Source organism: Ruminococcus flavefaciens, assembly GCF_900116855.1.
GTDB classification, from domain to species: Bacteria; Bacillota; Clostridia; order Oscillospirales; family Ruminococcaceae; genus Ruminococcus; species Ruminococcus flavefaciens_R.
In genome coordinates this window covers 10,400-125,742 of record NZ_UETD01000011.1, presented here as the reverse complement: position 1 = coordinate 125,742, position 115,343 = coordinate 10,400, and the positions used below count along the sequence as shown (strand labels likewise).

At 48.6% G+C, this 115,343-nt stretch carries 104 protein-coding genes (1 of these 104 cut by a window edge); 38 read left to right on the top strand and 66 right to left on the bottom strand.

Annotated features, from left to right (window positions below; all coding sequences use genetic code 11):
• A protein-coding gene (locus DSZ37_RS12645; RefSeq protein ID WP_109727258.1) for a pectinesterase family protein crosses the window boundary here: on the top strand, positions 1 to 2,692 show its 3' portion. 431 nt of this gene lie to the left of the window's left edge; the window shows 2,692 of its 3,123 coding nt (coding positions 432-3,123); its start codon lies beyond the left edge, outside the window; its stop codon occupies positions 2,690 to 2,692.
• A 13-nt stretch (positions 2,693 to 2,705) separates the two neighbouring features.
• Here the strand turns inward: DSZ37_RS12645 and DSZ37_RS12640 are convergent, their stop codons facing one another.
• From DSZ37_RS12640 to DSZ37_RS12615, 6 genes are all read right to left on the bottom strand, one after another.
• On the bottom strand, positions 2,706 to 4,262 hold the full coding sequence (locus tag DSZ37_RS12640) for a recombinase family protein (protein ID WP_109727257.1): 1,557 nt from the start codon (positions 4,260 to 4,262) through the stop codon (positions 2,706 to 2,708).
• Positions 4,263 to 4,382: 120 nt separating this feature from the next.
• A complete protein-coding gene (locus tag DSZ37_RS12635; protein ID WP_109727256.1) occupies positions 4,383 to 4,571 on the bottom strand; it encodes a hypothetical protein in 189 nt (62 codons plus the stop codon).
• 4 nt (positions 4,572 to 4,575) lie between these two features.
• Positions 4,576 to 5,061 carry a hypothetical protein gene (locus DSZ37_RS12630; RefSeq protein WP_109727255.1) on the bottom strand — a complete coding sequence of 162 codons (486 nt, stop codon included), beginning with the start codon at positions 5,059 to 5,061 and terminating at the stop codon, positions 4,576 to 4,578.
• Between the two features lie 17 nt (positions 5,062 to 5,078).
• The gene (locus DSZ37_RS12625) at positions 5,079 to 5,417 is read right to left on the bottom strand and encodes a hypothetical protein (RefSeq protein WP_109727254.1); all 339 of its coding nucleotides are present in this window, start codon (positions 5,415 to 5,417) and stop codon (positions 5,079 to 5,081) included.
• A 240-nt stretch (positions 5,418 to 5,657) separates the two neighbouring features.
• A complete protein-coding gene (locus DSZ37_RS12620) occupies positions 5,658 to 6,251 on the bottom strand; it encodes a Crp/Fnr family transcriptional regulator (RefSeq protein WP_109727253.1) in 594 nt (197 codons plus the stop codon).
• Between the two features lie 8 nt (positions 6,252 to 6,259).
• Entirely contained in the window at positions 6,260 to 6,949 is a 690-nt protein-coding gene (locus DSZ37_RS12615; protein ID WP_181380314.1) for a CPBP family intramembrane glutamic endopeptidase, read from the bottom strand.
• A 709-nt stretch (positions 6,950 to 7,658) separates the two neighbouring features.
• On the opposite strand from DSZ37_RS12615, the gene DSZ37_RS18010 reads away from it, so the two are divergent.
• On the top strand, positions 7,659 to 8,411 hold the full coding sequence (locus DSZ37_RS18010) for a MobC family plasmid mobilization relaxosome protein (RefSeq protein WP_242978626.1): 753 nt from the start codon (positions 7,659 to 7,661) through the stop codon (positions 8,409 to 8,411).
• The gene (locus tag DSZ37_RS12610) at positions 8,315 to 9,622 is read left to right on the top strand and encodes a relaxase/mobilization nuclease domain-containing protein (RefSeq protein WP_431768067.1); all 1,308 of its coding nucleotides are present in this window, start codon (positions 8,315 to 8,317) and stop codon (positions 9,620 to 9,622) included. Before DSZ37_RS18010 ends, DSZ37_RS12610 begins: the two co-directional genes overlap by 97 nt.
• Before the next feature lie 50 nt (positions 9,623 to 9,672).
• Here the strand turns inward: DSZ37_RS12610 and DSZ37_RS12605 are convergent, their stop codons facing one another.
• Positions 9,673 to 10,149, bottom strand: coding sequence for a hypothetical protein (locus tag DSZ37_RS12605; RefSeq protein WP_109727251.1), 477 nt, complete (start codon positions 10,147 to 10,149; stop codon positions 9,673 to 9,675).
• Positions 10,150 to 10,239: 90 nt separating this feature from the next.
• Between DSZ37_RS12605 and DSZ37_RS12600 the strand changes: the two genes are divergently transcribed.
• Positions 10,240 to 10,833 carry a recombinase family protein gene (locus DSZ37_RS12600; protein ID WP_109727250.1) on the top strand — a complete coding sequence of 198 codons (594 nt, stop codon included), beginning with the start codon at positions 10,240 to 10,242 and terminating at the stop codon, positions 10,831 to 10,833.
• A 134-nt stretch (positions 10,834 to 10,967) separates the two neighbouring features.
• Positions 10,968 to 11,180 carry a hypothetical protein gene (locus DSZ37_RS12595; protein ID WP_109727249.1) on the top strand — a complete coding sequence of 71 codons (213 nt, stop codon included), beginning with the start codon at positions 10,968 to 10,970 and terminating at the stop codon, positions 11,178 to 11,180.
• A gap of 89 nt (positions 11,181 to 11,269) precedes the next feature.
• Here DSZ37_RS12595 and DSZ37_RS12590 read toward each other — a convergent pair whose 3' ends face one another.
• The 10 genes from DSZ37_RS12590 to DSZ37_RS12545 all read right to left on the bottom strand — a co-directional run bounded on the left by DSZ37_RS12590 (position 11,270) and on the right by DSZ37_RS12545 (position 17,764).
• Complete coding sequence (locus DSZ37_RS12590) at positions 11,270 to 11,956, bottom strand: AAC(3) family N-acetyltransferase (protein WP_278298878.1); 687 nt, start codon at positions 11,954 to 11,956, stop codon at positions 11,270 to 11,272.
• Between the two features lie 118 nt (positions 11,957 to 12,074).
• A complete protein-coding gene (locus DSZ37_RS12585) occupies positions 12,075 to 12,503 on the bottom strand; it encodes an RNHCP domain-containing protein (protein WP_109727247.1) in 429 nt (142 codons plus the stop codon).
• Between the two features lie 134 nt (positions 12,504 to 12,637).
• Complete coding sequence (locus DSZ37_RS12580) at positions 12,638 to 13,402, bottom strand: zinc ribbon domain-containing protein (RefSeq protein ID WP_109727246.1); 765 nt, start codon at positions 13,400 to 13,402, stop codon at positions 12,638 to 12,640.
• A gap of 62 nt (positions 13,403 to 13,464) precedes the next feature.
• Positions 13,465 to 14,076: a helix-turn-helix domain-containing protein gene (locus DSZ37_RS12575; RefSeq protein WP_109727245.1), complete on the bottom strand. Its 612-nt coding sequence runs from the start codon at positions 14,074 to 14,076 to the stop codon at positions 13,465 to 13,467.
• On the bottom strand, positions 14,046 to 14,732 hold the full coding sequence (locus DSZ37_RS12570) for a phosphatase PAP2 family protein (RefSeq protein ID WP_109727244.1): 687 nt from the start codon (positions 14,730 to 14,732) through the stop codon (positions 14,046 to 14,048). Before DSZ37_RS12570 ends, DSZ37_RS12575 begins: the two co-directional genes overlap by 31 nt.
• A 166-nt stretch (positions 14,733 to 14,898) precedes the next feature.
• Complete coding sequence (locus DSZ37_RS12565) at positions 14,899 to 15,306, bottom strand: VOC family protein (RefSeq protein ID WP_109727243.1); 408 nt, start codon at positions 15,304 to 15,306, stop codon at positions 14,899 to 14,901.
• 13 nt (positions 15,307 to 15,319) lie between these two features.
• Positions 15,320 to 15,946: a GyrI-like domain-containing protein gene (locus tag DSZ37_RS12560; RefSeq protein ID WP_109727242.1), complete on the bottom strand. Its 627-nt coding sequence runs from the start codon at positions 15,944 to 15,946 to the stop codon at positions 15,320 to 15,322.
• A gap of 1 nt (position 15,947) precedes the next feature.
• Positions 15,948 to 16,265, bottom strand: a complete 318-nt coding sequence (locus DSZ37_RS12555) for a TfoX/Sxy family protein (RefSeq protein WP_109727241.1) — start codon at positions 16,263 to 16,265, stop codon at positions 15,948 to 15,950.
• 61 nt (positions 16,266 to 16,326) lie between these two features.
• Positions 16,327 to 17,235 (bottom strand): helix-turn-helix transcriptional regulator, encoded by a 909-nt coding sequence (locus DSZ37_RS12550; RefSeq protein ID WP_109727240.1) that lies wholly within the window; start codon positions 17,233 to 17,235, stop codon positions 16,327 to 16,329.
• Between the two features lie 298 nt (positions 17,236 to 17,533).
• On the bottom strand, positions 17,534 to 17,764 hold the full coding sequence (locus tag DSZ37_RS12545; RefSeq protein ID WP_109727239.1) for a DUF6809 family protein: 231 nt from the start codon (positions 17,762 to 17,764) through the stop codon (positions 17,534 to 17,536).
• A 91-nt stretch (positions 17,765 to 17,855) separates the two neighbouring features.
• Between DSZ37_RS12545 and DSZ37_RS17780 the strand changes: the two genes are divergently transcribed.
• On the top strand, positions 17,856 to 18,143 hold the full coding sequence (locus DSZ37_RS17780) for a hypothetical protein (RefSeq protein ID WP_181380313.1): 288 nt from the start codon (positions 17,856 to 17,858) through the stop codon (positions 18,141 to 18,143).
• Between the two features lie 244 nt (positions 18,144 to 18,387).
• On the opposite strand, the gene DSZ37_RS12540 is transcribed toward DSZ37_RS17780, so the two are convergent.
• The 23 genes from DSZ37_RS12540 to DSZ37_RS12430 form a co-directional block, all read right to left on the bottom strand.
• Entirely contained in the window at positions 18,388 to 18,873 is a 486-nt protein-coding gene (locus DSZ37_RS12540) for a GNAT family N-acetyltransferase (protein ID WP_109727238.1), read from the bottom strand.
• Complete coding sequence (locus tag DSZ37_RS12535; RefSeq protein ID WP_109727237.1) at positions 18,857 to 19,444, bottom strand: histidine phosphatase family protein; 588 nt, start codon at positions 19,442 to 19,444, stop codon at positions 18,857 to 18,859. The genes DSZ37_RS12540 and DSZ37_RS12535 overlap by 17 nt, the downstream gene beginning before the upstream one ends.
• On the bottom strand, positions 19,444 to 20,571 hold the full coding sequence (gene nspC, locus DSZ37_RS12530) for a carboxynorspermidine decarboxylase (RefSeq protein ID WP_109727236.1): 1,128 nt from the start codon (positions 20,569 to 20,571) through the stop codon (positions 19,444 to 19,446). Before nspC ends, DSZ37_RS12535 begins: the two co-directional genes overlap by 1 nt.
• Before the next feature lies 1 nt (position 20,572).
• Positions 20,573 to 21,247 carry a peptidylprolyl isomerase gene (locus tag DSZ37_RS12525; RefSeq protein WP_109727235.1) on the bottom strand — a complete coding sequence of 225 codons (675 nt, stop codon included), beginning with the start codon at positions 21,245 to 21,247 and terminating at the stop codon, positions 20,573 to 20,575.
• An 18-nt stretch (positions 21,248 to 21,265) separates the two neighbouring features.
• Entirely contained in the window at positions 21,266 to 21,754 is a 489-nt protein-coding gene (locus tag DSZ37_RS12520; protein ID WP_109727234.1) for a VanZ family protein, read from the bottom strand.
• Positions 21,754 to 22,956 carry a saccharopine dehydrogenase family protein gene (locus DSZ37_RS12515; RefSeq protein ID WP_109727233.1) on the bottom strand — a complete coding sequence of 401 codons (1,203 nt, stop codon included), beginning with the start codon at positions 22,954 to 22,956 and terminating at the stop codon, positions 21,754 to 21,756. The genes DSZ37_RS12520 and DSZ37_RS12515 overlap by 1 nt, the downstream gene beginning before the upstream one ends.
• A gap of 145 nt (positions 22,957 to 23,101) precedes the next feature.
• Entirely contained in the window at positions 23,102 to 23,563 is a 462-nt protein-coding gene (locus DSZ37_RS12510; protein WP_109727232.1) for a GNAT family N-acetyltransferase, read from the bottom strand.
• On the bottom strand, positions 23,560 to 24,132 hold the full coding sequence (locus DSZ37_RS12505) for a DUF3592 domain-containing protein (RefSeq protein WP_109727231.1): 573 nt from the start codon (positions 24,130 to 24,132) through the stop codon (positions 23,560 to 23,562). The genes DSZ37_RS12510 and DSZ37_RS12505 overlap by 4 nt, the downstream gene beginning before the upstream one ends.
• Positions 24,133 to 24,169: 37 nt before the next feature.
• The gene (locus DSZ37_RS12500; protein WP_109727230.1) at positions 24,170 to 24,751 is read right to left on the bottom strand and encodes a DUF3592 domain-containing protein; all 582 of its coding nucleotides are present in this window, start codon (positions 24,749 to 24,751) and stop codon (positions 24,170 to 24,172) included.
• A gap of 63 nt (positions 24,752 to 24,814) precedes the next feature.
• Positions 24,815 to 25,711, bottom strand: a complete 897-nt coding sequence (locus DSZ37_RS12495; RefSeq protein WP_109727229.1) for a hypothetical protein — start codon at positions 25,709 to 25,711, stop codon at positions 24,815 to 24,817.
• 8 nt (positions 25,712 to 25,719) lie between these two features.
• On the bottom strand, positions 25,720 to 26,571 hold the full coding sequence (gene speB, locus DSZ37_RS12490) for an agmatinase (protein WP_109727228.1): 852 nt from the start codon (positions 26,569 to 26,571) through the stop codon (positions 25,720 to 25,722).
• Positions 26,561 to 27,412, bottom strand: a complete 852-nt coding sequence (gene speE, locus DSZ37_RS12485; protein ID WP_109727227.1) for a polyamine aminopropyltransferase — start codon at positions 27,410 to 27,412, stop codon at positions 26,561 to 26,563. The genes speB and speE overlap by 11 nt, the downstream gene beginning before the upstream one ends.
• A gap of 143 nt (positions 27,413 to 27,555) precedes the next feature.
• Positions 27,556 to 28,080: a hypothetical protein gene (locus DSZ37_RS12480; RefSeq protein ID WP_109727226.1), complete on the bottom strand. Its 525-nt coding sequence runs from the start codon at positions 28,078 to 28,080 to the stop codon at positions 27,556 to 27,558.
• Between the two features lie 71 nt (positions 28,081 to 28,151).
• Positions 28,152 to 29,603 (bottom strand): aminotransferase class I/II-fold pyridoxal phosphate-dependent enzyme, encoded by a 1,452-nt coding sequence (locus DSZ37_RS12475; protein ID WP_109727225.1) that lies wholly within the window; start codon positions 29,601 to 29,603, stop codon positions 28,152 to 28,154.
• Positions 29,596 to 30,366 (bottom strand): adenosylmethionine decarboxylase, encoded by a 771-nt coding sequence (speD, locus tag DSZ37_RS12470; RefSeq protein ID WP_028520820.1) that lies wholly within the window; start codon positions 30,364 to 30,366, stop codon positions 29,596 to 29,598. Before speD ends, DSZ37_RS12475 begins: the two co-directional genes overlap by 8 nt.
• 395 nt (positions 30,367 to 30,761) lie before the next feature.
• A complete protein-coding gene (locus DSZ37_RS12465) occupies positions 30,762 to 32,669 on the bottom strand; it encodes a substrate-binding and GGDEF domain-containing protein (RefSeq protein ID WP_109727224.1) in 1,908 nt (635 codons plus the stop codon).
• 62 nt (positions 32,670 to 32,731) lie between these two features.
• Complete coding sequence (locus DSZ37_RS12460; protein WP_109727223.1) at positions 32,732 to 35,122, bottom strand: endonuclease MutS2; 2,391 nt, start codon at positions 35,120 to 35,122, stop codon at positions 32,732 to 32,734.
• Positions 35,123 to 35,318: 196 nt separating this feature from the next.
• Complete coding sequence (gene recO / locus DSZ37_RS12455; RefSeq protein ID WP_109727222.1) at positions 35,319 to 36,062, bottom strand: DNA repair protein RecO; 744 nt, start codon at positions 36,060 to 36,062, stop codon at positions 35,319 to 35,321.
• Positions 36,063 to 36,228: 166 nt separating this feature from the next.
• A complete protein-coding gene (era, locus tag DSZ37_RS12450; RefSeq protein ID WP_109727221.1) occupies positions 36,229 to 37,122 on the bottom strand; it encodes a GTPase Era in 894 nt (297 codons plus the stop codon).
• Positions 37,122 to 37,634, bottom strand: coding sequence for an rRNA maturation RNase YbeY (gene ybeY, locus DSZ37_RS12445; protein ID WP_109727220.1), 513 nt, complete (start codon positions 37,632 to 37,634; stop codon positions 37,122 to 37,124). Before ybeY ends, era begins: the two co-directional genes overlap by 1 nt.
• Complete coding sequence (locus DSZ37_RS12440) at positions 37,627 to 38,595, bottom strand: PhoH family protein (RefSeq protein WP_028520815.1); 969 nt, start codon at positions 38,593 to 38,595, stop codon at positions 37,627 to 37,629. The genes ybeY and DSZ37_RS12440 overlap by 8 nt, the downstream gene beginning before the upstream one ends.
• The gene (locus DSZ37_RS12435; RefSeq protein WP_109727219.1) at positions 38,595 to 39,110 is read right to left on the bottom strand and encodes a CYTH domain-containing protein; all 516 of its coding nucleotides are present in this window, start codon (positions 39,108 to 39,110) and stop codon (positions 38,595 to 38,597) included. Before DSZ37_RS12435 ends, DSZ37_RS12440 begins: the two co-directional genes overlap by 1 nt.
• A 150-nt stretch (positions 39,111 to 39,260) precedes the next feature.
• Positions 39,261 to 40,019: a hypothetical protein gene (locus DSZ37_RS12430; RefSeq protein ID WP_109727218.1), complete on the bottom strand. Its 759-nt coding sequence runs from the start codon at positions 40,017 to 40,019 to the stop codon at positions 39,261 to 39,263.
• Between the two features lie 250 nt (positions 40,020 to 40,269).
• Here DSZ37_RS12430 and gap point away from each other — a divergent pair, with 250 nt between their 5' ends.
• Positions 40,270 to 41,307 (top strand): type I glyceraldehyde-3-phosphate dehydrogenase, encoded by a 1,038-nt coding sequence (gene gap, locus DSZ37_RS12425; RefSeq protein WP_109727217.1) that lies wholly within the window; start codon positions 40,270 to 40,272, stop codon positions 41,305 to 41,307.
• 154 nt (positions 41,308 to 41,461) lie between these two features.
• Complete coding sequence (locus tag DSZ37_RS12420; RefSeq protein WP_109727216.1) at positions 41,462 to 42,496, top strand: hypothetical protein; 1,035 nt, start codon at positions 41,462 to 41,464, stop codon at positions 42,494 to 42,496.
• Positions 42,497 to 42,792: 296 nt separating this feature from the next.
• Here DSZ37_RS12420 and DSZ37_RS12415 read toward each other — a convergent pair whose 3' ends face one another.
• The 3 genes from DSZ37_RS12415 to DSZ37_RS12405 all read right to left on the bottom strand — a co-directional run bounded on the left by DSZ37_RS12415 (position 42,793) and on the right by DSZ37_RS12405 (position 46,889).
• Positions 42,793 to 45,459, bottom strand: coding sequence for a hypothetical protein (locus tag DSZ37_RS12415; RefSeq protein ID WP_109727215.1), 2,667 nt, complete (start codon positions 45,457 to 45,459; stop codon positions 42,793 to 42,795).
• Positions 45,456 to 45,986 carry an RNA polymerase sigma factor gene (locus tag DSZ37_RS12410; RefSeq protein ID WP_181380312.1) on the bottom strand — a complete coding sequence of 177 codons (531 nt, stop codon included), beginning with the start codon at positions 45,984 to 45,986 and terminating at the stop codon, positions 45,456 to 45,458. Before DSZ37_RS12410 ends, DSZ37_RS12415 begins: the two co-directional genes overlap by 4 nt.
• Positions 45,987 to 46,373: 387 nt before the next feature.
• Positions 46,374 to 46,889, bottom strand: coding sequence for a hypothetical protein (locus tag DSZ37_RS12405; RefSeq protein WP_109727213.1), 516 nt, complete (start codon positions 46,887 to 46,889; stop codon positions 46,374 to 46,376).
• Positions 46,890 to 47,132: 243 nt separating this feature from the next.
• Between DSZ37_RS12405 and DSZ37_RS12400 the strand changes: the two genes are divergently transcribed.
• The 3 genes from DSZ37_RS12400 to DSZ37_RS12390 are packed head-to-tail and all read left to right on the top strand — an operon-like array spanning position 47,133 to position 49,834.
• A complete protein-coding gene (locus tag DSZ37_RS12400; RefSeq protein WP_109727212.1) occupies positions 47,133 to 47,912 on the top strand; it encodes a GH25 family lysozyme in 780 nt (259 codons plus the stop codon).
• Complete coding sequence (locus tag DSZ37_RS12395) at positions 47,909 to 48,865, top strand: type I phosphomannose isomerase catalytic subunit (RefSeq protein ID WP_109727211.1); 957 nt, start codon at positions 47,909 to 47,911, stop codon at positions 48,863 to 48,865. The genes DSZ37_RS12400 and DSZ37_RS12395 overlap by 4 nt, the downstream gene beginning before the upstream one ends.
• A gap of 12 nt (positions 48,866 to 48,877) precedes the next feature.
• Positions 48,878 to 49,834, top strand: coding sequence for an ROK family protein (locus DSZ37_RS12390; protein WP_109727210.1), 957 nt, complete (start codon positions 48,878 to 48,880; stop codon positions 49,832 to 49,834).
• Positions 49,835 to 50,434: 600 nt separating this feature from the next.
• Here DSZ37_RS12390 and DSZ37_RS12385 read toward each other — a convergent pair.
• A complete protein-coding gene (locus DSZ37_RS12385) occupies positions 50,435 to 52,609 on the bottom strand; it encodes a substrate-binding domain-containing protein (RefSeq protein ID WP_242978625.1) in 2,175 nt (724 codons plus the stop codon).
• 316 nt (positions 52,610 to 52,925) lie between these two features.
• Between DSZ37_RS12385 and DSZ37_RS12380 the strand changes: the two genes are divergently transcribed.
• Together DSZ37_RS12380 and DSZ37_RS12375 are read left to right on the top strand one after the other, a co-directional pair.
• Positions 52,926 to 53,435: an RNA polymerase sigma factor gene (locus tag DSZ37_RS12380; protein WP_109727209.1), complete on the top strand. Its 510-nt coding sequence runs from the start codon at positions 52,926 to 52,928 to the stop codon at positions 53,433 to 53,435.
• Positions 53,436 to 53,448: 13 nt separating this feature from the next.
• Positions 53,449 to 55,872, top strand: a complete 2,424-nt coding sequence (locus DSZ37_RS12375; protein WP_109727208.1) for a beta-propeller domain-containing protein — start codon at positions 53,449 to 53,451, stop codon at positions 55,870 to 55,872.
• 110 nt (positions 55,873 to 55,982) lie between these two features.
• Here DSZ37_RS12375 and DSZ37_RS12370 read toward each other — a convergent pair whose 3' ends face one another.
• The 3 genes from DSZ37_RS12370 to DSZ37_RS12360 are packed head-to-tail and all read right to left on the bottom strand — an operon-like array spanning position 55,983 to position 57,733.
• Positions 55,983 to 56,324, bottom strand: coding sequence for a hypothetical protein (locus DSZ37_RS12370; protein WP_109727207.1), 342 nt, complete (start codon positions 56,322 to 56,324; stop codon positions 55,983 to 55,985).
• A gap of 23 nt (positions 56,325 to 56,347) precedes the next feature.
• Complete coding sequence (locus DSZ37_RS17880) at positions 56,348 to 56,782, bottom strand: hypothetical protein (protein WP_207655913.1); 435 nt, start codon at positions 56,780 to 56,782, stop codon at positions 56,348 to 56,350.
• Between the two features lie 12 nt (positions 56,783 to 56,794).
• Positions 56,795 to 57,733, bottom strand: coding sequence for a calcium/sodium antiporter (locus DSZ37_RS12360; protein ID WP_109727206.1), 939 nt, complete (start codon positions 57,731 to 57,733; stop codon positions 56,795 to 56,797).
• A gap of 303 nt (positions 57,734 to 58,036) precedes the next feature.
• Between DSZ37_RS12360 and DSZ37_RS12355 the strand changes: the two genes are divergently transcribed.
• Complete coding sequence (locus DSZ37_RS12355; RefSeq protein WP_109727205.1) at positions 58,037 to 59,389, top strand: SLC13 family permease; 1,353 nt, start codon at positions 58,037 to 58,039, stop codon at positions 59,387 to 59,389.
• A 79-nt stretch (positions 59,390 to 59,468) separates the two neighbouring features.
• A complete protein-coding gene (locus DSZ37_RS12350; RefSeq protein WP_109727204.1) occupies positions 59,469 to 60,062 on the top strand; it encodes an AAA family ATPase in 594 nt (197 codons plus the stop codon).
• 270 nt (positions 60,063 to 60,332) lie between these two features.
• Here DSZ37_RS12350 and DSZ37_RS12345 read toward each other — a convergent pair whose 3' ends face one another.
• The gene (locus DSZ37_RS12345) at positions 60,333 to 62,564 is read right to left on the bottom strand and encodes a glycosyl hydrolase (RefSeq protein ID WP_109727203.1); all 2,232 of its coding nucleotides are present in this window, start codon (positions 62,562 to 62,564) and stop codon (positions 60,333 to 60,335) included.
• A gap of 286 nt (positions 62,565 to 62,850) precedes the next feature.
• Here DSZ37_RS12345 and DSZ37_RS12340 point away from each other — a divergent pair, with 286 nt between their 5' ends.
• The 4 genes from DSZ37_RS12340 to DSZ37_RS12325 are packed head-to-tail and all read left to right on the top strand — an operon-like array spanning position 62,851 to position 65,011.
• Complete coding sequence (locus tag DSZ37_RS12340; protein WP_109727202.1) at positions 62,851 to 63,207, top strand: hypothetical protein; 357 nt, start codon at positions 62,851 to 62,853, stop codon at positions 63,205 to 63,207.
• Positions 63,207 to 63,845 carry an endonuclease III gene (gene nth / locus DSZ37_RS12335; RefSeq protein WP_109727201.1) on the top strand — a complete coding sequence of 213 codons (639 nt, stop codon included), beginning with the start codon at positions 63,207 to 63,209 and terminating at the stop codon, positions 63,843 to 63,845. Before DSZ37_RS12340 ends, nth begins: the two co-directional genes overlap by 1 nt.
• A 52-nt stretch (positions 63,846 to 63,897) precedes the next feature.
• Positions 63,898 to 64,296 carry a secondary thiamine-phosphate synthase enzyme YjbQ gene (locus tag DSZ37_RS12330; protein WP_109727200.1) on the top strand — a complete coding sequence of 133 codons (399 nt, stop codon included), beginning with the start codon at positions 63,898 to 63,900 and terminating at the stop codon, positions 64,294 to 64,296.
• Position 64,297: 1 nt separating this feature from the next.
• Complete coding sequence (locus tag DSZ37_RS12325; RefSeq protein WP_109727199.1) at positions 64,298 to 65,011, top strand: NAD-dependent protein deacylase; 714 nt, start codon at positions 64,298 to 64,300, stop codon at positions 65,009 to 65,011.
• Positions 65,012 to 65,436: 425 nt separating this feature from the next.
• On the opposite strand, the gene DSZ37_RS12315 is transcribed toward DSZ37_RS12325, so the two are convergent.
• The 4 genes from DSZ37_RS12315 to DSZ37_RS17775 form a co-directional block, all read right to left on the bottom strand.
• Positions 65,437 to 67,044 (bottom strand): ABC-F family ATP-binding cassette domain-containing protein, encoded by a 1,608-nt coding sequence (locus DSZ37_RS12315; RefSeq protein WP_109727197.1) that lies wholly within the window; start codon positions 67,042 to 67,044, stop codon positions 65,437 to 65,439.
• A 75-nt stretch (positions 67,045 to 67,119) separates the two neighbouring features.
• The gene (gene groL, locus DSZ37_RS12310) at positions 67,120 to 68,742 is read right to left on the bottom strand and encodes a chaperonin GroEL (RefSeq protein ID WP_109727196.1); all 1,623 of its coding nucleotides are present in this window, start codon (positions 68,740 to 68,742) and stop codon (positions 67,120 to 67,122) included.
• A gap of 139 nt (positions 68,743 to 68,881) precedes the next feature.
• On the bottom strand, positions 68,882 to 69,154 hold the full coding sequence (locus DSZ37_RS12305) for a co-chaperone GroES (protein WP_028520786.1): 273 nt from the start codon (positions 69,152 to 69,154) through the stop codon (positions 68,882 to 68,884).
• Positions 69,155 to 69,300: 146 nt separating this feature from the next.
• Positions 69,301 to 70,419, bottom strand: coding sequence for a hypothetical protein (locus DSZ37_RS17775; RefSeq protein ID WP_181380311.1), 1,119 nt, complete (start codon positions 70,417 to 70,419; stop codon positions 69,301 to 69,303).
• A gap of 58 nt (positions 70,420 to 70,477) precedes the next feature.
• On the opposite strand from DSZ37_RS17775, the gene DSZ37_RS17770 reads away from it, so the two are divergent.
• The 6 genes from DSZ37_RS17770 (at position 70,478) to DSZ37_RS12270 (ending at position 76,930) form a co-directional block, all read left to right on the top strand.
• On the top strand, positions 70,478 to 70,789 hold the full coding sequence (locus DSZ37_RS17770) for a YabP/YqfC family sporulation protein (protein ID WP_181380310.1): 312 nt from the start codon (positions 70,478 to 70,480) through the stop codon (positions 70,787 to 70,789).
• Positions 70,743 to 71,897: a sporulation protein YqfD gene (locus DSZ37_RS12290; protein ID WP_109727193.1), complete on the top strand. Its 1,155-nt coding sequence runs from the start codon at positions 70,743 to 70,745 to the stop codon at positions 71,895 to 71,897. Before DSZ37_RS17770 ends, DSZ37_RS12290 begins: the two co-directional genes overlap by 47 nt.
• Positions 71,898 to 71,994: 97 nt before the next feature.
• Positions 71,995 to 72,318 carry an SH3 domain-containing protein gene (locus tag DSZ37_RS12285; RefSeq protein WP_109727192.1) on the top strand — a complete coding sequence of 108 codons (324 nt, stop codon included), beginning with the start codon at positions 71,995 to 71,997 and terminating at the stop codon, positions 72,316 to 72,318.
• 164 nt (positions 72,319 to 72,482) lie between these two features.
• Entirely contained in the window at positions 72,483 to 73,709 is a 1,227-nt protein-coding gene (locus DSZ37_RS12280) for a hypothetical protein (RefSeq protein WP_109727191.1), read from the top strand.
• A 75-nt stretch (positions 73,710 to 73,784) separates the two neighbouring features.
• On the top strand, positions 73,785 to 75,023 hold the full coding sequence (locus tag DSZ37_RS12275) for an alpha/beta fold hydrolase (protein WP_109727190.1): 1,239 nt from the start codon (positions 73,785 to 73,787) through the stop codon (positions 75,021 to 75,023).
• A gap of 215 nt (positions 75,024 to 75,238) precedes the next feature.
• Entirely contained in the window at positions 75,239 to 76,930 is a 1,692-nt protein-coding gene (locus tag DSZ37_RS12270; RefSeq protein ID WP_109727189.1) for a SulP family inorganic anion transporter, read from the top strand.
• A 292-nt stretch (positions 76,931 to 77,222) separates the two neighbouring features.
• Here DSZ37_RS12270 and DSZ37_RS12265 read toward each other — a convergent pair whose 3' ends face one another.
• Positions 77,223 to 78,641: an alanine/glycine:cation symporter family protein gene (locus tag DSZ37_RS12265; protein WP_109727188.1), complete on the bottom strand. Its 1,419-nt coding sequence runs from the start codon at positions 78,639 to 78,641 to the stop codon at positions 77,223 to 77,225.
• 354 nt (positions 78,642 to 78,995) lie between these two features.
• On the opposite strand from DSZ37_RS12265, the gene DSZ37_RS12255 reads away from it, so the two are divergent.
• The 3 genes from DSZ37_RS12255 (at position 78,996) to DSZ37_RS12245 (ending at position 83,135) form a co-directional block, all read left to right on the top strand.
• Complete coding sequence (locus DSZ37_RS12255) at positions 78,996 to 79,718, top strand: dockerin type I domain-containing protein (RefSeq protein ID WP_109727186.1); 723 nt, start codon at positions 78,996 to 78,998, stop codon at positions 79,716 to 79,718.
• A 171-nt stretch (positions 79,719 to 79,889) separates the two neighbouring features.
• Positions 79,890 to 81,104: a leucine-rich repeat protein gene (locus tag DSZ37_RS12250; protein WP_109727185.1), complete on the top strand. Its 1,215-nt coding sequence runs from the start codon at positions 79,890 to 79,892 to the stop codon at positions 81,102 to 81,104.
• A gap of 528 nt (positions 81,105 to 81,632) precedes the next feature.
• Positions 81,633 to 83,135, top strand: coding sequence for a zinc-ribbon domain-containing protein (locus tag DSZ37_RS12245; protein WP_109727184.1), 1,503 nt, complete (start codon positions 81,633 to 81,635; stop codon positions 83,133 to 83,135).
• A gap of 85 nt (positions 83,136 to 83,220) precedes the next feature.
• Here DSZ37_RS12245 and DSZ37_RS12240 read toward each other — a convergent pair whose 3' ends face one another.
• Complete coding sequence (locus tag DSZ37_RS12240) at positions 83,221 to 84,132, bottom strand: patatin-like phospholipase family protein (protein ID WP_109727183.1); 912 nt, start codon at positions 84,130 to 84,132, stop codon at positions 83,221 to 83,223.
• A 422-nt stretch (positions 84,133 to 84,554) separates the two neighbouring features.
• On the opposite strand from DSZ37_RS12240, the gene DSZ37_RS12235 reads away from it, so the two are divergent.
• The 7 genes from DSZ37_RS12235 to metG all read left to right on the top strand — a co-directional run bounded on the left by DSZ37_RS12235 (position 84,555) and on the right by metG (position 92,941).
• A complete protein-coding gene (locus DSZ37_RS12235; protein ID WP_109727182.1) occupies positions 84,555 to 85,217 on the top strand; it encodes a response regulator transcription factor in 663 nt (220 codons plus the stop codon).
• A complete protein-coding gene (locus tag DSZ37_RS12230; RefSeq protein ID WP_109727181.1) occupies positions 85,214 to 86,230 on the top strand; it encodes an ATP-binding protein in 1,017 nt (338 codons plus the stop codon). Before DSZ37_RS12235 ends, DSZ37_RS12230 begins: the two co-directional genes overlap by 4 nt.
• Positions 86,231 to 86,400: 170 nt before the next feature.
• The gene (locus DSZ37_RS12225; RefSeq protein WP_109727180.1) at positions 86,401 to 86,622 is read left to right on the top strand and encodes a hypothetical protein; all 222 of its coding nucleotides are present in this window, start codon (positions 86,401 to 86,403) and stop codon (positions 86,620 to 86,622) included.
• A gap of 12 nt (positions 86,623 to 86,634) precedes the next feature.
• Positions 86,635 to 87,399 carry an ABC transporter ATP-binding protein gene (locus DSZ37_RS12220; RefSeq protein ID WP_109727179.1) on the top strand — a complete coding sequence of 255 codons (765 nt, stop codon included), beginning with the start codon at positions 86,635 to 86,637 and terminating at the stop codon, positions 87,397 to 87,399.
• Positions 87,389 to 89,449: an ABC transporter permease gene (locus DSZ37_RS12215; protein ID WP_109727178.1), complete on the top strand. Its 2,061-nt coding sequence runs from the start codon at positions 87,389 to 87,391 to the stop codon at positions 89,447 to 89,449. The genes DSZ37_RS12220 and DSZ37_RS12215 overlap by 11 nt, the downstream gene beginning before the upstream one ends.
• A 453-nt stretch (positions 89,450 to 89,902) precedes the next feature.
• Positions 89,903 to 90,811, top strand: a complete 909-nt coding sequence (locus DSZ37_RS12210) for an amino acid ABC transporter substrate-binding protein (RefSeq protein WP_109727177.1) — start codon at positions 89,903 to 89,905, stop codon at positions 90,809 to 90,811.
• A 138-nt stretch (positions 90,812 to 90,949) separates the two neighbouring features.
• The gene (metG, locus tag DSZ37_RS12205; RefSeq protein WP_109727176.1) at positions 90,950 to 92,941 is read left to right on the top strand and encodes a methionine--tRNA ligase; all 1,992 of its coding nucleotides are present in this window, start codon (positions 90,950 to 90,952) and stop codon (positions 92,939 to 92,941) included.
• Positions 92,942 to 93,053: 112 nt separating this feature from the next.
• On the opposite strand, the gene DSZ37_RS12200 is transcribed toward metG, so the two are convergent.
• The 4 genes from DSZ37_RS12200 to DSZ37_RS12185 all read right to left on the bottom strand — a co-directional run bounded on the left by DSZ37_RS12200 (position 93,054) and on the right by DSZ37_RS12185 (position 96,163).
• The gene (locus DSZ37_RS12200) at positions 93,054 to 94,796 is read right to left on the bottom strand and encodes a hypothetical protein (protein ID WP_109727175.1); all 1,743 of its coding nucleotides are present in this window, start codon (positions 94,794 to 94,796) and stop codon (positions 93,054 to 93,056) included.
• Entirely contained in the window at positions 94,766 to 95,281 is a 516-nt protein-coding gene (locus DSZ37_RS12195; protein ID WP_109727174.1) for an RNA polymerase sigma factor, read from the bottom strand. Before DSZ37_RS12195 ends, DSZ37_RS12200 begins: the two co-directional genes overlap by 31 nt.
• 115 nt (positions 95,282 to 95,396) lie before the next feature.
• Positions 95,397 to 95,771: a C-GCAxxG-C-C family protein gene (locus DSZ37_RS12190; protein ID WP_109727173.1), complete on the bottom strand. Its 375-nt coding sequence runs from the start codon at positions 95,769 to 95,771 to the stop codon at positions 95,397 to 95,399.
• 8 nt (positions 95,772 to 95,779) lie between these two features.
• Complete coding sequence (locus DSZ37_RS12185; protein WP_109727172.1) at positions 95,780 to 96,163, bottom strand: NifB/NifX family molybdenum-iron cluster-binding protein; 384 nt, start codon at positions 96,161 to 96,163, stop codon at positions 95,780 to 95,782.
• Between the two features lie 166 nt (positions 96,164 to 96,329).
• Here DSZ37_RS12185 and DSZ37_RS12180 point away from each other — a divergent pair, with 166 nt between their 5' ends.
• Positions 96,330 to 97,307, top strand: coding sequence for a GTP-binding protein (locus DSZ37_RS12180; protein ID WP_109727171.1), 978 nt, complete (start codon positions 96,330 to 96,332; stop codon positions 97,305 to 97,307).
• A gap of 90 nt (positions 97,308 to 97,397) precedes the next feature.
• Here the strand turns inward: DSZ37_RS12180 and DSZ37_RS12175 are convergent, their stop codons facing one another.
• The 3 genes from DSZ37_RS12175 to DSZ37_RS12165 all read right to left on the bottom strand — a co-directional run bounded on the left by DSZ37_RS12175 (position 97,398) and on the right by DSZ37_RS12165 (position 103,445).
• Positions 97,398 to 100,094 carry a VWA domain-containing protein gene (locus tag DSZ37_RS12175; protein ID WP_109727170.1) on the bottom strand — a complete coding sequence of 899 codons (2,697 nt, stop codon included), beginning with the start codon at positions 100,092 to 100,094 and terminating at the stop codon, positions 97,398 to 97,400.
• 41 nt (positions 100,095 to 100,135) lie between these two features.
• The gene (locus tag DSZ37_RS12170; protein WP_109727169.1) at positions 100,136 to 100,450 is read right to left on the bottom strand and encodes a hypothetical protein; all 315 of its coding nucleotides are present in this window, start codon (positions 100,448 to 100,450) and stop codon (positions 100,136 to 100,138) included.
• A 313-nt stretch (positions 100,451 to 100,763) separates the two neighbouring features.
• The gene (locus tag DSZ37_RS12165; protein ID WP_109727168.1) at positions 100,764 to 103,445 is read right to left on the bottom strand and encodes a DUF6055 domain-containing protein; all 2,682 of its coding nucleotides are present in this window, start codon (positions 103,443 to 103,445) and stop codon (positions 100,764 to 100,766) included.
• A 532-nt stretch (positions 103,446 to 103,977) separates the two neighbouring features.
• On the opposite strand from DSZ37_RS12165, the gene DSZ37_RS12160 reads away from it, so the two are divergent.
• The gene (locus DSZ37_RS12160) at positions 103,978 to 106,683 is read left to right on the top strand and encodes a CotH kinase family protein (protein ID WP_109727167.1); all 2,706 of its coding nucleotides are present in this window, start codon (positions 103,978 to 103,980) and stop codon (positions 106,681 to 106,683) included.
• A 56-nt stretch (positions 106,684 to 106,739) separates the two neighbouring features.
• Here the strand turns inward: DSZ37_RS12160 and DSZ37_RS12155 are convergent, their stop codons facing one another.
• Together DSZ37_RS12155 and DSZ37_RS12150 are read right to left on the bottom strand one after the other, a co-directional pair.
• Complete coding sequence (locus tag DSZ37_RS12155; protein ID WP_109727166.1) at positions 106,740 to 108,038, bottom strand: tetratricopeptide repeat protein; 1,299 nt, start codon at positions 108,036 to 108,038, stop codon at positions 106,740 to 106,742.
• Positions 108,028 to 109,821 (bottom strand): hypothetical protein, encoded by a 1,794-nt coding sequence (locus DSZ37_RS12150; RefSeq protein ID WP_109727165.1) that lies wholly within the window; start codon positions 109,819 to 109,821, stop codon positions 108,028 to 108,030. Before DSZ37_RS12150 ends, DSZ37_RS12155 begins: the two co-directional genes overlap by 11 nt.
• Before the next feature lie 352 nt (positions 109,822 to 110,173).
• Here DSZ37_RS12150 and DSZ37_RS12145 point away from each other — a divergent pair, with 352 nt between their 5' ends.
• Positions 110,174 to 113,254 carry a tetratricopeptide repeat protein gene (locus DSZ37_RS12145; protein ID WP_146198182.1) on the top strand — a complete coding sequence of 1,027 codons (3,081 nt, stop codon included), beginning with the start codon at positions 110,174 to 110,176 and terminating at the stop codon, positions 113,252 to 113,254.
• Positions 113,255 to 113,555: 301 nt separating this feature from the next.
• Here DSZ37_RS12145 and DSZ37_RS12140 read toward each other — a convergent pair whose 3' ends face one another.
• Genes DSZ37_RS12140 through DSZ37_RS12130 form a run of 3 tightly spaced genes read right to left on the bottom strand, consistent with a single transcriptional unit; the run spans position 113,556 to position 115,190 of the window.
• Positions 113,556 to 114,203 carry a hypothetical protein gene (locus tag DSZ37_RS12140; RefSeq protein ID WP_109727163.1) on the bottom strand — a complete coding sequence of 216 codons (648 nt, stop codon included), beginning with the start codon at positions 114,201 to 114,203 and terminating at the stop codon, positions 113,556 to 113,558.
• Positions 114,170 to 114,613, bottom strand: coding sequence for an SWIM zinc finger family protein (locus DSZ37_RS12135; RefSeq protein WP_109727162.1), 444 nt, complete (start codon positions 114,611 to 114,613; stop codon positions 114,170 to 114,172). Before DSZ37_RS12135 ends, DSZ37_RS12140 begins: the two co-directional genes overlap by 34 nt.
• Positions 114,614 to 114,629: 16 nt before the next feature.
• On the bottom strand, positions 114,630 to 115,190 hold the full coding sequence (locus DSZ37_RS12130) for a hypothetical protein (protein WP_109727161.1): 561 nt from the start codon (positions 115,188 to 115,190) through the stop codon (positions 114,630 to 114,632).
• Between the last annotated feature and the right edge of the window lie 153 nt (positions 115,191 to 115,343).

The window sequence follows — 115,343 nt, the reverse complement described above, 5'->3', positions numbered from 1 at the left end:
CTGGGGCGCTACTGTGCAGCTCTGGCCAAAGGCTACATATTTCAAGGCTGAGAATATCGTCTTTGAGAATTCCTTCAACCGCTACATCACTCAGGAGGAGCTGGCAGACGGCGTTGAGTGTACCAACGAGACTCTCAAGGTACAGCGCACCAACGGCGTTGACGTAAAGTCAAAGGCTTATACCGAGCGCGCGGCAGCTCTCTCAGTGGATACGGGCTATGCCGAGTTCCTGAACTGCAAGTTCCTGTCAAGTCAGGATACTCTCTACACAGGCGGCTCTCCTCAGTACTACAGGAACTGCCTCATCGAGGGTCAGACAGACTACATCTTCGGCGGAAGCAACGCTGTTTTCGATAACTGCGAGCTCCGCTGGAAGGGCTACAGCAGCGGCTCGGTAGGCGGCTACATCACCGCTGCAAGAGAGCAGGGAAGCCCCTATACGGGCTATCTTTTCAAGGACTGCAAGGTGACTGCAAACCCCGATCTTACGGTAGCTGCCGGCTATCTGGGCAGACCTTGGGCACAGAGCGCAAAGGTCCTGTTCGTGAACACCACTCTCCAGAACAGCAATATGATAACCGCAGCAGGCTGGTATTCAATGAGCGGCGTTCAGCCCGAGACCGTTGACGGCTTCAAGGAGAACGGCACAAAGCTCACAAACGGTCAGAAGGTGGACCTCTCACAGCGCAAGGGACATACTGTCTCCGACAGCGACGCTGCAAACATCAACATCAAGAACTACCTCAACAACTGGACTCCCACATTTCTTAACGGCTCGGGCAGCAGTCAGCAGCCCCAGCAGCCTTCGGGCAATGTGGACGGAGCTATAAAGCTCTGCGGCGGCTGGTTCGAGGAAGCCTTCGTGGAGTTCGACAGCTCCAAGCTGGGCAATAATGTGAAGGTAAGCTACGCTCAGGCAGGCAGCTCAGACTATACCGCAGTGGACTCGCAGCTCATACGCGGTACAAGAGTCGATATCCCCGGACTCAAGGGCAATACCGAGTATAATATCAGCCTGACAGGCTCCAACGGCTCAGCCTCCTGCACAGTCAAGACAATGGCATTCGACCGCAGCGGCTATGCTCACTGGAACACCTCCGACGGCGTGGGCGCTTATAACAGCGACGGTACTCTCAGGTCGGGAGCAAATGTTATCTACGTCACCAACTCCAATAAGGACTCCATAACCTACGGCGGTCAGACGGGTCTTTACAATATCTTCTACAGCGGAAAGCCCAAGAACGTGGTATTCCGTATCATCGGCGGCATTGATGTTCCCTCGGGGGCAAAGGCTAACGACGGTAAGCAGAACGATGGTTCATCCATGCTCTATCTCCAGAACGCCGAGAACGTAACTATCGAGGGTATCGGCTATGATGCCGACCTCAAGCAGTGGGGCTTCGAGATGAAGCGCAGCAAGGGCTGTGAGGTCCGCAACCTGTGGCTGGGAAACTACCCCGATGACGGTGTGTCTATGTCGGGAAGCTCCGACAGCAAGTCCCTGCATATGTGGATACACAACAACACTATCGAAAAGGGCTACAATGCCTATGCGGGCAACGGCACCGTTGACGCCGACAAGGCTGACGGTGACGGCTCACTGGATATAAAGTGGACGGAGTACGTTACTGTTTCGTACAATGTATTCCAGGACTGCCACAAGACCTCTCTTGTAGGCGGCGGAACGAGCCATATGCAGGACTGGATAACCTACCACCACAACTGGTTCAACAATACCGAGTCCCGTAATCCCCGTGCGAGAAACGCACATATCCACAGCTACAACAACTACTTCTATAACAACAAGCAGTACGGAATAGGCGCTTCCTATAATTCAAAGGTGTTCTCCGAGGCAAATTACTACCAGAATACCTATCTGCCTCTGGACGCAGTAAATATGGGCAGCGATGCTTATTCGGGAACTATAAAGTCCTACGGTGACAAGTTCGACGGCTGCAATATGGGCAGCGGACTGGCTTACCAGATAGTTAACTCCCGCACTGACAAAGCTTACATCAACAACCTGAAATCAGGCGGAGACGGTTACGACAACTTCGATACCGATTCATCAAAGATCTACGGAAGCTACAATGTTCAGTCCGCAGACGCTGCAAAGGCTGAGGTAACAGCTTACGCAGGACGTATGCAGAACAAGGCATACAACGCAGGCTCAGTATCACAGGGCGGCGAACCTGTTGTCATTGACCAGCCCATGAAGAGCGCGCTTATCGCTCGCCTTGATGTTAAGGACGCAAGCTACGGCGCACAGTGGTCCATCGCAGAGAGCTTCGGCGTTGGCGACAAGGCATTCGGCGACCGCGAGCACGTTATCGCATCTGTTCCTGCTGTGATCAGTGGCGGCGAGCATATCATCACAGCCTGCAACTCCAAGAACACAGACTCCGACCTTGCGGTCATAACAGCTGCAAAGGACATCACGGTCTATGTTGCGCTTGACGAGAGAGTCACAACTCCTCCCTCATGGCTGGGTAGTTTCACAAAAACAGGCGATGTTGTGGAGATAAACGACAGCGAAGCTGTCAGACCCTTTGACGTTTACGCAAAGGAGATCAAGGCAGGAGAAACTCTCACTCTCGGCACCAACGGCATGAGCGGTGCCTGCATGAACTATACGGCATTTGTGGCAGAGACGCCCTACGCAACACCTTCACAACAGCTTCAAACAGCGTAAATACGCTGTTTTTTCATATACTAAAAACGACCTCAACGCCGTTTTCATCGCTCACATAGACCACATCGATCATCATAACGGCAATATTATGCTTCTCCTGCACCGTCAGACTGTCCCATATTTTCAGCGGCTCCTCCAGCGGTTTCGTGTCGATTGCCTTACGCTTACGAGTTTTGGTCTGGAGCTTTCTTTCAAGTGCCGACTTCTGCTCATGGAGTTTGCTCACCCTGTCCTGAATGTAGCTGAAAAGCACATCGTCCGCATCGGCAAGTCTGCCCATGAGCTTGCCAATCTCCTCATCGACCTTGATAATTTCCGTCCTCACGGCTTCGCTGTCGGGATCGGGTTTTGTGCTTTCGTGCTTTGCGATAACAAGCTGTTCAATGCGCTTGCACATTTCCATATAAACAATATCTTCGACCTGATCGGGCTTCAACTCCGTTGCGTAATCATGGGAACACCCTGTCATAGTTTTTCTTCCGTAATCGTAAAAATAACGGTATGTTCTGCCTTGCTTGTTAGTGCTGTGATTGATGTGCATAGCATATCCGCAGTTACCGCACTTCATCATTCCCACAAGCCATGAGTTGAGTGCTACTCCATTGTTGTTGAATTTCTGATTATGACTTTTCTTGTCCTGAACTCTCAGCCATGTGTCCGCTGGGACAAGCCCCTCATGATATGCGACCTTAACAAAATAGCCCTGCTCACCGCCTGCGTGAACGAACAAGCCGTGAATGCCGTCATACGCTTCAATATCGTCGAGCATTTCATAGCCCTTTGATGAAAAGTATGCATAGACCTCCTTGTCAGCCCTCACATATAGCGGATTTTCAAGGATACGGCTTAGGTGCGACCTGTCCATATTGGAAATACCTGTCTTGGTTCGTGGGGTTGCTCTGGTGACATTGATGTTATTTTCCCTGAAATAATCAATGATTTTCAGGAGCGACATATCGGGATTTTGATACAGTTCATACGCCACACGCACTGCCTCAGCATTCTCCGAGGGAACAAGCACCGAGCCTGTCTTGCCGTTAATTGTTCTTCTTTCGGGAGTATATCCGAACTGAACTTTACCGCCCTGATAAAAGCCTGTTTCCCTTGCCTTAGTCTGGAAAGCATCAGCCACTCTTGCGGCGATCGTCTCACGCTCAAACTCTGCGAAGTTCAGCAGATTGTTTCGCATCATTCGCCCCTCTTTTGTCTCCGTATTAAACGGTTCTGAAAGAGAATACACGGTCACACCATAGCGGTCAAGCTCGTCCGTAATATTCAAGTATTCCCTCATATTTCTGCTGAAACGGTCATACTTCTTCACGATGATTCTGCTGATAAGACCCTCACGGGCATCACTCATCATCTGCATAAATGCAGGACGGTGCATCACATCTTTGCCCGACTTGCCGTCATCGCAGTAGATACGATAGTTGCATTCGCCCACAAACCTGATACACTCCTCCTTCTGTGCGGAAATGGACAGCGAATTGTTGCCCTTATCCTTGTCGCTGACGGAGCGGCGTACATAGATAGCCGTGATACCGTCATTCGTTTTAGTTGATTTTCTCATTGTTGACCTCCAATTGCGTTTGCAATCGGACGGTTGGTTTTACATCTATATCATAGCGCAACCGTCCGAAAATTGCAACAGCATAATCATAACTGTAATCTTTTTCGGCAGATTGCCAGATCATTCAGTTGTTTCTTCTGTTTCGTTGCGGCGCATTGCACCGAGGAAAATATCGTACATCTTGTTGATCTTCTGCTGTCTGATCGTTTCGGGAACATCATCGGGGTAAGAAACTCTCACCTTGATACCCTCATCAGATACATAGTCAACTGCCTTCTCTCTTTTCTCTACGGCAGATGTTGTATTCAAATTTTTAGTCCTTTCCGACAGCTTTTTCTTTCTCGCTGTCTGTCATTTCGGGTTTGGTTATCAGCATCATCGCATCTTTCAGCTCATGCTGGATCGTGTAAGTATCGCAGTACCAGTTATCGACATACCGCTTGCAGACGGCAAGCTGAATGTCAAGAGGTCTGCGGCGGAGCGTACCCTCAGTCATACGCAAAAGTTTTGCGACAGCAGGCAGGAAATAAAGACATTCATCGCCCTTATGCTCCGCTATCTCGTCACGCTGTACGGCATAATCGTCCGAAGTGAATTTTGCAATGATCTCATCAACGGACTCCTTGTAAATGCCGTCATAGTTGAACAGCATACGCTCTTTGTCGAAACGCCCTTTGAACGGAATACCGCTTGCGGCGAGGGCAATGCTTATCAGCTTTCCCTTGTCAGAATTTATTGAAACATATTCCTTGTTACTGCTCTCATAATCGTCACCAACGAGGAAAACATAGTCACTCATTCAAAGCCCCCTTTCCGTCAATTACTGCCTGAGTAGCTATGGGGAAAACTGCTGTGCTTGGCGGCAGTATCGTCCTGCTTGTCCTCATCGTCCGTGACCGAGGAAGTGCCGTCCGCATCATCATCGGACTGCTCACCCTCACGGAGCTTTTCAAGCTGTTCATGCTCACGCTCGATTGCGGAGAACAGGTCTTTGCCGCTCAGCTTGTACTTGTCGGACAGGAACATGATGTAGAGCTTGTTATATTCTGCTCTATCCTTATCAAGCTCCTTTGTCTCGTCAGCGATAGTTTTCTCACGCTTTGCGATCTTCTTTTCGAGCTTCGCCAGCTTGTCAGCGATAGAAGTCGTAGCCATATCATCACCACCATTCTGAAATTTTAGTCGAGCCGATACCTCAGCCCCATACTAAAATTATAGCGCACTTTCGGGGTGAAAGTCTATTCGCAGTGCGCATGAAGTTGAGTGCGCCATAAAACTTTTCTTATCGTGAAATTGTTATGGGGAATTTTGAAATGAGTATAAAAAATGCAGAGCTGTGAAATGCCCTGCACTATATATGATTATCCATTTTTAGGAATAAATAAGGAAATACCTTTAGCCTTCTTTAAGAGACCTTTTTATACGGCTTAGTGATTCGGGAGCGATACCGAGGTATGTAGCTATGTATTGTTGCTTGACCATTTGGCATATTTCGGGAAACATTTTCCTGAAATGAAGATACCTTTCTGACGCACTCTCCACAAGAAAGCCGTTCTCCCTGTATATCTTGTATTTTAGAGCATTTTCAAGAAGCTGAATATATGCGCTTTTTAAGGCATCATTTTCATTTATAAGCAACTTGATCTCGCTCACATTAAAGAGCATAAGCGTGGTGTCCGTGAGAGTTTCCCACTCGGTCAGGCTTTCGCCGTAGCCGAACATACCCTCGTCCATACACAGCGTTCCCGTTATGGAAAATCCGCGCGTGATGTCATTGCCGTCACTGTCGATATAATAGCACCGTGTAATTCCGTCGAGGACTAATGCGGCGGTATTGGTTTTTTCACCGATATGCTGTATCAGAGTGCCTTTTCCGATGATACGAAATGTCGAGAGCTTAACTATCCGTTCAAGTATCTCGGTATCCAATCCAAGGTCATATTTTTCGGATAGTGATGTGAGCTGTTCAATAATGATTTGTTTATTCATGATACACCTCATGCAGTAAAAATAAAATATGCCACCGAAATAAGATTCATTCCCCCGTGTGCGATCATCGGCACGATAAGTTTTCCACTCTTTCTATAACCCCATATCCAAAGCAGACCTACAAGGAAAGAATGTCCCATATTGAACCAATCGAGCATTCCGAACAGAACGTTAAACAGCAGAAGTGCCGCTGTCTCTCCGAACACATCGCCGCAGAAAAACTTTGCAAGTCCTCTGAAATATATCTCCTTGCAGATGCCGCTTACGAAGCCGAGAGATATTATCATAAGAACGATCTCACCGACGGAGAGTCTGTTCCAACCCGGAAAAGCAAGCTCTGTTCTGCATTTGCTTACAAGTAACGAAAGCAGGCTGACTGCGGAAGAAACAGCCGCAAGAACCACACCGAGCGTTATATCCCTTCTGAGAGTTTCTTTTGAGTAAATCTCATTTTTCAGCGAAATATTATTCTCCTTGTAAAGCAAAAGCGCCTTCGGCAGAAGAATGATATTTGCAAGAATAAGCACAAGGCAATAGGTATTCAAATCGGCATTTGCGAAGCTCGCAATATCGAGCAGATTCATACCCGTCTGATAGCTTTGACAAGCCCTGAGCAACTCATATCCTGCGACAATGAATGTTAGTAAAACGGTTGTTGAAATAGCCTGTCTTGCGTTTTGAAATTTTGTGTTGTTCATTATCATCACCTCAAGATGATGATAGCACATTAACAAGCAATTGTCATTGACTTATGTTAAGAAAAAATAATTCTACAGATAATCTGACCGCCTAATAATCCCCCATCAATTATACCATATCGTCCCCGAAAGAGCAATCCCATTTCCGAGAAATCCACCCTCCGAAATCACCGTCATCATACACAGAAATTCCATGTTGAATCTATGCAAGAGGGAGAATCGCCATGAACAAAATGTAAACTTTTCAGAAAATCATGAGCATTTTCTCAAAAACGTCGGTAGTAAAGTAGAAGGGTATTTTCATGGGCGGTCAGGCAGGGCAAAAATTTGAATGTAACGATAAGCATATCGACATTCAAAATCGGCTCAGGGAGAGCCGAACGGAAGGTTTCACCAGACTGCCGCCCACCCAGCATAGTAACTGCGCCGAAGCCCAGTAAAATACTCTCAGAGCCGTGCGGAACAGAGATAAAGTCGCATAGCTCCAAACACGCAGGAGCGTGAAAAATCGCCGTGAAACGGCGAAATACAAGTGAGGGCGTGAAACGCCCGATCAATTTTCACAAGCACGGTATGTCGTATTACGATTATGGAAAATCGTAAACCACATACGGCTTGTCAGGGGAAATTTCCCCTAAGACCCCTGAGAGCGATTGCAGGAGCAATCGAAGAACGGCGGCAGAACCGCCGAGAAAGTGAGGACATCAGAATGTCAATATTCAAAAAGCCCGAAAAAGGTTTCCTTGCAAAGCTGTTCAAGCATAAGCAAGTCGAGGAGCTTGCAGAGGAACTTGCCCACACTTATGCGGAGGAAATGCAGGCGGATATGCTGTCAGATAATTCTGAAACGGATACCGCCGAGGACACCGCTACTGAGCCTGTTCCAATGTTGGAAGTCACAGAATCGGGCGAGGTAGATTTCACAGAACCGCCCGAAACCACCGAGGGCGAATCTCCACCGCAGGACACCGAGCCGAGCGAAGTCCGCAAGCACCTTATCACATTCCGAGTGAACGACATGGAGCTTGAAGCGATCAACCGCAGATATGCTGAAACGAGTTTCAGAAGCAGGGGCGATTTTTGCCGTTATTCTGCATTGACCGTAATGAACGTGGAGGAAGATACCGAGGACATCAAGCAGATAGCAAGGTATATTTCCTCAATATCAAATTCGTTCAATCAGGTAGCCCACCGTGTCAACAAAGGCGGTAAACTTTATGATGAAGATATTTCCGATATGAAAGCGAGGTTAGAAGAAGTTTGGCGATTACTCGTATCCATACGATCCACACGGGAACATACGGTGCAATTGCTTATATCTGCAACCCGGACAAAACCGCAGACGGCAAATATGTTGTTAGCAACTTGTGCGTATCTTCTCCATCTGGAGCATCAGAACAGTTTAGGAACATCAGGCAGACAGTCGGCACAGGACGAAGCCGAAGCGAGTGCCAGCACATAATACAATCATTCGCTCCGGGGGAAGTCACTCCCGAACGGGCTTTGCTTATCGGGCAGGAACTTTGCAAGGCGCTTTTCAATGACGAGTATCAGTATGTGCTTGCCGTCCATGTAGACCACTCTCATGTGCATAATCACATCATCGTGAACAATGTGAACTTCTACACGGGCAAGACCTTTGAGACTGAACATAATCAGGGAAAAATTCCCGAACGAGCGTGGAGCAAACTCCGCACGATTTCGGACGAACTTTGCAGAAAACAAGGACTATCTATCATCGAAAATCCGCATCTTTCAAAGGGTAAGAGCCATTGGGAGTGGGAGCTTGACCAGCAGAATTTGTCGTGGAAAGAACAGCTAAAAAGAACTATCGACGAGGTTATCAAGGCCAGCGAGGATTTTGAGGATTTCCTTGCGAAATGTGCTGATTTCGGAATACTTGTAGACTACAATCCCGACCACAAAATCGACCTGAAATTTATGCTTGCGGAGCAAAAGGAACGCAATCCGAGGGCGAAAATGACGAGGGCAAAAACGCTGGGCTACTTCTATGAGAGCCAGCAGATCAGAAGGCGTATCGAGAGTTACAAGTACCAAATGTCGCACCGCCCGACAGCAAGAATTATCCGCACCACAGCGGAGAAATTCCAACAGTCTCAGGGCTTGACTAACTGGGCAGACCGTGAGAATATGAAGGCAGCGAGCAAGGCTATCAACGAAATGACCGCCGATAACACCACCCTTGAAGAATTGGAGAGTGCAGCTCTCACGGCTTTTTCACAAAGAATGTCTGCCAAAAGCGAACAATCCGCCCTCCGAAAGCAGTGGGACGAGATACAAGAACTGTTACCGCTTGTCGAGGAAGTCATCAAGTACACAGACATTCACAAGAGATACAAGTCGCTCACAGGCAAGGAGCAGACCAAATTCGGCAAGCAATGCGCCTATGAATTGTCGGAGTATGACAGGCTTTTTGCGAAAATTCGGGAGATCGTTCCGGAGGGAAAAGTCCCGTCACCTGAACTTCTGCGTAAGCAATTGGAGAAGATTCAGGAGCAGTACAACGAGCAGTCAGCCAAGTACGATACCTCAAAGAAAGAAGCGGACAGACTTGCCCAGCAGATACAGAAAAAGCGGCAGAGCCAAAAGACGCTCGACCGCTACTTACAGAACGAACAGGCTGCCAAGAGAAAGAAAAGTCAGCTTGAATAAAAAACGGCAGGGAGGGTGTTCTCCTTGCCGTGCTATCATATTAAGTATGATTATCGTAGCTCCTTCATTGTAAAGCAACTTGAATCGACATAGCATTTTTGTCCTGTATCAAGCCTATGAAGAACCATCTTGAAACGTTCATCATCAAAGCTGTAATCACAGTTGTTAACAAAACATTCATCAAATACCATTTTATCATGAACGTATTGCTGTAATATATTTTCATTACAGCTCATTGGTTCTTCAAGAGCTGTATGAAGAATTTTAAATTCATCAAAAAAATTGATTAATTCATCTGGGCAGTGTTTAGTAAGCAATGCAACTGGATATTCGGCACACAAATAACCATAACACTTATCATAACTAACTACGATTGTTGGTCTCAGCAAATACCAATAATTATCCGCCCAATTATCCCAATCTCCACAATGGAAATTACTGAAGGCGTTAATTGCTCTACATACAGACCTGAATTCATATTTACTCTTATTCTCAATAGCTCTTGTGAATATTTTTGTATAATCCATAATCATTGCTCCCCTTATGTATAGAATTATACATCACCACCGCTAATAAGTCAACCCTAAATCAACAAAAAAAGAAAGGAAACAACAACTATGAGCAAAATCGGATATATCAGAGTTTCAACAGAACATCAGGAGACAGCAAGACAGCAGGAGATCATGTGCGACTATCAGGTAGACCGCATCTTCTCCGAGAAGATTTCGGGAGCAAACAAAGCCCGACCTCAGCTTAAAGCTATGCTGGACTATGTGCGTGAGGGTGACACGCTCTACATCGAGAGCATCAGCCGTTTGGGACGTTCAACAAAGGACTTGCTGAACATCATCGACACCCTCACTGACAAAGGGGTAACGCTCATCAGCCACAAGGAGAACATCGACACCGATACTCCTGCGGGCAAATTCATGTTGACCGTGTTCGCTGCACTTTCTCAGTTGGAGCGTGAACAGCTCAAACAGCGACAGCGTGAGGGCATCGAGATCGCTAAGGCTCAGGGCAAGTACACGGGCAGAAAGCCCATTGAAATAGACTGGACGAGGTTTGGTCAGCTCTATGGGGAATGGAAGTCGAAGAACATCACAGGGCGTGACTTTATGCGGAGAATGGGCTTGTCGGCAAACACCTTTTACCGCCGTGTCAGGGAGTATGAAGCCACTCACGGCATTGCCGAGCCTGTTTCTGCATGAGCATATTGCACCGAGGATTTATATAATATTGCTGCGCAATGCACAATTATTATTACAATTACTCCGCAGGGCTGGACTCCTGTCTTGTCATGGGATATAATGTTTCTACAATAAAACACAGGAGGGATACAGCTATGTTAAAGATACCCGAATTGGCTATGCCGAGATCACGCAAGGTCACTACTGTCTGCAATGGTAAGCGTGAGGTCTGGACGGACTACGAACAGGCAAAGGCATATTTCCTTGAACTCATGATGTCCACTGACGGCGAGGAGCATGAACGTGCCGAATGCGTTTATATCCAGCTCTTGCATGGGCTTGACGAGTGCAGTGATGAGGACGAATAAACAAAGAAAAGAGCGAGTTGTCAGAATGTAATGACAACTCGCTTTGTTTATGTTTGAGAAAGATCGTATTTAAGCAAATCCGAATAATTCTACCGATAGTATTCAGCAGGTATCGGCTCGTGGGAGATGCAAAGGTCTCTGTCTGCTTTTGCCCATATTCTCTGCGCCGTATCCGTCATCTTCCTTGCATCACAGACATAAACCAAGGCATTGCCAAGCTGTGAATAAGTGACCGCACCCGTATATTCAAATGCCTCCTTGTAATTGGGATAGTATTCCGAAACGCAGGTGTCTGCTGCTGCGGTAAAATGCGTATGAAACGGTGGAGACACAAGCATATTGCCCTCGTGATCTTTTATTGTGATCGTAAATGGTTCGGGATTCAGTCTGTCAGGTATTTGCAGGCGTTCGTCAACGGCATGAAGATAGGTGTTTTTGTCATGACCTACACCGATCAGCAGTACCTTTCCCGATTCTTCGTATAGTCTGCTCAGACAGCCGCCGACAGGTGCAGGAGAGGCTGAATGCTCCTCGCCTTCGACCCATTCCGCTGCACTTTTGCCAAATACCGTATGCGCCCTGTGCAGGGAACGGACACCGTCCGTGCGGAAGGCTGCCACCCTTGCAAGAGTACCGATACAAGGCATCGTTGATCTGACATCGTAAAACGGATTGCTTCTGCAAACACTGTTCCATGTATGAGTCGGCACGATAAACAGACCGTCCGAAAGATATTCGCTGAATGCATCTATAAAACCGTCTGCACCGTTTTCGATTTTGCCGATCTAACGCAGAGAACAGTGCAGCGTCAGTTTGTCATCGTTCTTTACTCCGCAATTTTTCAGAAATTCAAATATATCATTCTTTGTGATCATGAACCGACCTCCCTATTACTTACCACTTCAAATCTCCGTCACCGCCCATAGCTATTGTCATTTCCTCGATCTTTTCAAGCGGAAAAGGCGATGTGGCAAGCGGCTTCATGGCGATCGACATCAGCTTCATAGGGTTATCATCGGCGGCGATGCGGTTTGAACTGAGTGCTCCGCATATCTTGCACCGATGAATGATAGCCCATTCACCGTTTTTTCTGACCCATACGCTGACAGCCTCCATAATACCTCCGCAGTCTGCCGAACGGTCGCCCGGTTCATTGTCTAAATGCTGACTTGACAAGCAGTATGGACAATGATTTCGGTGATCGCTGCCTGCACCTGTCGGCACGACAGGTTTGCCGCAGAACTTACATATAAATGTATCATTGCATGGGTGTGTTTTATAATATCCTTTTTCAAGTGTTTTTTTCTTATGTTCCCTGTTCATGGGGATACCTCCTGAAAGTGTGATATATCCTTTCTTCCGGGAGGAGCGTGGGATCACAGTTAACCTCCCGGTTACGCTGCAATCTCCAGTTTTCTGTTTTTAATCAAAAGTCATTTCTCCTTAAAATCATGTTATTAACGTTTTTTGTAAATTATAAGCTCGGGATTTTTACCGTCCTTTTCATAGGTACAGACAAGAATAAACTCCATATTCGCCAGCACACCAAAGCACCGATCACCGCCAAATTCACATTCGAGCTGATTGCCAAGATAGGTCGTGTTGTCGTCAAGGAATTTCACAGCGTTTCCGTTTGGCAGTCTGTACGGCAGATTTACATAGCTTCCCACAAGGGCATTGAGTTTATCCAACTTCGGCATACCCTCAATCTGCAATGCATTGATCTCAGCGATCAGCGTTTGCTTGAACTTATCAAACTCTCCGCCGTCCGAAAGCTGTTCGTATCGCTTCCAGTAGTCAAGCTGCGGCAGAGCCGACCTCAGATATTCTCTGACTTCGCTCTCGGGGTGTTCGGCACTCACCATATTTTTCACACATATTTCAATCAGATCGTCCATATTGCTGTACATATATTCACCGTCGGCATAGCACCATTTGCAGTAGTCCTCGTTGAGAGTGCCGTCTGCTTCGTGGCTTATGATACTGTCATCAAGCGGCATACCGCAGCACTGACAGATCAGCTTTCTTGGAGCGCCTAATAGTGTATTTATCGACACATCGAAAAATTCGGACAGCAATTTCAGGGTTTCCGTGTTCGGTACGGTCTCGCCTGTCTCCCAACGGCTTACTGCCTGCCTTGTGACAAAAATCTTGTTGGCAAGCTCCTCCTGCGACATACCGTGCTTTATCCTAAGTTCCTGAATGATGTTTTTAGTTTCCATAATATCACCTCACCTATATCATAGCATATATCAAGGCATACTGCAAGCAACTGTCTGTTGCATTAAACGCTGTGTACCCTGAAAACCAGTATTCCCTTGACAATAAGCAGCAGAAACACGACCGTCACCGCATATGGCAGTCTTGCAGCGGTCAGAAATAGCACGGCAATAATGCTCAGCACAAAGGAAGCAACGGTCACTGCGCTGCGTCCCTTTTCGATATGCCTGTATTGCATCAGCACCTTGACTGCACCTGCTGCAATCAGCAGGATCATCAAGCCCCAGCAGACACAGGCGAACGGTAATGCAATTTGCGTATACCGCAGTAAACTGACCGCTGTAAATGTGCTGCCCAGCTTCTCCGGGTAAAGCGGCAGGATGAGCAGCATCAGCGCCATGATGTCGGTGCAGCCCGTCAGCAAGTCGAGCAGAACGGCAATATTTTTACGGTTATCGTCCTGTGCGGCGGTGATGAGTTCCTCCGAGGACAAGAGCTCGTCGATCGTGACCGAGAAGTATTTGGAGATCTCCTTCAGGGAATCAATGCTCGGGTAGCCCTTTCCGGATTCCCATTTTGAGATCGCTGTGCGTGATACGAAAAGTGCCTGCGCAAGCTCTTCCTGTGTCAGACCTTTCTGCTTTCTCAAAGTCTGTAATTTTTCGCTGAATTCCATTTGTGTTCCTCCGTCAGACTGACAGTGCCGTGATACAGCAGATACAGTCCTGCACTCAGCAGCAATGCCCCGATAATATCCGTCAGCCAGTGTACGCCCGATATTGTCCGCCCCACGACCATAAAGAGCGTGAAAGCAGTAGTACAAGTATATATGATCTTTTTTACAGCACTGCTCTGTACCCTTCGCCACACTTGAAAGGCAAGCGTCGGCATCACGCTGACAACAAGCAATGTCGTTGAGGACGGATAGGAGGCTTCCATACGTCCCTCAATGAGAATCGGGCGGTAGTTGATCGGTATCATCTCAAAGATCAGATAGCCTGCGATCACGAGGATATAATATACCCCAAGCAGCAGGATATCGCTGTCTACTTTGAACAGGCTTTTTCTTCTTACAAGTTGAACAAGACCGAGTATACCAAATCCCATACAGACGGCTATCGGCACAAGTCCCAACCAATCAGTGACAGTGTAGAGTACCATATGTACGCCTGTCAACTTATGAAACCACTGATTCAGTCCAGCAAAGCCGATGTTCGTTCCGTTCTGTCCGACAGGCTGCACGTCCACCGTCTGTATCAGCATCGTCCAGACGATGAAAGCTGCCATCATCCCCAAGCCTGCAAGTAGCAATTTTCTTCCATTCTTTTCCATTACATCAGATCCTTTCGTTCATTGCCTTTCGGCTGATCTCAGGATACCATGGAACTGTGAAAATGTAAAGAACCGCTGCGTCACATCGGCGACACGGAGCGTGTCATCGGCGAAATACCGGTGTTTTTTGGGGCATGGTGGCACCGGATCGCCACACTTTTTTAGATCAAGCTCTGCTTTCAAACGGTCTGCCAAACGAGCCGATCTCAATAAGATTTCCCTCCGGGTCAGCAATATAGCAAGTACGCTGTCCCCACGGTTCCGTGGTCGGCTCTAAAACAGGCGTTGCACCCTTGCTGACAACATCATGAAAAGCTGCATCGACTTCATCAAACGTGTCCACATACAATGCGATCTCGGAATGACCGTTGAGCCCCTTTACATACTCATATTTGTGGCTCGTCATGTTCTCAAAATCTTTCCTGCCGTAGAGCAGGAACAGCGTGCCGTCCTTGACAAGATACACGTTTGAAGTATCTTCCGCCTCTTTGATCTCGAAGCCGAGGACATCTCTGTAAAAGCGTATCATTTTGCCCATATCATCGACAAAAAGTCCGAATCCGTCAAGTCTCATAAAAATACTCCTTTCATTTGATCGGGTGCCGTATGACTGTTTTCAGCTTGTCGGGGGAAACCTTCCTTGCGTCCGAAAGATAGATCTCGTGATGAAAACGGCTCTGCGAAATATCCAGAGAATACCCCTGCACTGTCATGTATTCATGCATAAGCTGTACCGTTGCAGGCTCATCATCATAGCCGCCGATGTGCATACACTGCACGCACAAACCCTCATCATAGGTCAGAAACTCCACTTTGGAGAAATCCGTTTTCTTCTTGCGTGTCGCTTCCTCTATCGCCCAGTCAAAGTCTGTTTTTGTGACAAAATCGGGCAGGCGTATCAGCGACACCCACTTGAAATGTTCCTTGTGAGTATAGTCCACGCCCTGAACTCCGTCCTGCCACCAGAATCCCTCCAGCGGCGGCACGACATAATCAAAATAGCCCTCTATCTGATGATCGCCCTTTTTGCTCATTTTTATCGTATAGGCGATTCCGTACAGCAGTTCGATCGCCTGCTTGTACTCGCCGCCCTCAGCATTCGGATCACCCTCACCACGCACGGCGATATAGTTCATGGTTGGAACGGTGACGATCGTCGGCTTCTTCGGGGGCATATAGTATTCCTTGTATTCTTTTTTGAAATCGAACGGCATATCATTTTCTCCGTTTCTTCGGCTCCGGCAGTTCGTCATACATCGCCGTGATAAGCTGAAACAAAAATTCCTTATCGTCCACATTGTCCACAAGAAGCATTTCCTTTGCCCCCTCATAGGGAAGCTCCAGTGCCGCATCGGGCATCAGCTCACGGGCGGACTTCACAGGCTTCACGAGAAAACGGTCATCATATACTCCGCCGAAGATCCTGCCACGATAGTACAGGATATATTCGCCCATCATAGCTTTATGAGTGATCTCATCAAGGTCAGAGAGCTGTTCGAGAATAAAGCTGAGATATTCCTTTGTTGACGGCATATTATCACCCTCTATCTAAAATATGCTTTCATTATACACCATTAAATGTGACAACTGTATGTCATGTTTCATATTTGATGTAAATGTTTTTTGCAAGCTCCGCAAACTCCTGCCGGTATTCCTGCGGCGAAACAATTTCCGCACTATCGCCAAAGGTCAGGATATAGCTGAAAAACGATTGCTTGTCCGACCATGTGAAATCCATCACTAAATTTCCGCTGTCATCATATTTCAGAAAATCCGCTCCGAACTCGTCTATAATACGCCATTTTACGGAAATATCAAATTTTACGGTTGCTTTTATTTCGCCCTTTGTATGCCGCAGCTTATCGGAGGTGTATTTGGGAATAACTCTGTCCTCACATCTATCATCAGTGATAGCAAGCTCCGTCATTCGGGTGAGCTTGAACATTCTGTAATTCTCACGCTCGGTACAATATCCCCACACATACCAGGCAGACCACTGAAAGATCAGATGATACGGTTCTATCCTGCGCTTGCTCTCACCATTTGGGGAGTAATAGCAGAACGTGATAAGATGCCGCTGTTCTATCGCCTGTTTGATCAGCTCTATCTTATCGGCGATTGCAGATTTATCCCAGCTTGACAGATCAATGATGATATGATTATCTACATTCACAGAGGTCATATCATCAGCAGAGAGTTTCTCCATAAGCTGACGATAGTGGTTCGTGCCGCTGACACTGTCAAGGCTTCGCAGTCCCGAAAGTATCGCCTGCATATCACCGGAAGAAAGCAGTGTGCGGTCTATTTTGTATCCGTCCATGATCGAAATGCCGCCGCCCTGTCCCTGCTCGGAAACAATGGGGATACCCGCTATATTGATCGACTCAATATCACGCAGTATCGTCCGCCGTGACACCTCGAATTTCTCTGCAAGCTCCTGTGACGTTACTTTGTCACGCTGCAAAAGTACTGAGAGTATGCCGATCAGCCTGTCTATTTTCATTCTTAGCACCAGCTTTCCGGTTTGTGTTGTTTTTATTATAGCATAGAATTCAGGCAGCGTCAATTGGTTTTGTGTATAGAAAAATAGCAGAACATCGCATTGTAGTTAAGCTATATTTGAAAATAAATCCTTATAGTATTCAGTCCTGAGTATGAGCTTTTACTCAATGTGATGATGACTTGCCAAATCGAGCGAGAATAAAGAAAAACTTACAAACTAAATCTGAAAAGAAAAACAGAGCTATATCTTCCGTACACGTTTACGGAGGACATAGCCCTTTACTTATGCTTTAATTATATCAGTCCTGAATCTCCTGCATCATAGTCGCACCGTCCTTGAATCCGACTTTGTAGGCAGCTCTCATCTCAGCAGAGGCAGTCTCGCTCACGCAGTCGAGGAGCTTGTGAAACACATCAATCTGCTCCTCACTCAGCGAATCTTCAAAGGGGATACAGAGCTTGTTGAACTCATCAGAGAACTCAGCGGAGTGGATTTCACCCTGTCTGTAATTGTACATCGCATCAATCATTTGTATCTGTCCTTTCGGTTTTATTGTTGTAAAACCAACCGTCCAAACTTTACCAAATAATCGTTGTTAAGGTGTTGCCTACGGCACTCCCGTGGTAACAACTACGACTACTACTACCACGACAACTACAACAACTACAACCACAACGACGACTACGCTTCCTCCCGTTACCCGTACAGCAGGCGATACCAACTGTGACGGCACGGTGGAGCTGGCAGATGCTATCCTCATCATGCAGAGTCTTGCAAATCCCAACAAGTACACTATCAGCGAGCAGGGTAAGCTCAACGGCGACGTTGACGATTCAACGGTGGGACTTACCTCCAATGATGCTCTGAAGATTCAGGAGTTCCTCCTCCACAAGATATCTTCACTGTAAACGAAAAAGCTGATCATAAAAGAGTTTGCCCCTGAGTGTTACAAAGCACTCAGGGGCAATTTTTATTAAGATAAATCAGAATTTAGCGAAGCAAAATTCTGATTTAAGTTTAGAGTTGAGAGTTTAGAGTTGAAAGATGTGGAGTCGCCTGCGGCGACAATATTTAAATATTGTGAGCGAAGCGAACACATTAACTCTCAACTTTCAACTATCAACTTAGCGCATACGCGCTAAATTCCGCTTTTTATAATTCGTGGTAGTATGGGCAGATATTCTCGCAGCTGCCGTCCTTCATGCGGAAGCCCCTTGGTATGGTGCCAAGCTGCACAAAGCCAAGGCGCTCATAAAGGTGACGGGCATGGATATTGCTCTCCACCACGGCATTGAACTGCAAAACACCGAAGCCGTGAAGCTTCGCCTGCTCAAGGCAGTCAAGCACCAGCTTCTCGCCGATATGGAGACCTCTGCTCTCACTGCTGACCGCATAGCTGGCATTGCAGATATGTCCGCAGCGCCCCACGTTATTGGGGTGGAGTATATAAAGTCCCAGCACCTTTCCGTCAAGTCTTGCAACTCCGCAGTATGTCTGGGCGGCAAAGAACTCCCGTCCGCTGGTCTCGTCAAGAAGCTCCTCCTGAGGAAAGGCAATGCCCTCCTCAACTACCTCATTCCATATCCTTATCATGTCCGCAAGGTCGGCGGAGCTGTATTTTTCAACGCTTAAACCCATTTTTGAACTCCTTTTTCACGATGAGAAGCTCCTCTTTTTCCACGCAGCGGCGTCCCTCAAAGCCCAGTCTCACGATATAGGGCATAAAGTCGATAAGGCGCAGGAAGCCCTCCAGCCCGAAGCTGTTGTCGTAGTAGTGGAGGATAGTGCTGAGTGCTGTTCCGTGGGTGCCGAGGATAATGCTCTGACCCTCATGGCTGTCGAGGATATCGTTTATCGCGGCGATATTCCTGTCCATAACAGACTGAAGGCACTCGCCGTCGCTCTCGGAAAAGCTCAGGTCAGCCCAGCGTCTGCGGAACATATCCATGTTGTTGCTGTCCCTGCCGTTCATTCTCTCGCGAAGCCTTTCGTCGGTGTCGATAGTGAGCCCGTGCTCCTCCGCAGTCTGCTTTATGGTGTCATAGCTGCGCTTGTAGGGGCTTGAAATGGCGTAGTCAAGTTGTATGTCCTTCATAGTGCGGACAACCTCGGCGGTGTCGCGAAGTCCCTCCTCCGTAAGAGGACGGACAGCTGTATCAGCGCAGGTATACTGCGGCTGTGCATGACGCACAAAATAGATATTGGTCATTAAAGTCTCTCCCTGAAGTCGGAATAGCCGAAGCTGCGAAGCTCCTCAAAGCTGCCGTCCTTTTTCAGCAGCAGTATGTGCGGCAGCGGCATACCGTTGAAGGTATTGTTCTTCACCATGGAGTATATCGCCATGTCGCCGAACACCAGTCTGTCGCCGATGCGGAGCTCCTCGTCGAAGGAGTACTCCCCTATTACGTCGCCTGCAAGGCAGGTCTGTGAGCCGAGGCGATAGCTGAACTGCTTCTCGCCGCTCTCTCCCGAGCCCACAAGGGGCGGACGGTATGGCATTTCCAGTACATCGGGCATATGGCAGGCAGCAGAGGTGTCCAGTATAGCGATGGGCATATCGTTTTTGGTAATGTCCAGCACCTCGGTGACAAGCCAGCCTGCATTGAGAGCGATAGCCTCACCGGGCTCCAGAAAGACCTCCAGCCCGTACTTCTCCTGCATACGGCGGATACACTTCTCCAGCCTCGGTATATCGTAGTCGGCACGGGTGATATGATGACCGCCGCCGAAGTTTATCCACTCCATTTTCGGGAGTATGTCCCCGAACCTCTCCTCGATGGCGTCGAGAGTGGTCTCAAGGTCATCGGAGTTCTGCTCGCAGAGGGTGTGGAAGTGGAGTCCCGTAACGCCCTCAAGGTCGTCCTCGCGGAAGTTCTCACGGGTGATGCCGAGCCTTGACTTTGGCGAGCATGGGTCGTATATCTCGTGCCCCTCCTGAGTGGAGCACTGAGGATTTATGCGGAGACCTATCTTCTTCCCTGCGGCAAGTACACGGTCGCGGTACCTGTCCAGCTGAGTGAAGGAGTTGAAGATGATATGGCCGCAGTATGAGATTATCTCGTCTATCTCGCTCTCACGGTAAGCGGCGGAAAAGACGTGGTTTTCCTTTCCCATCTCCTCAAAGCCCAGCCTTGCCTCATAGAGACCGCTGCAAGCCGTTCCCGAAAGGTACTCCCCGATAAGGGGATAGAGATGATAGCAGGAAAAAGCCTTCTGAGCAAGGAGTATCTTTGCGCCTGTGCGCTGTGAAACTCCGCGGAGTATCTCCAGATTACGGATAAGCGCCGACTCATCCACTATATAGCAGGGAGTCGGCACTTTGTTAACATCAAACATTTTACTTTACGTCTGCAAGGAAGTCGTTCATTGTTATCTGAACTCTGGGCGAACCATCCTCGGCAGGGTCAAGCATCTGGACCTTTTCCATTACGATGGGAGAGTTAGGTGCAGATACAGCTCCGTCGCCGCCCATTGAACGGGGAACCTTGAGGAAGTCATCAACTACATCCATGCCCTCGGTTACCTTGCCGAATGCAGCATACTGACCGTCAAGGAAGGTGCAGTCATCTGAATAGCAGATAAAGAACTGGCTTGATGCGCTGTCGGGGTCCTGACTTCTTGCCATTGAGATAACTCCGCGTGTATGTGAGAGCGGATTTTCAACGCCGTTGGCAGAAAACTCACCCTTGATGTTCTCGTCGCTTCCGCCCATGCCTGTTCCGAGGGGGTCGCCGCCCTGAGCCATGAAGTCGTCAACTACACGATGGAATGTAAGACCGTCATAGAAGCCGCTTCTTACCAGCTTTTCAAAGTTCTCGCAGGTAATTGGAGCCGCCTTTGTGTCGAGTTCGATAACGATGGTCTTGCCCGATGCCGATGCTGATGCAGCAGTAGTTGCCTCAGTCTTTTCGCTTGAGCTTGTTGCAGCGTCCTTGCCGCATCCTACCAGCATGAGCATTGTTGTTGCAACAGCAACAGCTGCTGTCTTTTTTAAAGCCTTGAAAAAATTCATATTTTTTCCTCCTGTTTTCTATTCTTTGCCGACAAAAGTCAGCTTTCTGATTATTTTAATACTTGTAAGTGAAAATCCGATGACAGCTCCGAAAAAATTCAGTATAAAGTCATCGATGTCGCAGCTTCCGCGCATTGTGAGAAACTGCAAAAGCTCCACGCAGATGATGACAGCCGCCGCAGTAAGAGCAAATACACGAAATCTGCGCTGCTTTTTCCATATGGCAGGGAAAAATATCCCCGCAGGGAGCATGACTGCCAGATTGCCCCAGATATTCACAAAGGACAGGTCACCGTAGACCTCATCCTTGTCGCGGAGATATCCTGCGAACTCCGCAATGGTCCTGAATGGGACAAAATTTGTATTATAGCGGAAATACTCACTGTATGTGAGGTAGTCCCACATACTTCTCCTCATGAAAAAGAGCAGATAGAGAGCGGCGATGACATAAACTCCGAAAAGTATATATATCGCCGCTCTGCCGATATGGTCGAGTTTTTTCCCCATCAGTCAACAAGCACGGGATCGAAGTCCTCCTCCCACGGGAGTCCCCACTTGTTGAGAGCCTCCATGAAAGGATCGGGATCGAACTCCTCGATGTTGTAGACACCTGCCTTCTTCCATGTGCCTGTCATTATCATCATAGCGCCGATCATAGCAGGAACGCCTGTGGTGTAGGAGATAGCCTGTGAGCCGACCTCCTTGTAGCACTCCTGATGGTCGCAGATGTTGTAGAGGTAGTAATTCTTGTCCTTGCCGTCCTTCTTTCCGCGGAAGATACAGCCGATGTTGGTCTTGCCCACTGTTCTCGGACCCAGCGAAGCAGGATCGGGAAGAACTGCCTTCAGGAACTGGAGCGGAACTATCTCCCTGCCCTCATACATGATGGGCTCGATAGATGTCATGCCCACGTTCTCGAGGCACTTGAGATGTGTGAGATAGCTCTGACCGAATGTCATGAAGAAGCGGATACGCTTGATGCCCTTGATGTTAAGTGCAAGGGACTCCAGCTCCTCGTGGTGGAGAAGATACATATCCTTCTCGCCCACGCCCTTGAAGTTGTAAACGCGCTTTATCTCCATGGGCTCTGTCTCTACCCACTTGCCGTCCTCGATGTAGCTTCCCTTAGCGGAAACCTCGCGGATGTTGATCTCGGGGTTGAAGTTTGTGGCAAAGGGATAGCCGTGGTCGCCGCCGTTGCAGTCAAGGATATCGATATAGTTTATCTCGTCGAACTCATGCTTCATGGCATAAGCCGAGAAAACGCCTGTTACACCGGGGTCAAAGCCGCTTCCCAGCAGAGCTGTTATGCCTGCCTGCTCAAACTTCTCGCGGTAAGCCCACTGCCACTTATACTCGAACTTCGCTGTGTCAAGGGGCTCATAGTTTGCAGTGTCAACATAGTGTGTCTTGGTAGCCAGACAAGCGTCCATGATGGTGAGGTCCTGATAAGGGAGCGCCAGATTGAGCACTACATCGGGCTTGTAGCTGTTGATAAGAGCGACAAGCTCGTCAACATTGTCAGCGTTTACCTGAGCGGTCTCGATGACTGTCTTTGTAGCGGGCTGGAGCTTCTCCTTCAGCGCGTCGCACTTTGACTTTGTGCGGCTGGCGATCATTATGCCCTCAAATACCTCACTGTTCTGGCAGCACTTGTGGATGGCAACGGAAGCAACTCCTCCGCAGCCGATGATCATACATTTTCCCATTTTGATTCCTCCGTATTTATATTGATGATATGTTTATAGGCGTAATCCACATCTTCTCAGGTTATCAGGAACAGCGCCATGATAGCGGCACTGGAGCCTGAAAACAGAGCTTCCTTCACTGTCGGATCTTACCTCCGTAAAGCGCTCATCTGAGCATAAGCTTCATAGGCGTGTACGAGGAACTGGTCTTTTCAAAGCCCAGCTTCTTGTAAAGGTGATAGCCGTCCTTGGTGGCTTTCAGCTCGATATAATCAAGCTCCATTGTCTTTGCATCTGTTATCAGCAGCTCCATGAGAGCTGTGGCGATGCCCTGACGCCGCTTGCTCGCCTCGGTATAGACGTTGAGCACCGTTCCCACACGGCCGTTGGGGAAGTTAGGATTAGGCGGCATCTCTCTCACCGTAAGAAAGGCGGAACCGATTATCTTTCCCTCGTCCTCAGCAAGATATGCGAAAAAGTCGCAGTTGAGATGATCTGCATAATATCTCGGCAGCTTCGCATTTATCCTTGCTGCCTCAGCATCTGTCATAAAAGGGAAATCCTCGCGCAGATACTTCATTCGTATTTCCGCAAGTCCGGAAACATTCTGTGCTCTGAAAATATTCATATGCTCTCCCCCTCGTTTGTTTGGACCTTTTTAGATTTGAATAGCTTGAATATTGAGATACCGAGAACCAAAAGGAAGCATAAGGGAAATGCTCCTCCGCCAATAATGAAAGCAAGGTGGACATTCTTCTGTTCCGAGTATGAAGGCACATAGATACGCTTGGGATCATTGGGATCCACATATATTTCCACCTGTACTCCCTCATTGTAATCGGGACTTGACGAATATGTACTGCCGGTGATCTTGTAGTCCCTGCCATTATAGGAATAGGCGAATACGGGAGCATAAGTCACAGACTCGGTTCTGTCACCATCGCTGTCGTAGTCCACTCTCCTGTCCTCATCTAAGGCGCATACAATACCCATCACGCGCTCGGTGCATACCTTCTTGTCCTTGTTCATGTTATGGTTTGCCATTATTCCGATTCCCATAAACAGCATACTGACGAGTAAGAACGGCATAACGGCTATTAATATGATTATAAATATGATCTTGTTTGCGGTAGACTGCTTCATGCGGGGCTGCTGTGATAATTCTTCGTAAATCTGATCGTAATCTCTGTATTTCATAGTTTTTCGCCTCCTGACTTAATACTTGTGGTGTTTATCAGCCTCTGTGATCGTCGTTTGGGTCATTGTACTCATCCTGCTGATCAGGAGCAGTATATGCAGGATGCGACTCATTTTTTCTGATACTTTTAATGACTGCAATGATAATTATAACGATGGCAAGCATAATTATCACGGGTACGACAGCCACCACAAGGAACACACTTGTAATGGTCTTGCTGGCTTTTTTGAAAGACGTCCTTACATTATAGTTAGGGTCCGTCATTCTTCCCGGGAAGGATGATGATATCCTTATCTCCACCCTGTCACCGTCGCTGTACTTCTTATCCGACGAGCTGACGCCCGCAGGAACGCGGTAGGTCTTGCCGTTGTATTCGTATTCATATACAGGGGTATAGAAGGTGGTGCCGTCCTCGTCGTAACGCACCGTATTCTCGGTGATAACGGCAGTGATGACGGTGTCGTAATTGCCGTCCGCCATGTCCATTGAGTCGTCCACCATTTTTCTCACAGTCAGAAAAGGGATAATGGCAAAGGTCACAACTCCGAGAATTATCAGAACTGCGACAACGACCACGACAGCCATAAGACCGCTGTTCTTTTTATTACCGTTCTCCATAGATATCCTCCCTTTCATCAGAAAAGTCTATCTGATCTCACAGATGTACCGTATTACTTCGAATTATCCTCTGTAATCGTCGTTTTGGTCGTAATAATCCTGAGAGTCGTAGTGATACTTCACCTGATCCTTTTTTCCGCGCGCAGATCTCAGCACCAGCAGGATCGCCGCTATGATAGCTATTGCAGGTACCAGCAGTACGACGATGCCAATAGCCAGCATCACAGATGCTATCTTATGAGTTGCCTTTATAGTATCGGGGGCATAAAACTCATTGGGCGAAGAAGACTTTATTTTTATATCGACCTTGTCCCCGATATTATAAAACTTAGCCTTGAAAAGCTCAGGGGAATCACTCTGATAGCTCCTGCCGTTGTACTCGTATTGGCAGGTAATGCCAAAGCCCGAATCATCGCCCTTTCTTTCGTCCCAGTCGCCCTGCCTTACCTCTCTGACATCGACCACAGCAGCGTCAACACTTACGTTAAAGTACTCAGGCTCATGTCCGAGAATGTAATTAGCATGATCAGGGCTCGTAAAGCATTCGGGATCATAGATATCCGTCGGAACATCGGAATTTATCAAAAGCTGCACCTTATCTCCCGTATAGCGGTAATGCTTGTCCAGACCGTGCGTGAATGAGCTCTGATATTTCTGACCGTTGTACTCATACTCATATGTGAAGAAAAAGCCTTTTTCCTCAGGAGCAAGTTTTTGACTGTTCACTTCCGTGATCCTGAAAACATCAATGACATCAGCCTCAACAGGTGTATCATATTTTTTGAGCTCGTCAATAAAATCCGTCTTGAAGCTTGTCACTATTTCTAAAGCGGGTCCGATAAAGGGCAGACAGCAGAACAGTGATAAGCAGCCGAAAATGATCAGAACGATTATCAGGGCAGTGTTTTTCTTCTGCGGCGTATTCTCGGGACCGAAGTCATTTCCGCCGCCGTTATCCATATAGTAGCTCATGACAGTGCAAGAAGCATTTCCCTGATGATCTTGCAGGCGACAGCGGTAGAAACTCCGCTCTGATCGTAAACTGGACTCAGTTCATTTACATCGCAGCCCACGATATTCAGCCTGCTGCACACAAGGGTAACAGCCTTCCTCAGTTCATCGAATGTAACTCCTCCTGCCTCGGGAGTACCCGTACCCGGGAACACCGAGGGATCAAGAACGTCCAGATCGAGGGTGAAGTACACATTCTTTCCCTTCAGCTTTTCAACAACAGCCTCCAGACCGTCAAAGCTGAACTTATGCATCTCGGTATGCCCGTCGGCAAAGACGAACTCCTCGCGGTCGCCGCTTCTGATACCGAACTGGAAGATATGACCGTCCCCCACAAGCTCGTGGCAGCGCCTGAGCACGCAGGCATGGGACAGTTTCTGACCGAGATAGTCGTCGCGGAGGTCGGCGTGGGCGTCGAAGTGTACGATATAAAGGTCATCGTACTTATCCTTCACAGCCCTGACCGAGCCGAGGGTCACAAGGTGCTCACCGCCTATCATGAAAGGCAGCTTTCCGTCAGCAAGTATCTGCTCTGCACGTTCGGATATGTCCGCAACAGCTCTGTCGGTATCTCCGAAAGGCAGCTCAAGATCGCCGCTGTCGAAATAGCTGTGATCTGTCATGTCCTTGTTCTGGTAGGGACTGTATGTCTCGATGCCGAAGCTCTCGTTCCTTATGGCAGAGGGTGCGAACCTTGTACCGGGGCGAAAGCTTGTGGTACCGTCGAAGCCTGCACCGAAAAGGACTATCTTAGCGTCCTCATACTCGCTGTCGCAGGCGATGAAGGTCTGTATATTCTTATTCAACATCTTTAAGAAGCTCCTCTACATAGCATGGCAGGGCAAAAGATCCCGTATGGAGTCTCGGGTTATAGTATCTGGTCTTGATACCCAGCATACTCCACTTGGTGCCGTTGTAATCGTTTGTGGGGTGATATTTCTTTGAAGCAAAGCCGAAGAGCCAGTGTCCCGAGGGATATGTGGGGATATGAGCCTGATAGACCTTGCTTATGGGGAAGCTCTCGACTATGCGCTTGTGGGAGCGCTGCATGGCTGCGGCGTCCTCATCATAGAATGGGCTTTCGTGCTGATTTACCATGATGCCGTCGTCGCGGAGCGCCTTGAAGCAGCTTCCGTAGAACTCCTTGGTGAAAAGTCCCTCTCCGGGACCGAAGGGGTCGGTGGAGTCAACTATGATAACGTCATACTGGTCGTTGCAGCGGCGTATGAACTTCACTCCGTCCTCGTAGAACACATGGACTCTCGGGTCGTCGAAGCGGCAGGCAGTAGTGGGCAGATACTTCTTGCAGACCTCCACCACCAGCTCATCTATCTCCACAAGGTCGATGCTCTCCACAGAGGGATAGCGTGTGAGCTCGCGGACCACTCCGCCGTCACCTGCGCCGATGACGAGGATATTCTTAGGATTGGGGTGAACTGCCATAGGGACGTGGGTGATCATCTCGTGATAGATGAACTCGTCCTTTTCGGTGAGCATCATATAGCCGTCGAGGGTGAGGAAGCGTCCGAATTCCTTGGAATCGAAAACGTCGATGCGCTGAAATTCGCTGTTTCCGCTGTACAGCTGATGATCGACCTTTATAGAAAACTTAACATTGGGAGTATGTCTCTCCGTGAACCATAATTCCATACTATACCTCCGTTCAGTGACAAGCCCCATGACCGCCATGGAGCAATAGGTGTGAGAGTTGACAGTTCAGAGCTGAAAGCCATGATGTGCAAAACGCTGCACACTGCCTTCAGCCCTCTACTTTCAGCTCTCAGGCTGAAAAATTACTTTCTGTCAGCAGGAGGACCGCCTGCGGGAGCACCGCCTGATGCAGCAGGATCAACGCCTGCGGACTTGAAAGCGATCTTCTTGTATATGGGTGTTACGATAAGTATGATGATGTAAGCAACGATGAGGCTGATGATGAGTGACTTCACGAACATTACCATGAAGGGTGGGAGCTCCGCGTGGCCGTGGCTCATTTTCATAGCCATTTTGCGGACAAGTGCTATCATAGCCAGAGTGATGACGGGTGTGTAGATAAGGTCAGATATAAGAGCTGAAACGAGGTTGGCGGGAACACTGTTGTCCTTGAGTCCCATAGCCTTTACAGCGCCTCTCTCAACCTTTGCCATGGGAACGGCAAAGCCGATGATAAGGCTGATTATGGTGCTTACCGCAAAGGTCACGAGGAAAGCGACAGGCTTGAATCCTCCGCCGCCTGTGAGATTGCCCACCAGCGAGAGGAAGAAGCTGAGCGTAACTCCCATAAGGAGACTCATTGTGATTCCGATTTTCTTCATGTTCATGTTTTTACCTTCCTTAAAGAAAAAATATTATATAAAACGTCTTCCGCCGCGGCGGTATGCGTTTCATATCATTATAAGTCGAGGACGTTGAGCCTTTCGATGTTTATGTCCTCAGTGCCTGTCATCTGACAGCCCTTTTCCTTGGCATACTTTATGTACTCGATTATCTCGTCGGTGATGAGCTCGCCGGGTGCCAGAATGGGGATACCGGGGGGATAGCACATTACGAACTCGCTGCACACCAGTCCCGCTGTCTCCTCAAGAGGGAGAGAGCGCTTCTTTGCGTAGAATGCCTTTCGGGGAGTCTCTGCCACCACGGGGCTTATATACTCCTGTGTCAGCATATCCGCACCGCTCTTGCCGAAGCGGCGCTTTATCTCGGCAAGGGCACTGATAAGGCGCTCGATGTCGCGTTTTCTGTCTCCCACTGAGATATAGGCGAGAACGTTGCCGATATCGCCGAATTCTATCTGTATATCGTACTCGTCACGGAGGAGGTCATAGACCTCGATGCCTGCGAGACCGATAGGCAGTGTGTATATGCTCAGCTTTGAAACGTCGAAATCAAAGATGCTGTCTCCGTTGATAAGCTCTCGGGAATAGGCGTAATAGCCGCCTATCTCGTTTATCTCCGAGCGTGCGTACTCAGCCATCTCCACAGTCTGAGCAAATATCTCCCTGCCGCCGAGAGCGAGACGCTTTCTTGATATATCCAGACTTGACAGCAGCAGATATGATGCGCTGGTGGTCTGGGTCAGGTTGATGACCTGTCTCATATAGTCGGCATTGATGTTTTTTCCGAGAAGCAGGAAGGAGCTCTGTGTAAGACTTCCTCCCGATTTATGCATACTTACCGAGGCGCAGTCCGCACCTGCCGCCATGGCAGTCACGGGAAAGCTCTCACCGAAGTAGAAGTGAGTGCCGTGAGCCTCGTCCACAAGTACCAGCATACCGTGTTCATGAGCCAGCTCCGTTATCCTTTTCAGGTCGGAGCATATGCCGTAGTATGTGGGATTGTTGACCATGATAGCCTTGGCGTCGGGGTTATCGCGGATAGCCTGCTCCACCTGAGAAACAGACATACCAAGAGCGATACCGAGCTTGTGGTTGACGTCGGGATTGACGTAAACGGGAACAGCTCCCGTAAGGATAAGGGCGTTGATAGCGCTTCTGTGTACATTTCGGGGCATGATTATCTTGTCGCCCTCCTTGCAGGCGTACATTATCATGCTCTGCACCGCAGAGGTGGTGCCGCCCACCATGAAGAAGGCATTTGCCGCGCCGAATGCTTCGGCAGCCAGCTCCTCCGCGTCCTTGATGACGGATACGGGGTGACAGAGGTTGTCCAGCGGCTTCATGGAGTTTACATCAACATTCATGCAGTCCTCGCCGAGGAACTCAGTGAGCTCCATATTACCTCTGCCCCTCTTATGTCCCGGGACGTCAAAGGGAACGACTCTCATGCGGCGGAATTTCCTCAGCGCCTCATATATAGGCGCATTTGTCTGGGAAAGGTCAGCCATTTCCGAACACGTTCCTTCCGCTGAAAATTTCTATCATCTCCCGCTGGAGCGCATTGGTTATCTCCAGTCTGCGTCTCGGCGGAAGCTCATTAACATCTGTATTGAACAGATAATTCTGTAAGTCAAGCTCCTTTATGAGCATTTTTGTATGGAACATATTAGCCTGATACACGTTTATATCCACGGCGTCGTACTTATCCAGTATCTTGGCATCGATATAATTCTGTATCGAGGTTATATCGTGGTCGATGAAGAGCTTTTCACCGTCCAGATTTCTCGTAAAGCCTCTTACCCTGTAGTCCATGGTGATGATATCGGAATCGAAGCTTCCGATGAGGTAATCGAGTGCAGTCAGCGGAGTTATCTTGCCGCAGGTAGCAACGTCGATATCCACGCGGAATGTGGCGATGCTGGTATCGGGATGGAACTCGGGATAGGTATGAACGGTGACATGGCTCTTGTCAAGATGAGCCACGGTCTCGCTTCCTCCTGCGGGGACCATAGTGTCGTCCGCGATAAGGAATGTAGCGGAAGCGCCCTGAGGGTCGTAGTCCTGACGGGACATACTCAATACCTGAGCGCCTATCATCTCAGTTACATGGGTCATGATATCTGTTATACGCTCTGAGTTGTACTGCTCGTCTACATAGGCGATGTACTCCTGCTGTGAGCGGGCAGTCTTGGCATAACAGACATCGTAGATATTGAAGCTCAGCGACTTCGTAAGGTTATTGAATCCGTAAAGTTTAAGCTTATTCTCCATAAAACCACACCTTCAAACAAAAAATGCACACAAAGGCCTTATCAGCCGTTGTGTGCATGAAATACCTATGCAGTAAGCGCAGAGACTTCACAAATGGTTTCAGAGTCTATATAAGCAAGTACTACCTTTTACTACTCTTATTGACCTTTCACAAGCTGATGAGAACTTATAAAAACTTTATCGACGCAGGGTCGAATCAATAAGGCAACAGAAGTTGCCAGCCGAATTATCGGCGGTCGGCATTTGACCCGGCTGTCCGTATGGCCTCGACTCCGAAGGGAGTGGTCAATAGTCTTGCTCTGAAACCGAAGCTTCTTTTGCAATTCATTTTATTTTATCATATTTCGTCTTTTTTGTCAATACTCAGACACATATTAATTTATATATGCTGTATATCAGTTCTCTCTCAGCTTTTTCCTTCTCACCTTGTCCTTATACATCATCTCGTCGGCGATATTGATGTACTTATCCAGCTCCGAGTCCTTGTCGGGGACGCCGAGGAAATAGCCGAGACTGAGCCCAACCTCATACTTTCTGCCCGATGAGGCGTTGTACCTGTCGAAGTAGCTCCTTACAGCCTCCATATGCTCGCTGATATGCTCATCGGAGTAGTCTCCGCAGCCCACGATGGCGTACTCATCGCCGCCGATACGGGCGCAGACCTCATTCAGCTGACAGCTGGTCTGGAGAGCATTTGCGGCAACGGTTATGGCGTTGTCCCCCTCCATATGACCGAAGTTGTCGTTTATCATTTTAAGCTGGTCAAGGTCAGCCATCATGACGAACAGCGGCTTTCCCTCGTCCCTCGCCCTTTTGAATATGCCCTCCGAGAGCCTGTTGAAGCCCTTTCTGTTGTAGATACCTGTCAGGGTGTCACGGATAGAGCTCATGAGTATGCGCTGATTTATACTGGTGAGCTTGGTGCGGACGCGGAGGAACTCAAGGGATATGCTTATATTCCTGTTCCACCTTGCGAAAACGCTGCTCACCGCCTTTCTCACGTCATTGAACCTGAACACGGAGTAACCGAAACAGCGGTCCATGAAGTGCAGAGGCAGCAGAAAGTACATAGAGGGCTCGCTGCAATACTCGTCTATGAAGTCGGGGAGTATGTCCTCCGAGGGGAACTCGCGGTTTACGAACTCTGCGCGGTTCCTTGTGTAGATGAACTTGTTCTCCATAACGGGAGCATAGCCCTCGCGGATATACTCATTGTCTTCCTCTTCCACGTTGTCCCAGTTCTTGCACAGGCACAGGAAGTAGGCGTCCAGACCGTTTATGGTATATGCGAAGCCGTTGAGCTTTCTAAGGAGACCGTCAAGGTTCTTCTCCTCCATAAGTCTCTCCAGCATGGCACTCTTGTTGTAGTAGCTGTTGAAGCGGTCGATAAGGTTGCTTTGCTCCTCCCGCTTTGCAAGGGCGTAATTCACGTTGCTTCCGCAGCCGCAGCTCTTTGCAAAGACAAGGTGTCCCCTTTTCAGGGTATCCACGGGCTCGGAGTCCTCTCCCGTTATGAGCTTGTGGAGCCTGCATACCGCTCTTGCGCCCAGTCTGTCGTTCTCGGGGAAGACCGTAGACAGTGAGGGTATCTGCATGACCGCCTCACCTGCGGCATCATAGCCTGCTATCTTCAGCTCCTCGGGCACCTTTATGCCGCCCTTTATGACAGAGTCGCACAGGTGTCTCGCCATAACATCGTTGGCGCAGACAACTGCGTCGGGAAGCTCATCCCTGTTCTCGATAAAGTACTTTGCAAGTCTCTGGGAGATTATCTTCCAGAAGTCGCCGTAGACTATATCTCCCTCGTGTATCTCGAGACCGTGTCTCTCCATTGAGAGCCTGTAACCCTCCAGTCTCGACATGGCAGGAGTGCTCCCCTCGGGACCTGTCAGGCACATGATATGCCTGCACCCGTGCTTCTCGATGAGGTGGTCTGTCATTTCCGCCATAAGCTCAACATCCTCGGCATAGATGCTCTCGCAGAAGTCAAGGTCGTAGTCCACAGCGATAACGGGAATGCCCCAGCGTGAAAAGACCTTCTCGAACTTTTCCACAAGGTTCTGGCTGGCGTTGTTGCCTGCCATGAGGATAACTCCGTCGATGACGTCCTTCCTGATGAGGGTGAAGATATTCTCCTCGCCCTGCTGGATAAGGCTGCCGCTCTCCATATTGAACGCCATAAGAAAGGTTATGGCATCATATCCGAGGGCTCTGCACTGCTCGGATATACCCACGAAAATGCGGTTCATGTATTCGTTGAAAACGTCCGCAGCAACTACTGCGATGGTCTTTCTTTTTTTCACAGTGCAGTTCCCCCTTCCCTGCTTTATATTATGTGTTTTTGCTCAACCCCGTCATTGCGGGCTTATTTCAGCTCTGCCACGGTAACTCCGTCCTCGCCCTCGCCGAAAAGTCCAAGGCGGAAGCTCTTGACGGAGGGGTGGGACTTCAGCCGCTTGTGTACAGCCTGTCTCAGCAGACCCGTGCCCTTGCCGTGGATTATGGTAACTGTGGATATATTGGACATGACAGCCTGATCGATGAATGCGTCCAGCTGGTACACGCCGTCGTCACAGGCGCAGCCGCGGATATCCAGCTCCATTTTGCCTCTCCGCTCGGCTTTTACGCCTATCTTGTTCATTTTGCGGTTGGGTCTCAGGGGCTTGCTGCCCACAGTGACCTTCTGGGGCTCCTCAAGACGGAGCCTTGATATATTCATCTTGGTCTTCATGACGCCCATCTGTACGAAAACGAAGTCACTTCCATCGGGGTCTCCCGAGATTATGCCCTTGCGCTGGAGGTCCACAACATAGACCGTATCGCCGCGTCTGAGCTTTCTCGGCAGGACGTAGCCCTCATTGGGGTCGCGCTTCTCAACGGGATTTGCAGTGTCATACATCTTGTTGAAGCTCTGCTTGGTCTTTGACTTCATGCCCGAAACATTGGCGCTGAAGTCCTTCTTGTCCTTCTCCTTGCGGAGCTTTTCCAGTTCGTCGATGAGCTCATTGGACTCTGCCTTGGTCTGCTCGATTATAGTCATGGCGCGGAGCCTTGCCTTTTCCAGCTCGTCAGCCTTTGCAGCCTCTATCTCCTCGCGCTCCCTGCGGATAGCCTCCTCATGGGCAGCGGTCTCAGCTCTCAGGCGGGATATCTCCTCCTTCTGCCTTTCCAGCTCGATACGGCTGGCTTCAAGCTTGCCGATCACCTCCTCAAGACGGGTATTCGCCTCGCTCACCCTTGACTTGGCGTCCCTGATTATATCCGATGGCATACCGAGGCTCTCGGATATGGCAAAAGCGTTGGACTTGCCCGGCGAACCCACAATGAGCCTGTATGTAGGTCTCAGAGTCTCGATATCGAACTCGCAGGAGGCATTCTCAACACCGCTGCTGTCGATGGCAAAGACCTTCAGCTCCTGATAGTGAGTGGTCACCATTATCTTGGCGCCGTTTTCCATAAGGCGTCGGATTATAGATATAGCCAGTGCAGCGCCCTCTACGGGGTCAGTGCCCGAGCCCAGCTCGTCCAGCAGCACCAGAGACCTCTCGTCGGCAGTTCCCAGTATCTCAATGACCTTGTTGGTGTGAGAGGAGAATGTGGAGAGATTCTGCTCAATGCTCTGGCTGTCGCCTATATCTGCAAGTATATGGTCGTAAACGGATATCCTGCTGCCGTCCGCACATGGTATTAGCAGACCGCACATAGTCATAGCTGCAAGAAGTCCCGCAGTTTTCAGCGAAACAGTCTTACCGCCCGTATTGGGACCCGTTATGATAAGCGCCTGATAGTCCTCGCCGAGACTGATGTCCACGGGCACCGCCTTGCTCTTGCTGATAAGGGGGTGACGGGCTTTTTTCAGATTCATTTTTCCGTCGTCGGTTATTTCGGGGAGAGAGCAGTTCAGCTTTGCGGCAAGATTAGACTTGGCAAAGTACAGATTTAGCTCCGTACACACCTTGTAGTTCTCGGTGAGTATCTCCGCATAGTCGCCGCAGTCGCGGCAGAGCTGGCGGATTATGCGTTCTATCTCCTCCTGCTCCTTGCCCTCGAGGATACGGATGTCGTTATTTGCCTCGACTATTGCCATAGGCTCGATGAAGATAGTCTGACCCGTAGCGGAGGTATCATGAACGAGACCGCTGACCTGTCCGCGGTACTCGGATTTTACGGGGAGAACAAAGCGTCCGTCACGGATAGTGACATTGCTCTCCTGCAAATACTGCTGAGTGGTCTTGTTTTTTATCATCTTGTCCAGAGTTTCGCGGAGCTGCATACCTGCGCGGTTTATCTTGCGGCGTATAGCGGCAAGCTCAGGGCTTGCAGCGTCGGCTATCTCGTTGTCGGAGATGATGGAGCGTTCCAGCTTTTCCAGCAGCCAGTCATTTGGCTGGAGCCTTGAGAAAAGGTAGCTCAGCTCTGTCTCCACGTTCTCACAGTGGGAGTACCAGTCTGCCAGCGCCTTTATCTGGCGCAGCATAGCGGCGATGTCCATGAGGTCGCGGAGAGATATTACAGCCCCCGAAGCAGCTCTTGCGGCAACGGTGCTGATGTCCTTGAAATTGCTGAAAGGAGGGGTTCCGAACTGTACCGAAAGGGAGAACGCCTGCGAGGTCTTGAGACACTCATAGCGGACCCTTTCAAGGTCGTTGTCGGGACGGACCTCCAGAGCCATACGCCTTGTCTCCTCATTGGAGGTAAGTTCCGCCAGCATATCGAGGATCTTATCCAGTTCAAGTGTTTTCAGATATTTATCCATAGTTATCCTTTACTGTTATAAATCAGAATTTAGCGCAAGCGCTAATAGTGATTAGTGCATAGTGGTTAGTGATTAGTTAATGTGTTCGCTGCGCTCACATTATTTAAATAACGTCGCCGAAGGCGACACCACAACTATTCACTATTCACTAATCACTATTCACTCAAATCATAATTTTGCTCCGCAAAATTATGATTTATATGATAGATTTATAGAAGTCCAGCGTACCGAAATTCCTCTCCATGTGGGTGAGGAGATAGGACTCCGCAAGGGCAGAGAGCCGCTGCTGAGTGCCGTCAGATACGCGGAAATTGAAAAGCCTGCCGAAGTCTGCCAGCACGATATGACGGACAGCACTGAGCACAGGCAGTTTTATTTTCATATAGTCGTCAGTGCTGCTGCCGTCGAAGCAGTCCGCACAGAAAAAACCGCCGTCGGAGATACAGAAGAAAAGCTCCTGCGGCTCAAAGACTCCGCAGCTCCTGCAGGCGACGATATCGGGCATATAGCCTATCTCGGACATAAGTCTCAGCTCGAACACCGCCTTGAGGAAGCTCTCGCTCCTCTCCCCTTTTTCGAGGTAATACAGGCAGTTCAGCATGAGCCGCATGATATCCTTGTTCTGTGCCTCGGGCTTTATGCAGAAGCGCATGACCTCGGCGAAATATGAGGCGAGGGATATCTTGCTGAGTGAATCTCTCAGTCCGTAAAAAATATGTATCGGCTCTGCACTGTTGAGGTAAAGATACTTTCCTCTCTTGTCTATGCAGAACCGAGAATAAGCCAGAAGCTGAGCGGAGCTCCCCGATTTTCCGTTTATTTTCTTTGCGCCTTTTACGGAAACCTCGAGCACCCCGTTCTCTCCTGTGAGTATATCGATGAATTTGTCCTGTTCTCCCACAGAACGCTCTTTAAGGACTATGCCTTCAACAGTTGTCATGGTTATCATCCTTGCAGTCCGAGTAGCGCAGATAGTCCTCCACGCTTCCTGTTTCGGTGAATATATCCCAGAGAATATCCTCTTTCATAAAGCCTCCGCGAAAACGATGTGGTGGAGTTTCCTCCCCTGCTATTATCTGCGGAAAGACCTGTGATATATACGGTAATTATTTCTCGGAGAGTCCGAAGCTCCTGATGAGGTTCTCCCTGTTTCTCCAGTCCTCCTTGACCTTTACCCAGCACTTGAGGTTCACCTTTATCTGGAAAAAGTCCTCCAGCTCTATCCTTGCGGCGGTGGAAGCCTTTTTGAGCATAGCTCCGCCCTTTCCGATAATGATACCCTTGTGGGACTCCTTTTCGCAGTAGATTACAGCGGAGATATCGAGGATATCCTTGTCCTCTCTCTCGCTCATCTGCTCAACGCCTACGGCGATACCGTGGGGCACCTCCTCGCTGAGAAGCATAAGGAGCTTTTCGCGTATCATCTCTGCCGCCAGCACTTTCTCGGGCTGGTCGGTTATCATATCGTCGGGGAAGAAGTGGACCGACTCCTCCGACAGAGCGATTATCTCGTCGATAACGATGTCAACACCGCTGTTCTCCGTAACGCTTACGGGAACTACCGCCTGAAACTGCACCTTTGAGGTCAGGTCGGCGATAACGGGTGCCAGCTCGTCCTTGTTTTTCAGCAGGTCTATCTTGTTGAGCACAAGTATTACGGGCATCTTTGATGCATTCATGGACTTCAGAAGGTCAAGCTCCTGCTGATTTATCTTCTTTGTGCAGTCCATGACGAATACAACTGCGTCGATGTCGCTTACGGACTCCTTAACGGTGTTGAGCATATGCTCGCTGAGCTTGTTCACGGGCTTGTGAAGACCCGGTGTATCGAAGAATACCAGCTGAACATCGTCTATATTGCGGATACCCGTGATACGGGTACGGGTAGTCTGGGGCTTATTGCTGACGGAGGCTATCTTCTCTCCCACGATAGCATTGAGGAGTGAGGATTTTCCCGCATTGGTGCGTCCTGCGATAGTGACGAAAGCAGTTCTTGACATCAGTTGTTTTCTCCGTTAACGATAAATGTAGCGTCTCTGGATATGCCAAGCTTCTCGAGGACAGACTCCTCCTTCTCGCGCATTATGCGCTGGTCGAGCTGTGAAGTCTCGTGGTCGTAGCCCAGCAGGTGGAGCATCGAATGAACGGTGAGGAAGCCCACCTCTCTCTCCAGTGAGTGACCGAAGTTCTGAGCCTGCTTAACGGCAGTCTCGAGGGAGATAACAACATCTCCCAGCTGAACAGCGCCTGTCTCGGGATTTATCTCAACTGTGCCGTCCTCGCCTGTCAGCGGAAATGAAAGCACATCTGTAACAGCGTCCTTATTTCTGTATATCTTATTAAGGTTCTTTATCTCGTTATTGCTTACGAAGGAAACGCTCACCTCAGCGTCCTTTCCGAAATTCTCAGTGGTAAGTACAGCCTGACAGCATCTTCTGATGAGCAGTCTTATGCCCACAGGCACCTTCACCTCTGTCTGATTATTCTTGACGTAAACCTTTAACTTAGCCATGATTATTCTTTCTCCCTTCATTATATTTTTCATAAGCCTTGATGATATCCTGAACGAGTCTGTGTCTTACCACGTCTTTTTCGGTAAATCTGTGTATCTCGATATCGTCGATACCCCTCAGCACCTTTATAGCCTCTACCAGACCCGATTTTCTGCTGTCGGGAAGGTCTATCTGGGTGATATCGCCCGTGATGACCATCCTGCTCTCATTTCCGAGACGTGTCAGGAACATTTTTATCTGCTCAGATGTAGTATTCTGAGCCTCGTCGAGGATGATGAACGCCTCGTCGAGGGTACGTCCGCGCATATAGGCGAGCGGAGCCACCTCGATAATACCCTTTTCCATGTACCGTGCGAAGCTCTCTGCACCAAACATATCGAACAAAGCGTCATAAAGCGGACGCAGGTAGGGATCCACCTTATCCTGAAGGTCACCGGGCAGGAAGCCCAGCTTCTCGCCTGCTTCAACAGCAGGACGGGTCAGGATTATCTTCTTTATCTTATGTTCGCGGAAAGCCTTGACAGCCATGGCGACAGCGAGGTAGGTCTTTCCCGTACCCGCAGGGCCTATGCCGAGGACGATGGTATTATTCTTTATAGCGTCGGTGTAGCGCTTCTGACCGACAGTACGGGGGCGGAGTATCTTGCCCGAGGCAGTGACGCATATGCCGTCGCCGCCCAGCTCCTGAAGCTGCTCCTCAACTCCCTCAGCCACCATGGAGGTGACATACCTTACGGTCTGTTCGTTGACGGAGCTTCCGTTTTTTGCCATGTTCATAATAGCGCGGAGGGCTTTTTCGGCGCCCTCGGTATCGCCTTCGCCGATTATCTTAACGCCGCCGTCACGACTGACGACAGTGACGTTGAAGTCCTTCTGTATTCTGCTTATATTGCCGTCCAGCTGACCGAAAAGAGCAGAGAGCTGCTCGGGACTGTCGGCAGGCAGGAATTTTTCTGACATTAAATATATTCTCCAATCTGCTGTTCGGGGAAAGCGCCTGCGGCAGCAAGAGCGGAGTTGGAGTACCTGTGGTCAGCGGAGACCTCCCTGAGCACCCTGACATTGTCGGGAAAATCTATCTTCTGCTCGGGGGAACCCAGTTCCAGCTCCATGATCGCCAGCTTGTCCGAAAAAGGATAGGTATCCAGTTCAAAGAGCTGGTCATGGTAATCGAAGCAATAGCGGACCTTTTCAACAGGCGGACCCTCTCTGCGGTCATTGCTGACCAGCTCGCGGTACCTCTCGCCGCTTATCTCATACTCGTTCTCCTCGCGGGTAACGGGGGTGAGAAAGACCTTTTCCGTATAGGTGTACTTCACCCTGCCGTTCTCGTCCACGGACCTTACTCTGCGCTGTTTGCCGTCGGCGCTGTTGAGATAGGTCTGGACGATGCCGATCCTGCGCTTTACGTCAAGCTCGGAAACATCGGGGAATTCCACCAAGAATTTGCGTTCGATCTCATATTTTTTGCACATAAACACTCTCCAAAAGACCTTTTGTCTTTTCCGAAATCACAATGAAATCTTTCAACATTACCATTATACAACTTTTTTTGAATAATGTCAACAAAAATTTCAGATTATTCTGTCTAAATTGCTAAGTTTTATCATTCTGTCACATTTTTATCATTTTCGCTCCGAAAGATCCCTCAGCATGATGTTGAAGGCATCGAAGAAGCCGTTCTCGTGCTCGGGCGCGGGAGCCTCTGCCACGGGCTCGGAATTGCCGTAAGCAAGCGGTATAGCCACTGTAAGAGAGCCGTTGTCCACCACCGCCGAAGCACCTGCCCTTTCGGCAAGTCCGATGCAGACCTGACTGTGATATCCGCTGAAAACATCAGGCTGACCGAAGTCATCAAAGTCCACAAATGTCCCTGAGGCAGTAATTTTTATCTCAAGATTTTTGGCGTTTTCTCCACATTCGATAAAAAACGCGGCTTTTCCCGACTCTGCGCCGAGGATATGCCTTCTGACAAAGCTCAGCAGCAAGAGCCTGAGAGCATTGCGGTCCGTGCGGACGTAAGAAGCGGAAAGCTTCCCCGTTTTCACAGTACACTTCCCCTGAGCGGCAGTCTCGCAGCTCTTGGCAAAGCCGCTGAGGAATAAGTCCGTCCTGACAACAGTCAGCTCCTGCTCCTCGGGCAGAGGTGCGGACAGAGCGCGGCTCAGCTCGGCATTGCGCATAAGCTCGCAGCAGGCAGTCATGATGCCGCCGATGAGCTCCTGTTCGGCTTTTCCTCCGTTTTTTTCGGCAAACTTCCTGAGCAGCTCGCAGGAAGCCGATATGCCCGTGACCGACTTTCTCACAAGATAGTCGGTACAATTTATATAGTCCTCGGCAAAAGGACTTTCAAAAAAGCTTTTCAGCTGATGGTTATTGTCCATACTGACTCCGTTCCCTGCGGTGCAGAAAAAAATGATATAAATATATTATACTACAAATAAAACTAAAATGAAATACTATTTGCACGGGTATAAAAAAAGAAAATAGCAACAAATTCTATTTTGTCCTCACACTGACATTTGTACAATATGCACTTTTCACAAAAATTCTGTTATTTTTTTATCGAACCACTTGAAAAAATTTCCGAGTTGGAGTATAATGAGAGTATAAAAATTTTAGGAGGTATATCCAATGTCAGTTAAAGTTGCTATTAATGGTTTCGGCCGTATCGGTCGTCTTGCATTCAGACAGATGTTTGATGCTGAGGGTTATGAGGTAGTTGCTATCAACGACCTTACAAAGCCTTCAATGCTCGCTCAGCTCCTCAAGTATGATACAGCTCAGGGCGGTTACTGCGGAAAGATCGGTGAGAACCTTCACACAGTTACAGCTGATGATGAGGCTGGTACAATCACTGTTGACGGCAAGACACTTACAATCTATGCAAAGGCTAACGCTGCAGAGCTTCCTTGGGGCGAGATCGGCGTTGACGTAGTTCTCGAGTGCACAGGTTTCTACTGCTCAAAGGAGAAGTCACAGGCTCATATCGATGCAGGTGCTAAGAAGGTCGTTATCTCTGCTCCCGCAGGCAGCGATCTTCCTACTATCGTTTACAGCGTTAACGAGAAGACTCTCACAAAGGATGACAAGATCATCTCTGCTGCTTCATGCACAACAAACTGCCTCGCTCCTATGGCTAAGGCTCTCAACGACTATGCTCCTATCCAGAGCGGTATCATGAGCACTATCCACGCTTACACAGGCGATCAGATGATCCTTGACGGTCCTCACAGAAAGGGCGACTTCAGAAGAGCAAGAGCAGGCGCTGCTAACATCGTTCCCAACAGCACAGGTGCTGCAAAGGCTATCGGCCTTGTTATCCCTGAGCTCAACGGCAAGCTCATCGGCTCTGCACAGAGAGTTCCTGTTCCCACAGGTTCTACAACAATCCTCACAGCTGTTGTTAAGGGCAGCAACGTAACTAAGGAAGGCATCAACGCTGCTATGAAGGCTGCTGCTTCCGAGTCATTCGGTTACAATGAGGATCAGATCGTTTCTTCTGACGTTATCGGCATGAGATTCGGTTCACTCTTCGATGCTACACAGACAATGGTAGCTGAGATCGGCGACGGTCTCTACGAGGTACAGGTCGTTTCATGGTACGACAACGAGAATTCTTACACATCACAGATGGTAAGAACAATCAAGTACTTTGCAGAGCTCGGCTAATAGCTGAAACTAATGCAATATCAAAGGGCGTTCACTGCGAACGCCCTTTTTGTTTGCCGCGGCTTTTGCGATTGACATTCCGCCGCCGCAGTTGTATAATTAGTTTAGACAACAGGCGGACCGAAAGCGCCGTTATACAGAAAGGGGCTACACTATGTACAACAAATGGAAAAATACAGTCTACATCCTCCACGCTCTTACGGAAAAATACAGTGAGAAGAAACAGCTTCCCCCGTCACAGATACATCAGGATATCCTGCTCCGCTCCATGAAGCTCCTTGAGGACACCGAGCCCGAGGCAGCCGACCTCATCCGTCCCATGATAAAGGTCATGCTCCCCTACACTGTGCTGCCCGACGACAAGGACGACCGCGAAAACGGCGCCGGCAGGCATTATTACTGCGCCTGCAACACCGACGGCAGACCTTTCTCGCCAGTGGGCGGATATTTCCGCAACGGCAAGGACCTGTTCGCACGAAGCGCCCGTACCATGTTCGAGGAGGACTACACCATGGCTCTCACCATGTACCACTCAGGCTTTACGGGTCAGAGCGCTGCCTATCTCGGCAGAGCCGTGCATATGATGTCGGATATGTGCTGTCTCCCCCACGCAGTCAAGTGGACCTATTTCTCCAAGAAGCGCGGTCTCCACATCTCATATGAGGAGCTCGCCGCCGCAATGTATCCCGAGTTCGTGCCCGAACAGACCATAAGCTATGAGCACCTCCGCCGCTTTGCAATGCGAAGCAGCTTTACCACCGCTCTGAATGCAGGCGCTCAGAAGGCAGCAATGGAGATACCCGAAGTCTTATCCTCTCCCGAGGCTGAGATAAAAAAGCGCCTTTATGACACCGAGCAGGCTGTTGCCGCTCTGCTGTACCGTTTTTACCGCGATACCAAGGTAACACCTCTCCGCGGACACTACGCCGCAGACGGCATGGTGTGCCACCCCTTTGCGGATATGCCTGCCCTTGATATAAAGATAACCGAACGGGGCATAACCTTTGAGCTGGCAGGCCTTTCGGTGAACTCACGGCTTGGAAGCGTGTTCCGCGCCGCACACAGACGTGGCGGAAAGTTCTCACTGACTCCCGTGGGCTGCAACAGCGGACTTGTGCTCTCGCGCAGCAGCCGGAAACTCGTCCCCTTTGACCCTCGCGACGAAAAACAGCTCTACGGAATAATATAACTCCCCGCAGCCGTTATGCTTATACGGCAGATTTACGGGCGATATTGAGGAAAACCCTTTTGAAAAAGGGTTCTTCCTCAAACTCCTTTCCTAAAACTTTCAGCATTAAATTCAGCCCCGACAGGGCGCTCACGGTAATACTACCATTTTTCACTTCTTGTGAGGAGCGCCCTGTCGGGGCTGAATTCAGTTATAAAGTCTTTGGAAAAGGGGTATGGGGGAAGAACCTTTCCTCAGAAAGGTTTTCCCCCATAATTACGCATAACCTGCTATATAAGCATCACGGTAAGCGGAAATTATTTATTCAGGAGTCTGTTCTGTATCTCGAGGGCGTCGTTTGCAGTGATACCGTGTCCTGTTTCATATACGTCGCCGTTAAATTTTCCGTGCTCTGTGAGTGAATACTTATCGGGGTTAGCCATAGACTGCATGATAAATATAGCGTCTGCAAGGTCTGTCTCGCCGTCGCAGTTAGCGTCGCCGCTGCGGTCGATATTCATACTGCTCATCATTGCAGCGTTGCTTGCGTATGCATATGAGATATTCTGTCTTGCGCCTGTCTTTGCAGCCTTGAGCTGTTCAACGTACTCGTCGTAGTGCTCATGGACTTCGTTGGGGAACTTATCAAGATAGAGCATGAGGTAGATGTTGGAAATGCTCATATCGTAAATATCACCGCTGACGCCGTCATCGTTGAAGTCGCAGTTTGTCTCGATATTCGTGAGAACTCTCTCGGGGAGGATGCTGTCCGCTCTTGCCACGTTGTTGCTCTTCTCGCGGAGGAATACATTTATATCGTAAATATCATTGATATCGACCACACCGTCGCCGTTGATCTCGGGAATTGACTTTGTGCCGTTGTCGATAGCTTCAACAAGTTCGTTATAGTAGCGCTCATAAAGAGTGTAGTTCTTCTCGGTATACTCGTTCTTGTCAAGTGACTTGAAGTAACCGCCGATGCCGAATCTTGAGAAGCCTTCTCTTACGGTATCAAAGAAAGCGTCGTCCTTGTACTCGGGAAGGATGGGATTATACTTTGTATAGAAGCGCAGCAGGTCAAGTGTGAAAGCCATATCATATTTATAGAAGCCGAAAAGTGTGATCTTTGTTGCTTCAATAGCTCTGTCAAATGTTCCGTCAGCCTTCATTGCGTTATAGAGAGCCTCATCTTCGGGATCGGGAGTAAAGAACTCCTCCTTCATGAAATTGGGACCCAGTGCAGCCTTTGTCTCCTCGTCGAGACTGTTGTACAGAGCCCATTCCTCCTCGGTATGTCTCAGCTCGCGGGGACGCTTCATAATGCTGTCGAGAGTCTGAGCTGCAAAGATATATGCGATATCTTCATAGTCAAATCTTCCGTCAAGATTGATATCGAGCTCATCTATCTTCTCGTCCATAGCCTGTTCAAAGAATTCATAGGACCTTTCCATAGCGTTTGCGCGGTCCATGAGAAGTCTCGAGAACAAATAAGCATTATCCAGCAGGAGCTGCTCTGACTCAGCCTTTCTGTCATACAAAAGCGACCAGTCCCTTGATGTCTCCACGGCATACTCCTCGCCCTCGTTCTTGTTCACCAGCATCTTAGGACCATACTTCTCAGCCTGCTCTTTTGAGAGTTGTTTCATCAGCCCGTCCAAGTCTATATCATCGTGAATTATACCGTGTAAGGACTCAATATCTATAATCCACATCTCCTTGCTGTTGTAAAGAGGGACACTGGAGAGCTGATGCTGAAATATAACATCACTCCATTCATTATAATCCTTGCCGAGCTCCTGAAGATATGCGGTATAATCTGTTATACGCTCATCTCCTGAGTAGACCTCATCGACCAGATCATAATAGCTGTCGGGGCAGTTGCTGCGGAAGTACATGGGGTCGAACCACTGAGTGTCTATATCGTTGTAGAGGAGGTAGTAATCCACAAGGAACTGAGTATCATAGTTGTCGATATAGCCGTCGTGGTTGTAGTCGCCGTTGAGGCGTACCCTCTCTCTCATTTCCTTGGGAGCTCCTGCATTGAATACCGAGCGGTAATGTGCATAGACGTCGAAGATATCGAATGTGCCGTCCTGATTGAGGTCGAGGTCAAAGTCTCCGTTTGCCATCTTGATTATGCACTTAGCGTCGTAGGAATGCTCCTCATAATATACATTTGAAAAATACGGAGGTCTCGGGATACCGTCCGAAGCGGAAGCACTTGCACTTACAGCAGTAGCAGCTGTCATGAGTGCAGATGCGAATGCAGCCATTTTTTTCATTTCAAAACTCCTTTCGTCGATAATTGCGGTGGTGGTAGTAACGACAGGCTGTGTATCCGTGGTCAGGAATGTCTGCGGAACCGCAGATGTGGTCCTCACGGGCTGAGCCGCTGTTGTAGTTCTCACGGGCTGAGCCGCCGATGTAGTTCTTATCGCCGCCGCAGTTGTCACAGCGTTAGTATTGCCTGCTGCCGAAGTTGCAGCAGAGTTAGTGTTGTTGGTATTTGAGTTATTGCCTGCTGCCGAAGGAGAGGTAACGGCAGGATCCTTTGCTGCGGAAGCAGTTGTCTCCGTTTTGTCCGCCGTCTGCGTGATAGCTTCTGCGGAAGTGACCGCCGTGTGAGTTACAGCGGTCTCCCCGCCTGTGACCGTTGTAGCAGTCACAGTCTCATTTTTATCCGCAGATGTTGTCTCCTGTATGATGGTACTGTCGTGATAGTCGCCATGTCTGTCGGGTCTGAGACCGCTTCCCATAGCAGCCCACGCGCAGATGACCGCAACAGCAGCAGCCGCAGCAAAGAACAGTATGATACCGCGTCTGCGTTTTTTATCCGCATTGCCGTCCTGTTCACTGATAAGCCTTGCCATTTTATCCTCAAAGCCGTCGGAGAAATCGTAATCGGGGATATCCTGACCGGTCAGTTCTTCATAAGACTCTGTAAGCGCTTTTTCCAGTGCCTCATTAAGCATATCCTTATTCATACGTTCTCCCCTCCATTCTCAAGAATTTTACCGAGCTCCGTTTTAGCGCGCTGTATACGTTTGTATGCATTGTCTGCCGAGATGCTCAATATCTCGGTGATCTCCTTTACCGAATAACCGTAGACGAATCTGAGAGTCAGAACATCGCGGTACTCGTCTTTAAGCTGAGCGATGGCACTCTGAACGGAGTCGAAGGAATAGCTGTCAGTGCAGAAGGTCCCCGTTTCCTCATCGGGAGCCTCGACAGCCACTACCCTTTTGTTAGCTCTGTACTTATCCAGTGCTGCGTTTCTGACTATTATAACGAGCAGGGAGGTCAGTTTTGGACACTCCATGCGGGAAATTTTCGGAAAAATTTTTGCGGCTCTGAAAAAAGCCTCTGATACGCAGTCTTCGGCATCTGCAAAGTTATTCAGTATCTTCATTGCCGTGAACATCATGAGATTTCTGTTCTTCATGTACATTTCTTCAAATGTTATACCGTCGTTATTGTTCTTATGTGCCGACACTGACTCATCTCCCTTCATATATAATCCCATTTTATATGTATAACGAACCGCACCTGTATTATTGGACAGCAGGATTATGAACATTTTGTAAATAAAATATCTGCCTGTGAAAAGGCACAAAAAAACGCAGACGGAAAAGGTCTGCTCATACAGCAGTTTTACACGCAGTATCAGGGAGCTCTTTTGAAGAAGTGCTTCCCGTAATTCCATTTCCGAGGCTCTGTTTTGTTTTTCTATGGAGAGGACGCTTGATAATGTCTGCCATTTTATTATGTTTAAGGCGTCCTCTTCATAGAAAAACCAGCCAAAAGTCTTTGGAAAAGGGGTTCGGGGGAAGAACCTTTCCTCAGAAAGGTTTTCCCCCGATAGTTACGTATAAACTTCTATATCAACACCTCTGTAATATCAGAGCTCCTGCATTTCGTGAGTGTTGTTCTTGTTCATATCTTCCATTTTCTGTGCATAGGGGTCCTTTATATTGCGCTGTGCCCTGTCCATGTCGTACTCCTTGAGACGGGGCTCAAAATTTGGGAAGCCGTCCTGCTGCTCAAGCCATCTGTACTTCTTTATGTTCATGATGTTTGTGACAACAAAGTACCCGAATACGGCGACCTCCGCAAATCCCAGAACAGAGATGCCGTCAAAAAAGAACATGATACCTATCTCCGCTATAATTATCACTGCCGCAGCAATGGCAAGGGCGGAATCCCTTTTGCGCACGCTCAGTATGCCCAGCACGGAGCCTGCCGCTCCGAGAATGGCAGCTGTCAGGAACCAGATATTCCATGCGATAAGAGCTGCTATCATCATCCATATGGCAAAAGCGATATTCGCGGCAAATATTATGAATATATAGGTCTCTGTTTTTTTGCACTTTTTCATTGCAGTCCTGTTCTGTTTGTATTCTTCTTCAAAATCCACGGTATTTCCCTCCCCGAGACATTATTCTGAAACAATGATAGCATATCTTTGCCGCATTGTCAATCTCTGAGGGAGGCGGTGGGTTTCACGATAATGCAGGAATTGACCTGTCAAAGCTGTTTTTTCAAAAAAACTGTTGACTATTTCGCCATTTTAGTTTATTATATATTTGTATGACTTTTTGAAGAAATCGTTATCGGCTCCTTAACTGACAGAACGGAGCCTTAGGAGTTGTTTCCGTAAATGAACAGAATAAAACGCAGGATGATCTGCGCAGTTACAGGAGTGGCTTTCATGGCAGCTGCGGCGGCAGGAGCCTTCTTTTTCTCCACCGCAAAGGTCAATAAGGCTAAGTACCCGGTCTTCGGCGTGGATGTCTCAAACTATCAGGGAGATATCGACTGGAAGGAGCTTGAAAGCCAGAACGTTTCCTTCGCCTTTATAAAGGCTACCGAGGGAAGCGGCCACACAGACGAGTCAGTCCGCCGCAATCTTGACAGAGCCGCGGGTACGGGCATAAGAGTGTCGGCTTACCACTTCTTCAGCTTCGACAGCGCAGGCGAGACTCAGGCGGATAACTTCATTGCCGCCGTGGGCAGGGACGAGATTGATATGCCGCCCGTTATCGATATCGAGTACTACGCCGACAAGCGCTCGCACAAGCCCTCTCTCGAGGAGACCGAGGCTATACTGAAGCCCCTCCTTGAACGGCTTGAGGCTTACTACGGCGTAAAGCCCATAATATACAGCACCCTCCCCGTCTATTTCAGGTATATCAGGAAGGATTTCTCCGACTATCCCCTGTGGATAAGGAGCGTAAGCTGTGAGCCCGACCTGCTTGACTGGACCTTCTGGCAGTACAGCGACAAGGGCACTCTGACAGGCTATGACGGCGACGAGGAGCATATCGACCTCAACGTGTATAACGGCTCTGCGGAGGACTTCGACAGGCAGTTCGCAAAGGTGTCAAGGAAGGCAGAGCGCAGTGACAACGCAGAAATGCAAGGAAAGGATAAAAAGTGAGACCATTTTATTTAAAAGCACCCGTTAAGGACTATATATGGGGCGGAACAAGACTCAGAGAGCTTTTCGGCAAGGAGGGCGGCGACCGCCTCGCAGAGAGCTGGGAGCTGAGCTGTCACCCCGACGGTGAGTGTTACATCATGGGCGGCGAGTTCGACGGAATGAAGCTCAGCGACTTCGTAAATGAACACCCCGAGGCTGTGGGCTCGGGCTTTAAGAGCGGAGACAGCTTCCCCGTGCTGGTAAAGCTCATCGACGCCAAGAACGACCTGTCCGTGCAGGTCCACCCCAACGATGAATACGCCCACAAATACGAAAACGACAACGGCAAGACCGAGATGTGGTACGTCATTGACGCCGCTCCCGACTCGGAGCTCATCTACGGCTTCAATGAGGAGCTCAGCAAGGAGGACTTCCGCAAGGCTATCGAGAACAACACCCTCATGGAGAAGCTCCGCCGCGTTCCCGTTAAGCAGGGGGACGTTTTCTTCATCGAGCCCGGTACTCTCCATGCCATCGGCAAGGGCATACTCATTGCGGAGATACAGCAGAGCTCCAACGTAACCTACCGCGTTTACGACTACGGCAGGCTTGGCGCGGACGGAAAGCCCCGTCCCCTCCACATTGAAAAGGCACTGGAGGTCACCAATACCAAGCCCCTTGACCCCGAAAGACCCGTTTACGGTCTGGAGCTGGACGGCGTTGTGACTCAGCTTCTGGCGGACTGTCAGTACTTCAACGTCAACCGACACAGGCTCATAAAGGAGCTGGAGCTCTATGCGGATAAGAACTCTTTCGCCCATGTGCTCATGATAGGCGGAAGCGGCGGTGAGCTTGTCGCCGATAACCACAGGCTGGAACTTACTATGGGCTCAAGCGTTTTCGTTCCCGCAGGAACAGGCGCATTTGCTATAAAAGGAAATTGTGATGTCATCGTCACGACTATCCAATAAGGAGGATATAAAATGAAATATTATGTAGGAATCGACCTCGGAGGAACCAACATCGTTGCAGGTGTTGTTGACGAGGAATACAACATCATTGCTAAGGCAAGCACAAAGACAAACTGTCCCAGACCCGAAAAGGAAATTGCCGACGATATGGCAAGAATGGCAATAGAGGCTGTCAAGAACGCAAAGCTCTCCATGGATCAGATAGAGTGGATCGGCGTGGGTACTCCCGGTATCGCAAACAGCGAGACAGGCATCATCGAGTACTCCAACAACCTCGGCTTCAAGAACACTCCCATGGTGAAGTACATACAGGAGACCATCGACAAGCCCGTTTTCATCGAGAATGACGCCAATGCAGCTGCTTACGGCGAGTTCGTGGCAGGTGCTGCAAAGGGTGCAAAGAACGCTGTATGTATCACTCTCGGCACAGGCGTTGGCGGCGGTATCATCATCGACGGCAGGATCTACTCAGGCTCAAACTTTGCAGGCGCTGAGATCGGTCACACTGTTATCGAAGTTGACGGCGCACAGTGCTCCTGCGGCAGAAAGGGCTGCTTCGAGGCTTATTCCTCAGCTACGGGTCTTATCCGCATGACAAAGGAAGCTATCGCAGAGCACCCCGACTGCATCATGGCTCAGTCCGAGAAGGAAAAGGGCAAGGTTACTGCACGCACCTCATTTGACTGCATGAGAGCAGGCGACAAGTATGCAAAGGCTGTTGTTGACAAGTACATCAAGTACCTGGCAGCAGGTATCACCAATACCATCAACATCTTCCAGCCCGATATCCTCTGTATCGGCGGCGGCGTGTGCAACGAGGGGGATCCCCTTCTCCTGCCTATGAAGGAGCTTGTTGCCAAGGAAGTCTACACACGCAACTCCGAGAAGAACACCGAGATAGTTATTGCCAAGCTGGGCAACGACGCAGGTATCATCGGTGCAGCATTCCTCGGACGCGCTAATCAGTAATTTAGTAAGTAGTAAGTAGTGAGTAGTTATTAGCTATTAGTGCATAGTGCTTAGTGGGGCGCCTTTCGGGCGCCCTTGCTGATTATTACAGAAAGCTGCCCGTCCCTGCATGGGGGACTGACTTTCTCCCTTCTCCCTTTCTCTCTTCCTTCCCTTCTCCCTTCATTCAATGATTTAACGCAATAAAGCACATTGACTGCATTCAAGAGGCAAGGGAAGGAAGAGACATACATTGTCTCTGTTACGGAATGACTAACGGCAAATAACTAAGCACTAACCACTAATCACTAACAACTCAAAAACACTTTCTCCCTTTCTTTCTTACACTGTTACTTTTAGTATAAAAGCATAAGCATAACTTTACAGAGAGTAAGGAAGTAAGAAAGAAAGAGTGAAACATTGTCACTGTTACTTTTCGGAAAAGCGCATGGGCTCTTTATAATAAGTAAGGGGGAAAGGGAGAAGGAGGAATCATTTTTCCCTGTGCACAGAAAAGAGGCGCCCCTGAGGACGCCCCTTACAATTACATTATCATCACGGACGGCGAAACGCCGCCCCTACAAGCTGACAGCTCGGAACTAAGCACTAACCACTAAAGCCTTATTTCGCCATATTGCGGTACTGATTGGGTGTTACGCCGACTGTGGCAAGGAACTGGCGCAGGAAGTACTTGCTGTCCACATAGCCGCACTGCTCCGCTATCTCCGCCATGCTCAGCGGTGTTACGGTCAGGCAGTAGGTCGCCTTTGCCATTCTCGCGTTTATGCAGTCTTTATGTATGCTGACCCCGAAGCACTTCTTGTATACCTCGCGGAGATGTCCTGCACTGTAGGGATAGAGCTTCTGGAGCTTCTCCGACTCAAAGCTGTCCTGCGGATTGCTGTATATATAGCTTCTGATATGGAGCATATCGTCATAGTGGGGACGCATACGCATCTCCATCTTCTCGCGCTGGCGCTCCGCAAGAATATCCGAGCACATTCCCGTAAGCTTGGTGTATGACTTCTCATTGCACTTCACAGCCGCGCAGACAAATGAGTCTATGCCGTACTGCTCCGTATAGACGGTGTGCTGGAGCATTATGGATTCAAGTCTGCTCTCGAGGAGAGACAGGTCGGTATCGCCCTGAATTATGCAGGCAAAGGTATTGTCGTTTATCCTGCCGCAGATGTCGCTGCTTCCGCAGAACTGTGTAACAGCTTCCGCGGCGTCCATGATAGCAGGTATCTTGCCGCTGAGCTCATAGAAGCCTGCATTGGATATACCTATCCTCATCATCACAAGGCTGTTCTCCTGATCGTCGATATCAATGGAGTGATATGCCTTTCTCATGCCCGTGTCGTTGTACATTCCCGTGAGGGTATCGCGGAGGTCGGAAAGGTTCTGGCACTGGGTAAGGTACTGTATATCGTTCTTCATTCGCAGGAACTCAAGACCGTTGGACACCGACTTCAGCCAGTTGCGGTAGATGTCGTCATAGGTGTCTGGGTCGTGGTACTTCAGTACAAGATGACCGAAAAGCCTGTCGTTGAAGAACAGCGGATTGAAATAGTACACCGCAGGTTCAAAATTCTTGGAAAGCAGTGCGGAGAAGTTATACTTCTGCATATCAAAGGGAGTTCTGTCCTCCCAGCTCACCATGCTCTGACAGGAGAGGATATCCGTAAGCTCCGCGTCGCTGTCGTACCAGTTCTTGTAAAGGCAAAGGTAGAAGCTCTGTATGCCTCTTACCTGCCAGTGAAAGGTGCCGCATATATCCACGAATTCGTTGAGGGTCCTGCACTCAGTAAGCTTCTGGTCCAGAGGGTTGAACAGGTTCCAGTTGTCGTACTCTTTCTTGATTCTGGCGCTTTTCAGCTCCTGTGTATAGAGGTCGCGGTCCATGCCGCAGGAGCAGCTTGTGCCGCATATCATCTCGCCCCTTGGCGGCGAGAACAGGAACTCGCGCTTTTTCAGGCGGCTGTATACCATGTTTGCCGCGTCCTCGCCTATGGACTCGCGGTTTCTCTTATAAGTAGTAAGGAGAGGCTGGTGCATGAAGCGGTCGCCCACGAACTCATAGCCCACAACGGTAACGTCATCGGGCACCTTTATGCCCAGCTCGTCAAATTTGTCGATCAGACCGTAAGCCATATAGTCGTTGGCGCAGACCACAGCCTGAGGCAGCTTCAGCTCCCCCTTGTGGTAGCGCTCGGCAAGCTCCTCGCCCGAGTTCATCCAGAAGTTTCCGAAGTGTACACGCTTCTCGTCGTACTCAATGCCGTGCTTTTCCAGTGACTTTCGATAGCCGCTGACACGGAGATTTGACGCCTCTATGAAGTCATAGCCCGTTATTATGTCGATCTCGGTAAAGCCATGCTTCTCCACAAGGTGATCCGTGATGTCCTCGATATCGTTCTCGTCGCTGGTATTGATGAATGTACAGTGCGGAAGGTCCATTTCGGGGAGATAAGTCCCAACTACAACGATAGGGATATTCTTTCGTGAAAGATGATCGGCGATCATCTTCCTCAGCTCCTCATTGACAAATGATTCCGAAATAACTATAAGCCCGTCAAGTTCATCCGAGAGGATAAGGTCGTATATCCTGTTTTCGCAGAACAGCTCTTTTTCCTTGACATTGGGGTTGTAGTTATTGGAAAAGATAATAGTATCGATCCCGACGCACTGATCAAATCTTGCAATTCCCTTTATGATCTGGCGCTGTTCGATGCTGTTTGCCTCCGCAGCAACTACGCCGAAGATCATTCTCTTTTTCTTGATCAAGTTTTCCACCCCTATAAAATTTACAGCGGCTGACTGCGAACTCCCGTATTCTGCTGCGCCCGTAAATGCAGAATATCCACAAGTCAACCTATAAACAATAGAAATCAACTTTATTATACATGAATTATTCAAAATTGTCAATGAACTTTTCTGCGTTTTTTCCACCAAAACCGCATTTTTGACAGTTTAATATTTTTATACCGTTATAGCGTACAATCAGCGGTGCTTTTCTTTGTGAAATTTGCTGATTTTTTGTGCTATTTGCAGCAATCTATGCTCTCATCGACACTTATGTTATGAATTCGAATTCAAAGGAGGGATTCGCATGAACGACTACTCAGCAGACGTCAGACTCGCCCGAGAAGGTGACACGGAGGCTTTCGCAAGACTTTACTCGACCGTATATGAGGACCTTTACCATATCGCTCTTTACAGTCTGCGATCTCCCGATGACGCTGCGGACACCGTCAGCGACACCGTACTGGACGCGTTCTGCTCAATAAAAAAGCTCAGGGACCCCAATAAGTTCCGGAGCTGGATAATGACAATACTCGCTGCAAAGATAAAAAGGAAACAGCTCACATATTACGTCCCTGCCGAAGAGCTTAGCAGCGACTCTCCCCTTGCCGACGGCTTTGACTTTGAGTCCGTCGAGCTGAGAGACGCCGTTGGGAAACTGGACGATGAATCAAAACTTATGCTGTCAATGTCAGTTCTCGGCGGCTACACCAGTGAGGAGATCTCCACGGTCTGCGGTATCAAGGCAGGCACCGTAAGATCAAAGCTGGCAAGGATAAAGGAAAGGCTCAGGCTTGAGCTTACTCCCGAAATATGAAAGGAGAATGTTTATGAACAATGACGATAAGCTCAGAGAACAGCTGAAGTCAGAGCCCGTTCCCGACAGGCTCAGACCCGAAAACATAAAGAAAATGCTGGACGAACAGGCTCCAAAGAAAAAGAGAAGCGGTATCTCCGTTGCAGGAAGGATAACCGCAGCAGCGGCTGCCTGCGCCGTTATAGGCGGAACTGCCGCATACACCATGAACAACGGAAAGATAAATAGAAAGAGCGCTGACTCTCTCATCAAGGAGGGAAGCGCTGTTACCGCCCCCGACGGCACAACCACGGCTCCCGATCAGGAGCTGAAAAAGCTGGAAAGCTATATGAGCGGCGCAAAGGACTATGAGCAGGTATACACCATGTTCAAAGACGCTGCCGACAGAGCCGAAAAGGAACGCAAGCTTCAGGAAAAGAGAAACCGCTACAAGAATGATGTGGTCTATGGAGCTGAGGCGGATGAAGCGATTGAGTTCGCAGACACAGGATCAGGCGCCATCGAAAGCGGATTGGATTCCCCTGACGCTTCCGCTCCCGACTTTGAGATAGCTCCCGATGTTGAGCTCGGTACCGAGCCTGCAACTGAACCAAATGCGGAACCCGACACTGAACCTGTTACAGAACCCGACACTGAACCTGCGACTGAGCCTGATACAGAACCTGCCACAGAGCCCGATGAGGAGACTCCCGAGCACTCCGACACCTACCATCAGGAGCAGAACGTCCTTGAGGCTGACATCGTAAAGACAGACGGCAGGCATATTTATTATATATGCTCTCCCAATGACGAGGAATATATAAACCACCCCACACTGAGAGTTGCCGATGTCAAGGACGGTGAGTTCACAGGAAACTATTCCGTTGATATCAAGAATGACATAGCTCCCGATGCACAGCCATATACCATAAGCATTACGGATATGTATGTCTATAACGATATGATAGTTGTCATCGGAACCAACAACGACTCAGCATATCTCAATTCCAATTTTGCAACAAGAACGGCTCAGCGCTGCGGAACCACCTTCGCGGCATTCTACACCACAGGTGACGAGCCTCAGCTCATAGACGTATACTCTCAGGACGGCTATTACAATGACGTCAGGATATCTCCCGACGGCTATATGCTCCTTATCACCAATTATTCCACCTGCAGCTTCAAGGAAGTGGAGGAGAGCAACGAGCCCGTCAATTATATCCCCTGCTGCGGCATGGGCGATGACTGTGACATTCTTCCTCCCGAGGATATACTCCTTCCCGAGGGCGGCTTCGGCACAAGCGACTGGCTGTCATACTCTGTTGTAGGCAGCATAGACCTTACCGAGAGCGGCGCTCCCTCAGTACACGACACAAAGACACTGGCAGGCTATTCGGGCAGCATATACTGCTCAGCCGACAACCTCTACACTGCGTCAGACCGCTGGGATACAAGCAACGTCACCGACATCACCCGTATCTCTGTAAGCGGCGGAGACATTGTCCCCATGGCAAGCGGCGTTATCAACGGCACAGTCAAGGACCAGTTCTCAATGAGCGAGTATGACGGATACTTCCGCGTGGCTGCTACCTACACCGAGTTCAAGGAGACCTTCCACAGATTTGATACGGACGACGGCTTCTTTGAGGGAATAATAGACTACTTCACAAGCAGCGACGAGGGCTATTACAGCTATGAAAGAGTAAATCAGGACAGCAGAGTCTATGTAATGGATATGGACCTCAATATAGTGGGAAGCGTTGACGGTCTGGGCAAGGATGAGGAGATAAAGTCAGCAAGCTTCAGCGGCAATATGGCTTATGTAGTCACCTTCCGCCAGACAGACCCCCTCTACGCAGTTGACCTCAGTGACCCCACGGCTCCTGTTGTGCTGGACGAGTTCAAGATAAACGGCTTCAGCACCTATATGCAGAGCTGGGGCGAGGGACTCCTCTTCGGCTTCGGTCAGGACGCCAATGATGCAGGCAGGATAACAGGCGTAAGAATGACCATGTTCGACAACTCCGACCCCAACGACCTGAAGGCGGCTGACGTCTATACATGGGACAACATCTACTACGACGAATACTACACAGGCACAGAATTCTCATCAACAGCCGTTTGGGACAGAAAGGCTCTCCTGATAGCTCCCGAAAAGAACCTCATAGGCGTGCCCATAAATATCCTGAATTACAGCGATGACTGGTATGACAGGGAAAATACCACAAAGTACGAGTTCTTCAGCTTCGAGGACGGCAGCTTCGTACACAAGGGCGAGATCTCCGAAACATTCAGCGATGTTGACACCAAAGGTTTCTCTGACTACAACAGGGCCCTCTATATAGGAGACTATGTTTACGTCCTCTCCGGCAGTAAGTTCGTATCTGCTGACATTGAGACCTTGGAGATAACCGACGAGCTCACATTTGATACGCCGCAGTCCTATGGGGCATATTAAGGCAAACACAGCACTTACCCCATAACATGATATAGTCTGACATAAAACGAGCCATAGTACTTCCGGCAGATACAGAGGAAGTACTATGGCTTTTGCTTTGCCATGTTAAATTACTGCGCGAACCCCAGAAATGCAAATGTCATAGGAATTATGCCCATAAAGCAAGGGAAAACAAATATACCTGCCAGTCCGAGGATAAGGTATACCTTTCCGCTTTTCTGGTGGCCGCCTCCGAGACTTATGGCACCGTAAATAATGCCGAATATAGGTATCAGGAGAGAAACTATCACCAGCGCCACATTCACCTGATCGGGTCCGTTCATGGTGAACTGCCCCGGACCTGACACAGGACGCCTTGTATTGTCGGCGTTTCTGTTTTCAAGGAACGAATCACAGTACGGACACTTTACATCGTTTTCGTATACAGATGCTCCACAGTGAGGACAAGTCATATTCTTATAACCCCTTTCCGTTTTTATCTTTGTGAGGCAGCAAAAAAGCCCATAAGAGCAGCAAGAAGTACCAAAAGCAATGAAACTCCCAGAGACAGACCTGCTGCCAGCAGGTAAGCCTTGCCTGCGCGCTTCTCGCCGCCGCTCAGGCTGGCAACTCCGTATATAAATCCTGCCAGCGGGATAAGTACCGAGAATATTATTATACCGACCTCGGGCGGTTCGTTGGCAGGGTCAAAGGGCTGTCGGCGGTACATATAAGGCGGAGGATAACTCCCCTGCTGAGGCGGAGGAGGATAGCTTCCCTGCGGCGGATAATCCATCCCACGCGGCTGATAGTTCCCCTGCACAGGCGGATACAGACCGTATCGCCTCATGTACACAGGGTCGGGAGTTCCGCAGAACTGACAGGTAGGCATCATTCCGCTGAGCTCAGCACCGCAGGTCTCACATTTCATAGTCTTTCCCCCTTATCTTACGAATATATAAGCTGTATAGCCTGCGTAGACCGCAAGCATGAGAGCTCCGTGACGGCGGAGCATTTTCTTTTTAGGCATACACAGCAGCAGTACCATTATTGTCATTGCGATGAGGACTGCCGTGTCTATGGAGTTCTGCATGGTGAACGCCATCGGTGAGATGGTGGCTGCAATTCCCAGCACGAACAGTATATTGAATATATTGGAGCCCACAACATTGCCCAGCGCCATGTCTATCTCGCCCTTTCTTGCGGCGACCACAGAGGTCACAAGCTCGGGGAGACTGGTTCCCAGCGCTACGACGGTCATGCCGATGATGTTGTCGGAGATGCCAAAGGAACGGGCTATATCCGAAGCTCCTTCAACTACCATCTTTCCGCCTGCGGCTATGGCAGCGCCGCCGCCCACTATGCACAGCAGACATTTCCACACGGGCATTATCTTGTATTCGTCCTCCTCCGCAGCTCCACCCGAAGCACGGGCTTTCTTTGCTGAGCTTATCATCATATACAGGAAAACCGCAAAAAGTGCGAGGAGAATGATACCGCCCCAGCGCTGAACTATCCCCGTAAAGGCACCGAGCACAAGGAGCACTGCTGCCGCAAGCACCGAGAAAGGGATGTCCTTTTTAAGTGTGTCTTTGCTGACTGCCATGGGACACAGCACCGCACAGACTCCGCAGACCACCATGAGGTTGAAAATGTTTGAGCCCACGGCATTGCTTATGGCGAGGTCGTTCTTGCCCAGCAGCGAAGCACTAACGCTGACCGAGGTCTCGGGCAGGCTTGTACCCATTGCAACTATGGTCATTCCGATTATGAGTGAGGGCACCTTCAGCCGCTTTGCAACAGCCGAGCTTCCGTCAACAAAGAAATCGGCACCCTTGATAAGCAGGACAAAGCCCACTATCAGAAGTAAATATTTTACCATTATCTTTTCGATCCGTCCTTTTTAAGTTCTTTTGAACCTTTTATAAGTTCTCTTGTCTTATTCGCTTATATTATTATATCACATTTCCCTCGGTTTTGCAATACCCTCTGACAGTCTTACCAAAAAATTAACATATATTTGACAAATCAGCGCATTTTCTCCTAAAAATGATATTTGACGTAAAAATATCAATTTTTGCCTTGAATTACATCTCCGTTTGTGCTATAATTCGATTTAGTGCGTTTTTTCCTATTTAATAGGGAAGCAAATATTGCGGCACTGCCGCATTTTTCGGAGGTATATATGACAGCAGCACAGATCTTTGCCATCGTTATCTTCGTCGGGATGTTCATTATGATAGTCCTTGACAAGATCGAAAGGCACTATGTCACCCTCGGCAGCGGTCTCCTGACCCTGATCGTGGTATTCGGTATTTGTATGCGCAGCGGAAGCGCTGTTATGGACACCCTCGCCCTCAAGGGCTTTATTACCAAGGACTTCTGGTATCAGGTCACCGAGAGCGAAAGCAAGGGCATCAACTGGGCGACTATCATCTTCATCGCAGGCATGATGGTAATGGTGGAAGGCATGGCTAAGGCTGGCTTCTTCCGCTGGCTATGTATGAAGATAGCCTACCTTGTAAAATGTAAGACCGTACCCATATTCATTACATTCATGGTAATGTCCGCGGTACTTTCAATGTTCATCGACAGTATCACCGTTATCATGTTTTTGGCAGCTGTGACCATTGAGCTGGCTTCACTGCTGAAGTTCAATCCCGTCCCCATGATACTCTCGGAGATATTCTGCGCCAACCTCGGCGGCTCAGCCACCATGTGCGGAGACCCCCCGAACATCATCATCGGCACATCGCTGGGCTTCTCATTCTTCGACTTCCTTACAAATACAGGCCTCTGTGCCGCTATCTCGCTTATAGTATCCGTAGTGTTCCTCTACTTCGCCTTCCGCAAGGAGATCGCAGGCGGCAAGGGCGAGCCCGTGGATATGAGCAAGTTCCCCAAGCCCTCTGAGGCTATCACCAACAAGAAGGACTTCATCATCAGCAGCGTCATCTTCGCTCTGGCTGTCCTCCTCCTCATCACTCACGCTACAACTCACCTCACCGTTGCTACGATAGGTCTGTTTATTGCAGCCATTACCCTTATCGCCTTCGGCAGGCACGCTCTTGAGCTCATAAGGAAGGTGGACTACAAGACCCTGCTGTTCTTCGTGGGACTCTTTATCGTGGTAAGCGGTCTCGAGGAGACAGGCATACTCAAGCTCATCGCAAACTTCATCGGCGATATCAGCGGCGGCAACGTAATGCTCATGATAGCCATTATCCTCTGGATATCCGCTATCGCCAGCGCCTTCGTGGACAATATCCCCTTTGCGGCTACTATGGTGCCGATCATCCAGAGCCTTGCAGAGACCTCGGGCGTTCCCATCTCAACTCTGGCATGGGCACTGGCTATGGGTACCGACATCGGCGGAAGCGCTACTCCCATCGGAGCCTCCGCAAACGTTGTGGGCACTTCCGTTGCTCAGAAAAACGGCTATCCCATCGGCTGGGGCAGATACTGCAAGAAGATCGCTCCCGCAACGGTCATCGTACTGGCTATATCCACCGTTTATCTCTTTGTAAGGTACCTTTGATATACGATAAAGCGTTGATTTTTTAGTAAAAATGTGATACAATATATTTCAGATATATATTGTAAAAGGAGGATCACTTATGCCACAGGTCATCATCTCAGTAGGTCGTGAATTCGGAAGCGGCGGCAAGGCAATTGCCGAGCAGCTGGCAAAGCGCTTCAATATCCCGATATACGACCGTCACCTCATTACAGAGATCGCAGACAAAACAGGTCTCACTCCCGAGGAGATAGAGAAATACAACGAAAAGCCCAAGAACCACCTTCTCTCGCGCAGAGTAAACGGTTACAGCAACTCCATTGAGGACAACATCGCCGAGATGCAGTTCAGCTTCCTGAGAGAAAAGGCGGCAAGCGGTGAGTCCTTCGTAGTCGTAGGACGCTGCTCGGAGACAAAGCTCCGCGACTTCAAGTGTCTTGTGTCACTGTTTGTGCTGGGCGATATGAGCGAGAAGATCAAGCGCGTCATGAACGTGTACGACCTCTCAGAGGACAAGGCAAAGGCTTTCATCGACAAAAAGGACCGCAAGAGAAAGCGCTATCATAACTATCACTGCGAGGGTCACTGGGGCGACTCCAGACTCTATGACCTGAGCATAAACAGCTCCCGTCTGGGACTTGACAAGACAGTAGACCTGCTTGAGGAGTACATAAAGTCCAGAATGGGCGAATAAGCTCACAGCTAAGAAACACAAGCCATAGTATTTCCGATAGAAGGAGGTACTATGGCTTTTTTGTAAATCATAATTTAGCGGAGCAAAATTATGATTTGAGCCCTTAGCCGTTAGCTAATGTAGGGGACGCCGCCCTCGGCGTCCCGTTGGGCGTGTAATAAATTTCGCGGGACGCCGAGAGCGGCGTCCCCTACAAATATAAATTCCGATTTATCTCATCTTTCAAATAATAAAACGCCCCGAAGCAATACGCCTCGGGGCTGTTTTTATTTATTCCGCACTGGGTACGAGAGACTCTCTTGTGTGAAGGAGATATTCCTGAATGAACAGTGCGTCGTTTGAGGTGAGACCCTTTGTGGACAGATCTACATCGCCCAGCTCTCTGCCGCGCTCTGTCAGATGATACTTGTCTGAACCGCCCTCACCGTACTTGTCGGGATTTGCAAGTGCCTGCATGATGAGGATAGCGTCTGCAAGCTCTACTGTTCCGTCATCGTTGGTGTCGCCCCATAAGTTTTCAAGTGCGCCGCCCATAAGGAAGTTCACCTTGCAGTCACCTATCTCATAGGGCTGGTCAACGCCTGACTCTGTTGCAGCGTTCCATGTATTGGACCACCATACCTGAACCTCGCAGTTCTTGACTGCGTCGGGCATTTCCTTGAGGTCTACCACTACTGTAAGATTTCCGTCAGCGTCCGCATTGCCCTTCCACTCAATGTTCTGCCAGTCGTCTGCGTTTGTGCCGAAGCCTACTCCGCCGCCGATGGAAGCGCCTGCTGCGCCCTTGATGTTGATCTCAAGCTCCTTGCCAACTGCATTCTCAGGAGTTTCGGGAACCTTGACGTTCTTCTTCTGTATCTCGAACTTGTATGCAGTTGTGGTAGTTGTCACATTGGGGTCGCTGGTAGTTGTAGTAGTTGTAGTTGTCTTTGAGGGATCGGGAGGTGTGATGCCCTCGCGGTTGTAGAGGTCTGCGGGGAGCTCATCGAGAGTTACGCAGTAATCGCTCTGATACATAGCGATAGTGTCTTCCTTGGTGTTGAATGTGGGATTTGAAAGGAAGTCGGTGGTATCGCTTCCGCCGTCATACCATGTACAGAAGTACAGCCATGCTGCGCCCTCCTCCTGCATCTTGTCGGGAGTTGAGAAGCAGTCGTTCTCGGCAAGTGATATCATCTTTGCGCTGTCGTACTTTTCCATGAGTCCGTAGAATGTGGATGCGAAAGGACTGTCGTTGTGGTAGTACCTTGCGCTTCCTGTGGACCAGTCTGTACAGCTGTACTTATCGTAGCCGATGATGTCTACATAAGCATCGCCGGGATACCAGTTCTTGGATGTGTCGAAGTTATAGCTGTTCCACTCCCAGATAAGGTTGTGGCAGCCGAACTCGCTTGTGAGCGTCTCATAGGTGTATATCCAGAGCTTCTTATAGGCTGCGGAGCCTTCTCTGCCCCACCAGAACCATGAGCCTGTCTCACCGCCGCCGCCTTCTGCCTCGTGGAGAGGTCTCCAGATAACGGGTACTCCCTCAGCCTCCAGCTTCTTGAACTCAGCTGCGAGAGTTTTCAGAGCTGCGTGGTAGTACTCATTCTCCTTGGTGCCTTCAGTTGCAGCCTTAGAGGGCGAAAAATCTGTGTCCTTGGCGGTATATGTGGTATTTGACCAGTCGATGCGCGAGCCGATCTTAAAGTTTTCAAAATCCTTGGGTACATTCAGATGGAAAGAAGCGGTAGCGATACCGTTCTTGTTCTTTACCCAGTCGAGGACTCTCTTTGTGGAGCCGTCGTCGCTGCCGAATGCAGGACAGCAGAAGTTTCCGTAGTCAAAACCTCTGATAGCAGGATAGTGACCTGTGGTATCCTTCAGGTACTCGAACTCGGTCTCAAGTCCGTGAGGACCGCCGCTGTATATCTCCTGCTGACCCGAGATTATCTGCTTGCCGTAAACATCGGCAAGGTAAGCCATAAGGCTCTGGGTCTCAACAGTAGCCAGCTGGTCGCAGGGCTTGGTCTGCTTTGCCTCTATCTTGGCTGCGGACATGGACTCTACTGTAAGGTAGTCGAACTGTGACCATCCCCATGACTTCTCTATGGTCACTGTGTTGTCGCCTGCCTTCAGCATGATTGCGGGAACTGCTATGGCGGTGTACTCGGTTCCCTGAGGGATTCCGATAGCGCCCTGTGAAGTGCCGTTTACGCTCAGGTTCTGCTGCTTGTCGCTGCCGATACCGAACGCATAGAATGTGAGCTTGTAGGAGCCTGACTGCTCGACAGTTACTGTCAGCTCGATGGTGCCGCTCTCAGTCATTTTCAGTACGGAGCCGCCGCTGGCAGATGCGTCCTTTTCAACGGTAACATCGCCTGTGATCTTGGCGTCCTCGAACTCGAACTTCAGCGGTTCGTCCGCTGCTGTAACTGTGGCTGCACTGTATACGGCGCCGTTAAGTGCCATAGCTGCCGACATCAGTGCTGCTCCTGCCTTCCTCAGTAAATTGTTTCTCATGTTAATATCCTCCATTAAACAAAAATATCTGTACTTTAATTATAGCGCTTGGTTTAGCTAAAATCAAGAAGTGTTACAAAAAGTTTTCATTTGTGCATAAAAATTCGTATGTACGCACAATCATAACGGCTTCTCATTTGGCAAATAGCTCAAAACCAGCTTAAAATCTGCTTAAATCATTATTTGAATAAACTCTGAACTTTGTGTCCGATGTATTGACATTATTGCCAAAAAGGTATATAATTTCAGTAGAGTTTCGTTAACTTTGTTCATGGAGCGTGAGAAAATGACCGAATACCTGACCAACTATATGAAATATGTTCAGGAAAGACTGGAAAAATGCACGGACTCCGCCGAGCTCGACGAGATAATGGCTGAACACCTTGACAAGATAGCCTTCATGCAGCACGAAAGGATAGTCCATTTTCTGGTGACTATGCTGTTTGCGCTTATCCTGACAGTGTTCATCGCCGTTCTGGTCTTTACCACCAATATCCCCGTACTCATTCTTGTTACCATGATACTGGTACTGCTTATGTTCTACATCAAGCACTACTACTTCCTTGAGAATACCGTGCAGAAGATGTACCGCGTATATGACGGGATACTGGAAAAGAAGAAAACACTGAAGGAGTCCCGCTGATGACTAAAAAAGAAATAGCAAGCCTTGCAGTCAGTGAGCTGGAAAAGCTCTACCCTGACGCTGTCTGTACCCTCGATTACGAAAAGCCGTATGAGCTCCTGTTCGCCACGAGGCTGGCGGCTCAGTGTACCGACGCAAGAGTGAATATAGTCACAAAGACTCTTTTCGCAAAATATCCCACCCTCGAAGCATTCGCTGAGGCTGACCTTGCCAAGCTTGAGCAGGACGTCAAGCCCTGCGGCTTTTACCGCAACAAAGCCAAGAGCCTAAAGGAGATGGCAGGTCAGCTCATCAATGACTTCGGCGGAGTTGTCCCCGATACCATGGAGGAGCTCCTCTCCCTGTCAGGCGTGGGCAGAAAGACCGCAAACCTCATTCTCGGCGACGTCTACGGCAAGCCCGCCATGGTCACCGATACCCACTGCATACGCATCACGGGAAGGCTGGGACTTACCAAAAACAAGGAGCCTGCCAAGGTGGAAAAGGACCTTGTGAAGCTCATTCCCCCCGAGGTCTCCTCGGATTTCTGCCACAGGACCGTGGAATTCGGCAGGGATATCTGCACGGCAAGAAAGCCGAAATGCGGAGAATGTCCCCTGAATTACTTTTGCAAATTCTATCAGTCAGCCAATAAATAACATTGTTCTTGCTTCCCGTCACTGCGGCGGGAATACGAAAGGATCGATATAAATGGTTTTTAACTTCAAGCTCAGCACTCCCGCTGAGGGACTTGTGGATATAACACGGGAGGTCAGTGAAGCCGTCAAGGAAAGCGGTGTTCTCGAGGGCATATGTATCATATTCTGCCCCCACACCACTGCGGCTATCACTATAAACGAGAACGCCGACCCCGACGTGAAGACCGACTTCATCAAGGGCATGGATAAGTTTTTCCCCGACCTGCAAAGCTTCAGACACGCCGAGGGCAACTCACACGCTCACATAAAATCCTCTGCCGTAGGCGCCAGCGAGACCGTCATAATCACAGGCGGAAAGCTCCTCCTCGGCACATGGCAGGATATCTACTTCTGCGAATTTGACGGTCCCAGAACAAGAAAATTCTACGTTAAGGTCATGGGAGACTTATAATATGGATAATATCGAAAAACTGGCGGATATAGTCAGAAATTCTCACAGTATAGTATTCTTCGGCGGCGCAGGAGTCTCCACGGAAAGCGGCATCCCCGACTTCCGAAGCGTTGACGGTCTCTACAGTCAGCAGTGGGACTATCCACCCGAGACTATCCTCAGCCACACCTTCTTCATGGAAAAGACCGAGGAGTTCTACCGCTTTTACAGGGCAAAAATGCTCTGTCTGGACGCAAAGCCCAATGCCGCTCATCTGAAGCTGGCTCAGCTTGAAGCCGAGGGTAAGCTCTCCGCAGTAGTGACCCAGAACATCGACGGGCTACATCAGGCGGCAGGCAGCAAAACGGTCTATGAGCTCCACGGAAGCGTACTCCGCAACTACTGCACCAAGTGCGGAAAGTTCCACGATGTGCAGTATATCGTGAACTCTCAGGGTGTTCCCAAGTGCGAGTGCGGCGGTATCGTCAAGCCCGATGTGGTGCTTTATGAGGAGGCTCTCGACGACAGCACCGTAAGCGGAGCTGTTAACGCCATTGCCTCTGCCGATACCCTCATTATCGGCGGCACCTCCCTCAACGTTTACCCTGCGGCAGGTCTTATCCGCTATTTCAAAGGAAAAGACCTTGTCATCATAAATATGGCGCCTACCCCCATGGACAGGAACGCCGACCTTCTCATCTGCGACAGGATAGGAGAAGTTTTTTCACGGATCTAGGAGGCTATGCCATGAAACGACTGACATCAGCCGCTTTATCAACCCTCTTAACGGCTGGCTGCGGTGCGGGCGCAAAAGCTCCCCAGACCCCGCAGCCTCCAACCAAACAAAGCTTTACGGACACCGTAAATTCAGATACACCCTCTTGATACTGCCGAAAAGCAGTATCATCTATCGCAAAAGGCTCCGCAGCGCTTACTTCCATGAGCTGTGCAGCAAGCACCTTGTTCCCTATTTTTCATAACGTGATAATATGTAACGCAAAAGCCCGAAGGCTGTCTATGTCAGCTCTCGGGCTTTACGTTTTGTCCGATGTAAACGCACATATTACGGGGAGTAACGCCATCCCTGCAACGTGCAATTCTTTCACGGGCGGCGGAACGCCGCCCCTACTAAGCACTATGCACTAATCACTAACAGCTTATTCACTGCTTATTTTCAAGGGACTTCTTGAAGTCGATGAACTCCTCATAGGTTCCCTGTCTGTCAAGGCAGCCTGTAGGCAGTATCTCGATTATGCGGTTTGCAGTGGTCTGCATTATCTCGTGGTCGTGAGAAGCCAGCAGCACTACGCCCTTGAAGTTGATAAGGCTGTTGTTGACTGCGGTAATGCTCTCAAGGTCAAGGTGGTTTGTAGGACGGTCAAGCACCAGCACATTTGAGCCGAAAAGCATCATGCGTGAGAACATACATCTCACCTTTTCGCCTCCCGAAAGCACGTTTACGGGCTTGTACACGTCGTCCCCCGAGAACAGCATACGTCCGAGGAAGCCGCGGAGATAGGTCTCGGTCTCGTCCTTTACGGAATACTGTCTTATCCAGTCAAGTATGGACAGCTCACAGCCGTTGAAGTATTCGGAGTTGTCAACAGGCATATACGATGTAGTCACGGAAACTCCCCATTTGAAGCTTCCCGAGTCAGGCTGCTCCTCCTCCATAAGTATCTTGAACAGCATGGTGATAGCCTGCTCGCTCTCGCCCACAAAGGCTACCTTGTCGTTCCTGCCGAGAGTGAAGCTTACGTTATCAAGGAGCTTAACTCCGTCAACTGTCTTGGTGAGTCCCTCTACCTGAAGTATGTCCTTGCCCAGTTCTCTGTCCATGTCGAAGCCGATGAACGGGTATCTTCTGCTTGATGCAGGAAGCTCCTCAACGGTCAGCTTCTCGATGAGCTTGCGGCGCGATGTTGCCTGATTGGACTTGGATTTGTTTGCCGAGAACCTTGCGATGAAGTCCTTCAGCTCCTTTATCTTTTCCTCGTTCTTCTTGTTCTGCTGCTTTATCATGCGCTGTATGAGCTGGCTGGACTCGTACCAGAACTCATAGTTGCCCACATACATCTTTATCTTGTTGTAGTCGATATCAACGATGTGGGTGCAGACGTTGTTGAGGAAGTGACGGTCATGGGATACTACGATCACCGTACCGAAGTACTCCGAAAGGAACTCCTCCAGCCAGCGTACCGCGTCGATATCAAGGTGGTTGGTAGGCTCGTCAAGAAGGATAATATCGGGGTTGCCGAAAAGCGCCTGTGCCAGCAGCACCTTTACCTTCTCGTTACCGGAAAGTGTGGACATCTGGGAATAGAGGATATCCTCGGAAAGTCCCAGTCCCTGAATGAGCTTTGAGGCGTCGGACTCCGCCTCCCAGCCGTTGAGCTCGGCAAATTCACCCTCCAGCTCGGAAGCCTTAACGCCGTCCTCCTCGGAGAAATCCTCCTTGGCATAGAGGGCATCCTTTTCCTGCATTATCTCGTAAAGACGGGCGTTGCCCATAATTACGGTGTCGAGGACAGTGTACTCGTCGTATGCGAAGTGGTCCTGCTTGAGAACACTGAGGCGCTCCTCCTTGGGCATTACCACCTCACCCGAGGCAGGCTCAAGGTCTCCGCAGAGGACGCGGAGAAATGTGGACTTGCCTGCGCCGTTTGCGCCGATGACACCATAGCAGTTGCCGTTTGTGAATTTAAGGTTTACGTTTTTGAAAAGCGTCGAGCCGCCGAACTGGACGCTGACATTGCTGACTGTTATCATAGTACCTCCGTAAGTTCTGATAAGACAGAAATAAAGCCCTCCCGCTCGGAGAGGGCTTTAGTGCTTTATCTTTGATTAATACATACCGCCTGCGGGCATTGCGGGTGCTGCGGGAGCATCCTCCTTGATGTCTGCTACAAGGCTCTCTGTGGTCAGTACCATAGATGCAACGGAAGCAGCGTTCTGGAGTGCGCTTCTTGTTACCTTGGTAGGATCAACGATTCCTGCGGGGATCATGTCTGTGTATACCTCGTTGTATGCGTCGAAGCCGTAGCCTACCTTGCGTGAACGAACGATCTTGTCAACGATAACGCTGCCCTCAAGACCTGCGTTCTCAGCGATCTGACGAACAGGAGCCTCAAGTGCCTTGAGGATTATCTTTGCACCTGTCTTCTCGTCGCCCTCAAGTGTGGGGATGAGCTTGTTTACTGCGGGCATAGCGTTTACGAATGCTGTACCGCCGCCTGCTACGATACCCTCCTCAACAGCTGCCTTTGTAGCTGCAAGAGCATCCTCGATACGGAGCTTCTTTTCCTTCATCTCGATCTCAGTAGCTGCGCCGACCTTGATAACTGCAACGCCGCCTGCAAGCTTTGCAAGTCTCTCCTGAAGCTTCTCACGGTCGAAGTCAGATGTTGTGTTCTCGATAGCGTTTCTGATCTGGGAAACTCTTGACTGGATAGCCTTCTTGTCGCCTGCACCGTCAACGATGATGGTGTTCTCCTTCTGGATAACAACCTGCTTAGCCTGACCGAGCTGGTCGATAGTGGTCTCTGAAAGCTCAAGACCAAGCTCTGAAGAAATAACCTCGCCGCCTGTGAGAACAGCGATATCCTTCAGCATCTCCTTACGTCTGTCGCCGAAGCCGGGAGCCTTTACTGCTGCAACCTTGAATGTGCCGCGGAGGTTGTTGAGAATGATAGTTGTAAGAGCCTCGCCCTCAACGTCCTCAGCTATGATAACGAGCTTCTTGCCCATCTTCACGATCTGCTCGAGAAGGGGAAGGATCTCCTGAATTGAAGATATCTTCTTATCTGTGATAAGAACGAAAGCGTCATCATAAACAGCTTCCATCTTGTCTGTATCTGTAACCATGTAGGGTGAGATGTAGCCTCTGTCGAACTGCATACCCTCTACTACCTCGCTGTAGGTCTCGGCAGTCTTGCTCTCCTCGATGGTGATAACGCCGTCAGCAGTTACCTTCTCCATAGCCTCTGCAATGAGCTTGCCCACGTTCTCGTCAGCTGATGAAACTGTACCTACTCTTGCGATGTCATCGCTGCCCTGAACAGCCTTTGAGTTGTCAACGATAGCCTTTACAGCAGCGTCAACAGCCTTTGCGATACCCTTCTTGAGTACCATGGGGTTAGCACCTGCTGCGATGTTCTTCATACCCTCGCGAACGATGGTCTGTGCGAGAAGTGTAGCTGTTGTTGTACCGTCACCTGCTGCATCGTTGGTCTTTGTAGCAACTTCCTTGACCAGCTGAGCGCCCATGTTCTCGAAAGCGTCCTCAAGCTCGATGTCCTTGGCGATAGTAACACCGTCGTTTGTGATAAGGGGAGCGCCGAACTTCTTGTCAAGAACTACGTTCCTGCCCTTGGGTCCCATTGTTATTCTTACTGTGTCGGCAAGCTTGTCGATACCTGCCTGAAGTGACTTTCTTGCGTCTTCGCCGTACTTTATATCCTTAGCCATGATAAATTACTCCTTTATTTCAATTCATAATTCATAATTCATAATGCATAATTAATTGTGTCTGCTTATCAGCAGCCATATTCTGATCATCGGCTTCAGCCGATACTGCCATTATGAATTATGCATTCATAATTATGCATTATTTTACTGTTGCGAGGATGTCTTCCATCTTTACGATGATGTATTCCTCTCCCTCAAGCTTTACGTTTGTTCCCGAATACTTGGAGATGAGCACCTTGTCGCCCTTCTTTACCTCCATCTTTATGTCAGAAGTACCGGGTCCAACTTCAACGACCTCAGCTACCTCAGGCTTTTCCTTTGCCGATCCTGAGAGAATGATACCGCTCTTGGTAGTCTCCTCAGCCTCGACCATTTTTACTACAACTCTGTCCTGTAAAGGTTTGATAGTCATGATATATACCTCCTGATAATTAATTAGCAAGTTCATATTAGCACTCTTTCTCTCTGAGTGCTAATTATATTTTACCACCTTTTTACAATAAATCAAGCCTTTTCAGCAAGCTTTCACAATTTTTGGCACTGTGTACAAATCTGCGGCTATTTGGTGCAAATTTCTGTGCTGTAAGTCTCTTTTTTGCTGCCGAATTCCAGCATAAGCGCTACTGTCATTATAATGAGCATCACCGACGGTACGGGGCTGACAGAACGTGTGCTCTCCGCCTTTATGCTGCTGACTTCCGTTATCTCCCCCTCCATGAACAGCGGAAGCAGTCCCCGACAGATGATATAACTCAGCACAGCTGCCGCTGCTCTCATTATTATAAAGGGCACCAGCGACAGCTTTCCACGGGTCAGCGCAGCAAGCTGCATGAGTACACATATCCCGCCAAAGGCGGTAAGGCCGCTTATCAGGGGCAGCAGCAGCCAATCGCCGCGGGGAAAACCTGCCACATTGGTCACATCTAAGAACGCGGCGATCGGCGCCTCGGCGGTAATACCGCCGAGGAAGGGGAGCTTCCAAGGAAGCTCCCCTGCTGCTGCCCCGAAAGCTGCCGTGAGAAAATGAGCAGCTACGGAGAAAAACACTATCATGGCGCATATCTCTCCCATCGCCCTGCCGCTGCGAAGGACGCAGTCCGTGAGCATATCTGCCGATACGCTCACACGGCAGGGAGCGTGCTTCGCGGAAGCTGTCCTGCGGAGAAATGGCGCCATGAAAAGCGCAAGTAGCACATTTGCAGACACCGTCGATACCAGTATCAGCAGTCCTGCACAGCGGGAGCCGTAGAGCTGTCCCGAAATGCAGCCGAATATGAATGCAGGTCCTGCGCCGAAGCAAAGCCCCGACAGAAGCTCTGCCCGCCGCTTTGTAATGTGTCCCGAAATATACTCGCTGCACAGCATCTTCACCCCCACGGGATATCCTGCCACCATGCCGAATGTGAAAATGGGGAGCTCTCTCCCCTCCATGCCGAAGATCGCTCTGCCGAGCCGCCCCACACAGCGCGGAACTGCTGTCGTAAGTCCGCTGCTGACTATAAGTGCGGAGGCTGTCATCATAGCAAACAGCGAGGGTATGACTATATCAAGACATCGCCTGACACTGTCCCTGACCGCCGCGGAAGTTCCCGCGTTATCAAATAGACAAAGCAGGAAAAATACTGCCGCAGCCGCTATCCCCACCGCTTCACGGACCTTTGAAGCCGTTTTTCTCATAATCATCACCCCATTAATCATATTATTGGAAGTGAAAAAATATACAGGAGTGACGCTTATGTTTGAATGGCTGTCAGAGCTTGCCCGTGAGAAGCTGTACCTCAACACGGGTATGCACATATCGGGGAACAGCGAGCTTATCATCGACAACTGCCGCAGGATAGAGGAATGCAACGAGGTGTACATGAGATTGGTCTCGGGAGGCCTTACCGTTGACATCAGGGGAAACGGACTGAGAGCCTATGATTTCAGCACAGGCGGACTTGTTATCCGCGGCTGCATCGAGCAGATAGGTCTTACAGAAAGGAGGAGCCGCCGTGAAAATGAAACGACGTCTGAAAATAAACGTCAAGGGGAAAAAACTGTATAAGTTCATCAATGTGCTCCACGACAGCGGTGTAAGCTGTCGGCAGCAATACTGTAAGGGAGATATTTTCCGCGGAGACATACTCCACCGTGACCTGAAAACGGTCTCCGCACTGGCTGAAGAATGCGGTGTGGAGCTGAAAGCTACCGAATACGAAAGTCTCGGGGCGAAGTTTTTCCTCTACCGCAAGCGCCTCGGACTGCTCCTCGGCGCCGCTGCAGCCGCAGCGGCAGTGCTCTGGTCCTCCCAGACCATCGCGGTCATCGACATTCAGGGCAACTCAGCTGTCAGCGACGAGGTCATACTCTCCGCCCTTGATGAGCTTGACGTCAGGGAGGGAGCCTTTCTCCCACTCACCGACCTGCGCTCCTGCGAGAAAAAGCTTCCCTTCCTTGTGGAGGATATCGCGTGGGCAGGCATCCGCCGCAGCGGCAACAGGATAGAGATACAGATACGGGAAGCCGAACCGAAGCCGCCCATGCTCCGAACAAGGATACCTGCAAATATCTTCGCCTGCCGCGACGCCGAGATAACCGAGGTCTGCGTGCGAAGCGGACAGCTCCTCCACATCGTCGGGGACTATGTTCCCAAGGGCACAATGCTGGTCAGTGCCGTCAGGGAATTTGATAACGGCTGCCTTTCCGTCTACCACGCAATGGGAGAGATACGGGGAAAGTACTCCGAGGCTGTCAGATTTTCGGGAGCATTCCGCACAGAGGAGCTTTCCCCGACGGGCAATGTGTCAAAGGAGCGCTATCTGAAGCTGTTCGGGCTGAAGATACCCTTGTTTTTCGGCAAAACCGACTATAAGGTCTCCACAAGCGAGGTAACAAAAAAGCCGCTAATGCTGTTCGGCAGGGAGCTTCCCGTAGGCACTGAGCTGCGCACCGTCACAGAAACTGCTCCAACCCTCAGGGAGTACAATGAGGAAGAACTGCGCGGCAAGCTCATGGAGAGGGTATATCTGTACGAGAAGAACTTTCTCTCCGGGGATACGAAAATACTGAGCCGCGATATCAAGTCCTCCCGGAACAGCGATACCCTGACCCTTGAGGTCACCTATGAGCTTGAGGGAGTTATCTCCGAGGAGAGAGATGTATACATAAAATAATAGTATTTACGGCAAAAAACTATTGACATTGCTGCAAAAGTATGATACTATTGTGCTGACGGCTGAGCCGTTAATATAATCTTATGGAGGTCACATCATGCTAAAAGTCAAGAAACTCATCTGCTCCACCATCGCCGCAGCCGCTGTTTTTTCAGCAGTCGCAGCACCATCGACACTCATCTCATCCAACAGCAGCACACCACTCGTTAACTCCATAAACGCAGAGGCTTCTTCTGCTCTCGGCACTATCGAAGCACTGCAGAACGTCAACATCAGAACAGGCCCCTCTACCGGCTATCAGAAAGTAGGACTTCTCTGCGGAGGCAAGAGAGTCAGCTACTATGATATATGCGGAGACTGGGTCTCCATCAGTCCCACGGGCTGCCGCTGGGTATGCCTGTCCTACGTCAGAAGAGTCTGATCTTTCATACCGAAACATACAGCCACAGAGCAAAAGCCCTGTGGCTGTAAACTTTTTATGAACGATATATGCAATATATTGACAACGGGGATAACAGGGTGTAAAATATGATTAATGAGTATATTTAATATATACAATATTCACATCACAAAGGAGGTCTCGCTATGAAAAAAAGAGAACCAAGACCCACCGATGTTATCCCCGAAAAGATACATAAAAGGCTTCATCTGATATATTTTATCCTCAAATGCGTGATCGCCGCCACTGCCTTTCTGTTATTCTGGGGTACCATTGTGTTCGCATTTGAAAAGATAAGGGGCTACGATATTCCCAAATCCGCCACTGAGGACTCCCCTTTCCTCTTTCACCAGTACTGCGGCACCTTTTTCGTGGAGTTCGACCGTGACAACTCCTTTGCCTCAGACGCGGATTATTCCGCCTATCTGGACAGGATAAACGCTCCTGCGGAGCAAACTGCGGCACAAAAGGCACTGGGCTATCTGGGCATGGTGCCCTTCTTAGTGCTTATCGGCTGTCTGATACTGGCTCTGCGCAGCGGCGACAAAAAGCGCATTTTCTGCGGCAGGGCGTGGCGTTACTTCCTTTTCGGCGGCATATTGTACGCTGTCGGGAACCTGTACACCTATTGCAAAGTCAATATTTTCTCAAAAACCTCGGCTTTTGACGGCATGATCGGCGTTTTCACCGAGCGGCGGCATTATTTCCAGATATATGATGTTCTTGTCCTGCCCTTACTGATGATATGCGGAGCCTTCGTGCTGATAATGTACGAAAAGGTCCGCGAAAAGAAAGACTCCGCCAATACATCAAAGACGCTGAAAGCACTGTCGGCAGTTATCGCCGCCGCAGCCGCAGGCTTTATCCTGTGGAGACTTGGTGTCCGCACCTATGAGCTTATCCGCGTTATGAAGGGTGATGAGTACAGCGTGTGGCTGCCCTTTTCTATCATGGAAGATCCTTTAAGGTATATGTGCAGGCTGCCCTTTGAGGACGCTGTTTCGCCGCAGGCATACAGAAATGTGGTGCTGTTCCGCTATCTTCGCGACCTGCCAGTGTTCGCAATGACAGGCACGGCAGTATGGCAGTTTGTAAAAATGCTGCTCAACACCGCAAAGGGAGAGTTCAACACAAAGCGCAACAGGAAGCTTCTCCGCAATACCATGCTGCTGCTCATCGGTGCTTCACTTATCCTCAACATCGCAGGACTTTTTGAGACGGGACTTTTCAACAGGAGCTTCACCGGCATTTTCGGCAATACCACCTACACCATGGCACTGCGCGCCAAGACAGAGCCTGCTTTGTTCGCAATGCTGCTCTGGTTCTTCGGCACCTATTTGCAGGCTATCCCCGAGGAGGAGACTGCCGGCTGAAAATACAGTGTTTTTAAAAGTTTTTTAAAGACTTTCGCCGTTTTGCATGATATAATCATCCTATGAGGTGATCTTATGAAGAAATTTCTTAAAGCTCTGCTAAAGGTGCTCAAATGGGCAGGTGTTCTCCTGCTTTCACTGATAATCATCCTGCTGATCGTCCGTTTTTTCGGAAAGCTGCATTATAACAAAACGCCTGACGGCGGTATCAACGAAACAATGTACATAGATGTGAACGGGCAGGAGCAATGGCTCAATATTTACGGCGAGGATATAAACAATCCTGTCCTGCTCTATCTGCACGGCGGACCCGGCTGTTCCACCAGCTTTGCTGACTGGAAAGTGCTCCGCAAGCTCGCCGGGGACTATACCGTTGTAAACTGGGATCAGCGCAATTCGGGACTTACGAGGATACATGATCCGCAGGATACCGAGATCACTCCCGAGCTTATGCGGCAGGATATCGATGCTGTCACGGAATATATCCTTGACTATATGCATAGAGACAGTCTCACCATCATGGGGATGTCGTGGGGAACGAAATACGGTGCCGACCTTGCTGTACGCCATCCCGAAAAGGTGGATTGCCTTATCTGCCTTTCTCTGGCAACGGATGAATACGCGGATAACTATATAGATCAGGCGATCCTTGATTACACCGAGGGAAGGATAGACTTTCGCACGGCGATCGACACCTATGGTTATGAATTGTTCCTGTTCTATGACCCATACAAGGCAACGCAGGATATTGCCCTGCATAAGAAATTCTATGAGGGCAACAAGCTTGCTTGGCTGGAACTGACAGAGAATGACGAGGAATACCGCGCATTGCTGGACAACTACGATCCCCTCGCCTATGTTGAGTATTATCACGACCAGAGTAATAAAGAACTGGAAAAGAAAGCGATAGCAGCAGGCAGGATCGAAGAAAAGCTGGGAAAGCAATACGGCTATGACCTGTTCGGCGGATTGTTCGATGGCGCAGATATCTCTCCCGCCGCTGCAATATTTTTCAATCCATACTATTCCATAAGCGATTGGGCGCGGTTCAGATATTCCGGCTATGATGATGAAACAGGCGATCGTATCCTTTCGGATTTCTCAATGAGCGGGATCACGGAATTTGAAATGCCTTTCTATGTTTTGCAGGGAGACAAAGACAGTCACTGCGGCGCTGACAGGAAATACGTTGAACAGGTGAATGCCCCCGACAAGGCTTTCCGCACGGTCGAAGGCGGTCATGCGGCAACTATGACAAGATCGGAAGAACTTGCCGCATTTATACATGAGATCAGAGAAAAACAGGTCAGATGAACAGAAAGGGCTGCAATTGCAGCCCTTTCAGCGTTTACAAGTGAAAACAGGCTTAAAAATGCTGAATGATTTCTCCACAGTCCGCAGGAATATATATAATCCGACAAAATTTTCCTCCGCGCTCAAAACCTCTTGAAAACCGCTATTTTTAGTAGTATAATAGTAAACGCTGCGTTTATTTACAAGAGAAATCATGAGAAAAAGAGGTTAGAGAAATGGCTGAAAAAGCATTAAAACCAACTGAGGAAAAGCTGAAGCCAAAGCTTTTCTCGGTAATGAAGACCTACACCAAGGAACAGTTCATCAAGGACATCATTGCAGGTATCATCGTTGCTATCATCGCCCTGCCACTCTCAATAGCACTGGCACTTGCGTCGGGAGTGGGTCCCGAGCAGGGTCTGTACACCGCTATAATCGCAGGCTTCATCGTTTCATTCTTAGGCGGAAGCCGTGTGCAGATAGCAGGTCCTACGGCTGCATTCGCCACAACAGTTGCAGGCATAGTCGCCGCAGAGGGCATGGACGGTCTGGCTATATCCGCTATCATGGCAGGCATTATCCTCATCATCATGGGTCTGTGCCGCTTCGGAACTCTCATCAAGTATATCCCCGGAACTATCACCACGGGATTTACCTTCGGTATCGCCGTAACTATCCTCCTCGGACAGATAAAGGACTTCATGGGTCTCACTTTCAAGAACAAGCCCATTGAGACCATCGACAAGGTAAAGGAGATAGTCAACTGCATCGACACCATCAACTGGCAGGCGCTGCTGGTGGGTGTCATATCACTGGCGATACTCATTTTCTGGCCGAAAAAGCTGGAGAAGATACCTGCCTCACTTATCGCTGTTATCGTCGGTTCACTGCTGGTAAAGTTCAGCGGACTTGAGGTTAATACCATTGATTCTCTCTACGATATATCAAATTCTCTCCCCCGTCCCACAGTTCCCGATGTTACCTTCGCAAGGGTAAGGGCACTTCTCCCCAACGCATTCACCATAGCTGTACTGGCGGCTGTTGAGTCTCTGCTGTCCTGCGTTGTTGCCGACGGTATGATAGGCTCAAAGCACCGCTCAAATATGGAGCTGGTGGCACAGGGAGCTGCAAACATCGGCTCAGCATTCTTCGGCGGTATCCCTGCTACGGGAGCTATCGCCCGTACTGCCGCAAACGTTAAGAACGGCGGCCGTACACCTGTTGCAGGCATGGTACACTCAGTAGTCGTACTGGCTACACTGGTGGCACTGATGAAGTATGCAGGCTATATCCCAATGCCCACCATTGCTGCTATCCTCTTTGTGGTAGCTTATAATATGAGCGGCTGGAGAAACATAAGAAACACTGTCAAGACCGCTCCCAAGAGCGATATCGCCGTTCTTTTCGTAACACTGGTGCTGACAGTTATCTTCGACCTTGTTGTGGCTATCGGCGTGGGAATGGTAATGGCTGCACTCCTCTTTATGAAGCGTATGGCTGATGTTACCGAGGCTCACGCATGGGTGGATGTGGACGACGAGGACACCGACCCTGACAACATCCTCCTCAAGAAGATACCCCGGAATACCCGTGTATTCGAGATAAACGGTCCTATGTTCTTTGCTGCGTCGGACAAGTACAAATACGTCCTCAGCGATCAAAACATCGATGTTCTCTGTATAAGAATGAGAAATGTTCCCGCCATCGATGCTACGGGAGTCGAAGCCCTCATGCGTATCGTCAAGCGCTGCGACAGGCATAACGTCAAGGTGGTATTCTCCCACGTCAACGAGCAGCCCATGAAGGCTATGACCAAGGCTGGCTTCGTGGATAAAATAGGCAGGGAGAACTTCTGCGACCATATCGATACAGCTCTCCTCAGAGCAGAGGCTATCGAAAATGAAATAGCCGCAAAGAGAGCTTCATGATAAAAAAGGCGGATATGGGAGTTATCCAATATCCGTCTTTTCTTCACTTTGTCCACTTAATCTGCAAAAAATGAGTTGCTATTGTAAGATATGTATGGTATAATAGACACAGAGAATGGTCCTCAGTGTTCTGTTCTCGAGGGAGCGATGCTCTCCTGAAGCCTGCAAAGGCTTAAATAAATCATCCTCATTGTCCGATACCGGAGTTTCAGTGTTCTTCGGTGTCGGGATTTTTTTATATCCGCACAAAAAAGGTCAGCCGCAGAAATTCTCCCGCGCTGACCTCTTGATTTTAGTCCTCGACCTTGCCTGCCTTCAGACGGGCAAGATAGTCCTTTGTCTCGGCAGCAACAACTCCCGACAGACATATGAGCGCTATGATATTCGGAAGCGCCATGAGTCCGTTGAAGATATCCGCCAGATTCCATACAGCCTCTACCGTGAGATAGGGACCGATGAATACTGCAAGTATGTAAAGCCATCTGTATGCGATGGTTACCTTTTTCTTTGAGCCTGTCAGATAGGAAAGACAGCGCTCGGAATAGTAATTCCAGCCGAGTATGGTGGTAAAGGCAAATACCGCAAGACAAGCCATGAGTATGAAGGAGGATACCCTCTCGGGGAAAGGAAGTCCGTAATTGAAAGCGTCTGTGGTAATGGAAACGCCCTCCAGTCCCTTTTCGTGACTGCCTGCCATGACTATGGAAAGTCCTGTCATGGTGCAGACAAGGATAGTATCGATGAATGTGCCTGTCATGGTGACAAGTCCCTGTCTTGCAGGCTCGTTTGTCTTGGCAGCTGCCGCTGCGATAGGTGCAGAGCCCAGACCTGCCTCGTTGGAGAATATTCCCCTTGCAACGCCGTTTCTCATAGAGAGCATTATCACCGAACCCACTGCTCCTCCTGCTATGGGACGAAGTCCGAAGGCGCCCTTGACTATCTCTGCTACCGCTGTGGGTATCTCGGAAACATGACAGAAGATGATGATAAGACAGCAGGAAACGTATGCAACTATCATTGCAGGGACGATTATCTCGGATATCCTGGCGATACGCTTTATACCGCCTATGACGATGAGTGCCACCAGCAGAGTTATCAGTGCGCCTGCTATAATGGTGGTCCATGTCTGCTCCATGCCGAATATAGTCACAGTATGTGCCGACTTAGGGTCAAAGAAGTTGTTGGCAGCGGAGGTGATACCGTTTATCTGGGTTATGGTGCCTATGCCCATGAGTCCCGCACCCAGACCAAATACCGCAAAGGTTTTTCCCAGCCACTTCCAGCGCTTGCCCAGACCGTTCTCAATATAATAGAAGGGACCGCCAAGAATGTCGCCGTTTTCGTCCTTGACACGATACTTTACTGCAAGGAGTCCCTCGGCGTACTTTGTAGCCATTCCGAAGAAGGCAGCCACCTCCATCCAGAAAAGAGCGCCTGCGCCTCCTGCGGCGACTGCCGTAGCAACGCCGACGATATTGCCCGTGCCGACTGTTGCGGAAAGAGCGGTACACAGTGCCGAGAAGCTCGATACCTCGCCGCTTCCCGATTCCTCGTTCTTCACCATGAACTTCAGCGCCTTGCCCAGCTTCCTGATCTGAAGGAAGCCCAGTCTGACAGTAAGAAGAATACCACCGACGATTATCAGCACTATAAGCGGTATCCCCCATACATAGCTGTCTATTTCACTAATGATGTCATTGAATTTATCCATATGCAGCTCCTTGGTTGTTATTTTTTTCTCAATCTAAGAAATTATATCATATCCGCTCAGAAAAAGCAAGGGTACGGCGTTAAAATCCCTTTTTAATTACGCTCTGCCGAGAAACAGCCCCGACGGCATATTTCCATAAAATGATATGCAGAAAAATGACATATTGTTTTTTATATCGAAAAAACTTTCGGAACAGATAAATCTGCAATATAGCGGTATATCTTTTATATATGCCCAGTTCTGTAAAAAACGTGTTAATCTGAAAAATAATCGCTTTTTTGTTGACAAAGCAGGCGTTTTTGACTATAATGGACTTACCAACAAACCATCGGCGTTTAAGGAGGCATGGTCATTATGAGAATAAAAAGAATATTAACAGGAGTATTGGCGGGTGCTTTCCTGACCGCTGTGAGTGCGGTCTCAGCATCAGCCGCTTCGGAAACATCTGTCGGCAAACTGGGCGACCCCACTGGCGACGGACAGATTAACGCAGTTGACGCTTCTAATATACTGAGCATCTATGCAGGAGTATCCGTGGAAGCTGAGGAGCTGACCGAGGAGCTTATGGCTGCCTGCGATGTCAACAAAGACGGCAGCGTTAATGCTGTTGATGCATCACTTGTTCTGTCATACTACGCTTCACAGGCAACCGACGACGAGGACAAAGCTCTGGAGGAGTTCCTCATGGAGCTGCTTGATAACTTCGATATCGACTCCGAAGCATGGTCCAACGAGCCTGTTGATCCGCTGGAATGGCTCGATCTGTGGAAAAACGGCGATTACTCGGAATGGTTTGATAAGGACAATCCGTGGCTTGATCCCGAATTTGATCTTGATGAGAGCAGCCTGCCCGATGGCATTGACATCGAGGCTCTGCGCGAGCTCCGTGATGCAGCAGGCAAATTGAATCCGTGGGGACCTCTTGATCCATTGCTGGACCCCGATTATGACGGAGATATCGATGAGATAGCTGACAGGTTCAGAACATCATCCCCATGGGGAGTACTCCCTGACGGATATGCTTCATGGGCAGACTGGGCTGCAGCGAACCTTAACGTTTCAGACGATATATCCTAAGCAGAATAAACGAGCAGAAAAGCCCGCATCTGCGGGCTTTTTGAATAGATACCAAGTGTTGATATGTGCAGGCAGAGATGAGTCGGCAAATAATATGTATCAGGGACAGCTCTCGGCTCTGCACTCAGAGCCGCCATTTATGACGGCACACACAACAAGGAGGACATTAAAATGAACAGCAAAAGAATAACAGCAGCAGTTTTTGCATTTGTAGCAGCATTCAGCTGTATTGGTGCATTTAACGGAACAGGCGTCGCTATGGCTAATGCCGCAGAGGACTTCAGCTGGGAAATCAAGGAACCCGAGACCCTCACAGAGGGAGATTTTACATATGTGCAGTCCGGCAGGTTCTGGAACGTGCAGAAGTACAGCGGCAGCGACAAGAACGTTGTTATCCCCGAAAGGGTAAATGGCGTCACAGTACAAGGCATTGAAGCAAAAGCATTCAGCGGAAACAAGACTATCGAGTCCGTTGAGATACCTGCGGGACTTTACAGTGTAAACGGCTTTGACGGCTGTACTTCACTGAAGGAAATAAAGTTCCACGACTATGAGACAGAAAAGCTCATGATCGTAGGCGAGAATGCCTTCAAGGACTGCGTTTCGCTGGAGAGCGTTGCGTTTCCTTTCGGAACAGCTTCCATAAACAACGGCGCATTTGCAGGCTGCACTTCTCTCAGCACAGTTACCTTCCCCGAGCATTATGTGGATTTCGGCAAGCTGGCATTCAAGAACACTCCGTGGCTGGACTCGCTTCCGATGGACAACAATGGCTACAAGCTGTTCCGCGGAACAATTCTCAGCGGCTTCGGATATGTGACATCTATCCCGAGAAATGCAGAAAAGATAGGCAATGCAGCTTTCAGAGGTCAGAGCGGTCTTTATGAAATTCTCGTGCCTGCAAATATAAAGGAGATAGGCGATAACGCCTTCGTTGGCTGCAGTGATCTTAAAAAAATAGTCATTGCAAATCCCGATTGCAGAATAAAGTCAGGTCTCATAGCAAGCAACGGAGCTCCGTATATCAATGAGGATTATGATGTTTTCTCATACAGCTCGGTATTCAGCGGTACTATATGTGGATACAAGGGCTCTGACGCCGAGAAGTACGCAAAGAAGCACGATATAAAGTTTGAGGAGCTCAACGCCCTCGGTGACGTCAACGGCGACGGCAAGGTGGATTCCGTGGACGCTTCCGCTATACTCGGCAAGTACGCTAAGAATATGACCGAAGAAATGCATATCGTTGATGCCGCTGAGTATGCAGTTGAGGACGTAAACAACGACGGCACTATCGACTCTGTTGATGCTTCGTCCATTCTTTCCTACTATGCATATACCGCTTCCGGCGGAGATAAGACCATTAGAGACTTCCTTGCAAAATAACAAAAAAGCCCGCTTAAGAGTAGTACTTATATAGAAGTTTATATGTAATTATTGGGGGAAAAAACCTTTCTGAGGAAAGGTTCTTTTCCCCCAAGCCCCCTTTTTCCAAAGACTTTATAACTGAATTTAGCCCCAACAGGGCGCTTCACACAAGATGTGAAAATCAGTAATAATACTGAGAGCGCCCTGTTGGGGCTAAATTTAATGCTGAAAGTTTTAGGAAAGGAGTTTGAGGAAGAACCCTTTTTCAAAAGGGTTTTCCTCAATATCACTTGTAAAACTTCTATAAGAGTACCGCCCTTAAGCGGGCTTTTTTATGCGCTGCGACATAAGCTGCGAAAAATCGTGAGATATCACCGATATGTAATCATATGTCATAATTTTTTTACTTGACATATTTTACCATATGACTTATAATTAATGTAAACTCAATAACCGCCTTTTTGCGGTTATTGCCCCTGACTATGCTCAGGGAGCAGACATTGATCATTACAGCATCAACCTCAATACTATTACAGGAGGGATATCATGAAATGCAATAAATGCGGAAGCGAGATGCCCGATGACGCTCTGTTCTGTACCGAGTGCGGCTCCTCGCTTAAAGAAGAGGAAGCTCATGACGTATTCGTTGATAATGAGCCGACCTCTATACTGCCACACCTTGAGGAAGTCATCGCCGACAACGAGGAAACTCTCAGTCTCACTCAGGAGCAGGCGCAGCTTCTTGATGATGAACCCACGGAGATACTCAGCACAGCTGATACAGTTGTGATACCCGAGCCCTCACCTATTCCGCCTGCGGAGAATGTTTTCGATGAGCCTGCAAGCTTCCCGAAGCAGGAGGAGGCTCCCGAGCCGCCTGTGAACGGCGCTCCCGACAGTCTCAACGATAACAGCGACACCATGAAGATACCGATACAGAATGAGCCGTACAGCTCCTACAACGTACATACAAATCAGTTTTCGGGAAATAGCAGCGGTGCTCAGAGCGGCAGCTTTGCTCCGCCTCCTCTGATGCCGCAGGCACAGCATCCACAGGCTCCCGTACAGCCAACGCCTGCACCGTCACCTGCACCCGCTCCCATGCCTGCACAGTCCGAGTCAAAGCCCAAGGCTAAAGCCAAGGTCGGCGGCGGACGTATCTTCGCAGCTTCACTGGTGACTGTATTCACAATCATATTCCTGCTTCTGGTCAGTCTCCTCACCGCCGTAAAGGTAGGTGCAGACGGAAGCATCATCAGGCGCAGAGCGGAAAAGCTTGACGCTGACACCACTCTTACAGCAAAGTTCGACGGCAAGGAAATGTCAAAGACTCTGTATGATTCACTCGGCTTCAGGACAGCAACAAAGGGAGCTGCCGACGAGGCCGGCTTCAAGAGATTTATGCTGGCGTCGGATTTCCGCGAGTATGCAGGCGAAGTTGCAGAGGGCTATCTGGACTACATTATAGACGGCGACGGAAGTGACCCGTCCATAACCGCTGAGGACTTCGTCAACGACTTCATCAGAGGCAACAAGGACGCTTCCTCAAAGGAATTCGACTATGACCTTACCGAGTCGGATTACGACCTGCTTCAGAAAAATCTGGAAAAGGACAACTTCTCCGACACCATGAACGTTAAGGAGTGGAACAGAAAGCTTGGCTTTGATGTGGACAAGGTAAGCTATGCAACCTCTTTCATCACTATCGGCATCCTCGGAGCACTTTTCCTGCTGTTCCTTATCTGGATAGCAGCCATAGTGAGAAAGCGCGCAAGATTTGTCACAGGCTTCTACGGTACCATCTTCACATTTGTGGGACTCATCGTGTTCCTGACAGGACTTGCAATTGTCGTAGGCTCAGCCATAGGCTTCACATTCACACATAATGTATGCTTCTATCTGGCAGAGAGCCTGCTGCTGCCATTCTCGGTAATGCTCATTGCAATAGGTGCAGCGGAGCTCATCATCGGCTTCCTGTTCCGAAAGACAAAGAAGAGTCTTAAAAAGAAGGAAAGAAAAGCAGCCGCTGCATTAGCGACTGTTCAGTAAAAATATTCGCCCCGAAGCGATAATGTATCGCTTCGGGGCGTTTTGTTATCCCGTTAGTGTTACTGTGGGATACTGCCATTATGATTTACCTGCTGAGGTATTCTCTCAGAGCAGGGAGATTTGCTTTGGCGTCGTTATAGCCCATATGATAGAGATGTCCCAGCTTCTCCATATCGCCTTCAAGACGGCTTATGTCAATAGCCTCCGAGGGCGTTATGAGGAATATCCTGCCCTCGTCAGCCAGCTTCTCCAGCTCGTCGCACTGTCTGTTGTAGTCGGCGTTGCTGTTGATGAGCGCCTTTGCAAACTGCGAATAATTGCGGTATACTATATTCTCTGCGCGGAGCTGCCTTGTGCTGACGGGCTTTCTGAACTCCGCATATCTTGTCTTGATTACGATTATCTTGTCGAAGCCCTTGTCTATGGCAAACTGATATGGTATCTTGCAGCTGCATCCGCCGTCCAGATAGGGGGTGCCATTGATGATGACGGGCTTTGATACGAAAGGCATGGAAGCCGAGGCGCGGACTGCTCGGAGGGGCGGTATGCCCGAATTCTTTTCGAGATACTCGGTCCTGCCTGTTTTCAGATTTGTGACAACTATGTAGAACTGCCTTGACCTGTCCATGAAGCGCTTCTTGTCAAGGTGCGGAACTCTGTCCATATCGCCGAAAACAAAGTCGAAGCCGATAATGCCTTTGTTGCGGCGTATAGCCTTTGCGCCCACATAACGGCTGTCGTGGCGGTAGCGGAGATTTATCCTGCCCGAGCGTCCTATCTGTCCCGTGACGTAGTTGACGCCGTTGAGAGCGCCTGCGGAGACTCCCACGGTGCAGCGCATATTTATGTCCTCCTCCATGAGAGCATCGAGGACTCCCGAGGTGTACACTCCGCGGAATGCGCCGCCCTCCAGCACCATGCAGCCCTCTGTTATATTATCTGAGGCACTTCCCGAGGGAAGCGCACCTATGCCCGAATATACCTGAATTTTTTTCATGTTAGTTTCCTCGTTCCAAGTGTGATGATAATAATGACCCTTAGTCATTATATATTATAAACAAAGCCGCAGAAAAAGTCAAGCATTTGCGGATCATAGTTAGCGGGGAGCCCCCGCAGGCTGTTTCGCAGCAGAGCTGTCCGCAAGTCAGCTTTTGCTCCGCGGCTGTCGCCCTTTCCTCATTTTTATGTTATAAGCAGGGAGCCGCCGCCCCCTGTTTCGCGGCAGAGTTCTTATGCTGGGCAGCTTTTTCTCCGCGTATCTTGCTATTAATATAATTATATGCTATAAGCGGGGAGCCCCCGCAGGCTGTTTCGCGGCAGAGCTTTACAAAAAAGCACTTTATCCACGCGCATCTTGCTATTAATAAAATTATATGCTATAATTATGGGAGTTTCAGAATTAATTTCACGAGGTGCAATATGAGCAAGATATATATAGTAGAGGACGACAGGTCAATAAGAGAGGAGCTTGCGGAGCTACTGCGGAATTCGGGCTATGAGGCGGAGTGCCTTACGGACTTTGCCAACTCCCGTGCAGAGGTGCTGGGTGCAAACGCTGATCTCATCCTTATGGACATAAACATACCAAATCTCAACGGCGAGCAGCTGTTGAAGGAGATACGCAAGGAAACAGATACTCCCGTTATCATGGTCACCAGCAGGACCTCCGAGACCGACGAGGTGCTGTCCATGAGTTACGGCGCCGATGACTACATAACCAAGCCCTACAATCCCACCATACTCCTGCTTAGGATATCCGCAGTGCTTAAACGCTCCGCCGCCGCAGTCTCGGTGCAGACCTACAACGGCTTGCAGGTCAATGACGCAAAGGGAAGCCTTTCCGACGGCAGCCGCGAGATGACTCTGACCAAGAACGAGATGATAATTTTCCGCTTCATGCTGGACAGAAAGGGCTCCATCGTCACCCGTGACGAGCTTATGACGGCTCTCTGGGACAACGACGAATTCGTGAACGACAATGCTCTCACCGTCAACATAAGCCGACTCCGCTCAAAGCTTGCCGAGCTGGGCTGCGAAGACGCTATTGAGACCAGAAAGAAGCAGGGGTACATACTGAGATGAGACTTCGGGACTATCTTAAAGACAGGCTGTGGTTCTTCCTTATCGCAGCCATTTCACTGGGACTTATGCTGCTCTTTCTCACCGCATTCAGGGTCAGCGGTCAGCTTACCGCCACTATCTGCGTTATCTTCGGGCTGTTCCTCATTGCCGAGGAGACAGCGGGCTTTTTCAGGAAAAAGCGCTTTTACGACGATATGCAGGGCAAGCTTGACGGACTTGACAAGAAATACCTTATCCACGAAATGCTGAAACGTCCCGATTTTCTCGACGGACAGATAATGTACGACGGCTTCTGCATCGCAAACAAGTCCATGTGCGAGAACGTATCCGCGTACAAGCGGACTGCCGATGATTTCCGCGAGTTCATAGAGATGTGGGTACACGAGATAAAGCTTCCCGTGGCGAGCCTTCAGCTCATGGCGCACAATCACTGCGATGAGCTGGGGGAGAAGTTTCAGGAGCAGCTCAGCCGCATAGACGGCTATACCGATCAGGTGCTGTACTACGCACGCTCCGAGAACGCGGAAAAGGACTACATTATAAAAGAGACTGCGCTGAAGCGCACCGTGGCGAATGTGGCAATGAAAAACCGCGAGACCGCACAGCTCTGCGGAGCTTCCATAGAGACCGAGGGCCTTGGTCTGTCTGTTATGACCGACGGAAAGTGGCTGGAGTTCATACTGGGACAGCTCATGGCAAACAGCCTTAAATACACAGTTGAGGGCAGAGAGCCCGTTATAAGGATATCCGCCGAGGACCTCCCCGACAGAGTGCTCCTGCGCTTCCGCGATAACGGAACAGGCATATGCGAGGCTGACCTGCCGCGAATATTTGAAAAGAGCTTCACAGGCGAGAACGGACGCACTTATGCGAAGTCTACCGGTATGGGTCTCTACATCGTAAAGAACCTCTGCGACAGGCTGGGACACAGTATAACTGCCGCGTCGGAAAAGGACAAGTACACCGAATTCACCATTGCCTTTGCCAAAAACAAGTTCTACAAGATGGTATAAGTATACAGCGGACGCCCGATGGGCGTCCCTACTAATTACTGACGCAACCTTACAAAATTGTAATGTTGAGTAATATTGAACGCGCGACCTGAAATGTTTACGGGTGTATAATAAGATCATGGAAAGGGAAACAGAGCTCCCGAAGATAAATACCGAAAGGAAATGATCTTATGAAAAATCTTGCTTCAAAAATCATCAGAGTTCTTTTTATTGTCAGCAGTGTCTGCATAGTGCCCATCAGCGGCGTAGAATTATATGAGATATTCAGACCCAAGACCGCAGGCGACCCCCGCAATAATGTGGTAGACGCCATCTTCTGGGGCACATTTGCAGTTTATTACCTGTGCGCATGGTACATGGGAAGAAAAAAGAGAACAATTAATGCAGAATAAGGAGATACAGAAATGGCATTACTTAAATTACAGAACGTCGAGAAATACTACGGAAACAAGTCCAGCCTCACAAAAGCTGTTGACGATATCTCGTTCACAGTTGACAAGGGCGAGTTCACGGCTATAATGGGTGCTTCGGGAAGCGGCAAGACCACTCTGCTGAACTGCATCTCCACCATCGACCGCGTTACCGCAGGCAATATCTTCCTTGAGGATACCGACATCACAAAGCTCAAAGGCAAGGCGCTGAACAGGTTCCGCCGCGAGAAGCTGGGCTTCATCTTTCAGGACTTCAACCTTATGGACACTCTTACCGCTTATGAGAACATTGCACTCGCGCTCTCCATTCAGAAGCGCTCCGCAAAGGAGATCGACAAGCTGGTAAAGAGCGTTGCAGAGCAGCTTGGAATAACAGATGTGCTGAATAAATACCCATACCAGATGTCGGGCGGTCAGAAGCAGAGAGTTGCTTCCGCAAGAGCTATCGTCACAAACCCCAAGCTTGTCCTTGCAGATGAGCCTACGGGAGCTCTCGACTCAAAGTCGGCAAAAATGCTCCTTGAGCGCTTCGGCTACCTCAACCATGTGCACGATGCAACTATCATCATGGTAACTCATGACTCCTTCACAGCAAGCTACGCTTCCCGTGTGCTTTTCATCAAGGACGGAAAGGTGTTCAACGAGATAAACCGCGGAGGCGACAGCCGCAAGCAGTTCTTTGACAAGATAATCGACGTTGTTACTCTGCTCGGAGGTGACGTAAGCGATGCTCTTTAAGATATCACTTAGCAATATCCGCAAGAGCCTGAAGGACTACGCCGTGTATTTCTTCACCCTCGTTGTGGGAGTTGCGGTTTTCTATGTATTCAACGCCATCGAGACACAGACCGCTTTCCTCAGTGTATCCGAGGATCACAGGGAATTCATCAAGTTCCTCGTACAGGCAATATCCGCAGTAAGCGTCTTCGTAGCCATAGTGCTGGGACTCCTCATAGTCTACGCCAGCCGCTTCCTGATGAAGCGGAGGAATAAAGAATTTGCCCTGTATATGATGCTGGGCATGAGCAAATGGAAGATATCCGCACTTCTCCTCTGCGAGACCGTCATGATCGGTATAGGCTCCCTTTTTGTGGGACTCCTCATCGGCGTGGGACTTTCACAGGTCATGAGTGCAGTAGTCGCCAACCTCTTTGAAGCCGATATGACAGAATTCAGGTTCACTGTTTCCGGCTCATCTATCGCAAAGACTATAATTTACTTCAGCATCATGTATGCAGTAGTCATCATCAGAAGCGGTATCGTCATCGGAAAGTGCAGGCTCATAACTCTTATGCAGTCGGGCAGACGCTCCGAGAAGATAACCATGAAGAACCCGTGGCTCTGCGTAATAGTATTCCTTATCTCAGCCGCGGTTCTGGGCTATGCCTACTACATGGTGGGCTGGAACCAGATGGATCTCGGTCCCAAGAAGATACTTGCAGCCATCATTATGGGAGCAGTCTCCACATTCTTCATTTTCTGGTCAGTGGCAGGAATGCTCCTGAGAGTCATAATGTCCGTCAAGGGACTGTATCACCGCGGACTCAACAGCTTTACCTTCCGTCAGATAAGCAGCAAGGTCAACACCACAGTTGCTTCCATGACAGTTATCTGTCTCATGCTTTTCGTTACCATCTGCACACTTTCCTCTGCTTTCGTTATCAGAAACAACATGAACAAGCAGGTGGAGGAGAACTTCCCCGTGGACTTCTATGGTGAAATGACACATTATGATGCAGACGATAAGGAATGGAATAATCCTCAGTTTGCCGATCTTGAAAAGTACTACGAGATGAAGGGATTCAATATCGCAGATGATTTCAAGGAGCATTATATGTTCCACTCCTACTGCGACCCCGATTTCACTATATTTAGCTTCATTGGTGACAGAATGGACGAGTTTACTTCAGAAAATCAGTCCATAGGAGTAATGTCGGACTACCCGATTGAGATAGTAAAGCTCAGCGATTACAACGCGCTGGCAAAGTTCTACGGCAGAAAGCCTATGGAGCTGGGCGAGGACGAGTATGTAATAACCGCCACATTCAGCGGAATGGTATCGGTATATGACTGGCTCCTTGCCGACAAGCCCGAGATAACAGTATTCGGCAATACGCTGAAGCCTCGCTACGATAAGAGCTGTTACGAGATCATACGTCCCTCGATGCAGCCCCTGAATGCCGGTGTATTCATAGTTCCCGACAGCGTCGTTGACGAGAGCGGAGCAGCTACGGCTATGGTCATAGGAAATTATGACGCAAGCGATAAAGAAGCTATGGCAGAAGCTGAAAAGACAGCCCGCAAGCATTTTGAAGCTGCAAGAGATGAATTTTACAGCGATGGCGACGGCGGTCATTCAGAATACTATACAAGGATAGAGGCTGCCAACGATGCCATCGACCTCGGCGCACTTGTTACATTCCTCGGACTCTACATCGGCTTTATATTCCTTGTTTCCTGCGGAGCTATCCTCGCACTGAAGGAGCTCTCGGAAAGCTCGGACAGCGCTTCCAGATACACAATGCTGAGAAAGCTGGGTGTAGAGGAAAAGGAGATAACGGGGTCCGTATTCACACAGTCGGCAATATTCTTCGCGCTGCCCCTGCTGCTTGCCTGCCTCCACTCCTACTTCGGTATGAGACTGGCGAAGTTCATGCTTTCAATGCTGGTAAGCGGCGGAATATTCAAGTCCATGCTCTTTACCGCAGGAGTTGTGGTACTCATTTACGGCGGATACTTCCTGCTCACCTTCATCGGAAGCAGGGCAATTGTAAGAGAACAGAAGTAAGATAAGATATACAGTCCTTTGTAAAGCAAGTATGCCCCCGAGCACATAAAAACGCCCGGGGGCATTTTGTTTATGCTGCTCAGCTAAATCGGAATTTAACACCTTCGGTGTTAAATTCCGAAGCCCTTAGCCTTTAGCTTTTAGCCATTAGGAAGCGGCTTCGCCGCTTTATTATCTGGCGGCGGAACGCCGCCCCTACATCAGGCTAACGGCTAATGGCTATGGGCTAACGGCTTAAATCATAATCTAGCTTTGCTAAATTATGATTTAAGTGAATAGCTGTGGCGTTGCCCTCAGCTGTTTTGTATTGAAAAGGCGCCAAATTACGCCGACTTAACTCAGATTATTTAGATGAAGTTCCGAAATCTGCCGCCGCAGGCTTTACACCGCCGCATAAATGTGCTATGATATAGTCAGCATCTATGTAACATTACGAAAGTGAGGAACACACCAATGAAAAAGAATTTTTTCACAAGCATTCTGGCAGGTATTGCTGCCGTATCAATGATGGGCGCATTCGCAGGCTGCTCTGACCCCAACAAGGACTCTGAGTCTAAGAAGTCCGAAGCTGAGACCACCACAGCTGCGCAAGAGGCTGACACAACTGCTGCTGCCGACACCGAGAACAGCGATGCTGCTGCCGAGGATCAGTCACTCCAGAAGGTACTGGACGACAAGAAGCTGGTACTGGGTCTGGACGCAAGCTTCCCTCCCATGGGCTTCACTGACGAGAACAACGAGATAATCGGCTTTGATATCGACGTTGCACAGGAGGTCTGTGACAGAATGGGCATTGAGCTGGTAAAGACTCCCATCAACTGGGATACCAAGGAAGAGGACCTGAACGTGGGCAAGATCGACTGTATCTGGAACGGTATGTCCATCAATCCTGCAAGAGCAGAGGCTATGAACCTCTCAGAACCCTACATGAAGAACGAGATGATCTTCGTTGTTCCTGCTGACAGCGATATCAAGTCTATGGACGACCTTGCAGGCAAGACCATCGGCGTTCAGACAGGCTCTACCGCACAGGAGATACTTGAGGCTGCCGATCTCTATGCCGATATCACAGAGTCACCTCTCGAGGACAATGTAACCGCCCTCAACCAGATGGAGCTCGGCTTCTCCGACGCAGTATTCCTTGATTCGGTAGTTGCAAACTACCTTATCACTTCCCACAACAAGGACTACGTTATCCTTGACGGAAACCTTGAAGCTGAGGAGTACGCTATCGGCTTCAGAAAGAACGATCAGGCACTCCGCGATGAGGTGCAGAAGCAGCTCAGCGAGATGAAGGCTGACGGCAAGCTCGGAGAGATCTCCGAGAAGTGGTTCGGAAGCGACATCACAACAGTAAAGTAAAAAGCGATACGCCCCGCAGCTGCGGGGCGTTTTTCTGTACGGCACTTGCCTTTTTCAATATTCTGTGCTATAATAATAGTTGACCCTTTTCTTTCATTCGGAAACGGGAATTCTTACACTCAGATTGGAGCGATTTTTATGTCAAAAAGACCCTTTTACATCACTACGCCTATCTATTACCCATCGGGCAATCCCCACATAGGTCACTGCTATACAACAGTTGCCTGCGATTCCATCGCCCGTTATAAGCGAATGCAGGGCTATGACGTAATGTTCCTCACAGGCACTGACGAGCACGGTTTGAAAATAGAGCAGAAGGCTGCCGAGCAGGGTGTGACTCCCAAGGAGTACGTTGACGTTATCGTTGACAGGTTCAAGAGCCTGTGGAAATATATGAACATCTCCTACGACAGATATATCAGAACTACCGACGACTACCATGTGGAAGCCGTTCAGAAGATATTCAAGGCTCTCTACGACAAGGGCTATATCTACAAGGGCGAATACTCCGGCAAGTACTGTACTCCCTGTGAGAGCTTCTGGACAGACTCTCAGCTGGACGAAAACGGCTGCTGTCCCGAATGTCACAGACCCGTAAAGTACGCCAAGGAGGAGGCTTACTTCTTCAAGATGTCTCCCTTTGCAGAGCGCATTGAGAAGCTTCTCCTTGAGACAGATTATCTCCGCCCCAAGACAAGAGCTGTTGAGCTTGTAAACAACTTCATCAAGCCGGGTCTGGAGGACCTCTGCGTTTCAAGAACTACTTTCAAGTGGGGCGTACCTGTTACATTTGACGACAAGCACGTTGTATATGTATGGATAGACGCTCTTTCAAACTATATCACAGCTCTCGGCTATGAGAACTCCGCACACAATGACTTTGAGAAGTACTGGCCTGCTGATGTTCACATGGTTGCAAAGGACATCATGCGTTTCCACGCTATCATCTGGCCTGCAATGCTCATGGCACTTGACCTTCCCCTTCCCAAGCACCTTGCTGTTCACGGCTATATCACCATGCAGAGCAAGGGCGGCGAGAGCGTCAAGATGTCAAAATCCCTCGGCAATGTTGTTGACCCGTTCGTACTGGGCGAGCGTTACGGCTGTGACTCCATAAGATACCATATCCTCCGTGAGATGGCTCTGGGCGCAGACAGCCTTTTCTCCAACGAGATAATGATAAACCGCATAAACTCCGACCTTGCCAACGGCTTCGGCAACCTTGTTTCCCGTACAGTTGCAATGGTTGACAAGTACTTCGGCGGCACTATCCCCTCAGAGCGTGAGGGCGATGCCCTTGACGAGGAGTTCAAGGCTGTTGTAACAGGTCTCCTCCCCGAGGTGGACAAGTACATCGACGAGACCAAGCTGAAACAGGCTCTCGAGGAGATATTCAAGGTAGTTGACCGCGCTAACAAGTACATCGACGAGACCGAGCCGTGGAAGCTTGGCAAGGACGAGACAAAGAAGGCTCGTCTAGCATCGGTGCTCTATAACCTCCTTGAAGCTATCCGCGTAACATCTGCACTCCTTGCACCCTTCATGCCCACTGTTATGCCTAAGGTATGGGAGCAGATAGGCGCTTCCGCAGCTGATGTGGAGTACGAAAAGCTGGGCGTATTCGGCGTTCTTCCCGAGAACGTAACTGTTCACAAGGGCGAGATACTCTTCCCCAGAATAGATGTTGACAAGGAGATAGAGGAGCTCAACGCCATTCTTGCCAAGAACATGGCTGAGGCTCAGGCAAAGCTCTCCTCAGAGGAAAAGGGCGAGGCTGCTGCCGAGCCTGAGAAGATAGAGCTGAAGCCCGAGATAACCATTGACGACTTCGCCAAGGTGGAGATAAGAGTTGCCAAGGTAACTGCCTGCGAAAAGGTAAAGAAGTCCGACAAGCTCCTGTGCTTACAGCTTGACGACGGCATGGGCGGACGTCAGGTGGTATCGGGTATCGCGCAGTATTACGCTCCCGAGGACCTCATCGGAAAGAAGCTCCAGCTCATCGCTAACCTCAAGCCCGTAAAGCTCAGAGGTGTTGACAGCAACGGAATGATCTGCGCCGCAGATACTCCCGACGGTGTAAAGGTCATATTCGTTGACGACAGCATTCCCGTAGGTTCAAAGATCAGATAAATCAGAAAACGCCTCCGCAGGACCGACCGTAGTCCTGCGAAGGCGTTTTATTATGTCAGGCCGCCGACGTCAGACGGCATGACTGCGGTAAAAGGGCTGCTGCGCGAAGAATTTACTCCTCGCTGTTTTCTGTGTTATCTGTTTTTCCTTCCTTTTCTGTGTTTTCTGTTTCAGCTGCGTTTTTTCTCATTTCCTTCAGGTACGCGCTCAGCTTTTCACTGTCACTGCACCTGTATTTCAGCCCATAATCGGGAATTATCATCATTCCGTCAGTGGTAAGATACAGTATTCCCCTTCTGAGGTCCTTGAAAACGGGATACATGGTATTTGCACTACTGATGCCGGAAATATCCTTTTTCCACTCAGCATCCAACAGTATCTTTTTCAGTTCCTTTTCTCCCGTATCGAATGTATAATTTGCAAGTCCCGTGGTAACGCTGTTATCCCTGAGCATGAAGAACTGATCGCTGTCATCTTCATAGAGTATATGATCGATACAGTAGTCTGCAACATTATCATCATCTTCATAATCTGCAGCAGCTTCCGAGATAAGTTTCCTGATATGCTGATAGTCTTCCTTTTTCAAGAGATACATGAATGTTCTTTCTGCGGTATAGTCGCTTACCATGCACTTGCCGTCAGACCAGAATCCGATGCTGCAGCTGTCGAAATTTAAAGACGTATCATATATATCAAAGCCGCCGACAGCTGAATTGAGCAGTTCTCTCCATTCAAAGCCTGCCAAAGCATCATATATTTCCTTTTTCTCGTCTTCGTCCAGCAATACTGCCTTTTCCTGCTCAATATAAACAGCACCGCCCCTGCGTTCCATGACCGAGGTGACAGCCAGCCATGTATCGTTCTCATCGTATTTTATGGGACAGTCAGCGTCAACGCCCTTGTCCACCGTTCTCCTCATGTAGGGATATTCTTCTGCTGCATAGCTGTAATATGACATCTTTCCGTCAGCTTCAACGGAAGCCATGCCGTTGTCGCCAAGTATGATCTCGTATTTTTTGCCCTCTGACTCAAAGTCAAGGGTTATGGTGTCACTGCTGTCCTTTACGCCGTCGGTATCGCGCTCGTTCCACTGGATATTATTTATATTGCTTGCAAGAGCGATAGCTTCCGTATTGCTGAGACCGCCGTCATAGTCGTCCACACGGAGCTGTGCTCTGAAAAGCTCAGCTTTTATGCCGAACTGATCGAGGGATCCCAGATCATAATCTTTGAAGATGATATCTCTCATCTTTTCAAATGTATCCTCGGGGATCTTGTAGTATTCCCTGTAAACATCATCCTGTATATATATGATCTCGATTATGCCGTTATCATAGAAATCCGCAAAAAAATAATCTGTGTGGAAATCCATTACCTCTCCCGAGCCTTTGACTATGGGTTCCAGTGTATCCAGCTTTTCAAAGTCGGTTATGGAAAACAGCGAGATGAGCTGCTCGCCCATTTCCTCGGTGGCAACTGTTACAGGAGCTGAACCCATATAGTTATCGCACTGATAATTGACCACCAGACCGTGAAGGTCTACCGTACCGAAAGGAAAGGCAAAGGACTTTTCATCGTAATAGGAGCTGTCCTCGTTGGTGGTGGTGCTGAGGAAGGTATCCTTATTGCGGTAAAGTACAGTTCCGCCTGCTCCGCCTATGAGCAGTACAGCTGCAGCAGCTATTGCAAGTCCCTTATGGCTCCTTCGCGGTGAAATAACATCGACGTGGGTGACCTCGTCTGTATATTCATCTGCCTCAGCTCTCTCTGCCGACAGCTTTTTCTCCATCTCCTCGCAGAATGAACTGCCGAGCCGAAGCTCATTCAGAGCGTCTTGATAATCTTTTCTCTGCATATCTCATCCTCCCTTTCAAGCTCCGTCCTGAGCCTGTCACGTCCGCGCCTCAGCAGCGAGCCCACCGTGTTCTCGTTCTTTCCCAGTATCTCGGCTATCTCCTTTATGCTGTACCCCTCATAATAGTGCAGGAATATGACCTCGGCATATTTCTTGGGCAGAGCCGATATCTCCTCGCGGAGCTCCCTGCCCTCGGTGCTTATCTCGCATATAGCCTCTGAGTGCTCCAGCTCGTCCAGTGAGCAGGTGCGGCTGAAACGGAAGCTCCTTCGGAGGTTCTTGCATTTGTTGATGGTCACTCTGAGAAGCCATGCCTTGAGGTGTTCGTCGTCGTTGAATGAACGCGGTTTTGTATGTAATGAAAGGAATACGTCCTGAACTATGTCCTCTGCCTCGGCATAGCTGCCGCTTATGGCAAAGGCTGCGCGCAGGACAGTGTTTCCGTATTTTCTGAAAGCGTATAATGCAGTACTGTCATTATTCATTGAGGTGACCCCCTTTCATTAATAACACACCTGACACACGGAAAAATGTGCAGCGAAAAAAAGTTTTTTGAAAAATCGAGAGCCGTCAGCCTTTTCGCCGCCGACGGCTCGTTTTTTATATAAGTTTTTCGGCAAGCTTTGCGGCACAGCGGACACAGTCGTCACAGCTGCACAGCATCTTCCCTGTCTTTATGCCCTTTAGCTCGCCGCAGTCCGTACTGCCGCAGGCTGCTCTGAAGCTGCCGTGGAGTGCTTTTGCGTCGGCAAGAACGGGGCTTCCGCCGAATTTTTTCAGTCCCAGTATCAGCTGTGCGGCACAGAGGGCTCCGCAGGTGGCATCAAAGGCACCCATGCCGCAGCCGAATGCCGCTCCCATAGCTCTCAGTGTATCCTCGTCCCTGCCAAGCTCGTCCGCAAAGGCAAGGAGCACCGCCTGACAGCAGTTGCTGCCGCTGTGTTTTATCTCTACTGCTCTCTCAGCTCTGTCCATGGTCCACCTCAGTGCTCTCCGCAGCTGTGGCTGCCGCAGGAATGTCCGCTGCCGTGACCGTGGTGGTCGCAGGTGGCATTGGTTATCTGTAAAAGGCTTCCGCTGATAAGCATTTTCACCGCAGCATCAGCGCTGCCGCTATTGCCTGCATAGAGCTTTATGCCTGCCTCCGCCATAGCCATCTGTGCGCCGCCTCCTATGCCGCCGCAGATGAGCACATCCGCTCCTGCATTTTTCAGGAAGCCTGCAAGGGCACCGTGACCTGCGCCATTGGTGTCGACCACCTGACGGGAGACTATCTCTCCGTTTTCGATATCATACAGTGCGAACTGCGCACAATGTCCGAAATGCTGGAATATCTGTCCGTTTTCATATGTAACTGCTACTCTCATGGTATTACGTCCTTTCTTTTTGCGTCCGCCGATATTATCGGCATATTTGCATAAAGTATACCACTGTTTACGGTATATGTCAAGTCCGCGGAGTATGTACTGCGGCTAACCGTGTTTGACTTCACCGCAGCCCTGTGCTATACTTATTTTAAAGGAGGCGATAGCCATGACAAAAATTGACCTTATAACGGGCATTCTGGGCTCGGGAAAGACCACTTTCCTGCTGAAGTACGCCCGTCACCTCATTGACAGCAGTCAGAGGATAGCCATTCTCGAAAACGACTTCGGCGCTGTCAATATAGATATGATGATACTTCAGGAGCTGAAATGTGACAGCTGTCAGCTGGAAATGATAGCAGGCGGCTGCGATGCGGACTGCCACAGGCGCAGATTCAAAACTCAGCTCATCTCCCTCGGTATGCAGCACGTTGACCGCGTTATCGTTGAGCCCTCGGGTATTTTCGATATGGACGAGTTTTTCGATATCCTTCACGACTCTCCTCTGGACAGGTGGTTCGAGATAGGAAACGTCCTCACGGTGGTTGACGCTGAGATGGAGGAGCAGCTCTCGCCCCAGATGGAGTACCTGCTGGGCTCCGAGGCTGCCTGCTGCGGTAAGCTGGTGCTGAGCAAGCTGAACCGCATAAAAAACGAGACCGTGCAGCAGGTCTCGCAGAGGATACTCGCCCACATAAACCGCTCCCTTGAGGATATTCGCTGCGACCGCAGATTTACTGAGCGTGACCTTATCGCAAAGGACTGGGACAGCTTCACCGATGAGGACTATCGGCTGTTCAGCTGTGCAGGTTACCGCGGCTCCAGCTATGTGAAGAAATTCAGTCCCGAGGATATAGAGAGCTCCGTTCACTACTTCATGCACGTTGCCATACCGCAGGACAGTATAGAAGGGCTTATCGGCAGCATCTTCAGCGACGAGAGCTGCGGAAGGATATTCCGCATAAAGGGCTCACTGCCCATAGAGGGTGGCTGGCTGAAGATAAATGCCACAAGGGAAAAGACCGAGACCGCTCCCGTGGCGGAGGGGCAGCCCGTGCTCATAGTCATCGGCGACAATGTGTCCCGTCAGAGGATAGACGAGTACCTGACCGCGCTGAATACAGACCCCGAGTATGTTTCAATATAAAAAAGAGCCACAACAGTTCCCTTCCCCATGATGGGAGCTGCTGCGGCTCATATTATTATGTATCAGTTCCCTTTAACGGGGCTTTTTATCTTAGTCCTCTTTTCTGGAACGTCTTGCAAGAACTGCGCCGATACCGAATGCAAATGCTGTGATAACGTAAGCTGTGATAGGTGTAGTGTCGCCTGTCTTGGGTGAGTTGGAGGAGTTTGCTGTGGTCTTTGCTGCGGTAGTTGTTGATGTAACTGTTGAAGTAGTTGTTGTAGTTGTTGATGTGGTGGAAGCAGCCTTTACGCTGACATTTATCTCCTTTGTGAAGCCGTTTGAGCTTGTAACAGTGATAGTTGCATTGCCTGCTCCTACTGCCTTTACAGCGCCGTTTGCATCAACTGTTGCCACGTTCTCGTCGCTGCTGGAGAATGTTACTGTCATATTGTCGGTAGTATTCTCGGGGTCCTTTGTAACAGTGATCTTTGCTGTATCGTCTACTGAAAGCTCTGCTGCATCGATGGAAGCGTTGATGCCTGTCATGGCAACTCTCTCGGAATCGGGAACTGTAACGTCCTCGTTCTTCTTTGCTGTCCATGTAGCGTCTTCATTTCCGTCGCCGTCATTGTCTACGCTGAGTACTGTTGTGTCTTCGTTGTTTGCCTTTGTCTTGATGACTGTCTTGTCTGTGATGGGTACATTCTCGAATGTACGCTCGTCAATGAGTTCGTCGTTTGCTGTGTAGTGACGGATAGTGTAGTTCATTGTGCCTGTGCCTGTACCTGTAAGGTTAACGTCGAGGTTTGTATCCTCGTCCATGCAGATCATCTTGATATCGTTGTCCACGCCGATGAGGTCAAGACGTCCGAATGAAGCGCTGAATGACTCTGAGCCCTTTACGGAGCTGAGTGAGCCGTTTCCGTCAGAGATCTCTACGTCAACGGGGCAGGCGATCCTGATTACTGTGTAGGGTGTAAGTGAAGGAGCAACAGGCTGTACCTGAGGTACATTACTGCTGAGAACTCCCACGATCCATGAGATAACGCCGCTGTTTTTAAGCATTCCGATATGTGTATCCGAAACGGGATATACATTTGAAGCTGATGCATCGATCTGTCCCATCATGGTAGCTGATGTATAGGGCACCTGATTATCGCCGTTATTAGTATAGATAACATCATAACAGAACGGGTCGCCATCCACATCGTTAGCAAATACAGCTTCTTTAACAGTCTTCTTTTCCTGACCGACTACAAAATATGCGTTGTCATAATCAAGTAAAGCATTATATCCGTTCGCTGTACGCAGAGAATTCTGGAAAGTTATGGCATTTGTTGTAGCTGTAGTGCCAAAGATATTATTAAGAGTGTCGGTATATTCCTGATATGACATATCAAATGAAGGTGTGGGAGAAAGCAGATCAGGATTATTTCTCTGCATAGGATATGTCTGGCAGTATCTCTCTGTAGGTGTAAGCTCTGCAACGCCGTCAAATGAGCGCTTTGTATCACTGTCAAGACCCTTGAGTACCAGTCCCTGATCAAGGAACCAGTCATTAAGAACTACTGAAGTATCTATAGCCTCAAGGAGATGAGGTGCGCCTTCATAGGGTGTTCCGCAGGTAATGATCTTTTCTGTCTTGCTGTCACCATATATGGTAAGGTACTTGGAAGTTACCAGTCCGCCCATTGAATGAGCAACTATGTCTACCTTAGGGCAGTTTGTCTTTGCGCTTACAGCATTGATAAATTCATTAAGGGATTCTGCGCTTATATTATTGCTCTTTCTCCAGTCATAATTAAAGACATAAACGCCTCTGTTGCCCATATTCTCACATAATTCGTTTATGAGATCCTTCATGGTCTTGTTTGCTCCTACCTCTCGGTCACCTTCATCAGTAATTGCATTCTGATCTATGGGCTCGCCAGTGCTATCATAATTATGAACATAAAGGGTCTTATCCTTATTTATTTTATCTTTCAGCCCCGTTGAAGTAAGCGTAGGCTCCCAGACCATATCTGTGCAGTCTGAATCCGAATAGAGTCTGCTTCCCATGATACCGGGAATGAGAACTATGGGGTAATTATCGTTTGTAAGCACCGTCTGAGCCACATTGCCGAATTCAAAAAGGAGCTGATCGGGATCGGTAACGTTATATGCCTGTGAAGCCGAGCTTGCCAGATCCGCCATAAGGCGTGTGCCGAAATCAAGCTTCTTACCGCTGAGGCTGTGGAAAAATCCGAGAGTATAGATATTGTAGTTTTCCTTCAGTCCCGTTGCTATATCATAAGCTGCATTTGCATAGCTGTAACAGTAGCTGTCATCGGAAGAAGTATAGCGGCCCGTTGTTGATCTTGAGCCGTCCTCGGGAAGTCCGTCGGAACAGAATACTATGTTCCTTATGTTGGAAGCGTCAACGTCCGCAAGGAGAGAGCCTGCTGTGTTAAGTGCATCACTGTAGTTTGTTCCGCCGCTTGCATTGAGGGCTGCGATATCACTTGATATCGTGTCGATATCGGTGGTAAAAGGTGTTACTACATTTGATCTTGTGTTAAGAGTTACAAGAGCAACATAATTGTTACCCCCTGCATTAAGGATATCGGTACAGAATTTCTCTGCTGCCTCGCGCTCCTTAATCATAGGTGTACCTCTCATACTTCCCGATGTATCGAGAACGAGCACCGTATAGCGGTCAGGGTCTGCTGCGTTTACCTCTGTCTCGGGAAGCTTCGGGATCATAGTGAATGCCATTATCCCTGCTGCCGCTGTTGACAGAAGTCTGAGGAATTTCTTCATCATCATATCATTTCCCTTCAAATAAAATAATTATTACAGATCCGCATTCACGGATCGAGTAATCCAATAAGGACCACAGAGCTTACAAGCCCTAATACGGAGCAGACAGGCAGGAGTATCTTATCTTTCCATGTCCACGATCCAAAGAGCTTCTTTCCGATGATAAATGCTGCTATCTCAACGACTATCATTATTATCATCGGAGCAAAGAACGCAACTTTTTCAAGGACCGCGGTCTTTCCCACAGTTTCCTCCATAAGTCTTGATTCATCCATCAGCCACATATACACAAATCTGAGTGTAACAAATCCCATTGCAAAATAGAGCAGGTATGTCGAAGCAAAAAACATTACTTTTCTCATTTCACGCCCCCCTTGGATGTGTTGGCAATAAAGTAAACTACTTGCCGATTTTTCGACATATATCATATTATATCACGCAATTTTCACATTGTCAACACATTAATCATTTATGATTTGATTTTTGTATTATACCACAAGTATTTGCGAATTATATTACTTCATATAGTGCTATATCAATAATCAATGTCCCTTTTCCGACAGCAGTAAGACTTTGCCGTATAAAAGACAAAAATGGAAAGAGCTGTGTCCGCCTAAAGAACACAGCCCTTCCCACTTTACAAGGATATATTCAGTAATCCCGTATCACCGGGAATTACTTGCCTGATATGATGAGCTTTCTCATCGATACCATGTCAAAGACGTCTATTTCACCGTCTTCGATCAGGTCTCCTGCCTGCCAGTCAATCAGGTCATTCCTGCCGAGGAGGAAACCCTGAAGCATTACAAGGTCGGCAACATTGAACTGCTTATCCGCATTCACATCGCCTCTGAGCTTTGCGGATACGGGATCGGTATCGTCTGCTTCTTCTCTGCCCGAATAGGTAACAGAGGGCTCTGCAGTGTCCTTATAGTAGAAGTTCATATAGTCCACAGCACCCTTGAAGTAAGCATCTCCGCCCCTGCCTATGTAGCAGTCGTCCCTGTCCGCTGCGCTGAATACATCAGCAGGGGTAAGGGACATATCTTTGCTGTCTGCCTGTACGCCGTTTATTATGAGAGAGCCTTTTCCGCCCGAGATACGGACGGTCACCTTGCTCCACTCGCCTTTTGTCAGTGCCGATGAAGCCGTGAGCTTCTCGGTCTTTGTTCCGTCAGTGATGACGAGCTCAGCCCTGCCCTCACTATTTGAAGGAGAAAAGCTCATATAAGCCTTGTCGTCTCCGAAGCGGAAGATATCCTGCGCGGATTTTCCGCCTTTCCAGAGCGCTCCGAAGCTTATCTGGAGGTCTCTTGCCCTGACTGCCGAATCATCAAGTATAACATAGTCGTCCTCGCCGTCAAAGCTGAGAACGCCCTTTGCGGATGTTCTTTCGGACTCCCACTGCGCACCGCTTATGAGCGCGTCCGTAGCGGCATATTTATCCTTAGCCCACACCTTGGACTCGTCTGTAAATTCATATGCGGCGGTATAGCCGTCCTCGGTCCTGTGACCGCCGTTGTCGTCCAGCCAGCCGTAGTTGACGCCGCTGTTCTTCGACTGATCGTTGCAGAAGTCACCGTCGAGGATAGCTGTGCCCGTGTAGGAAGCCGTTCCGTAGACATAAGCCATACCCTTTGCCACAGCATCATCGCCTATGGTCACAGCATCGGCAAGATATGCCTTCTGGAGCACCTTTGCATTGCCCGAGACCTTGCAGGAATTGAACACAACGGCACTGTCGCCTATTACAGCATTGCCGCTGAGGGTAACTGTTCCCGATTTCCAGCCGTTGTCATAGACCCAGCCGCCTCCGTCAACTATGGCGTGACCGCATATAATGGCATTATCGGAAGCTGTCACCTGATTTGCGACTATGGCGTGGTCCTCAACGCGGACATTGCCTTTCAGCACCGCATTTCCCAGTACCATGGCATCGGGTCCCACATATACGGAGCTGTCCACCTTGGCGGAGTCCGCTACCCAGCCGCCTCCGTTGGGGTGAGCGTGTCCCCTGCCCTTCTGATACCTTGTGGAATAGTCGATATCAGCGCCGTTCACAGTGATCTCATAGGGGTATCTTCTGCGCTCGTCACCGTTTTTGTATGTGGAAACGTCGTCCTTATGGAAGGCGTTGCACTTGTAGAGAGTCTTGGGCATTGCCGTTACCGTAAGGTAAGCGGAAGCCGCTCCCTGTGCGGAAGCTGTCATGGACTCGCCGTCACCGAACAGATCGGAGTAGGTCTCTTTGCCGTTTCCGTCAACAGTTACGATACAAGCCTTCCAGCCTGCATTGCCGTCGTCGGAGAGTCCGCGGAAGCTGACGGAAATATCGCCGCCTGTCAGCTTCAGAGGGATGATATTTATGCCCGCCTGCATGGGCGCCTCCTCCTCGGGAACGCGGTAAACTCCGCCGCCCTGCCCGTCGGGAAGAGTATAGACAAGATTTCTGTAGAAAGGCTGGGAGTTCAGCTTATCATTGAACTCCTTCTGATAGGCTTCCTTTGCGCCGAAATCAAAGGTAGCCATGCGCTTTGCGTAGTGTCCGAAAATGGTCTGTGCATCGGTGCCGAAAAGCCTTGTGATGGTATCAAAGGGATATTCCCCCGGCTTTGCTTCGGAAATAATGCGCTTGACGCTGTTTATTCCCAGTCCCTCGATGTTGTCGGGATTATAGGAGATATACACAAGGAAGGGCCATACCTCATAGTAGTTCCTTCCGTGAGGGAGAGTAAGGCTCAGATTGCGTATATACGGCTCGAACCAGCAGGTCTTTACGTCGCCTGTGTAGTAATCGCTGGCAAGATACATCTCGCGGAACCAGTTTGCGAGGGGCTCCCACCATGCGCCTGTGATATCCTGTCCCTCCCATGCCTTCTGGTGCATGGTGACAACATGACCGAATTCGTGTGCTATGGTCAGGTCGTCAAGCATTGCCTCGGGGCTGATTATCTCTATGCCGTAGCCGTCCTCAGCGCTCATGAACGCCCAGCCGTCGGGGTACTGGTCAAGTCCCGTATAGGTCAGGTACACATTTGTCTTGTACTTCTGTGTGCTCCTGCCGTTGACGTCAACGTTCATATTCTCCATGCCGAGAAATTCGCCGTAGCATTTCCAGAGCTTCTCGTAATCCTCCAGATTACGCTTGAGAAAGGCGTCGTTGACCTTTCCCGTGGTGTCATTGTTGCCGTAGAAAATTACAAAGTGTTCTGATTCAACGTAATTTGCAGTCTTACAGTAGCCCCATTTGTCGCGGATAAGGTACTCTTCCGCAGCATTTGCGGGTGCGGGCAGTGCCTGTGCCATTGACAATGCCATAACTGCGCCCGTAAGAGCGGCTGAAAGCCTTTTTTTCATTGTACATTCCTCCGTTTCAGATCGTCCCCAAATCCCCATCGGAAGTATCACGTTAGTTCATCTACATCATTATACTATCATTTTGAGCAGAAATCAATGATTTATTGTACCAAAAATCTGTACTATCGTGTGTATATAATAGATAAATGGCAGCATGAAAATTTTATATATTTTCTTTACGATACCCCGTTTTTGATAAAGCGGCTGCGTATTACTATATATTGATATGACCGTTCAACAGTATAAATGTGTTCCCGATCCCAAACAGCAGAAACTGCAAATACACCATATACGGGAGCTTTCCCTCGCTCCTCTGTTCAACGCGAAAGCAGAAAAGGCTATTTTAAGCCTTATGTATTGCTTTTTTCAAACTAATATGTTATAATACATTAAAAGTCTGATCGCAGAAAAAAATACAGATCACCGAGACTAATTGTTTTTTATACGGAACACTGATACCGTCAGAGCCCTCATCGGACACGGAATAAAGAGATATAATAACCGATGGGCGCCAGATTATCAGGAGGAAAACATGAAAAATCACTTTAAACTCAGAACGGCTGCGGGGCTGGTCTGTCTCGGTCTGGTAATGCAGACCTCTGCCTACCTCCCTGCCTCAGCCGAAGCAAAGAGCGGTATGACCATAAACGAGGTCTGCTCTAAGAACACTTCATACGACACAGGCAGCGGACAGTTCTTCGACTGGATAGAGCTCTACAACGGCGGCAGCAGCGCCGCAGACCTTTCCGGCTGGGGGCTCTCCGACAAAGCCGACAAGCCCTATCTCTACGTTATCCCCGAGGGCACTAAGGTCGCCGCAGGTGAGAGACTTCTCATTCCCTGCGACAGCGACGGCGCTCTCACAGACAGCAGGGTAGCTCCCTTCGGGCTCTCAACATCAGGCGAAACTCTGGTGCTCACGGACCCTCAGGGCAACACTGTGGACACACTCACCTTCGGCGCTCTTGCCGCAGATACCTCATACGGACAGTACCCCGACGGCAGCGGCGAGTTCTATGAGCTCAGCTGCTCCCCCGCTCAGGCAAATACTGCTCCCGAGGGCAGCAATGCGGTGCATCAGCCCGTATTTTCCATGGAAAGCGGATTCTACGACAGCAGCTTCACCCTTTCTCTCTCCGCAGACGAGGGCTGCACAGTCTACTATACCACAGACGGCAGCGACCCTACGGCGGAGTCGGAAAAATACACCGAGCCCATAACCATCGACGATATGTCCGATACCGAGAACCGTCTCAGCGCAAGAAGGGATATTGTCCCCAATAACGCCGAGGCTCCGCGCAGCAGCGTGGACAAGGCAGCGGTCATCCGCGCCGTATCCGTGGACAGCGAGGGTAATATCAGCCAGCCCGTCACCAAGACCTACTTCATAGGCAAGACAAATTCGGGTTATTATCCAAAAATGAAGGTGGTGTCCCTCGTCACCGACCCCGATAATCTCTTTGACTATGACAAGGGTATATACTGCCTCGGTAAGGTCTACGGCGGCGAAAAGCAGGAGGATCCCCCGAAGGAAGGGGATAAGCCAAAGGAAGGCGAAAAGCCTGAAGAACACGCAGGTCCCGATGAACACGGCGGTCCCGAGGGCAGGGTGGAGCCCAAGAGAGCTCCCAATGTCTGGGAAATAGCAGCAAACTACACACAGAGAGGCAAGGATTGGGAGCGTCCCGCTCACTTCACCCTCTTTGACAACGGAGAAAAGGTCCTTGAGGAGAATGTTGGAATACGCATCAAGGGCAACTACTCAAGATGTCTCCCCCAGAAGAGCTTCAATGTATACACCCGTAAGGAATACGGTGCATCCGAATTCAGCTATGATTTCTTCAATGGCACAGCAGTAAAAGCAAAGAACGGTAAGGCTGTCAAGAAGTACGACGGTCTCGTTCTCAGAAACGGTGGAAATGACAATACCTTCGCATTCTTCCGCGACAGCATAAATCAGTCACTTATTGCCGACAGAGCCTTCGCACATCAGGCGACCACCGAGTGCATCGTCTTTATCGACGGCGAGTTCTGGGGCATATATCAGCTCATGGAGAGGATAAGCACCTCTTACCTCAGCGAGCACTACGGCGTAAAGGAAAGCGATATCGCCATGATAAAGAACGGCGAGCTGGAGGACGGCTCCGAAGCCGACCAGCAGGACTGGAGCCGGCTCTGCAAGGATGCTGCCGACGGAAGCATCTCCTATGAGGAGTTCTGCAATAAGGTAGATATACAGGGCTTTATGGACTACTTCGCAGCTCAGATATACTGGGCTAATGCAGACTGGCCCCAGCGCAACTACGCTGCATGGCGTGCCGATACCATCGACGAGACAAATCCCTATGCCGACGGAAAATGGCGCATGATACTCTTTGATACCGAGTCGGGACAGGGGCTTTACGGTTCAGCTGACAAGTCTGTCAGCGCCAACTGCTACAACAGACTCAGCAGCACCAACAACGAGCTGGCAAAGCTGTTCATCAGCCTCATGAAAAATGATGAGTTCCGCCTTGGCTTCTCAAGGACGATGATGGACCTCGGCAACTATAACTTCACACCCGACAGGACAAAGGAAGTTATCAGCTGGTATAAGGACACCTACAAGCAGCAGGTCGCAGATACCTTTGCACGTTTCCAGTCCAACAGCCTTTCCGGCTCCAACGGCGAGAGACGCTTTGAAAGCGAGATATCCACAGTTACCAACTTCTATGCTCAGCGCTTCTCCTATGCAGAGCGCACTACAAGGTCAGCAATGAAGCTCTCCTCAGAGCCCCACACCCTCACAGTCAGCAACAATGCCGACTGCGGCGGTATAAAGCTCAACACCCTCGATCTTGGCAAGACCTCGGAATGGAGCGGCAAGTACCACTCCGATTACGATGTGACTCTCACAGCCGTTCCCGAGGAGGGTCAGACCTTCTCTCACTGGATAATTAACGGCGCGGAGATAACCGAGGGCGGCAAGAATTCCGCCGAAATAAGCCTTAAACTCAGCGCAGATGCCACTGTAAAGGCAGTCTACGAGGGCGAAGCTGCGGAAGAAGTCATCGGTGATGTGAACAACGACGGACAGTTTAACGTAAGCGACCTTGTACTGCTTCAGAAATGGCTCCTTGCAGACAGCAGTGCAGAGCTTGCAAGCCCCGAAAGTGCAGATATGGTTCAGGACGGCGTTATCGACGTATTCGACCTTATCGCCATGAGAAGGGCACTCCTTGAAGATACAAGCAAATAATACATACAAAAGCTCCGACCTGTAAAGATCGGAGCTTTTTTCAGTTTCACAGCAGATCATTCATCATCCGGACCTGCTTTTACAGCGTATTCATGTGACAATTTATGATCTTCTTTTGCCGCATAAAGATCAGAAAGTATTTTGTATACATTTTTAGTTTTAGAGTTTTCTTCGCCAAATGCTTTCTCATTTATCTTCCTTGCTTTATGTGCATATTCTAAAGCCTTGTCATAGTCCCCCACAGCTTTATATAAGCCTGCAATATTATTGTAAGTGTTGGCTGTTAATGGATGCTCGGCTCCAAGCACTTTTAATTTGATATCCAACGACTTCTTATAATACTCCATAGCAGTGTCATAGTCATTCGCAGCTTCATATACACTTGCTATATTGTTATATGTGGCAGCGATATAATAATGCTCTGCTCCAAGCTTTTTTTCAACAATGTCCAAAGCTTTCTCATAATATTCCATAGCCTTGTCATATTCGCATACTTCTTTATATATGCCCGCTATGTTGTTGTATATGGTTGCTGTTGAAGGATGCTCTGTTCCAAATGCTTTTTCACGAATAGTCAGAGCTTTCTCATAATACTCCATGGCCTTTTTGTATTCGCCCATAGCTTTATATACGATTGCCATATTATTGTATGTTGTGGCTGTATCGGGATGCTCTGTTCCGAGTGCTTTTTCACGAATAACCAGAGCTTTCTCATGATAGTCCATAGCCTTTCCATATTCGCTCATAGCTTTATATACATTTCCTATATTGTTGTAGATGGTGGCTGTATCGGGATGCTCTGTTCCACGTATTTCTTCATAAATAGACAAGGCTTTCATAGAGTATTCCAAAGCAGAGGAATACTCTCCTTTTTCTTTGAATGTGTTTGCCATCTTCACAAAGCTGTTTGCCATATCCAAATCTCGCTGTTCTGCTTCGGCTTGCTTTGCTTTTTGGTCTTCTATAAGGATTATGGCTTCCCGAACCTCGTTCTCTGCGATTTTTTCGCCCTGTTCAGAGTATATCTCCGCCATTATCAAAAGTATCCCGAGTATCTGTTCTGTTTCCTCCGGTCCATACTTTGATTCTTCTTCATCTATACTGCGTTTGAGCGCATCACGATATAAAGAGAGCATAACGCGCTCAAGCTGAACATTGCAGAAATATTTCTGATCGGCATTTGCTATCGAATACATATGCTTGATCGCATCTACATAGTAAGACAGAGCAGGTATGGAAACTTCTTTGAATATAGACTGTGGAATGGTGAGCAGGAGTGACCTTGCCTGATCATAATCATTTACCTGAAAGATGGCATTGCAGGTAATATATGTTAATTTCTCATTACGTTTCATCCTGTTGTTCCTCCCACCTTTGATTTATCATGGAGCTTAACTTCTCTCCCTTATCTTTCCAGTTAGCCTGACATCTTATCAGGAAATTGGTAAAATAATCATCATTTTCATCATCAAATCTTTCGCTCAGATGATCCAGCCATTTCTCTCGTTTTTCATCGAATATGCAATCAAAAAACTGCCACAAAAAAACAAATTCACCAATGATGTCAGGCTCTATGGGATAAAGTATATTCGTTTCTTTATCAAAATACCCATCGGAAAGCTTATTCAGAAAATCCGCCCTTTTCTCCTTATTAGTATATACATTATTTATAGCATTAATATCTTCCTTTATAAATTCGGGCAGACCGCTGTCGGAGATATCGAGCCCGTTCAAAGCGGTAGCAAGTGCCAGAAGATGCATTCCGTTATCAATGCACTCACCTTCAACATGGGACTGGTTACGCTTAAAATAACTTTGAAGCAGCTCATTATAATCCATTTTTGTTTTATCCGCACCGCTAAGGATGGCATCGGTGATAAGCAGGATAAATAAGCATCTGCTTGCCGACTGATTCTGTGAATTGTTAGGTGATATCTTATTTGCAAGATCAAGTATATTCTGATAATCCTCCTCTTTAAGCGTTTTATCATTATAATAAGCCGCTCTGAAGTCCTCGATTATCTCTTTATATGTATCGAGCTTGATATCGTATTCTTTTCTTGAGAGGTCAAGCGGAGTGATCTTATCGCCATCCAAGTAATAATAGTGGTGCTCTTTTATTACCGCATATCGCTCACATCTCTCATACATTTCCTTCTGACGTACAAGAAGCAAAAAACGCGACTTTACTTGGGCATCACGCATTTTCTTGATAAGCTCGATAACATCTTTCTCCTTTTCGTCTGCATAATCGCACACAAAAAGCACGGGCTTATCACACTTATAGCCCTTGGTAATGCCGTTTATTTTAGTAAAATCATCTTTTTCCAGCCAGACCACATTAAAAAAGTACTGATTTCTCTCACAGATATTCCGCACAAATTTACTCTTTCCGACGCCGCCCTGACCGCTTATTGCCCATACAGCAACTTCCTGCTCGCAAAAAAGGAAACGCTCAATTTGTGTTATCTCCATTATCCTGCCGTGAAAGCGTATGTTTTTATTAAGATAATGGAACCTGTTCTGACGGTGGATAAAGTGCTGAGGGAGCAATTTGTTTTCCAGATATTCCTGAAAGGTACCCTCATCCAACATTTCCTGCTGAAGCTGGTACAATCTTTTATCAAGCCATTCTAATTTCTTGTCAAACCTCTCGATATTCTCTTTTGTCACGCTGCTGAGGTCATCCAGCTTTTCAAACGTTTTTTTGTGCCAGTCTTCGGGAGAAACTATCCTCGCGATATTATCCCTGATAATATGTGCAACTTCCTTTGGCAAAACAGATTCGGACGGGATACTCTCCGTTTCACGCAGCTTTTTCTCCAGTGCATTTTCGTCTATGAATAATTCCAGCTGATCGTAATCGCATGAGATCATCAGCTCTTTCAGCTTGATCACCAGCAGTTCCAGATGATTAGTGTCTGTACGGGGATATCTTGCAAGTCTTTTCAGATCATTCTTTATGACCGCTAAAAATTTTTCAAATCGTGTATCATGTGACGCATCGATTACTCCCTTGCCTGCGGAAGCTACGTTAAAAACCGACTTTATCTGCTTGAAAACAGGAACGTCGTTATCAGAAAGTTCGTCAAATGATGTGCTTATAAAGTCAGTTAATTTGTCTTTTATGTCATCCATTGAGCACTCCTCCGGTTCAAGATATATTTCGGCATTTTAATTATTATAAAGTATAACAGATGCTTTGCATTCGTTATATCATAAAAGCGAAGCGTTATGATATAATTGCCCGATTGCAGGGAGCTGATCTCCGATCGGCGTATCTGCAAGGGCTTTTAGATAAATTATAATGAATGCTTTGCATTCATTATATCATAAAAGTGGTGTTATAGCAAGAATCACGGAGATAAAGCTGATGTTTTTTGATTTATTTTATCGTTTTTTTGCAAATGTTGACATTAAAAATAAGGTCTGATATAATGAGAAGCAGGTAATTATTCGCTTGGCAGCGATAACAGGACGGTGAGTGCAGGTGAGCTACAGGCAATTAAGCGAAAACGAAAAGAACGATCTATGGGATATTCTGGTCACTGCTTGTGCGGAAATCCCCGATTTCTGTAAGTATATCAAGGATTTTGGCGGAAAAGCCAGTACTTTATTAGGCGTTCTGGTCGCAGCATTCGACATTTTTAAGAGCAAACATGAATACAAGAGATTCTATCAGCACTTTGAAAAAGAGAGCCGTGACCTGATCCCATGCAGTATCAGCGAAAAAGCTGTTAAAAACATTTTTTCAGTCGTTAAAGATCATCTGAAGAAAATGAGAACAGCAAAGAAAAAACTCACTTTTTATTATCTTCACAAAGATAAATGGGACGAGCTGTCAGCTGCACTGTTTAAGGAATGCAGAGAAAAGATCGGTGCAGATGAGATATCCGATGAACCGCTTCATGCTGTTCTTGACAATATGGTCCATATTATTTTACAGAATAACGAAAGCGTCAGCCTATTCACGGAATTATCGGATATCGTTAAGGATATCCTTGACAGATTAAAACAGGACGGCAAGGATATAGACGCGTTGAAGGATAATGTGGCTGAACTAAAAGAAGCTTTAGATAAATTGGTTCCGAAGTATACCACTTACATCAGCAATGCGGGACTGCCTTCGGAGTTTACCAAAAGCGAGAATATCCTCAGTTTCCGAAACTCAGGCATACAATTCCGCGGCAGAGAGAATGAGCGCAGGGAGCTCGGTAATTTTATGAAAAGACCGGGTGTGTCTGTCACGGCTGTAACAGGTCCGGGCGGCAGCGGAAAAAGCCGTCTTGCATTTTTCTTTGCCAATTCTCTTGACGCGGCTGAATGCAAATGTGTCTGGCTCGATCACAGCCTTCTGAAATCAATAGTGAGCTGCACTGATCTCAGCTATGACAAACAGGTGCTATTTATCTGCGATTATGCCTCGCAGTATGAAGATGATCTGAAAACTCTTATTGACTCGATGAGCCGAACAGGTCAGAATGTAAAATTCCTGCTGTTGGAGCGTTCTGCTGCTTGGTTCACAGACTTCAGAAAGCACAGCAATATAATCGCGGAGCTTTCCCCCGAAGAATCGATCGAACTGTCCGGATCCGATTTTAAAAGAAATGAATGCTTTGAGATAATGGATGATCTTTCAAAGCAAAAGTATAACAGCGCTGTTATACCCGAAAACACAAAGGATCAGATCATAAAAAAGGCAGCCGAGCTCTCAGGTGAAAGCTGTTCTGTGCGGTGTCTGTTTTTGCTGCTGGTAACCGATTCTTACCTGAAAGGCGATCCGTTCCTGACAATGAGTGCAGATGAGCTGCTTTATAACTATATCGAACATTCCAAGGAGATCGTCAAAAAAGAATACAAAAAAGAGGTCATAGATATCGGCTTCAGGTTACTTGCTTATGCAACAGCCTGCGACGGTATAAAATGGGAGGATGAACATCCTGCGATACAGAATGATCTCAACAGTATTATGGAGCATTTCCCCGATGACCGCTATGGTATCAACAGATTTTTCGGTAAGCTCAGCGAGGAAGAAAAAGCCGACACGGTCTCTGCGCTGAAGCCAGATCTGATCGGTGAATTTTTGTTCCTTCACACATGGCTCAATCTTACTTCCAGCCGAAAGAAATGGCTTTCGGCGCTTCTTGAACAGGAGTACAGCCGTGTATTTCTTGCACGGTGTCTGGCTGACTGGGAAGAAAAGTCGGCAAAGCTTTGTAATATGCTTTCCGAGAAAGGCAATAATGCAGAACAGCGTATTAATAGTGCTAAGGTCTACAACTCCGCCGTGCGCGAAGCTCATTCCACAGAAGCACAGATGAAATGGCTTCAGAAGATCAAAGACTTGGACACAGACATTTCTGCTGATATTCTTGCGGAATATGTTGATGCTGTCAGATACGTTTTTGAACACGCCAAATATAAAAGCATCCGAGCAGAATGTACCAATCTAATATGTGCTATCGACTTTGAACAGTATTCATGCGAAAGCCCTTTGCTTGGAAAAGCATTAAATGATGCCGCAATCATATATCAGGATAATGGCGAATACAAAATTGCAATAGAATACTTTGAGAAAGCTTTGGCTATTTTTGAAATAGTACTTGAAACAGAGCATCCTTTAACCGCCACCACATACAATAATATAGCCGGCATTTATGATGATAAGGGTGACTATGACAAGGCTCTGGAATACTATGAAAAAGCTTTGACTATTTTTGAAAAAGTACTTGGAACAGAGCATCCTTTAACCGCCACCATATACAATAATATGGCAATCGTATATAATTCTACGGGCAAATATGACAAGGCTATGGAGTATTATGAGAAAGCTCTGGCTATTCGTGAAAAAGTACTTGGATCAGAGCATCCTTTTACAGCCACTACATACAACAATATAGCCGGCGTATATGATGATAAGGGTGACTATGACAAGGCTCTGGAATACTATGAAAAAGCTTTGACTATTTTTGAAAAAGTACTCGGAACAGAGCATCATGATACAGCCACCATATACAATAATATGGCAATCGTATATATTTCTACGGGCGAATATGACAAGGCTATGGAATATTATGAGAAAGCTCTGGCTATTCGTGAAAAAGTACTTGGAACAGACCATCCTTCTACATCTGCAACATATAATAACATAGCGGTCGGATATTTAGCTACGGGCGAATATGACAAGGCTATGGAGTATTATGAGAAATCTCTGGCTATTCGTGAAAAAGTACTTGGAACAGACCATCCTTCTACATCTGCAACATATAATAACATAGCGGTCGGATATTTAGCTACGGGCGAATATGACAAGGCTATGGAGTATTATGAGAAATCTCTGGCTATTCGTGAAAAAGTACTTGGAACAGAACATCCTGATACAGCCACAACATACAACAATATAGCCGGCGTATATTATTATACGGGTGACTATAACAAGGCTCTGGAGTACTACGAGAAAGCTTTGGCTATTCGTGAAAAAAAACTCGGCTCTGGGCATGAATATACGGTTTCAACACTCTCGGCTATCCTAAAGATAAAAAGCGAACTCGACCAAGACGAAAAGCAATGATTTATAATAAGCTCCCACTCATCCGAGCGGGAGCTTTCATACTCTGCACCAGTGCTTTCCATCAAATGCTCCCGACTATACCAACTCTTTCCATAAGCCAACGAGATCCACATCGTTGTATTCCTGCTGCTGCGGCTCTATGCGGAAACAAAAAAGACCCGATCTATGTGCTATAACAATTCGCAAAAGCACTAAAACCGAGTCCGAAAGCTAATTCTGTCTCAACAAAAATCAAACCCGACAGTTTCCTGTCGGGTATTTCTGTCTGGGTATGACTTAATTGATGATACATATAAAATGGCTATTTTATGCCATAATCACTTTCATCTGCGACCTTATTTATCTCCTGCAACATAGCACGGCGATTGCAATACAATTCTTGCCACCTGTCTATAATCATATCTGCTGTTTCAATTCCGCCTTTTATTGTTTTCATATGTCTTAGTTTATCCGCCCAACGTTTGTAAGTCGGACGGTCAGCGGTATGCTCTGCGACTTTATTAAGCTCGTTTGCATATGCTTCAAGAACAAGCTCAGAATAGTTTTCTATCAGGAGAGATTCATATTTTTCTATAAGATATATATTGTTATTTGAAAATACATAGTTTGCAAGTCTGTCTGTCAGGAACTGGCGAACCTCAATAACATTCCAATATTTTTTGCAGAACAGTTCAATAGCCTCATCGGAATATCCAAGCTTATCCATAAGCTCAATGTGATACAATATCCATTTTTTACGTTCATAATTACTGATATTATTCTTTGAAATCAGCTTATCAGAGCATTCAAGCATTTTTTCGAGAAATTCTTCTTCATCAAAGCATCTCCAAATGAAATCAAAATAAAGCTCGTTGAAGAAGCTATAACTTGTGTCCATTTTTCTGAAAGCAGCATTAAAAAGCCTGCGTCTTGTTTTTATGTCCGACTCATCAGCGATAGTCGAGAGCATTTCAAGACAGCAGTTTTGAAAATAACTAATATCTCCGTCATCATCAAGGTCAGTAGTAAGTATCTCATCGCATTTATGAGAATTTTCTTTAAATGCTCAGGAGATGTACCTGCAATAAGACTTTCAATATCTGTATAATCTGGATTGGAATGACTTTGTAAATCCTCTAACAAATTTAATACAGCAGCCATATGCTTACAATTATTGCCGTCAGAAGCATACGGACAATTGCAGTATATATCATCAATTTCCCCGTCAGAAAGATAGATGCTGACCTCATAGTCGTCTGAACCTGAAACTACTGCATTTACTTCATCAGCCGATAAGTTAAGTATCTCAGCTTTCTTATTTCGGTGATAGTCAAATCCTCGTTCAAGGATAACAGGATTAAATAATTTCTTCCAATCCATTGCTGCTCCCTATTGCTCAGCTGCGGTCATAATGATGATCGATTATCGCTCTCAGATTATCAAAAATGAAAGACTGCGCCTGCACTGAATACAGATTAAGATAATAATCTGTTCCTCGCTGACTTGTTTTAAGGTGTGATGTAATTCCGATATCCTCTCCTGTAGAGGTTACAACTCGGTTTCCGTCAGCGTTTTTGATCATCATCCCTATACTTTCAAGCCAGTCATTTATCCAGGCAGCCTGCATTTTCTTTGTGCCATTATCAGCAATAACTCTGTTTATCTCATTTGCAATATCGCTTACTTTACATTCTCCGTAATTAAGCTGCAACTGCGAAAACTGATCATCATTTATGAAAACTCGTCTTCGTCTCGGCTTTTCCGAAGCCGCAGTTCTGTTCTCAAACGATTCTATCTCCCATTCAAGCACACGTGAAATGTACTCAAAACAAGCAATAACACGACTATCACGAACAATATCGTCTTCATGAACACGCATACCTGAATTCGGATCAACGCCGTTAGATAGCTTGTCCATATACAGCTTTGCTCGTCTTAGTTTATCTATTTCATTCATTTATCGTCGCCTCTTTCCAAAGTAGTCGATAAGTACACCTTTGATGATGTTGCATATGTGAACAAATATAATTACACTACTCTCAAACTGCGAGCCTTTTGCGTACGCCTCGCAGGAGTTTTACTACCCTATAAAATTACACTACTCTCAAAC

Excerpts from the sequence above, each read along its gene's own strand:
- DSZ37_RS12575 (WP_109727245.1), bottom strand. The coding sequence starts at position 14,076 with ATGGAATTCAGCGAAAAATTACAGACTTTGAGAAAGCAGAAAGGTCTG.
- DSZ37_RS12175 (WP_109727170.1), bottom strand. The coding sequence starts at position 100,094 with ATGATGATGAAGAAATTCCTCAGACTTCTGTCAACAGCGGCAGCAGGG.
- DSZ37_RS12495 (WP_109727229.1), bottom strand. The coding sequence starts at position 25,711 with ATGGATAACGGCGGCGGAAATGACTTCGGTCCCGAGAATACGCCGCAG.
- DSZ37_RS12415 (WP_109727215.1), bottom strand. The coding sequence starts at position 45,459 with ATGAATAAGGATATGCTTAATGAGGCACTGGAAAAAGCGCTTACAGAG.
- DSZ37_RS12420 (WP_109727216.1), top strand. The coding sequence starts at position 41,462 with ATGTACAACAAATGGAAAAATACAGTCTACATCCTCCACGCTCTTACG.
- DSZ37_RS12280 (WP_109727191.1), top strand. The coding sequence starts at position 72,483 with ATGAAAAAAAGAGAACCAAGACCCACCGATGTTATCCCCGAAAAGATA.
- DSZ37_RS12605 (WP_109727251.1), bottom strand. The coding sequence starts at position 10,149 with ATGGATTATACAAAAATATTCACAAGAGCTATTGAGAATAAGAGTAAA.
- DSZ37_RS12560 (WP_109727242.1), bottom strand. The coding sequence starts at position 15,946 with ATGCCGTTCGATTTCAAAAAAGAATACAAGGAATACTATATGCCCCCG.
- DSZ37_RS12440 (WP_028520815.1), bottom strand. The coding sequence starts at position 38,595 with ATGTCAGAAAAATTCCTGCCTGCCGACAGTCCCGAGCAGCTCTCTGCT.
- DSZ37_RS12360 (WP_109727206.1), bottom strand. The coding sequence starts at position 57,733 with ATGGTAAAATATTTACTTCTGATAGTGGGCTTTGTCCTGCTTATCAAG.
- DSZ37_RS12480 (WP_109727226.1), bottom strand. The coding sequence starts at position 28,080 with ATGAACATGAAGAAAATCGGAATCACAATGAGTCTCCTTATGGGAGTT.
- DSZ37_RS17775 (WP_181380311.1), bottom strand. The coding sequence starts at position 70,419 with ATGAGAAAAACGGCTTCAAAGGTCCGTGAAGCGGTGGGGATAGCGGCT.
- DSZ37_RS12525 (WP_109727235.1), bottom strand. The coding sequence starts at position 21,247 with ATGAATTTTTTCAAGGCTTTAAAAAAGACAGCAGCTGTTGCTGTTGCA.
- groL (WP_109727196.1), bottom strand. The coding sequence starts at position 68,742 with ATGGCTAAGGATATAAAGTACGGCGAAGACGCAAGAAAGTCACTTCAG.
- DSZ37_RS12210 (WP_109727177.1), top strand. The coding sequence starts at position 89,903 with ATGAAAAAGAATTTTTTCACAAGCATTCTGGCAGGTATTGCTGCCGTA.
- DSZ37_RS12460 (WP_109727223.1), bottom strand. The coding sequence starts at position 35,122 with ATGGATAAATATCTGAAAACACTTGAACTGGATAAGATCCTCGATATG.
- DSZ37_RS12215 (WP_109727178.1), top strand. The coding sequence starts at position 87,389 with ATGCTCTTTAAGATATCACTTAGCAATATCCGCAAGAGCCTGAAGGAC.
- DSZ37_RS12540 (WP_109727238.1), bottom strand. The coding sequence starts at position 18,873 with ATGGGTTTAAGCGTTGAAAAATACAGCTCCGCCGACCTTGCGGACATG.
- DSZ37_RS12325 (WP_109727199.1), top strand. The coding sequence starts at position 64,298 with ATGGATAATATCGAAAAACTGGCGGATATAGTCAGAAATTCTCACAGT.
- DSZ37_RS12520 (WP_109727234.1), bottom strand. The coding sequence starts at position 21,754 with ATGGGGAAAAAACTCGACCATATCGGCAGAGCGGCGATATATATACTT.
- DSZ37_RS17770 (WP_181380310.1), top strand. The coding sequence starts at position 70,478 with ATGTTTGAATGGCTGTCAGAGCTTGCCCGTGAGAAGCTGTACCTCAAC.
- DSZ37_RS12355 (WP_109727205.1), top strand. The coding sequence starts at position 58,037 with ATGACAGCAGCACAGATCTTTGCCATCGTTATCTTCGTCGGGATGTTC.
- DSZ37_RS12375 (WP_109727208.1), top strand. The coding sequence starts at position 53,449 with ATGAACAATGACGATAAGCTCAGAGAACAGCTGAAGTCAGAGCCCGTT.
- DSZ37_RS12220 (WP_109727179.1), top strand. The coding sequence starts at position 86,635 with ATGGCATTACTTAAATTACAGAACGTCGAGAAATACTACGGAAACAAG.
- metG (WP_109727176.1), top strand. The coding sequence starts at position 90,950 with ATGTCAAAAAGACCCTTTTACATCACTACGCCTATCTATTACCCATCG.
- DSZ37_RS12150 (WP_109727165.1), bottom strand. The coding sequence starts at position 109,821 with ATGGATGACATAAAAGACAAATTAACTGACTTTATAAGCACATCATTT.
- DSZ37_RS12245 (WP_109727184.1), top strand. The coding sequence starts at position 81,633 with ATGAAATGCAATAAATGCGGAAGCGAGATGCCCGATGACGCTCTGTTC.
- DSZ37_RS12350 (WP_109727204.1), top strand. The coding sequence starts at position 59,469 with ATGCCACAGGTCATCATCTCAGTAGGTCGTGAATTCGGAAGCGGCGGC.
- DSZ37_RS12230 (WP_109727181.1), top strand. The coding sequence starts at position 85,214 with ATGAGACTTCGGGACTATCTTAAAGACAGGCTGTGGTTCTTCCTTATC.
- DSZ37_RS12235 (WP_109727182.1), top strand. The coding sequence starts at position 84,555 with ATGAGCAAGATATATATAGTAGAGGACGACAGGTCAATAAGAGAGGAG.
- DSZ37_RS12330 (WP_109727200.1), top strand. The coding sequence starts at position 63,898 with ATGGTTTTTAACTTCAAGCTCAGCACTCCCGCTGAGGGACTTGTGGAT.
- DSZ37_RS12255 (WP_109727186.1), top strand. The coding sequence starts at position 78,996 with ATGAGAATAAAAAGAATATTAACAGGAGTATTGGCGGGTGCTTTCCTG.
- DSZ37_RS12515 (WP_109727233.1), bottom strand. The coding sequence starts at position 22,956 with ATGGGAAAATGTATGATCATCGGCTGCGGAGGAGTTGCTTCCGTTGCC.
- DSZ37_RS12305 (WP_028520786.1), bottom strand. The coding sequence starts at position 69,154 with ATGACTATCAAACCTTTACAGGACAGAGTTGTAGTAAAAATGGTCGAG.
- DSZ37_RS12275 (WP_109727190.1), top strand. The coding sequence starts at position 73,785 with ATGAAGAAATTTCTTAAAGCTCTGCTAAAGGTGCTCAAATGGGCAGGT.
- DSZ37_RS12565 (WP_109727243.1), bottom strand. The coding sequence starts at position 15,306 with ATGAGACTTGACGGATTCGGACTTTTTGTCGATGATATGGGCAAAATG.
- DSZ37_RS12585 (WP_109727247.1), bottom strand. The coding sequence starts at position 12,503 with ATGAACAGGGAACATAAGAAAAAAACACTTGAAAAAGGATATTATAAA.
- nth (WP_109727201.1), top strand. The coding sequence starts at position 63,207 with ATGACTAAAAAAGAAATAGCAAGCCTTGCAGTCAGTGAGCTGGAAAAG.
- DSZ37_RS12170 (WP_109727169.1), bottom strand. The coding sequence starts at position 100,450 with ATGAGAAAAGTAATGTTTTTTGCTTCGACATACCTGCTCTATTTTGCA.
- DSZ37_RS12290 (WP_109727193.1), top strand. The coding sequence starts at position 70,743 with ATGAAACGACGTCTGAAAATAAACGTCAAGGGGAAAAAACTGTATAAG.
- DSZ37_RS12195 (WP_109727174.1), bottom strand. The coding sequence starts at position 95,281 with ATGAATAATGACAGTACTGCATTATACGCTTTCAGAAAATACGGAAAC.
- DSZ37_RS12550 (WP_109727240.1), bottom strand. The coding sequence starts at position 17,235 with ATGAAAATAGACAGGCTGATCGGCATACTCTCAGTACTTTTGCAGCGT.
- DSZ37_RS12130 (WP_109727161.1), bottom strand. The coding sequence starts at position 115,190 with ATGAATGAAATAGATAAACTAAGACGAGCAAAGCTGTATATGGACAAG.
- DSZ37_RS12410 (WP_181380312.1), bottom strand. The coding sequence starts at position 45,986 with ATGAAGGGAGATGAGTCAGTGTCGGCACATAAGAACAATAACGACGGT.
- DSZ37_RS12430 (WP_109727218.1), bottom strand. The coding sequence starts at position 40,019 with ATGGACAATAACCATCAGCTGAAAAGCTTTTTTGAAAGTCCTTTTGCC.
- DSZ37_RS12630 (WP_109727255.1), bottom strand. The coding sequence starts at position 5,061 with ATGAGTGACTATGTTTTCCTCGTTGGTGACGATTATGAGAGCAGTAAC.
- DSZ37_RS12180 (WP_109727171.1), top strand. The coding sequence starts at position 96,330 with ATGACAAAAATTGACCTTATAACGGGCATTCTGGGCTCGGGAAAGACC.
- DSZ37_RS12615 (WP_181380314.1), bottom strand. The coding sequence starts at position 6,949 with ATGAACAACACAAAATTTCAAAACGCAAGACAGGCTATTTCAACAACC.
- speD (WP_028520820.1), bottom strand. The coding sequence starts at position 30,366 with ATGGAGAATAAGCTTAAACTTTACGGATTCAATAACCTTACGAAGTCG.
- DSZ37_RS12620 (WP_109727253.1), bottom strand. The coding sequence starts at position 6,251 with ATGAATAAACAAATCATTATTGAACAGCTCACATCACTATCCGAAAAA.
- DSZ37_RS12270 (WP_109727189.1), top strand. The coding sequence starts at position 75,239 with ATGGCTGAAAAAGCATTAAAACCAACTGAGGAAAAGCTGAAGCCAAAG.
- DSZ37_RS12570 (WP_109727244.1), bottom strand. The coding sequence starts at position 14,732 with ATGGAAAAGAATGGAAGAAAATTGCTACTTGCAGGCTTGGGGATGATG.
- DSZ37_RS12140 (WP_109727163.1), bottom strand. The coding sequence starts at position 114,203 with ATGCTCTCGACTATCGCTGATGAGTCGGACATAAAAACAAGACGCAGG.
- DSZ37_RS12135 (WP_109727162.1), bottom strand. The coding sequence starts at position 114,613 with ATGGATTGGAAGAAATTATTTAATCCTGTTATCCTTGAACGAGGATTT.
- DSZ37_RS18010 (WP_242978626.1), top strand. The coding sequence starts at position 7,659 with ATGTCAATATTCAAAAAGCCCGAAAAAGGTTTCCTTGCAAAGCTGTTC.
- DSZ37_RS12200 (WP_109727175.1), bottom strand. The coding sequence starts at position 94,796 with ATGCAGAGAAAAGATTATCAAGACGCTCTGAATGAGCTTCGGCTCGGC.
- DSZ37_RS12370 (WP_109727207.1), bottom strand. The coding sequence starts at position 56,324 with ATGACTTGTCCTCACTGTGGAGCATCTGTATACGAAAACGATGTAAAG.
- DSZ37_RS12380 (WP_109727209.1), top strand. The coding sequence starts at position 52,926 with ATGAACGACTACTCAGCAGACGTCAGACTCGCCCGAGAAGGTGACACG.
- DSZ37_RS12545 (WP_109727239.1), bottom strand. The coding sequence starts at position 17,764 with ATGATTGATGCGATGTACAATTACAGACAGGGTGAAATCCACTCCGCT.
- DSZ37_RS12400 (WP_109727212.1), top strand. The coding sequence starts at position 47,133 with ATGAACAGAATAAAACGCAGGATGATCTGCGCAGTTACAGGAGTGGCT.
- DSZ37_RS12225 (WP_109727180.1), top strand. The coding sequence starts at position 86,401 with ATGAAAAATCTTGCTTCAAAAATCATCAGAGTTCTTTTTATTGTCAGC.
- DSZ37_RS12505 (WP_109727231.1), bottom strand. The coding sequence starts at position 24,132 with ATGAAATACAGAGATTACGATCAGATTTACGAAGAATTATCACAGCAG.
- DSZ37_RS12185 (WP_109727172.1), bottom strand. The coding sequence starts at position 96,163 with ATGAGAGTAGCAGTTACATATGAAAACGGACAGATATTCCAGCATTTC.
- DSZ37_RS12600 (WP_109727250.1), top strand. The coding sequence starts at position 10,240 with ATGAGCAAAATCGGATATATCAGAGTTTCAACAGAACATCAGGAGACA.
- DSZ37_RS12535 (WP_109727237.1), bottom strand. The coding sequence starts at position 19,444 with ATGACCAATATCTATTTTGTGCGTCATGCACAGCCGCAGTATACCTGC.
- speE (WP_109727227.1), bottom strand. The coding sequence starts at position 27,412 with ATGGAATTATGGTTCACGGAGAGACATACTCCCAATGTTAAGTTTTCT.
- DSZ37_RS12390 (WP_109727210.1), top strand. The coding sequence starts at position 48,878 with ATGAAATATTATGTAGGAATCGACCTCGGAGGAACCAACATCGTTGCA.
- DSZ37_RS12315 (WP_109727197.1), bottom strand. The coding sequence starts at position 67,044 with ATGATAACAGTCAGCAATGTCAGCGTCCAGTTCGGCGGCTCGACGCTT.
- era (WP_109727221.1), bottom strand. The coding sequence starts at position 37,122 with ATGTCAAGAACTGCTTTCGTCACTATCGCAGGACGCACCAATGCGGGA.
- ybeY (WP_109727220.1), bottom strand. The coding sequence starts at position 37,634 with ATGGCTAAGTTAAAGGTTTACGTCAAGAATAATCAGACAGAGGTGAAG.
- DSZ37_RS12250 (WP_109727185.1), top strand. The coding sequence starts at position 79,890 with ATGAACAGCAAAAGAATAACAGCAGCAGTTTTTGCATTTGTAGCAGCA.
- nspC (WP_109727236.1), bottom strand. The coding sequence starts at position 20,571 with ATGTTTGATGTTAACAAAGTGCCGACTCCCTGCTATATAGTGGATGAG.
- DSZ37_RS12190 (WP_109727173.1), bottom strand. The coding sequence starts at position 95,771 with ATGGACAGAGCTGAGAGAGCAGTAGAGATAAAACACAGCGGCAGCAAC.
- DSZ37_RS12160 (WP_109727167.1), top strand. The coding sequence starts at position 103,978 with ATGAAAAATCACTTTAAACTCAGAACGGCTGCGGGGCTGGTCTGTCTC.
- DSZ37_RS12345 (WP_109727203.1), bottom strand. The coding sequence starts at position 62,564 with ATGAGAAACAATTTACTGAGGAAGGCAGGAGCAGCACTGATGTCGGCA.
- speB (WP_109727228.1), bottom strand. The coding sequence starts at position 26,571 with ATGTTGAATAAGAATATACAGACCTTCATCGCCTGCGACAGCGAGTAT.
- DSZ37_RS12155 (WP_109727166.1), bottom strand. The coding sequence starts at position 108,038 with ATGAAACGTAATGAGAAATTAACATATATTACCTGCAATGCCATCTTT.
- gap (WP_109727217.1), top strand. The coding sequence starts at position 40,270 with ATGTCAGTTAAAGTTGCTATTAATGGTTTCGGCCGTATCGGTCGTCTT.
- DSZ37_RS12555 (WP_109727241.1), bottom strand. The coding sequence starts at position 16,265 with ATGCCGTCAACAAAGGAATATCTCAGCTTTATTCTCGAACAGCTCTCT.
- DSZ37_RS12240 (WP_109727183.1), bottom strand. The coding sequence starts at position 84,132 with ATGAAAAAAATTCAGGTATATTCGGGCATAGGTGCGCTTCCCTCGGGA.
- DSZ37_RS12265 (WP_109727188.1), bottom strand. The coding sequence starts at position 78,641 with ATGGATAAATTCAATGACATCATTAGTGAAATAGACAGCTATGTATGG.
- DSZ37_RS12340 (WP_109727202.1), top strand. The coding sequence starts at position 62,851 with ATGACCGAATACCTGACCAACTATATGAAATATGTTCAGGAAAGACTG.
- DSZ37_RS12640 (WP_109727257.1), bottom strand. The coding sequence starts at position 4,262 with ATGAGAAAATCAACTAAAACGAATGACGGTATCACGGCTATCTATGTA.
- DSZ37_RS12285 (WP_109727192.1), top strand. The coding sequence starts at position 71,995 with ATGCTAAAAGTCAAGAAACTCATCTGCTCCACCATCGCCGCAGCCGCT.
- DSZ37_RS12500 (WP_109727230.1), bottom strand. The coding sequence starts at position 24,751 with ATGGAGAACGGTAATAAAAAGAACAGCGGTCTTATGGCTGTCGTGGTC.
- DSZ37_RS12475 (WP_109727225.1), bottom strand. The coding sequence starts at position 29,603 with ATGGCTGACCTTTCCCAGACAAATGCGCCTATATATGAGGCGCTGAGG.
- DSZ37_RS12165 (WP_109727168.1), bottom strand. The coding sequence starts at position 103,445 with ATGAAAAAAAGGCTTTCAGCCGCTCTTACGGGCGCAGTTATGGCATTG.
- DSZ37_RS12580 (WP_109727246.1), bottom strand. The coding sequence starts at position 13,402 with ATGGAAACTAAAAACATCATTCAGGAACTTAGGATAAAGCACGGTATG.
- DSZ37_RS12595 (WP_109727249.1), top strand. The coding sequence starts at position 10,968 with ATGTTAAAGATACCCGAATTGGCTATGCCGAGATCACGCAAGGTCACT.
- DSZ37_RS12435 (WP_109727219.1), bottom strand. The coding sequence starts at position 39,110 with ATGTGCAAAAAATATGAGATCGAACGCAAATTCTTGGTGGAATTCCCC.
- DSZ37_RS17880 (WP_207655913.1), bottom strand. The coding sequence starts at position 56,782 with ATGAAATGTGAGACCTGCGGTGCTGAGCTCAGCGGAATGATGCCTACC.
- DSZ37_RS12625 (WP_109727254.1), bottom strand. The coding sequence starts at position 5,417 with ATGGCTACGACTTCTATCGCTGACAAGCTGGCGAAGCTCGAAAAGAAG.
- DSZ37_RS12510 (WP_109727232.1), bottom strand. The coding sequence starts at position 23,563 with ATGAATATTTTCAGAGCACAGAATGTTTCCGGACTTGCGGAAATACGA.
- recO (WP_109727222.1), bottom strand. The coding sequence starts at position 36,062 with ATGACAACTGTTGAAGGCATAGTCCTTAAAGAGCGTTCTGTGGGAGAA.